Source organism: Streptomyces sp. NPDC041200 (assembly GCF_055591805.1).
The window spans coordinates 168097-283439 of sequence record NZ_JBVIZF010000006.1; the positions used below are offsets into that span (position 1 = coordinate 168097).

General features: G+C 70.9%; 97 protein-coding genes and 3 pseudogenes (2 of these 100 only partly in view). 47 read left to right on the top strand and 53 right to left on the bottom strand.

What is annotated here, in order from left to right:
- The 5 genes from ACZ6CL_RS17680 to ACZ6CL_RS17700 all read right to left on the bottom strand — a co-directional run.
- Nucleotides 1–353 carry the beginning of a class I SAM-dependent methyltransferase gene (locus tag ACZ6CL_RS17680; RefSeq protein WP_468937015.1) on the bottom strand. The gene continues 553 nt to the left of window position 1, outside the view, so only the first 353 of its 906 coding nucleotides appear in the window; its start codon is at nt 351–353; its stop codon lies beyond the left edge, outside the window.
- Between the two features lie 80 nt (nt 354–433).
- Nucleotides 434–1540: an NAD(P)-dependent alcohol dehydrogenase gene (locus ACZ6CL_RS17685; protein ID WP_468937130.1), complete on the bottom strand. Its 1107-nt coding sequence runs from the start codon at nt 1538–1540 to the stop codon at nt 434–436.
- A gap of 2 nt (nt 1541–1542) precedes the next feature.
- A complete protein-coding gene (locus tag ACZ6CL_RS17690; RefSeq protein WP_468937016.1) occupies nt 1543–2946 on the bottom strand; it encodes an aldehyde dehydrogenase family protein in 1404 nt (467 codons plus the stop codon).
- A gap of 8 nt (nt 2947–2954) precedes the next feature.
- Complete coding sequence (locus tag ACZ6CL_RS17695) at nt 2955–3710, bottom strand: (5-formylfuran-3-yl)methyl phosphate synthase (RefSeq protein WP_468937131.1); 756 nt, start codon at nt 3708–3710, stop codon at nt 2955–2957.
- Between the two features lie 522 nt (nt 3711–4232).
- Entirely contained in the window at nt 4233–5483 is a 1251-nt protein-coding gene (locus ACZ6CL_RS17700; RefSeq protein WP_468937017.1) for a histidine decarboxylase, read from the bottom strand.
- A 482-nt stretch (nt 5484–5965) separates the two neighbouring features.
- Here ACZ6CL_RS17700 and ACZ6CL_RS17705 point away from each other — a divergent pair, with 482 nt between their 5' ends.
- Both ACZ6CL_RS17705 and ACZ6CL_RS17710 read left to right on the top strand, forming a co-directional pair.
- Complete coding sequence (locus ACZ6CL_RS17705) at nt 5966–6406, top strand: DUF6153 family protein (protein ID WP_468937018.1); 441 nt, start codon at nt 5966–5968, stop codon at nt 6404–6406.
- A gap of 94 nt (nt 6407–6500) precedes the next feature.
- Nucleotides 6501–8105: a multicopper oxidase family protein gene (locus tag ACZ6CL_RS17710; RefSeq protein ID WP_468937019.1), complete on the top strand. Its 1605-nt coding sequence runs from the start codon at nt 6501–6503 to the stop codon at nt 8103–8105.
- Between the two features lie 447 nt (nt 8106–8552).
- On the opposite strand, the gene ACZ6CL_RS17715 is transcribed toward ACZ6CL_RS17710, so the two are convergent.
- Both ACZ6CL_RS17715 and ACZ6CL_RS17720 read right to left on the bottom strand, forming a co-directional pair.
- Nucleotides 8553–10805 (bottom strand): heavy metal translocating P-type ATPase, encoded by a 2253-nt coding sequence (locus ACZ6CL_RS17715; RefSeq protein WP_468937020.1) that lies wholly within the window; start codon nt 10803–10805, stop codon nt 8553–8555.
- A 67-nt stretch (nt 10806–10872) separates the two neighbouring features.
- A complete protein-coding gene (locus ACZ6CL_RS17720) occupies nt 10873–11163 on the bottom strand; it encodes a heavy-metal-associated domain-containing protein (protein ID WP_468937021.1) in 291 nt (96 codons plus the stop codon).
- A gap of 173 nt (nt 11164–11336) precedes the next feature.
- Here ACZ6CL_RS17720 and ACZ6CL_RS17725 point away from each other — a divergent pair, with 173 nt between their 5' ends.
- On the top strand, nt 11337–12311 hold the full coding sequence (locus ACZ6CL_RS17725) for a hypothetical protein (RefSeq protein WP_468937022.1): 975 nt from the start codon (nt 11337–11339) through the stop codon (nt 12309–12311).
- A 78-nt stretch (nt 12312–12389) separates the two neighbouring features.
- On the opposite strand, the gene ACZ6CL_RS17730 is transcribed toward ACZ6CL_RS17725, so the two are convergent.
- The 11 genes from ACZ6CL_RS17730 to ACZ6CL_RS17780 form a co-directional block, all read right to left on the bottom strand.
- A complete protein-coding gene (locus ACZ6CL_RS17730; protein WP_468937023.1) occupies nt 12390–12677 on the bottom strand; it encodes a metal-sensitive transcriptional regulator in 288 nt (95 codons plus the stop codon).
- Between the two features lie 143 nt (nt 12678–12820).
- Nucleotides 12821–14569 (bottom strand): fatty acyl-AMP ligase, encoded by a 1749-nt coding sequence (locus ACZ6CL_RS17735; protein WP_468937024.1) that lies wholly within the window; start codon nt 14567–14569, stop codon nt 12821–12823.
- A 38-nt stretch (nt 14570–14607) separates the two neighbouring features.
- Nucleotides 14608–15168: a pyridoxamine 5'-phosphate oxidase family protein gene (locus ACZ6CL_RS17740; protein ID WP_468937025.1), complete on the bottom strand. Its 561-nt coding sequence runs from the start codon at nt 15166–15168 to the stop codon at nt 14608–14610.
- A 48-nt stretch (nt 15169–15216) separates the two neighbouring features.
- Nucleotides 15217–16446, bottom strand: a complete 1230-nt coding sequence (locus ACZ6CL_RS17745) for a cytochrome P450 family protein (RefSeq protein ID WP_468937026.1) — start codon at nt 16444–16446, stop codon at nt 15217–15219.
- A 95-nt stretch (nt 16447–16541) separates the two neighbouring features.
- Entirely contained in the window at nt 16542–18143 is a 1602-nt protein-coding gene (locus ACZ6CL_RS17750; protein ID WP_468937027.1) for an MFS transporter, read from the bottom strand.
- Between the two features lie 153 nt (nt 18144–18296).
- Nucleotides 18297–18959: a thiaminase II/PqqC family protein gene (locus ACZ6CL_RS17755; protein WP_468937028.1), complete on the bottom strand. Its 663-nt coding sequence runs from the start codon at nt 18957–18959 to the stop codon at nt 18297–18299.
- Nucleotides 18956–20815 carry an acyl-CoA dehydrogenase family protein gene (locus ACZ6CL_RS17760; RefSeq protein WP_468937029.1) on the bottom strand — a complete coding sequence of 620 codons (1860 nt, stop codon included), beginning with the start codon at nt 20813–20815 and terminating at the stop codon, nt 18956–18958. Before ACZ6CL_RS17760 ends, ACZ6CL_RS17755 begins: the two co-directional genes overlap by 4 nt.
- The gene (locus ACZ6CL_RS17765) at nt 20812–21873 is read right to left on the bottom strand and encodes a methyltransferase (protein WP_468937030.1); all 1062 of its coding nucleotides are present in this window, start codon (nt 21871–21873) and stop codon (nt 20812–20814) included. Before ACZ6CL_RS17765 ends, ACZ6CL_RS17760 begins: the two co-directional genes overlap by 4 nt.
- Before the next feature lie 51 nt (nt 21874–21924).
- Nucleotides 21925–22620 carry an N-acetyltransferase gene (locus tag ACZ6CL_RS17770; protein ID WP_468937132.1) on the bottom strand — a complete coding sequence of 232 codons (696 nt, stop codon included), beginning with the start codon at nt 22618–22620 and terminating at the stop codon, nt 21925–21927.
- A gap of 103 nt (nt 22621–22723) precedes the next feature.
- Nucleotides 22724–23506, bottom strand: coding sequence for a leucyl/phenylalanyl-tRNA--protein transferase (locus ACZ6CL_RS17775; protein ID WP_468937031.1), 783 nt, complete (start codon nt 23504–23506; stop codon nt 22724–22726).
- Between the two features lie 7 nt (nt 23507–23513).
- Nucleotides 23514–26540 (bottom strand): amino acid adenylation domain-containing protein, encoded by a 3027-nt coding sequence (locus tag ACZ6CL_RS17780; RefSeq protein WP_468937032.1) that lies wholly within the window; start codon nt 26538–26540, stop codon nt 23514–23516.
- Between the two features lie 1064 nt (nt 26541–27604).
- Here ACZ6CL_RS17780 and ACZ6CL_RS17785 point away from each other — a divergent pair.
- The 6 genes from ACZ6CL_RS17785 to ACZ6CL_RS17810 all read left to right on the top strand — a co-directional run bounded on the left by ACZ6CL_RS17785 (nt 27605) and on the right by ACZ6CL_RS17810 (nt 34871).
- Nucleotides 27605–27871: a MoaD/ThiS family protein gene (locus tag ACZ6CL_RS17785; protein WP_468937033.1), complete on the top strand. Its 267-nt coding sequence runs from the start codon at nt 27605–27607 to the stop codon at nt 27869–27871.
- A gap of 6 nt (nt 27872–27877) precedes the next feature.
- Nucleotides 27878–28714: an acyl-CoA thioesterase gene (locus tag ACZ6CL_RS17790; protein ID WP_468937034.1), complete on the top strand. Its 837-nt coding sequence runs from the start codon at nt 27878–27880 to the stop codon at nt 28712–28714.
- Nucleotides 28711–30447, top strand: a complete 1737-nt coding sequence (locus ACZ6CL_RS17795) for an acyl-CoA dehydrogenase (protein ID WP_468937035.1) — start codon at nt 28711–28713, stop codon at nt 30445–30447. Before ACZ6CL_RS17790 ends, ACZ6CL_RS17795 begins: the two co-directional genes overlap by 4 nt.
- Before the next feature lie 66 nt (nt 30448–30513).
- Nucleotides 30514–30747, top strand: a complete 234-nt coding sequence (locus ACZ6CL_RS17800) for an acyl carrier protein (RefSeq protein WP_468937133.1) — start codon at nt 30514–30516, stop codon at nt 30745–30747.
- Nucleotides 30744–33134, top strand: coding sequence for an acyl-CoA dehydrogenase family protein (locus ACZ6CL_RS17805; RefSeq protein ID WP_468937036.1), 2391 nt, complete (start codon nt 30744–30746; stop codon nt 33132–33134). The genes ACZ6CL_RS17800 and ACZ6CL_RS17805 overlap by 4 nt, the downstream gene beginning before the upstream one ends.
- A gap of 162 nt (nt 33135–33296) precedes the next feature.
- Complete coding sequence (locus tag ACZ6CL_RS17810) at nt 33297–34871, top strand: MFS transporter (protein ID WP_468937037.1); 1575 nt, start codon at nt 33297–33299, stop codon at nt 34869–34871.
- A 98-nt stretch (nt 34872–34969) separates the two neighbouring features.
- Here the strand turns inward: ACZ6CL_RS17810 and ACZ6CL_RS17815 are convergent, their stop codons facing one another.
- Nucleotides 34970–36595: an amidase gene (locus ACZ6CL_RS17815; protein ID WP_468937038.1), complete on the bottom strand. Its 1626-nt coding sequence runs from the start codon at nt 36593–36595 to the stop codon at nt 34970–34972.
- A gap of 431 nt (nt 36596–37026) precedes the next feature.
- On the opposite strand from ACZ6CL_RS17815, the gene ACZ6CL_RS17820 reads away from it, so the two are divergent.
- A complete protein-coding gene (locus ACZ6CL_RS17820) occupies nt 37027–37911 on the top strand; it encodes a DNA/RNA non-specific endonuclease (protein WP_468937039.1) in 885 nt (294 codons plus the stop codon).
- Nucleotides 37912–37968: 57 nt separating this feature from the next.
- Here ACZ6CL_RS17820 and ACZ6CL_RS17825 read toward each other — a convergent pair whose 3' ends face one another.
- From ACZ6CL_RS17825 to ACZ6CL_RS17885, 13 genes and pseudogenes are all read right to left on the bottom strand, one after another.
- A complete protein-coding gene (locus ACZ6CL_RS17825) occupies nt 37969–38895 on the bottom strand; it encodes a DUF3500 domain-containing protein (protein WP_468937040.1) in 927 nt (308 codons plus the stop codon).
- Nucleotides 38896–39076: 181 nt separating this feature from the next.
- A complete protein-coding gene (locus tag ACZ6CL_RS17830) occupies nt 39077–39508 on the bottom strand; it encodes a tetratricopeptide repeat protein (RefSeq protein WP_468937041.1) in 432 nt (143 codons plus the stop codon).
- Between the two features lie 39 nt (nt 39509–39547).
- A complete protein-coding gene (locus ACZ6CL_RS17835) occupies nt 39548–40654 on the bottom strand; it encodes an LLM class flavin-dependent oxidoreductase (protein WP_468937042.1) in 1107 nt (368 codons plus the stop codon).
- 114 nt (nt 40655–40768) lie between these two features.
- Nucleotides 40769–41758, bottom strand: coding sequence for a pirin family protein (locus tag ACZ6CL_RS17840; protein WP_468937043.1), 990 nt, complete (start codon nt 41756–41758; stop codon nt 40769–40771).
- Nucleotides 41759–41850: 92 nt separating this feature from the next.
- Complete coding sequence (locus tag ACZ6CL_RS17845; RefSeq protein WP_468937044.1) at nt 41851–42318, bottom strand: MarR family winged helix-turn-helix transcriptional regulator; 468 nt, start codon at nt 42316–42318, stop codon at nt 41851–41853.
- A gap of 83 nt (nt 42319–42401) precedes the next feature.
- Nucleotides 42402–43352 carry an NmrA/HSCARG family protein gene (locus ACZ6CL_RS17850; protein ID WP_468937045.1) on the bottom strand — a complete coding sequence of 317 codons (951 nt, stop codon included), beginning with the start codon at nt 43350–43352 and terminating at the stop codon, nt 42402–42404.
- 152 nt (nt 43353–43504) lie between these two features.
- On the bottom strand, nt 43505–45595 hold the full coding sequence (locus tag ACZ6CL_RS17855; protein ID WP_468937046.1) for a beta-galactosidase: 2091 nt from the start codon (nt 45593–45595) through the stop codon (nt 43505–43507).
- A 64-nt stretch (nt 45596–45659) separates the two neighbouring features.
- Nucleotides 45660–46514, bottom strand: coding sequence for a carbohydrate ABC transporter permease (locus ACZ6CL_RS17860; RefSeq protein ID WP_468937047.1), 855 nt, complete (start codon nt 46512–46514; stop codon nt 45660–45662).
- Nucleotides 46511–47458 (bottom strand): carbohydrate ABC transporter permease, encoded by a 948-nt coding sequence (locus tag ACZ6CL_RS17865; RefSeq protein ID WP_468937048.1) that lies wholly within the window; start codon nt 47456–47458, stop codon nt 46511–46513. The genes ACZ6CL_RS17860 and ACZ6CL_RS17865 overlap by 4 nt, the downstream gene beginning before the upstream one ends.
- 9 nt (nt 47459–47467) lie before the next feature.
- Nucleotides 47468–48676, bottom strand: a complete 1209-nt coding sequence (locus tag ACZ6CL_RS17870) for an ABC transporter substrate-binding protein (RefSeq protein ID WP_468937049.1) — start codon at nt 48674–48676, stop codon at nt 47468–47470.
- Nucleotides 48677–48989: 313 nt separating this feature from the next.
- Nucleotides 48990–49988, bottom strand: a complete 999-nt coding sequence (locus tag ACZ6CL_RS17875; protein ID WP_468937134.1) for a LacI family DNA-binding transcriptional regulator — start codon at nt 49986–49988, stop codon at nt 48990–48992.
- A gap of 253 nt (nt 49989–50241) precedes the next feature.
- A pseudogene (locus ACZ6CL_RS17880) lies at nt 50242–50577 on the bottom strand (cytochrome P450); the annotation flags it as partial.
- Between the two features lie 128 nt (nt 50578–50705).
- Entirely contained in the window at nt 50706–52115 is a 1410-nt protein-coding gene (locus ACZ6CL_RS17885; RefSeq protein ID WP_468937050.1) for a carboxypeptidase regulatory-like domain-containing protein, read from the bottom strand.
- Between the two features lie 115 nt (nt 52116–52230).
- Between ACZ6CL_RS17885 and ACZ6CL_RS17890 the strand changes: the two genes are divergently transcribed.
- The gene (locus ACZ6CL_RS17890) at nt 52231–52800 is read left to right on the top strand and encodes a TetR/AcrR family transcriptional regulator (protein ID WP_468937051.1); all 570 of its coding nucleotides are present in this window, start codon (nt 52231–52233) and stop codon (nt 52798–52800) included.
- A gap of 55 nt (nt 52801–52855) precedes the next feature.
- Here ACZ6CL_RS17890 and ACZ6CL_RS17895 read toward each other — a convergent pair whose 3' ends face one another.
- On the bottom strand, nt 52856–53527 hold the full coding sequence (locus tag ACZ6CL_RS17895; RefSeq protein ID WP_468937052.1) for a DUF5134 domain-containing protein: 672 nt from the start codon (nt 53525–53527) through the stop codon (nt 52856–52858).
- Between the two features lie 530 nt (nt 53528–54057).
- On the opposite strand from ACZ6CL_RS17895, the gene ACZ6CL_RS17900 reads away from it, so the two are divergent.
- Genes ACZ6CL_RS17900 through ACZ6CL_RS17910 form a run of 3 tightly spaced genes read left to right on the top strand, consistent with a single transcriptional unit; the run spans nt 54058 to nt 57225 of the window.
- Complete coding sequence (locus ACZ6CL_RS17900; protein ID WP_468937053.1) at nt 54058–54333, top strand: hypothetical protein; 276 nt, start codon at nt 54058–54060, stop codon at nt 54331–54333.
- Nucleotides 54330–56705, top strand: a complete 2376-nt coding sequence (locus ACZ6CL_RS17905; protein WP_468937054.1) for a heavy metal translocating P-type ATPase — start codon at nt 54330–54332, stop codon at nt 56703–56705. Before ACZ6CL_RS17900 ends, ACZ6CL_RS17905 begins: the two co-directional genes overlap by 4 nt.
- Nucleotides 56686–57225: a copper chaperone PCu(A)C gene (locus tag ACZ6CL_RS17910; RefSeq protein ID WP_468937055.1), complete on the top strand. Its 540-nt coding sequence runs from the start codon at nt 56686–56688 to the stop codon at nt 57223–57225. Before ACZ6CL_RS17905 ends, ACZ6CL_RS17910 begins: the two co-directional genes overlap by 20 nt.
- A gap of 30 nt (nt 57226–57255) precedes the next feature.
- Here ACZ6CL_RS17910 and ACZ6CL_RS17915 read toward each other — a convergent pair.
- A pseudogene (locus ACZ6CL_RS17915) lies at nt 57256–57459 on the bottom strand (integrase core domain-containing protein); the annotation flags it as partial.
- A gap of 174 nt (nt 57460–57633) precedes the next feature.
- On the opposite strand from ACZ6CL_RS17915, the gene ACZ6CL_RS17920 reads away from it, so the two are divergent.
- The 3 genes from ACZ6CL_RS17920 (at nt 57634) to ACZ6CL_RS17930 (ending at nt 60517) form a co-directional block, all read left to right on the top strand.
- Nucleotides 57634–58365, top strand: a complete 732-nt coding sequence (locus ACZ6CL_RS17920; RefSeq protein WP_468937056.1) for an FCD domain-containing protein — start codon at nt 57634–57636, stop codon at nt 58363–58365.
- 209 nt (nt 58366–58574) lie between these two features.
- Nucleotides 58575–59792 carry a cytochrome P450 gene (locus ACZ6CL_RS17925; protein ID WP_468937057.1) on the top strand — a complete coding sequence of 406 codons (1218 nt, stop codon included), beginning with the start codon at nt 58575–58577 and terminating at the stop codon, nt 59790–59792.
- A 125-nt stretch (nt 59793–59917) separates the two neighbouring features.
- A complete protein-coding gene (locus ACZ6CL_RS17930) occupies nt 59918–60517 on the top strand; it encodes a hypothetical protein (RefSeq protein ID WP_468937058.1) in 600 nt (199 codons plus the stop codon).
- A 73-nt stretch (nt 60518–60590) separates the two neighbouring features.
- On the opposite strand, the gene ACZ6CL_RS17935 is transcribed toward ACZ6CL_RS17930, so the two are convergent.
- Both ACZ6CL_RS17935 and ACZ6CL_RS17940 read right to left on the bottom strand, forming a co-directional pair.
- Entirely contained in the window at nt 60591–61826 is a 1236-nt protein-coding gene (locus ACZ6CL_RS17935; protein ID WP_468937059.1) for an MFS transporter, read from the bottom strand.
- Complete coding sequence (locus ACZ6CL_RS17940) at nt 61823–62377, bottom strand: DinB family protein (RefSeq protein ID WP_468937060.1); 555 nt, start codon at nt 62375–62377, stop codon at nt 61823–61825. Before ACZ6CL_RS17940 ends, ACZ6CL_RS17935 begins: the two co-directional genes overlap by 4 nt.
- Before the next feature lie 67 nt (nt 62378–62444).
- Here ACZ6CL_RS17940 and ACZ6CL_RS17945 point away from each other — a divergent pair.
- The 3 genes and pseudogenes from ACZ6CL_RS17945 to ACZ6CL_RS17955 form a co-directional block, all read left to right on the top strand.
- A pseudogene (locus ACZ6CL_RS17945) lies at nt 62445–62573 on the top strand (hypothetical protein); the annotation flags it as partial.
- Nucleotides 62574–63786: 1213 nt separating this feature from the next.
- Entirely contained in the window at nt 63787–66351 is a 2565-nt protein-coding gene (locus ACZ6CL_RS17950) for an AAA family ATPase (RefSeq protein ID WP_468937061.1), read from the top strand.
- A complete protein-coding gene (locus ACZ6CL_RS17955; RefSeq protein ID WP_468937062.1) occupies nt 66344–67603 on the top strand; it encodes an McrC family protein in 1260 nt (419 codons plus the stop codon). The genes ACZ6CL_RS17950 and ACZ6CL_RS17955 overlap by 8 nt, the downstream gene beginning before the upstream one ends.
- A 118-nt stretch (nt 67604–67721) precedes the next feature.
- Here ACZ6CL_RS17955 and ACZ6CL_RS17960 read toward each other — a convergent pair whose 3' ends face one another.
- A complete protein-coding gene (locus ACZ6CL_RS17960; RefSeq protein WP_468937063.1) occupies nt 67722–68732 on the bottom strand; it encodes an alpha/beta hydrolase in 1011 nt (336 codons plus the stop codon).
- A 515-nt stretch (nt 68733–69247) separates the two neighbouring features.
- Here ACZ6CL_RS17960 and ACZ6CL_RS17965 point away from each other — a divergent pair.
- Together ACZ6CL_RS17965 and ACZ6CL_RS17970 are read left to right on the top strand one after the other, a co-directional pair.
- Nucleotides 69248–69850: a proprotein convertase P-domain-containing protein gene (locus ACZ6CL_RS17965; RefSeq protein ID WP_468937064.1), complete on the top strand. Its 603-nt coding sequence runs from the start codon at nt 69248–69250 to the stop codon at nt 69848–69850.
- Between the two features lie 100 nt (nt 69851–69950).
- Nucleotides 69951–71387 (top strand): sulfatase family protein, encoded by a 1437-nt coding sequence (locus ACZ6CL_RS17970; protein ID WP_468937065.1) that lies wholly within the window; start codon nt 69951–69953, stop codon nt 71385–71387.
- 42 nt (nt 71388–71429) lie between these two features.
- On the opposite strand, the gene ACZ6CL_RS17975 is transcribed toward ACZ6CL_RS17970, so the two are convergent.
- The 7 genes from ACZ6CL_RS17975 to ACZ6CL_RS18005 all read right to left on the bottom strand — a co-directional run bounded on the left by ACZ6CL_RS17975 (nt 71430) and on the right by ACZ6CL_RS18005 (nt 77961).
- The gene (locus tag ACZ6CL_RS17975; RefSeq protein WP_468937066.1) at nt 71430–71615 is read right to left on the bottom strand and encodes a hypothetical protein; all 186 of its coding nucleotides are present in this window, start codon (nt 71613–71615) and stop codon (nt 71430–71432) included.
- 74 nt (nt 71616–71689) lie between these two features.
- Nucleotides 71690–72475 (bottom strand): carnitinyl-CoA dehydratase, encoded by a 786-nt coding sequence (locus ACZ6CL_RS17980; RefSeq protein WP_468937067.1) that lies wholly within the window; start codon nt 72473–72475, stop codon nt 71690–71692.
- Nucleotides 72468–74555, bottom strand: a complete 2088-nt coding sequence (locus ACZ6CL_RS17985; protein ID WP_468937068.1) for an acetate--CoA ligase family protein — start codon at nt 74553–74555, stop codon at nt 72468–72470. Before ACZ6CL_RS17985 ends, ACZ6CL_RS17980 begins: the two co-directional genes overlap by 8 nt.
- 7 nt (nt 74556–74562) lie before the next feature.
- Nucleotides 74563–75747 carry an acyl-CoA dehydrogenase family protein gene (locus tag ACZ6CL_RS17990; RefSeq protein ID WP_468937069.1) on the bottom strand — a complete coding sequence of 395 codons (1185 nt, stop codon included), beginning with the start codon at nt 75745–75747 and terminating at the stop codon, nt 74563–74565.
- A gap of 41 nt (nt 75748–75788) precedes the next feature.
- Nucleotides 75789–76283 (bottom strand): thioesterase family protein, encoded by a 495-nt coding sequence (locus tag ACZ6CL_RS17995; protein ID WP_468937070.1) that lies wholly within the window; start codon nt 76281–76283, stop codon nt 75789–75791.
- 45 nt (nt 76284–76328) lie between these two features.
- Nucleotides 76329–77180 (bottom strand): TetR/AcrR family transcriptional regulator, encoded by an 852-nt coding sequence (locus ACZ6CL_RS18000; protein ID WP_468937071.1) that lies wholly within the window; start codon nt 77178–77180, stop codon nt 76329–76331.
- A 73-nt stretch (nt 77181–77253) separates the two neighbouring features.
- Complete coding sequence (locus ACZ6CL_RS18005) at nt 77254–77961, bottom strand: FadR/GntR family transcriptional regulator (RefSeq protein ID WP_468937072.1); 708 nt, start codon at nt 77959–77961, stop codon at nt 77254–77256.
- Between the two features lie 242 nt (nt 77962–78203).
- Between ACZ6CL_RS18005 and ACZ6CL_RS18010 the strand changes: the two genes are divergently transcribed.
- The 5 genes from ACZ6CL_RS18010 (at nt 78204) to ACZ6CL_RS18030 (ending at nt 85126) form a co-directional block, all read left to right on the top strand.
- Nucleotides 78204–79460 (top strand): aminotransferase class V-fold PLP-dependent enzyme, encoded by a 1257-nt coding sequence (locus tag ACZ6CL_RS18010; RefSeq protein ID WP_468937073.1) that lies wholly within the window; start codon nt 78204–78206, stop codon nt 79458–79460.
- Complete coding sequence (locus ACZ6CL_RS18015; protein ID WP_468937074.1) at nt 79457–80758, top strand: ABC transporter substrate-binding protein; 1302 nt, start codon at nt 79457–79459, stop codon at nt 80756–80758. Before ACZ6CL_RS18010 ends, ACZ6CL_RS18015 begins: the two co-directional genes overlap by 4 nt.
- 2 nt (nt 80759–80760) lie before the next feature.
- Nucleotides 80761–81750, top strand: a complete 990-nt coding sequence (locus ACZ6CL_RS18020; RefSeq protein WP_468937075.1) for a carbohydrate ABC transporter permease — start codon at nt 80761–80763, stop codon at nt 81748–81750.
- Complete coding sequence (locus ACZ6CL_RS18025; protein ID WP_468937076.1) at nt 81747–82583, top strand: carbohydrate ABC transporter permease; 837 nt, start codon at nt 81747–81749, stop codon at nt 82581–82583. Before ACZ6CL_RS18020 ends, ACZ6CL_RS18025 begins: the two co-directional genes overlap by 4 nt.
- A 308-nt stretch (nt 82584–82891) precedes the next feature.
- A complete protein-coding gene (locus ACZ6CL_RS18030) occupies nt 82892–85126 on the top strand; it encodes a transketolase-like TK C-terminal-containing protein (protein WP_468937135.1) in 2235 nt (744 codons plus the stop codon).
- 7 nt (nt 85127–85133) lie between these two features.
- Here the strand turns inward: ACZ6CL_RS18030 and ACZ6CL_RS18035 are convergent, their stop codons facing one another.
- The gene (locus ACZ6CL_RS18035) at nt 85134–85982 is read right to left on the bottom strand and encodes an RNA polymerase sigma-70 factor (protein ID WP_468937077.1); all 849 of its coding nucleotides are present in this window, start codon (nt 85980–85982) and stop codon (nt 85134–85136) included.
- Nucleotides 85979–86536: a carboxymuconolactone decarboxylase family protein gene (locus ACZ6CL_RS18040; RefSeq protein ID WP_468937078.1), complete on the bottom strand. Its 558-nt coding sequence runs from the start codon at nt 86534–86536 to the stop codon at nt 85979–85981. The genes ACZ6CL_RS18035 and ACZ6CL_RS18040 overlap by 4 nt, the downstream gene beginning before the upstream one ends.
- 146 nt (nt 86537–86682) lie before the next feature.
- On the opposite strand from ACZ6CL_RS18040, the gene ACZ6CL_RS18045 reads away from it, so the two are divergent.
- The 3 genes from ACZ6CL_RS18045 (at nt 86683) to ACZ6CL_RS18055 (ending at nt 89751) form a co-directional block, all read left to right on the top strand.
- A complete protein-coding gene (locus tag ACZ6CL_RS18045; RefSeq protein WP_468937079.1) occupies nt 86683–87222 on the top strand; it encodes a hypothetical protein in 540 nt (179 codons plus the stop codon).
- 59 nt (nt 87223–87281) lie between these two features.
- Entirely contained in the window at nt 87282–88358 is a 1077-nt protein-coding gene (locus ACZ6CL_RS18050; protein ID WP_468937080.1) for a hypothetical protein, read from the top strand.
- Nucleotides 88359–88485: 127 nt separating this feature from the next.
- A complete protein-coding gene (locus ACZ6CL_RS18055; protein ID WP_468937081.1) occupies nt 88486–89751 on the top strand; it encodes an ATP-grasp domain-containing protein in 1266 nt (421 codons plus the stop codon).
- Nucleotides 89752–89755: 4 nt separating this feature from the next.
- Here the strand turns inward: ACZ6CL_RS18055 and ACZ6CL_RS18060 are convergent, their stop codons facing one another.
- Both ACZ6CL_RS18060 and ACZ6CL_RS18065 read right to left on the bottom strand, forming a co-directional pair.
- Nucleotides 89756–90406 (bottom strand): TetR/AcrR family transcriptional regulator, encoded by a 651-nt coding sequence (locus tag ACZ6CL_RS18060; RefSeq protein ID WP_468937136.1) that lies wholly within the window; start codon nt 90404–90406, stop codon nt 89756–89758.
- A 139-nt stretch (nt 90407–90545) separates the two neighbouring features.
- Nucleotides 90546–92009 carry a DUF1996 domain-containing protein gene (locus tag ACZ6CL_RS18065; RefSeq protein WP_468937082.1) on the bottom strand — a complete coding sequence of 488 codons (1464 nt, stop codon included), beginning with the start codon at nt 92007–92009 and terminating at the stop codon, nt 90546–90548.
- Nucleotides 92010–92172: 163 nt separating this feature from the next.
- Between ACZ6CL_RS18065 and ACZ6CL_RS18070 the strand changes: the two genes are divergently transcribed.
- From ACZ6CL_RS18070 to ACZ6CL_RS18090, 5 genes are all read left to right on the top strand, one after another.
- Nucleotides 92173–92742, top strand: coding sequence for a TetR/AcrR family transcriptional regulator (locus ACZ6CL_RS18070; RefSeq protein ID WP_468937083.1), 570 nt, complete (start codon nt 92173–92175; stop codon nt 92740–92742).
- 247 nt (nt 92743–92989) lie between these two features.
- Entirely contained in the window at nt 92990–93472 is a 483-nt protein-coding gene (locus ACZ6CL_RS18075; protein WP_468937084.1) for a sortase, read from the top strand.
- 37 nt (nt 93473–93509) lie between these two features.
- Nucleotides 93510–94736 (top strand): lycopene cyclase family protein, encoded by a 1227-nt coding sequence (locus ACZ6CL_RS18080; RefSeq protein WP_468937137.1) that lies wholly within the window; start codon nt 93510–93512, stop codon nt 94734–94736.
- Nucleotides 94733–95455 (top strand): class I SAM-dependent methyltransferase, encoded by a 723-nt coding sequence (locus tag ACZ6CL_RS18085; RefSeq protein WP_468937085.1) that lies wholly within the window; start codon nt 94733–94735, stop codon nt 95453–95455. Before ACZ6CL_RS18080 ends, ACZ6CL_RS18085 begins: the two co-directional genes overlap by 4 nt.
- Complete coding sequence (locus tag ACZ6CL_RS18090) at nt 95452–97047, top strand: FAD-dependent oxidoreductase (RefSeq protein WP_468937086.1); 1596 nt, start codon at nt 95452–95454, stop codon at nt 97045–97047. The genes ACZ6CL_RS18085 and ACZ6CL_RS18090 overlap by 4 nt, the downstream gene beginning before the upstream one ends.
- On the opposite strand, the gene ACZ6CL_RS18095 is transcribed toward ACZ6CL_RS18090, so the two are convergent.
- The 4 genes from ACZ6CL_RS18095 to ACZ6CL_RS18110 are packed head-to-tail and all read right to left on the bottom strand — an operon-like array spanning nt 96996 to nt 102827.
- Nucleotides 96996–98012 (bottom strand): DUF5914 domain-containing protein, encoded by a 1017-nt coding sequence (locus ACZ6CL_RS18095; protein ID WP_468937087.1) that lies wholly within the window; start codon nt 98010–98012, stop codon nt 96996–96998. The two genes, ACZ6CL_RS18090 and ACZ6CL_RS18095, sit on opposite strands and share 52 nt — an antisense overlap.
- Complete coding sequence (locus tag ACZ6CL_RS18100; RefSeq protein ID WP_468937088.1) at nt 98009–99025, bottom strand: phytoene/squalene synthase family protein; 1017 nt, start codon at nt 99023–99025, stop codon at nt 98009–98011. Before ACZ6CL_RS18100 ends, ACZ6CL_RS18095 begins: the two co-directional genes overlap by 4 nt.
- Nucleotides 99022–100560 (bottom strand): phytoene desaturase family protein, encoded by a 1539-nt coding sequence (crtI, locus tag ACZ6CL_RS18105; RefSeq protein ID WP_468937089.1) that lies wholly within the window; start codon nt 100558–100560, stop codon nt 99022–99024. Before crtI ends, ACZ6CL_RS18100 begins: the two co-directional genes overlap by 4 nt.
- Nucleotides 100557–102827: an alpha/beta fold hydrolase gene (locus ACZ6CL_RS18110; RefSeq protein WP_468937090.1), complete on the bottom strand. Its 2271-nt coding sequence runs from the start codon at nt 102825–102827 to the stop codon at nt 100557–100559. The genes crtI and ACZ6CL_RS18110 overlap by 4 nt, the downstream gene beginning before the upstream one ends.
- A gap of 223 nt (nt 102828–103050) precedes the next feature.
- Here ACZ6CL_RS18110 and ACZ6CL_RS18115 point away from each other — a divergent pair, with 223 nt between their 5' ends.
- The 12 genes from ACZ6CL_RS18115 to rpsN all read left to right on the top strand — a co-directional run bounded on the left by ACZ6CL_RS18115 (nt 103051) and on the right by rpsN (nt 114825).
- Nucleotides 103051–104307 carry an ATP-grasp domain-containing protein gene (locus ACZ6CL_RS18115; protein WP_468937091.1) on the top strand — a complete coding sequence of 419 codons (1257 nt, stop codon included), beginning with the start codon at nt 103051–103053 and terminating at the stop codon, nt 104305–104307.
- On the top strand, nt 104304–105146 hold the full coding sequence (locus ACZ6CL_RS18120; RefSeq protein WP_468937092.1) for a Rossmann-like domain-containing protein: 843 nt from the start codon (nt 104304–104306) through the stop codon (nt 105144–105146). Before ACZ6CL_RS18115 ends, ACZ6CL_RS18120 begins: the two co-directional genes overlap by 4 nt.
- A complete protein-coding gene (locus ACZ6CL_RS18125) occupies nt 105143–106234 on the top strand; it encodes a PLP-dependent cysteine synthase family protein (protein WP_468937093.1) in 1092 nt (363 codons plus the stop codon). The genes ACZ6CL_RS18120 and ACZ6CL_RS18125 overlap by 4 nt, the downstream gene beginning before the upstream one ends.
- Nucleotides 106231–107307, top strand: a complete 1077-nt coding sequence (locus tag ACZ6CL_RS18130; RefSeq protein ID WP_468937094.1) for a dipeptide epimerase — start codon at nt 106231–106233, stop codon at nt 107305–107307. The genes ACZ6CL_RS18125 and ACZ6CL_RS18130 overlap by 4 nt, the downstream gene beginning before the upstream one ends.
- A complete protein-coding gene (locus ACZ6CL_RS18135; protein ID WP_468937095.1) occupies nt 107291–108538 on the top strand; it encodes an MFS transporter in 1248 nt (415 codons plus the stop codon). Before ACZ6CL_RS18130 ends, ACZ6CL_RS18135 begins: the two co-directional genes overlap by 17 nt.
- Nucleotides 108535–109314 (top strand): class I SAM-dependent DNA methyltransferase, encoded by a 780-nt coding sequence (locus tag ACZ6CL_RS18140; protein ID WP_468937096.1) that lies wholly within the window; start codon nt 108535–108537, stop codon nt 109312–109314. Before ACZ6CL_RS18135 ends, ACZ6CL_RS18140 begins: the two co-directional genes overlap by 4 nt.
- A 43-nt stretch (nt 109315–109357) precedes the next feature.
- Complete coding sequence (locus ACZ6CL_RS18145; protein WP_468937097.1) at nt 109358–110959, top strand: ABC transporter substrate-binding protein; 1602 nt, start codon at nt 109358–109360, stop codon at nt 110957–110959.
- Complete coding sequence (locus ACZ6CL_RS18150; RefSeq protein ID WP_468937098.1) at nt 110956–111909, top strand: ABC transporter permease; 954 nt, start codon at nt 110956–110958, stop codon at nt 111907–111909. Before ACZ6CL_RS18145 ends, ACZ6CL_RS18150 begins: the two co-directional genes overlap by 4 nt.
- Complete coding sequence (locus tag ACZ6CL_RS18155; protein ID WP_468937099.1) at nt 111906–112727, top strand: ABC transporter permease; 822 nt, start codon at nt 111906–111908, stop codon at nt 112725–112727. The genes ACZ6CL_RS18150 and ACZ6CL_RS18155 overlap by 4 nt, the downstream gene beginning before the upstream one ends.
- A complete protein-coding gene (locus tag ACZ6CL_RS18160) occupies nt 112724–114202 on the top strand; it encodes an ABC transporter ATP-binding protein (RefSeq protein ID WP_468937100.1) in 1479 nt (492 codons plus the stop codon). Before ACZ6CL_RS18155 ends, ACZ6CL_RS18160 begins: the two co-directional genes overlap by 4 nt.
- An 81-nt stretch (nt 114203–114283) precedes the next feature.
- Nucleotides 114284–114520, top strand: a complete 237-nt coding sequence (gene rpmB, locus ACZ6CL_RS18165; RefSeq protein ID WP_468937101.1) for a 50S ribosomal protein L28 — start codon at nt 114284–114286, stop codon at nt 114518–114520.
- The gene (gene rpsN / locus ACZ6CL_RS18170; protein ID WP_468937102.1) at nt 114520–114825 is read left to right on the top strand and encodes a 30S ribosomal protein S14; all 306 of its coding nucleotides are present in this window, start codon (nt 114520–114522) and stop codon (nt 114823–114825) included. The genes rpmB and rpsN overlap by 1 nt, the downstream gene beginning before the upstream one ends.
- Before the next feature lie 73 nt (nt 114826–114898).
- On the opposite strand, the gene ACZ6CL_RS18175 is transcribed toward rpsN, so the two are convergent.
- On the bottom strand, nt 114899–115343 hold the end of the coding sequence (locus ACZ6CL_RS18175; protein ID WP_468937103.1) for a sodium:solute symporter family protein. The gene runs 1049 nt beyond the window's last position; only the last 445 of its 1494 coding nucleotides appear in the window; the start codon falls outside the window, past its right edge — the gene reads right to left on this strand; it ends in the stop codon at nt 114899–114901.

Sequence of the window (115343 nt, forward strand, 5' to 3'; positions counted from 1 at the left end):
TCCAGCCGGAAGGCGCGGGTGTCCAACCCCGCGCCCAGCAGCACCACTTGGCGGGCGTCCGTACGGACCGACCGGAGGAGGAAGTCGTCGAGGACCCTGGTCCGCAGGCCGAAGTAACGGGCGAACCGCCCCCACAGCGGGTTGCCGTCCCCGTCCGGGGCCTGCTCGATGCGCACCGGCCAGTCCGCGCACGCCGGGGCGGCGCGCACGAAGTGTTCCGCGTAGACGTCCCTGGCCAGGCTGTCGTAGCGGTGGGTCTCGATCGCCCGTGCCGCGGCGACCAGGAGGGCAGTCAGACCCACGCCCGCGTCCACGCCTTCCACGTCCGTCTGCTGCGGCGCCGTGCCGACCATGTTTCCTCCGTTGACGGAATGGGGGACTGTGAGGTGCCTGCTTGTCGGATGCGGTGCGTCCGCGGTGCTGCGTGCCTCGCTCATCGGCTTCTTCCCTCCGGAAGCAGGACGGGTTTGACCACGCGGCCCGCGTCGCAGTCGCGTTCGGCCTGGTTGATGTCGGCCAGCGGGTAGGTGCGGATCAGCTGGTCGAAGGGGAAGCGTCCGGCCTGCCACAGCCCGGTCAGCCGGGGTATCAGCAGTGCGGGTACGGCGTCCCCTTCGCAGATGTGGCGGATGATGCGGCCTCGGTCCAGGGTGCCCGGTTCGAGCGGCAGTGCGGTGTGGAGCCGTGCCACCAGGCCGAGGCTGCCGGTGGGGCGCAGTGCCCGGAGGGCATCGTTGATGAGCGGGGACGAGGCCGTGGTGTCCAGCGCGTACTGCGCGCCACCGTCAGTCAGCCGCCGGATCTGGTCGGGCAGTCCGGTCGTTCCGGCGAGCAGCGGGATCGCGCCGAACCGTTCGGCCAGGGCCAGCCGCCCGGGATGCCGGTCGACAGCCACGGTCAGCGCCCCGGCAGCGGTGGCCGCCATCACCGCGGCCAGGCCCACCGCTCCCGCGCCGAAGACCACGAAGGTGTCGCCGGGGCCGGCGCCGAAGGCGTGTAGCACGACTCCGGCGCCGGTGAGGAAGCCGCAGCCGAGCGGCCCGAGCAATTCGACGGGCAGTGCGGGGTCGACCCGGACGGCGTTGCGGGCCGGGACGAGCGCATACTCGGCGAACGAGGACTGGCCGAACCACCGGGGGGCCAGCGCTTCCCCGGTCGCGTCGGTGAGCCACGGCGCGTCCTCCTTGCGTCCGCCGAAGAGGTTCAGGGAGGTGAAGGAGTCGCAGTAGGCGGGGGCCGCGCCGCGGCAGTTGCGGCAGTGCCCGCAGGAGTCGAAGCTCAGCACGACGTGATCGCCGACGCCGATCGCGGTGTCCGGGCCGCCGCCCGTCCGCACTACGACCCCGGCCCCCTCGTGGCCGAGCACCGCCGGCAGCGGGCTGCGGCCGGCCGATCGCCGGACCGCGAGATCGGTCCTGCACATCCCGCAGCCCGCGATCTCGACCAGGATCTCGCCGTCGGCGGGTTCCGTGCACAAGGTCACCTCCTCGACCGCGAACGGGTCCTCGTACGAGCGCAGTACGGCCGCCTGGAACCTCATGGTCATGCCTCCTGCGGGCGGTGGACGACGAAGGGCCGGAGGTTGCCGTAGAGCCCCCACGGTCCGCCCGCGACGCCGACACCGCTGTTCTTGACGCCCGCGAAGGGCTGGGCAAGGGACAGTTCGGCATGGTGGTTGATCCAGGCCGTGCCGCATTCGAGCCGGTCGGCCACCGCCTCGGCCCGGTCGAGATCGGTGCCCCATACCGAGCCGCCCAGTCCGAAACCGGTGCCGTTGGCCGCGTCGACGGCTTCGTCGAGGCTCCGGTACGGCAGCACCGGCAGGACCGGTCCGAATTGCTCCTCGGTCACCACCGGGCTGCCAGGAGGGACGTCGGTGAGGATGGTGGGAGTGAAGAAGTAGCCCGGCCCGTCCAGCCGGTGGCCGCCGGCCGCCGCCCGGGCTCCATCGGCCAGGGCCTGCTTCACGACCTGCTCGACCCGGGCCAGCTGGGGGGCATTGTTGACGGGACCCAGTCGGGTGTTCGGGTCGAGGCCGGCTCCGACGGCGACGGACTTGGCGCGCTGGGCGAGGGCTTCGACGACCTCGGCGTGGAGCCGGGCCGGGGCGTAGACGCGTTTGACCGCCATGCAGACCTGCCCGCAGTTGCGGAACGCGGCCCAGAACAGCCGGTCCGTGATCCGGTCCACCTCGACGTCGTCCAGCAGGACGGCGGCGTCGTTGCCGCCCAGTTCCAGGGTGACCCGGGCGAGCGAGGCCGCCGCCGCTTCGGCGACGGCGCGCCCGGTGGGCACCGAGCCGGTGAAGGTGACGTGGCGGATGCCCGGGTGGGAGGCGAGGCGGGCGCCGAGGGGTTCGCGGCCGGTGACGACGGTCAGCACGTCCTCGGGCAGGGCGGTGGCGAGGACGGCGCCGAGCAGTCGGGTGGCGAAGGGGGTGAACGGGGACGGTTTGAGGACCATGGTGTTGCCCGCCGCGAGCGCGGGCGCCAACTTCGCCGCCGCGAGCTGGAGGGGAAAGTTCCACGGCACGATCGCGGCGACGGGTCCGAGGGACCTCCAGCGGATCTCGCTGTGCACGGGACGGCCATCGGTGATCCGCCGGGTTCTGGGGGCCAGGTCGGCGAAGTAGCGCAGGCGGGTCGCCGTACGGGCGATCTCCGCGTACGACTCGGCCAAGGGCTTGCCCTGTTCCCGGGTGAGCAACCTGGCGAGGTCGTCGCCGGCCGTCTCCACGGCATCGGCCGCCACGCGCAACGCGGTGGTGCGCGCGGCGGGGTCGGCACGCCAGTCGTGCCAGGCCCGGTGGGCCCGGTCGACCACGGCGTCCAACTCGTCCGGCTGCTGGTCGGGGGCCTCGTCGAAGGTCTCCCCAGTGGCCGGGTCGACGACGGCGAAACACGCGGCCCGGCGTCCGGGGACGCGGTCGGGCTCAGATGTCGGCATGCCGCTGGTCAGTTCACGGCGGGGGCGCCGACCGCGTGCTCCCGTGCTTGCCGGTCCATCTCCGCCCGGAAGGCGGCCACCAGATTCGGCTGAATCCTTCCGGCGTTGCGGTCGCCGCCCTCGCAGACCGCTCCGCGCACGCCCACGATGTCCGTGCCGATGCGGGTCAGCGGACCGAGGTCGGTCTGTTTGACACTGCCCGCGAGGGCGGCGAGCAGACCGGACGCGTGGGCCAACCGGACGAACTCGGCACAGACGTCCGGCGGAACGTGGTCGAACAGCCGCGTCCCGTCCTTGATGGCGGTGTCGAGCATGGCCGCGTCGGCGCCGGAGCGGGCGGCGATGTCGGGCACGGCGAGCGGGTTGACGCAGCCGACGCGGCGGGCGTCGGCGTAACCGGAGGCGACGACGATCGCGTCGGGGCGGTGGTCTTTCACCGCCCGGACGACCGCGCGCATGACCTCGATGCCCTGATCGGGCGTCGTACACCCGTAAAGGCCGACCTTGATGTACGTGGCGCCGGAGACGACCGCGCCGAGCGCGGCCTGGGCCACCGTGCCGGGCTTGTACGGGACGTCTCCCACGGTGGCCGACACCGGTTTGTCCGCCGGGACCGCGTCGCGGATCTCTCTGATGACCCAGGGGAAGTTGGCGCCGAGCGAGCCCTCGTCGGGCTTCTTGACGTCGACGATGTCGAGGTGCTCCGCCGCCTTCGCACAGACGAGGGCCTCCTCGACGCTGTCCGGGGAGATGAGAAGCAACACCATGGGCTCCTTCCGCCGCATGTCCACCTGACCGAGGGACAGGGGTGCGGATCGCCTGGTTCATGTGCGGTGCGCTCATCATTTCCGCCGCCCGTGGCCACCGGCAGAGCGTGCGGGCGCCCCTTGGGGCGCTCGTGCCCACGCAAAGTGCGCCAGCGTGCACCGTCTTGCTCCCGCCGGTCGACCGTACGGGCAGCGGCACCACCTCGTCGCCGACCGCAGCGGACCCACTTGCCGCCACGCTGACCAGCGGAAACCGGCACGATGTCATCCAAACTCATGTCCCTGCTGGATTCCATTCCCACGCAGCCGAGGCCGGCCTCGACACCGGCCCCGCCGGTGGCACACCGATCGCGACTACGACCGCGGCAGGTAACGGAGCCCGCTCCCGACGCGCGGCATCACGCCGAAACTCGCCCGCAAGGGATCCACCCGAGATCCGGCCGGGGCGCACGCTGCGCCATTGCTGAAGCCGCGCAACTCAGGTTGCTGCTCGCGCTGACCGTGTCTTCGCCCGGCCGTTCACGCCAGGTCGTCGAGGAGGCGGTCGACGGTCTCACGGGTGACGTGGGGCATGGCGACGAGGTGTGCCAGGTGTCCCTCGACGGCCAGATGCCACCGGCGGCACACGTGGGGAGCCGGCCGGTCGAAGACCACGGTGAGCGAGGCGGGGTTGCGCAGGCTGCGCCTGCCGAGGGCGGCGATGCGGTGTTCGGCGTACGCGGCGACGGACAGGCAGCGGGCGACGCGGGCCGCGAGCCCATCGCGCCCCAGCCGTCGCAGGGCGTACCACAGGAACACGGCAGCGAGCGCGTTGCGCGAGCAGGCGAGGGTGGCGTCACTGGCCCCGAGGTACTCGCCCGCCGTACCGGGGGACGGCACCAGATGGTCGCGGGCCAGGACGACACCGCAGGGCATGGGCACGCCGATCAGTTTGTGCCCGCTGATGGTGAGGGTGTCGGCGCCCGCGTCGAAGCCCCATGCGGGCGGGTTGGGAGCGAAGGCGGCCACGAGGGCGCCCAGCGCCCCGTCGACGTGCAGATGGCACTCCCCCGCGGGCGCGGTCGCCGCGCGCACCGCGGGCAGGTCATCGATGGCTCCGAGCATCGTGGTGCCGACGGTGGCGACCACGACCGCTCCCCGCCCGGCACGCCGCGCGCAGGCGTCTCGCAGCGCCTGCACATCCATGCTCCCGTCCCGCCGCGTGGGAACGGCAACCGCCTCCATGCGCAGCAACGCGGCGGCCCTGGCGACCGTGTGGTGTGCCGCCACGCTGTGGTAGAGAGGCGCCTGCGGAAGGCGTTGCCGGCCGGCGTGCGCGCCGAAGAGGTTGCCCTCGGTCCCGCCGCTGGTGACATAGCCGTACGTACGGGCCGGATCACCTCCCGCCAGACGGCAGAGGAAGCGCACCACGTGGCGCTCGAACGGCTGGCGGTCGGGCCGTGCCGGATCGCCGGGCCCGGGGTCTCCCACGGTGTTCCACAAGATGTCCAGCAGACCGCCGAACGCGCGGTAGTCGAGATCGAGATTGACCGGATACCCGACCGACGTCTCCCGCCGCCGGCGCAACGCCGCTCCGAACCGGTACACGAGTTCCCCGTCCTCCACGGCCGTGGTCCAGGGGACATCGGCGATGCCGAGGCTGTCCGCGCGGTCACGGGCCGCCGCTCCGAGCCGTCCGCCCGGTGCGGGACCCGCAGAGCGTGCCGGAGGGATCACCGCGAGCCCGTCGGAGATTCCGCCATCGGCGTACGAGGGGGTGGTCACGAGCATGGTTCCTCCGGGCGGCTACGGGGCCGTTCCCACGTCGGCCTCGGCAGGACAGTAGGGGCGGGGCGGACAACGCGACGGCCGTGCTCACCACATCACTCGTACGGGGGACGGTGTCCGAGTCGCCGGGGCGCGTCCGAGGCCCCGCGCCGACAACGCCGCCAACAGCCTGCCGCAGATGGAGCCGTGAGCCCCCCGGGGGGGGAGCCGCGTGTGCGGCACCTCGCCCGACTTCGCCGCCCCGCTGTCGCCTGATGGCCGCGATACGGCCCCAGCGGGCCCGGACTTCAGATCACGCCCGGCGACCGCCCGTGAATTCCGGGACACCGCCACGCTCAGCAGTTTCCCCTACCCGGCGGACGGCCCACCAAGAAGGAGAAAGGCAGAGACAGGCGCCCCTGAGGGCGTAAGAGCCCAGGAGAGCATTCAGCATTACCCCTACCGGGTATATTGGCGGAGTCGCTATCGGGAGCAGGGATGACGCCATGACGACAGCCGGGTCCCGGCGGGACCGCGCCCGCGGTGGCGCCGTCCGCTGGATGCGGGGCGCTGCTGTCGCACTCCTCGCCGTGCTCGCCGTGGTCGTCCACCACGAGATCCCATCCTCGGTGCGGGCGACCGCCATGACCGGGATGGCGCGCATGGCCCATGCGCCCTCGGCGACGATGTCCACGGACGGGGGCGGGCACAACAGCACCGCACAGGCTTCCGCCCCGGCCGCGCACAGTGACGGTGGGTCCTGTTCCGGCATGGCCATGCAGCACTGTTCGACCGCCGGCGTCGACGCCGTGAAGATCATGCCGCCGAGCGAGCCCTGGGGCGCCCGCGAGGTCGACGCACACGCCACCCCGACGGGTCGTTTGGTGCCCGGCACGGTGAGTCGGGCACCGCCCGACCTTTCCGTTCTCTCTCGATTGCTCCTGTAGGCCGCCTCCACGGCATCTCCGCGTCCGTTTACGCGATCAGCCGTGCCCACGTGCGACCGAACAGAAGGCACATCGAGAAAAGGACACCATCATCGTGAGCAGCATCAACCGACGCTCCGTCCTGCTGGCCGGGCTCGGCGTCGCGGGCGCGGGCGCGCTCGCCGCCTGTGGTGGCCCCGGCAGTGACACCGACGGAGCCACCGCCCTGGTCAAGCCGTCCGACCCGGCCGTGGCCGCCACCGAGAAGAAGCGGCCCAGTACCGGCGAGGTGCACAAGCTGACGCTGACCGCCGCGCCCGCCGTGCTGGAGCTGGGCGGTGGCGTCATGGCCAAGAGCTGGGCCTTCGGCGGGCAGGTCCCCGGCAAGGGGATCCGGGTGTCGGCCGGCGACACCGTGGCCGCCGAACTCTCCAACCAACTGCCGCACAAGACGGCCACGTCCATCCACTGGCACGGGCTCGCGCTGCGCAATGACATGGACGGCGTGCCCCCGGCCACCCAGACCGCCGTACGGGCCGGATCCACCTTCGCCTACCGCTTCATCGCCGAGACCCCCGGCACGTACTTCTTCCACCCACACGTCGGTGTCCAGCTCGACCGCGGGCTTTACGCGCCGCTGATCGTGGAGGACCCGAAGGAGCCGCTGTCCTACGACGACGAATGGGTCGTCGTCCTGGACGACTGGGTCGACGGCGTCACCGGCACCCCCGACGAGGTCTTCGCCGAACTGAGGCGGGGCATGGGCGGGATGGACATGGGTGGCCATGACATGGGCGACATGAGCGGGATGGACATGAGCGGAGACAAGGGCGGGAAGAACACCTCACCGTCCGCCTCCGCCTCCGGCGACGGCATGTCGATGAAGTTCATGCTGATGGGCGCCGACAGCGATCTGCTCGGCGGGGACGCCGGCGACGTGAAGTACCCGTACCACCTGATCAACGGCCGTGTCCCGGCCGACCCGCACGTGCATACCGGCAGGCCCGGCAAGCGGGTCCGCCTGCGGATCATCAACGCGGGTGGCGACACCGCCTACCGCGTCGCGCTCGGCGGCCACAAGATGACCATCACCCACACCGACGGCTTCCCCGTCGAGCACCGGCAGGCCGACGCCCTGCTGATCGGCATGGGCGAGCGCTACGACGTGCTGGTCACGCTCGCCGACGGCGTCTTCCCGCTCGTCGCGCTCGCCGAGGGGAAGAACACCACGGGCATGGCCCTGGTCCGCACCGGCTCCGGCAGGGCCCCGGAAGCCACCGTCCGCCCGAGGGAACTGAACGGCACGATCGTGACCGCCTCCCAGCTCCGCGCGGCGGATGACGTCCGGCTGCCGTCGAAGAAGGTCGACCGGGTGCACCGCATCGACCTGACCGGTGGCATGACGAAGTACAACTGGGCCATCAACGGCAAGCCGTTCGACATGAGCGATCCAACGGCCGCGCCCCTCGTGATCGAGGAAGGTCAGCGGGTCCGGCTCGACTTCGTGAACCGCACCAGCATGTGGCACCCGATGCATCTGCACGGCCACACGTACCAGCTCGGGAGTTCCGGACCCCGCAAGGACACCACGATCGTGCTGCCGAAGAAGAAGCTGTCCGTGGCCTTTGACGCCGACAACCCCGGCCGATGGATGCTCCACTGCCACAACGCCTACCACGGGGAGGCCGGGATGATGGCGCTGGTCGCCTATCAAGCCTGACGGCTCCAGGGCGCCGCTCACACCTCATGGAGCGCCATACCCCCTTAGGGTATGGTGCTCCATGAGTCCCTACCGAGGGAAGCGTGTTGTCGACGGCGGAGAAGGTGACAGCGCCCATGCCACGCGAAGACCGCGAAAATCCCGTACCCCGCGCCATGCGTCTTGCCCGACGCGCGGCATCCGACCCGCTGGTCCGCATGGTGGCGGTGGCGCTCCTCCAAGCAGTTGCCGCAAGGCTGGAGCGCCCCGTCCGCGCGACCCCCGGGCGCGCCGACTGCTGTGACACCCCGACCGGCAGATGAGCCCCTGACGCATGGGGCGCGGCATCAGGCCCCGAGTGATGGGCGAGGCAGCACGTGGCGGACACGACGGGTACCCTCCGGCTCCTGACGCCGGAGGGTACCCGCCCCCACGTGGCACGCCGCGGACAAGGATGAGGAGCAGCCCTCAGGACTGGGCGGAAAAGCGCCGCAGCCGGAGCGAGTTGCCCACCACGGAGACCGACGAGAAAGCCATCGCTGCGCCAGCGATCATCGGGTTCAGCAGGCCCGCCGCGGCCAGCGGCAGCGCGATCACGTTGTAGAGGAAAGCCCAGAAGAGGTTCGAGTGGATCGTTCCGAGAGTTTTGCGTGACAGACGGATGGCATCCGCCGCCGTTCGCAGGTCCCCTCGAACGAGGGTGAGGTCGCTTGCCTCGATGGCCGCGTCCGTCCCTGTCCCCATTGCCAAACCGAGGTCGGCCTGGGCGAGTGCGGCCGCGTCGTTGATGCCGTCACCAACCATGGCGACACTGTGGCCCTCCCCCTGCAGACGCTTGACCACATCCGCCTTGTCCTCGGGCATGACCTCGGCGATCACCTTGTCGATCCCGACCTCCGCCGCGACGGTGTCGGCCACCGCCTTGTTGTCGCCGGTGAGCAGGATCGGGGTGAGGCCCAGGGCACGCAGCCGGCTGATTGCCTCAGGACTGGTCTCCTTGATCGCGTCTGCGACCTCCAGCACTGCCCGTGCCGCGCCGTCCCAGGCCACCACGACCGCGGTCCGCCCCGCGGCCTCCGCCTCCGTCTTGACCCGTTCCATGTCGGCCGGCAGGCGGATCTCCCACTCGTCCAGCAGCTTTTGGCGACCCACGAGCACCGCATGCCCCTCGACGACCCCTTGAATGCCCAGACCGGCGACATTGGCGAAGTCCTCGGGGACCGGGAGCGCGCCGACCTTCTGCGTTGCGCCCTCGGCTACGGCGCGGGCGATCGGATGCTCGGAGGCGTTCTCCAAAGCGCCCGCCAGACGCAGGACTTCGGCCTCGTCCTCCTCGGTCCGCACCGCGACCAGGGTCATCTGGCCAGTGGTGACGGTGCCCGTCTTGTCCAGTACAACGGTGTCGACCTTGCGGGCGGTTTCCAGAACCTCGGGTCCTTTGATGAGGATGCCCACCTGGGCGCCGCGGCCGGTGCCCACCATGATGGCCGTCGGAGTGGCAAGGCCCAGGGCGCACGGGCAAGCTATGATCAGCACGGCGACAGCGGCCGTGAACGCCGCTGTCAATCCGGCCCCGTTGCCGAGCCAGAAGCCGAATGTGCCCATCGCGAGGGCGATCACGATGGGGACGAAGACGGCCGAGATCCGGTCGGCGAGCCGCTGCGCCGCGGCCTTTCCGTTCTGCGCGTCCTCCACCAGCTTCGCCATCCGGGCGAGCTGGGTGTCGGCACCGACCCGGGTGGCCTCGACGACGAGCCGTCCGCTGGTGTTCAAGGTGGCACCGGCGACGCTGTCCCCGACGACGACCTCCACCGGCATGGACTCCCCGGTGAGCATCGAGGCGTCGACGGCCGACGAGCCCTCGACCACCGTCCCATCGGTGGCGATCTTCTCCCCGGGACGCACCAGGAAGCGGTCACCGGTGTGCAGGTCTGCGGTAGGGATCGTGAACTCTCCCCCGTCGCGCAGGACGGTGACCTCCTTGGCCCCGAGTTCGAGCAGGGCCTTGAGCGCCGCACCCGCCATCCGCTTGGATCGCGCCTCGAAGTAACGCCCCGCCAGGATGAAGGCGGTGACGCCGGCGGCAGCCTCCAGATAGATGTTGCCCGCACCATCGCTGCGGCCGATCGTCAGCTCGAAGGCGTGCGTCATGCCTGGAGTGCCCGCGGTACCGAAGAACAGCGCCCACAGCGACCACAGGAACGCTGCGGAAGTCCCCACCGAGATCAGGGTGTCCATCGTCGCCGCACCGTGCCGGGCATTGATCCAGGCCGCGCGGTGGAAGGGCCAGGCCGCGTAGGTGACCACAGGGGCGGCCAGCGTCAGGGAGAGCCACTGCCAGTACTCGAACTGCAACGCGGGAACCATGGCCATCGCGATCACCGGCACAGCGAGCACGACGGTGGCCACCAGCCGCTGACGCAGGGACCGCAGTTCGCCGGTCTCCTCCTCCGCCGCTTCCGCTCCCTCGGCGGCAGGCTCACTGCGCCGCGGGGTCGGCTGTTCGGCGGTGTAGCCCGTCGCCTCGACCGTGGCGATCAGATCGCTGACGGACACGCTCTCACCGCGGTAGCTGACCTTCGCCTTCTCGGTCGCGTAGTTGACGGTCGCCTCGACCCCGTCCATGCGGTTGAGCCGCTTCTCGATCCGCGCTGCGCACGAGGCGCAGGTCATGCCACCGATAGCGAGTTCAACCTCGCCGGTTTCGGTGAGATTCGTCATCAATGCTCCTCAAGAGGGAAAGCTGGGCCCGCACGGGGGTTTGCGGGCCCAGCAGCTTGGAGGGGGATCAGACGGCGCGGCCGGCGAGCTCGTAGCCCGCCTCGTCAACGGCCTTCGCGAACGCGGCGTCGTCAGGCTCCCCGCTGGTGGTCACGGCGACACGGCCGGCGTCGACATCGACCTCGACGCCCAGCACGCCGTCGATCCCGCTGACGGCGTCGGTGACGGCGGACTTGCAGTGGCCACAGGTCATGCCCGTCACCGTGTAGACCGTCGAGACGCTGTCGGCCGCCGTGGCCGTCGCACCCTGCGTGGCACCGGTCGAGCAGCTTCCATCGGGCGTGCAGCAGTCGGACATGCTTCCTCCTGGGAATCACAGACGTGATGAACTGAATACCCCTTGGGGGTATCCATCACCCGACTGTATACCCCCTCCCCCTACCTCTGGCAAGTGAGTCAACCGCTCTTGCGCATACCCTCCTGGGGTATATGCTCGGTCCGTGGCAGACGCCGGACGCCCAAGGAGAACCGATGAACACCCCCTTGAAAATCACTGCCTTCGCTGTCGCGCTCGCCGCCACCTTCGGAGCCGCCTACGGTGTGGGCGATGTGGTCGTTCCGATCGGCACCTCGGCCGACCCCGCAGCCCACGCGGAGCACGAAGGCGGCAACGCCCCGGACAAGGAAGGCGAGCACGGCGCACACGCCGAGAACGGCCAGAGCACGCCACCGGGCGGTCTCCAGATCGCGGAGAACGGCTACAGCTTGAACCTGGAGACCCCGCGCATCCCCGCGGTGAAGAAGTCCGAACTCCGCTTTTCCATCCGTGACAGCGCAGGCCGGAAGGTCACCGCCTTCAAACGCGAACACGGCAAGGAACTCCACCTGATCCTTGCCTCCCGGGACCTGGGCACCTTCCGGCACCTGCACCCCACCCGGTCACCGGACGGCACCTGGAGCACCAAAGCCGGCCTCCCCACAGCCGGCGATTACCGGCTGTTCGCCGACTTCACCCCCGCCGCCAAGGGTGCGAAAGGCCTGACCCTGGGCACGGACCTCGCCGTCTCCGGCTCCTATCGCCCGGCCCCGCTGCCCGCACCCGCGAAGGTCGCCAAAGTCGACGGCTACACCGTCACCCTCGACGGCCGGCTGCGCCCGGGGGCCGCGAGCGAGCTCACGCTGAAGGTCGCCAAGAACGGGCGCTCCGTCACCGACCTCGACCCCTACCTCGGCGCCTACGGCCACCTGGTGGCCCTGCGCTCCGGAGACCTCGCCTACCTGCACGTGCATCCCAACGGCACCCCCGGCGACGGCAAGACCAAGCCGGGCCCCGCCATCTCCTTCACCGCCACCGCGCCCAGCGCGGGCACCTACCGGCTCTTCCTCGACTTCCAGCACCAGGGAAAGGTCCGCACGGCAAGCTTCACCGTCGACGCCGATCGCAGCGTGCGGGAACCGGCCGAGAGCAAGAAGCCCGAAGGCGCCGAAGGCGACCACCAGCACTGATCCGCAGCCCCGGCAGCCAGCGTGGAGCCCCAGGCAGATCCGCCTGGGGCTCCACGCAAGGGGGTTGTGCGGGAAACGTCAGGACCGCACCAACCGTGCGATGGCGTCGGACGCCTCCTTCAGCTTCTTGTCCCTCTCCTCGCCGCCCTCGGCGACGGCACTGCTCACACAGGTGGCCATGTGCTCGTCCAACATCTGCAGAGCGAACGACTGCAGGGCACGCGTCGTCGCCGACACCTGCGTGAGAATGTCGATGCAGTAAGTGTCCGTCTCCACCAGTCGCTGCAGGCCACGGACTTGGCCCTCGATGCGGCGAAGCCGCATCATCACCTCGTCCTTGTGCGTCTTCTGGTCCTGGCCAGCCATGGCTCCTGGTCCTTCCTTCCCGGCCGGTGCCACAGCGCAGCGCGACCTCCCCCTAAAAGATACCCTCCGGCCGTATGGAAGCGTGCCGCCGGAACATTACGAGCCTGTCGTAGGTAGGTCACAGGAGCCTGAAGGCACGTCCCTTACGAGGCCGATTCCCACCGGTCGAGTTCCTCGAACTCACCGGCCAGGTAACAGCGGCGTGCCATCCAGCGCTGCACCTTCCCACTCGAGGTCTTGTGGATCGTCCGGGGCGGAATCAGCACCACCGCATATGGGGGAACGCTGCATTCCATCGAAACCGTCCGGCGGATGTCATCGATGATGTCCTGATGAGGCCTGTCGCTGCCGGGATCCGCCTCGTAGACCAAGACGAGACGTTCTGCTGACTTCTCCGCGTCTTCGATCGAGAACGCGGCACCGCAGTTACGGCGGACTCCCGGGACCGAGTTCTCACAGACCAGCTCGATGTCGGCAGGGTGGTAGTTCCGGCCGTTGATCACGATCAGGTCCTTCATACGGCCCGTCACGAACAGTTCGCCGTCCCGCAAGAAGCCGAGGTCGCCGGTGCGCAGGAACGGGCCCTCCCCGGCAGCGGTCTTCTCCCCGAACGTCGCACCGGACTCCACGGGTCTGCGCCAGTAGCCCTCCGCGACACTGGGCGAGGCGACCCAGATCTCACCCACCAGGCCGCTGCCCAAAGGCTCACGGGAGTCGGGATCGACGATCAGAAGCCGGGTGTCGGGACCAGGCCGCCCGCAACTCACCAGGTGCCTCGACGGCTCGGACGCCGCCGCCGGCCGGGCGTGTCCGTCGACGTCGAGAGGCTCACTCGCGACCCGCGCCGAGCGCCAGCCGCCCAGCGGCCCACCGCCCGTCACGAACAGTGTCGCCTCGGCAAGCCCGTAGCACGGGTAGAACGACTCTGCTCGGAAACCACAGGCACTGAATCGCTCGGCGAAGCGCGCCATGGTCTGTGCCCTCACCGGCTCGGCTCCGGTGAAGGTGACCTCGAGGCTGGACAGGTCCAGCCCTTCCGCATTCTCGTCCGTCGCACGCCGCAGACACAGCTCGTACGCGAAGTTCGGTCCTCCGGTGATCGTCGCTCGATGCCGCGAGACCATGCGCAGCCAGGACAGCGGTCGGCGAAGGAACGTCACCGGTGAGGTCAGGGTGGCGGGGATACCGAAGAACAGCGGGGTGAGGATGCCGCCGATCAGCCCCATGTCGTGATACGGCGGCAGCCACAGGGCGCCCGAACTCTCCGCGTGGATACCAAAACCACGCCCGATGTCACGGCAGTTGTCCATCAGCTGGGCGTGAGTCAGCACAACGCCACGCGGCAGCGCTGTCGAACCCGAGGTGTACTGCAGCAGCGCCGGCAGCCCCCGGGGAGCTGTCGGCTCGATGCCCGCGCTCCCAGATTCGAGTTCATCCGTCGCCAATACCCGGGGCGCGCGCCCCAACGTGGTCTCGAGCCACTGCTCGATGAGCGGCTTGATGTCCGTCGTGGTGAGAACGACGGCGGAGCCGGTGTCCTCGATGATTGCCGCCAGCCGCGGCAGCGTCCGGGAAAGGCGCGCCGGATCCGGCGGGAAGGCCGGGACCGCGGGAAGACCCGCGTAGAAGCATGCGAACAGGCCGGTCAGATAGTCCAGGCCGGGCGCGAACAGCAGCAGCGCCGGATCATCCCGGCCTGCGGCGTTCTCGAGGAGCCCGGCCGCCACTGTCCGCGCGCGCGTGTCGAGTTCGGCATAGGTGACTTCTTCGACCGACTCGTCATCGGCGACGAACCGGAAACCGACCACATCAGGTGACCGCAGAGCCTGCTCGTGCAGAGCGTGTGCGAACGTCCTGGTTGTGCGCACACCGCTCAAGCCTGTACTTGTCATGGATGTTCCCCCGCGGTTCTCGGGTTCGGGCAGAAGGATCAGGAGGTCGTCCGGATGTGTGAGCTGGGGGACGGCTGAGCCGGCGTCTGCGCGTCGAGCGGCATCTCCATACGGCGGTCGATGCGGTCTTCGGCCCATGTCCGGGTGTCGACGAGCCACCAGCGCTCGACCTCGACCAGGTAGAGGCGGTGCGGAGCGGGCGACTGCAGCAGTGTCGCCGGAAGCTGCCACTCGGCACGCTGCCGCGGGTCCGGGAACACGGTCTCGTAGAAACGCGCGTAGTACCCGTCGAGCCGGTCGGGGGAGATCTCGGCGCAGCGGCCGGTGAACTGGGCGCCGTCGACCGAGGAGATGGCCGCGCCCGCACCGGCGCCCTCGGTGGTGAACAGGGAGCCACTCACCTGGGGCCGGGCACGGATATGACGGCTGTGCCGGGAACTGGTGGCCGACCCGAAGACGAAACGCAGCGGGTCGGCGAACCAGACGTACTCCAGGGTGGCGATCCAGGGGTCGCCACCCTCACCGACGGAGGCCAGATTCAGATACCGGGCGGTGTCCAGCAGCTGCTTCGTCCTGACGGCCAGATTGTCAACGGTCACCTGCGGACCTTTCTCTGTCGTGACGTGCGGTGGCGGAAGAGGGCGCCGCTACGTGTGGCGCAGGTGGACGGGCAGCGCGACGATGTCGTTGCCGATGAAGGTCTGCCCGGGCTGGACGTGCTCGGGCGCGACGGCCAGGGCGAGGTTCGGGAAGCAGTCGAACAGTGCGGGCAGGGCCACCCTGGCCTCGAGCCGCGCGAGGTGCGAGCCGGGGCAGAAGTGGGCGCCGAGCCCGAAGGCGAGATGGTCCTTGTTCTCGCGGTTGACGTCGAAAGTCCCGGGATCCTCGTGCACATCCGGGTCCCGGCCGTGGGCCCCGTAGCAGATCAGGATCGCGTCGCCGGCGCGGATCACCACCCCTTCACCAAGGTCGATGTCCTCCGTGGCCCAGCGCATCGGCAGATGCATGACCGGACAGTGGACGCGCAAGGATTCCTCGATCGCGTCGTCCCACCGTCCAGGGTCGGCCCGCAGAAGGTCGAGTTGGGCAGGCCGCGCGAGGAGCTCGCGGACCGTGTGGTCGATGAGGTTGATGGTGGTCTGGCTTCCCCCGCCGATCATCAGCAGCAGCGTGGAGATCAGCTCGTGGCTGCTCAAGGGCGCTTCGCCGGTCTCACGCGCCGCGATCAGGAAGCTGGTCAGGTCGTCGTCCGGCGTTCGCTGCTTGGTCTCGATCAGAACGTGCATCGCCGCTTCGAGGTCCTGGTAGACGGCGACGGACTCCTCCTCGGGCACGTCGGTCATGGCGACCACGCGGAAAGCACGGAGTACTTCGGGCCGCTGGTCCTCGGGCACACCGAAGAGGTCGCATATCACCCGGGTGGGAACCCGGTAGGAGAATTCCTCGTGCAGGTCCACGGTTTCGTCACCGGACCGCTGCTTGAGGTCGTGGAGGAGTTCGGCGACGATCGCGTCGACCTGGGGACGGAGCTTCTCCACGCGGCGCGGGGTGAACGCCGGGGTGATCAGCTTCCGCAGCCGCGCGTGCGCGCTGCCGTCCGTGGTGGCCATGGACTCCACGTCGACCCATGGCGAGAGCCAGGGCACGGACCCGGGCACATAGGTGGGAACCGTCTCCTTCAGGTTCCGGGACACGCCTGGGTGCGTCAGGAGGCGCTTGACGACATCACCCCGTGACACCGACCAGGCCCCGACGCCTTCGGGCAGTTCCACGGGGACAGCGGGCCCGGATGCCCGCAGATGTGTCACCTGTTCATACATGCACTTTCCGCCGGCGCTCTTGATCGTCTCGACGGTGTCCGCGCTGAAGTCGATCATTATGTGCCTCCCATGAGTGGCGGAGGCGGCGGCTGTGCGGTTGCACGGCTGTCCCAGCCGCCGCCTCCGGCCCACTGATCTGTTGTCGTGCGTCCTTACTTCGAGCCGCCTCCCGCGGCCGCGGCCGACTCGGCCGGGTCCGCCTCACCACCGTGCGACCCCGGCGCGGCAGCGCCGGTCGGGGGCACGTGGCGGAGCGTGAGGGCGGCGATGATCGCTCCGGCCGCGGCGATCACGGCCGCGGTGGCCGACCCGATGCTGAGCCCGTCGGCGAACGCGTCCTTCGTCACGCGCAGCAGTGGATCGGCGAGGTGGTCGGGAAGGTTCTGCGCGGCGGCGACGGCGCCGGAGAGGTTCTCCTCAGCAGCCGCCTTGTCCTTGGCGGGCAGGCCCTCGGGCAGCTTGCCGGCGAGCCCGCTGCTGTAGGCCGCGGTGCCGATGCTGCCGACGATCGCGACGCCCAGGGAGATGCCCAGGTCGTTGACGGTGGAGGCGAGTCCGCCGGCGGCGCCTGCCTTCTCCGGCGGGACCGAGCTGACCACCAGGTCGGTGGTGAGGGCCATGGACGGGGACACCGCCGGATAGAGAACGACGAAGCCCGCGATGAGCATCGGCACACCGGTCGCGCTGTCGACTTGGGTGAACAGCAGATAGCCGATCACCTGCACGGCCAGGCCGGTGGCGATGACGTAGCCCGGGCGCACCCTTCGGGCAATGATCGGCGACAGGGTGGCGACGGCGATCAGCACGAGGGCCGCGGGAAGGATCGCGAACCCGGTCTTGAGGGGCGACAGGTCCTTCACCTGCTGCAGGAACTGCGTGAACATCAGGTACACGCCGCCGAGGCCGGTGGCCGCCAGGATGAACACGCCGAGCGCTCCGCCGACCGTCCGGTTGGTGAACAGGCGCACGTCCAGCAGGGGTGCGGACGAACGGAGTTGACGAAGGACGAACCAGACTCCGAAGGCCAGTCCGATCACCACGCCCGCGGTCGAGAGCGTCGGCGAGTCACTGGTGGCGAACGTTTTGATCCCGTAGATGAACGGCAGCAGCGTCGCCAGCAGCAGCACCGCGCTGAACAAGTCGAGCTTGCTGTCCTGGGCGCCCTGGTGACGCGGCAGCAGCAACGGCCCACCGATCACCACGACGGCCATCACCGGAACCGCGACCAGGAACGTCGCCCGCCAGGAGAAGGCCTCGAGGAGCAGTCCGGACAGCAACGGGCCCAGCGCGACACCGGCGGAGATCGCGGCCGCCCAGGTGCCGATCGCGACACCGCGCTGCTTGGGGTCATGGAACATCGAGAAGATCAGGCCGAGCGTTGCCGGCATCTGCATGGCCGCCGCGATGCCGAGCACCGCACGCCAGACGATCATCATCACCGGAGAGTCCGCCATCGCGGCCAGCACGGAGAAGACGCCGAAGAGAGCGGCTCCGATCACCAGGAGGTTCCTGTGCCCGAAGCGGTCGGCCACGGTCCCCATCAGGACGAGCAGGCTCGCCATGAGGAAGCCGTAGATGTCCAGGATCCATAGCGTCTCGGTGCTGCTGGGCTTCAAGTCGGCGGCGAGATAGGGGCTGGCCAGGAACAAGATGGTCAGCATCATGAACAGGAGCAGAGCGGGCAGGACCAACAGGCCCAGCGCCGCCCACTCCTTACTCCCGGCGCGTTGCGGGGGATTTCCGGCCGAGGACATCGGCACTCCTCTCCTCATTGGCGCCGGCGACATGCCAGCGCTCGAGGCGTCGATCCATTGGGGGTTATACCCCTACGGGGTAGGCGTAGCGAACATACGGATGGGGGGTATACCTGTCAAGCGAACCGCCCTCTCCGCCACGCGCCCCTGAACTCAGCCGAGTTCCAGCCCCTGGGCGAGGCAGTTCCAGAACTCGCCCTCCAAGGCGCACACCATCCGGGCGCATCGAACAGCGGCAGCGGGATCGTCCCCGCCGGCCAGTCCCGTCTCGAGCGTGACCGCCGCCTGGTCCAGAACGGGCTGCGGCGTATCCGCGAAGTACCGGAAGTGACCGAGCGCCTCCTCCGCGAACCCGTACCGGGCGACCAGCGCGTCGGCCACACGCGTGTAGGTCTCGCCGGACTCCCGCGCATTCACCAGCAGCGCCAGCGCGACGTCGCTGGAGGCACCGCACAGCGCGGACTGCGACAGGAACGCCGGATACGCCTGCGCCAGCGGCCACGGTTCGTAGCCACGCAGCTCCTTGGCGCCCATCCCGAGCGCGGCCGCGAAATCCATGAGGAGTTCCAGCGCCTGTCCTCCGCTTTGCGCCAGGGTCAGGTACAGATCCCCGGCGGGAGGAGAGGGAAAGCGCGAAGCCAGCAAAGCGAAGCTGCGCCGGTCGCTGGCCACGAGGTAATACAGCTCCCCGGCAAGCCGGCCGAGCCGCTCCTTCGGGACATGGCCGCCTTCCAGCAGATCGACGAACCGGTTGGGCCCCCTGTGCGGCGCTGTCTGCGCTCGTGCCGCGTGGAGGACATCAGTGGTGGAGTTCACAGAGCTTCCCCCTCTGGTGCGCCAGCAACTTCCCGGGTACGGGACGTCGGCGGGACGACTCGCCGCAGGTTCGGTCCTTTCGCGGGACCGTGCCTCGTCTCGGCGATCCACGGCCCGTCGGTGGACGGGTCGACCACTCCCTCCTCGAGCCAGGCACAGTGACCTCGCATCACACGCCCGGCCACATCCCGGTCTTTGTCGTCGGTGTTGTCGTCGAGCTGGCGGAGGAGTTCCTCGATGCGCAGCCGGGCCTGATGGCAGAAGGCATCGGCCAGCGCGGTCGTGGTGTCACCGGCACCGTCGAGCGCGGCCGCGTAGACGCAGCTTGTGCTCATCGCGTACAGCTCGGCGCCGATGTCGACGATCCGGCCGAGGAACCTCTGACGCTCACGTTCGGCATCCGGCCCGTCCGCGACGAGAGCCAGACGATGCGCCAGGTGTCCGGAGATCCGCTCGACGAACGCGAGGTGCGTGCTCAAAGCACCGTCCACGGAGTCGGCAGAGGGGCGTTGGCTGCCGGAAGGCCCGGCTGTACGGGTGTCTGACGCGCGGTGCAAGGCGAGGAGGTCCTGGGCCAGGAAATCGCGGAGCGCCTCGCTGGATCCGTCGAAGACGCGGCCCACCCGGACATCACGCAGCAACTGTTCGACCGGGATTCCCTTCTCGCCACGTGCGATCGCCGAATCGGCCCTCTCGTACCCGCGGCCGCCCCGAATCTGGACGAGCTCGTCCGCGACCATGCAGACCTTCTCCGTGGCGAACAGTTTGGCGAGCTCCGCATCGAGCCGGGTGTCGCTGCCACCCTGCTCCGCCAGGCGGCCGGTGACCTCGACCATCGCCTCGAGGGCGAACGCGGTGGCGGCGATGAACGCCAGCTTGCCGGCGACCGCGTCCAGCTCGCCGATGGGCCGGTCCCACTGGACGCGGGCCGTGCTCCACCGGCGCGCCACCGACAGGCTCCACTTCGCCGCGGCCGCGGACACGGCCGGCAGTGAGAGACGGCCGGTGTCCTGGGCGGCGAGAGCGATCTCCAGGCCCGCGCCGACTTCGCCGATCCGGTTGCGCGCGGGGACGGCGACGCGGTGCAGGCGGATGCAGCCGTTCTCCAACCCCCGCAGGCCGAGGAAGGAGTTCCGGCGCTCGACCGTCACCCCCGGCGAGTCGGCCTCGACGATGAACGCGGTCATCCCCCCGGCATCCTGGTCCGAAGGGGCGACGACAGCCATGACGACCAAGAGGTCGGCGATGACCCCATTGGTGACCCATGTCTTCACGCCGTCGAGGAGGTAGCTGTCCGAGTCCGGGTCGTAGACGGCGGTGGTGTGCATGCGGAACGGGTCGTTGCCGATGTCGGCCTCGGTGAGAGCGAACGCCGAGATCTCATCGACGCACCGGGGGAGGAACTCCCGCCTTTGCGCGTCGGTTCCGAACAGGGTGAGGGGCTGGGCAAGACCGATGGCCTGGTGAGCCGCGAGCAGCTCGCTCAGTGCCGGGTGTGTCGTGCTGGCGAGCATCAGAGCACGGTGATAACAACGGGAGGACAGCCCCTGCCCGCCGTACTGCCGGGGAATCTTGATGCTCAGCGCCCCGAGATCCTTGAGCTTTTCGATGATGTGGTCGGGGATCCGGTCCGTGCTCTCGATCTCCGCGCTGTCCACCTCCTTCTCGCAGAAGGCACGGAGCCGGGACAGGAACCGCTCCTCCACCGGGTCCAGACGGCGGGGGTCGCCCCCGGGCAGGGCGAGAAGATCAGTCCTCACCCTGCCCAGGAACAACTCGCCGGTGAACCCTGGCTGCCTCGCCCGCGAGGACTCCGGCTGATCCACCTGGCGGTCCGCCACAGGTTCCGTCGTCATGCGACGGACGTGGGGACGGCCTGAATGATCGACAAGGGTCCGGCGTCCCTGTCGCCGACCGACTGCACCGTGAAGCCGGTCTCCTCGAGCATCGCGCGGAACTCACTCTCGGTCCGCTCGCGGCCCCCGGTCGTCACCATCATGTTGACGTCGGTGAGGAACATGACCGGTGCGCTGGTGTCGGCGGTCTCGGGAAGCACGGTGCCGACGATCAGCAGCGTGGCGGACTGGGGCATATGGGCGCGACAGGTCCGCAGGATGGCGCGGGACTCCTCGTCGCCCCAGTCCTGGAACACGCTCTTGATGATGTAGATGTCACCGTCGCCCGGGACGGCCTGGAAGAAGTCGCCGGCCCGGGCCTCGCACCGGTCCGTGAGCCCGGCCTTGCTCAGCGTCGCGGGCGCCTCCGCCACACCGCTGGCGCTGTCGAAAACGATGCCCCGCAGCCCGGGACGGTCGCGCAGGATCGCGGTGAGGAGGGTGCCGTCGCCGCCACCGAGGTCCACCAGCGTCCCGGATTCCGGAAAGTCGTATCCCGAGGCGATGTGCTCGGCCGAGTGCCTGGACTCCTCGCTCATCGCCTCGTTGAACAACATGCTCGTCTCGGGGTGCTGGGCCAAGTACTCATAGATCCCGGTCCCGTACGTGTGGTCGAAAGCGCGCTCGCCACGGGAAATGGTGTGATGCAGGCCCTGCCACGAGGTGAGGAAGAGGGGGTCGCAGAACATCCGGGCGAAGTTCTTGAGCGAGTCCGGGGAATCGGCTCGCAGCTGGGAGCCGAGGTCAGTGAGCGCGAAACATCCCGGCTCCGGTTCCGCGACGATCCCACCGGCGACCAGCAGCCGCAACAGCCGCCGCAGTGACGGCTCGTGAGTCTCCGTCTCGGCGGCAAGTTCGCCGCTGTGACAGGACCCCGAACCGATGAGGTCGGCGAGGCCGAGTTCCGCGGCGACCCCGATCGAGTGCGCGATCATGTAACCGCCGATCCGCTCGATCAGGGCCGCGCGCAGGTCCAACTTGTCGGTCGACAGCGCGCTGTGAGGAGTTGTGCTGCTCATCGGTCGTACTCCTTGTCGTCGGTACCGCTCGTGATGCGTCGAAGTGGGATGTCAAAGACTCGAGCCGGCGAGCCGGTGCCTCACCCATACGTTGGGTTCGACGTACACCGCGAAGTTGTGCTCGAGACTCACGGTCAATGGCGTCAGCGCTCCGCGCACTTCCACCGGACCGCTGGTGTCCAGAGGCAGGCCGGTCCACTCGCGCCACTGAGCGAGGCTTCCGGAGATGGTCATGGACGCCGGACACACCTTCAGCACCTCGCCGCCCGCCCTGACGTGGACGCGCAGCCAGGGGTCCGCGGGCAGGCCATCGGGCCGGAGAGAGGTGAGGTACTCGTCCATCGGCAGTTCCGGGTGTTCGTGCTTGCGGCTGGGACGGACAGGGCTCACGACGTCGCGGAACCCTTTCCGGCGCGCGTGGTCGGTAACGGCCCGCAGAACACGTGCGGACAGGTTCCGCGACTGGTGGCCGCGGAGGACGGCGACCTCCAGCGCGCACAGCGTGGTGAATTCCCGCTCCGCGTACGTGTCGGACAGGCACTGCCGAAGTGCCTCGTCCCACCCGGTGTCGGGCAGGTGGCCGGGGTCGCCGTCCCAGGCGATGGCCACCCCGGCAGCGCGGGCGATGACCTGCTCCCGCTCATCGAGCACGACGAGCTGGTGCTCCGCATGCCGGTCGAAGGCCCACTCGACGAGCAGGCCGTCGGGGCGGATGTAGGCCGGCCACGACGACTCCATCGAGATCATGGCCTCTTCCAGGTCAGGCCTCTCCGCGAGGCTGACCACCCGCAGATCCGTGGTGGTGATGGGCACAGCATGTCTCCCTGAGGCAGGCACGGGTGTGGTGAGCTCACTCGGCAAGGCGGCCGGCGGGCAGTTTCCGGGTGGCGAGCGGCCGGTTCTCATCGAGGGTGGCCAGCAGTTCGAGATACCCGGACCTGGGCAGGGGCCGGGCACCGACGAGCCGGGCATGGTCGCCGTCGCGCTGGACATCGATCGCGAGCCCGCCGGCCTCGGCGAAGCGGCGCGTCAGGTCGGCCACCGCCGTCTTGCCCGCCCCGCTGCGCAGCGTGAACTGGGAGTCGGCACTGAACACCGCCCCGACCCTGATGCCGAAGGTCCCGCCGATCAGCTCGTCGCCGTCCCAGACCTCGACGCTGTGGGCGTGGCCCTGCCTGTGCAGGAGGCACAGGCCCCGCAGCAGCTCGTCGGTCAACCACCGCTGTACGCGGCCCACCCGGCACTGACGGACCACCTCTTCGAAGCAGACGTCTGCCGTCGTGGTCCAGTCCGTCCTGTTGCGCAGTTGCTGGCGCAGGCTGCGCTGGATTCGGGCCTGGTCCACGAGAATCACGGGCCGCGGGTCCGGGGACCACCATGAGATCGAGAAGGGATCCGCGCGGCCTGGCACGATCTTCACACGCCCGGCTTTGACCTCGGCCTCGTAGGTGAGTTCATTGACGATTGCCGCTTCGGCCATGTCAACCGGAAAGGGGTACAGGCCCCGCCGATAGGCGGCAAGAAGGTTCTGGGGCGCGAGGTCTCCGCCGAAGGCGATGGGCTGTTCAGCGGGTCCCGCCCCGATATCCACCGAATCCCATATCGACTCGGTCCGAGCCTGTGTCCGGATCATGTTCACCTCACAGGAAGTCGATGGAGGTCAGGTATTCGATGTAGCGGTCGAGCATCGCGCTGTCCACGGGCGGAATATCGATTCCGCTGCCACGCAATGCGGCCTTCACATTTTCTTGCGAGAAGGCGGGAAACGTTGTTTCGAGGTACATCTCGGCGACACTCATGGTGCCGCTGGAGCACCGGTCGATGAAGAGCGGCGCAAAAGGTGTCATGGGGTGGTCCGGCTGTTCCACGGCAGTCGTGACGATGTGTTCCAGCCACTGTTCCCAGGGGACTTCACGGATGGCGTGGCCGTGGGCGCGAAGCCTCTCGGCAAGGAGCGAGATATTTACCTTGCCGGGATTGGTCAGGTGGTAGACCTCCCCGGCGGGAAGCCGGCTCGAGGCGATGTGCAGGAGCGCTGCCGCAAAGCAGTCCACTGGTGTGTAGTCCAGGGGGAGTTCGGCGATCGGTGAGGTCCCGGTGTCGACGACGAACCGCTTCATCGCACACATCTCGGTTGCGGTGTTCCAGGCACCGGTCGTCTGGTCGCCGGAAATGTCGGCGGCGCGGTAGATGGCGACCGGCAGGCCTTCTTCGGCAGCGTTCTGGAGAAGCGCTTCGGCGACCCACTTGCTTTCCACGTAGCCGACGGAGAGATGGCCGGCGTGGGCGAGCGGCGTCTCTTCGGTGACGTGCCGGACTCCGGCGGTCCCGAAACCGGAGACCACCGCCATGGTGGAGACGTAGTGGATGGGAATGTTCCGGTAGCGGCCGGCCATCCGGATGATCTCCCGGGTGCCCTCGACGTTCGCCGGGCGCATATGGGAGTACGGGTAGATGAAGTTGACCAGCCCGCCAGGGTGATGGATGACGTCGATGACCTGCGCGAAGTGGTCGAATTCCTCGTCCGGCAGGCCGAACTGTGGCTCGCCCAGGTCGCCGGGAACAGCCCTTATCCGCCCCTCGGCCCAATAGGACTCCAGACCGTCCTTCATGTAGTGCAGCGCGTTGTCCTTGATGCGTTCCCTCGCCTGGTCGGCATCCGCGGCGCGTACGAGGCAGTGCACAGTGGCGGTGGTGGTCGCCAGGAGTTCACGCAGCAGATAGATCCCGAGGAACCCCGTCGCGCCGGTGAGGAATACGTGGGACGGGTCCGCCCATGAGGTGGAACCCGGCGGCTGCCGCTGGATCGGCACCCCGACAGCCGTGTCGGCCTCGAGGTCGACGTGCGACGCGCTGTCGGTGTCGAGTGTGCCGGCCCGGGCCGACTCCACGGCTGACGCGAAGCTGCGCAGGGTCGCGTCGTCGAGGAGGAGCCGGATGAGAGGGCGGACCTGTGTGATCAGGACGCCCAGTGAGGCCCGGACCTTGGCGAGCAGTTCGGCCGCCAGAATCGAATTCCCGCCTAGGTCGAAGAAGTTGTCGTCAGGCGCGACCGAGTCCACGTCGAGCACCTGGCACCACAGCCCCGCGACGGCGCGCTCGACCATGCTGGCGGCCGGAACATCGCTGTCGGCCCTGGGCGCGACGGCGGGTTCCCGCGACGGGTCGGGCAGCGCGGCAAGGTCGATTTTGCCGTGCCTCGTCATCGGCATCGTGTCCAGCTGGATGAACTTCGCCGGGATCATGAACGTGGGCAGTCGGCCGGCGGCGAAGGCGCGCAGCTCGGCCGGCTCGAGCCGGTGCGGAGTGCCGCTCGCGGTGAAGTAGGCGGCAACCTGCGACTCGCCCTTGGCGCTGAAGGCCATCACCGCCACGTCGTCGATGAGATGGTGCGCCGACAGGGTCGCCTCGATCTCGGCCGGCTCCACGCGGAATCCGTGGATCTTGATCTGCCTGTCGGCCCGTCCGACGACCTCGAGGTTGCCCTCCGCCGTCCAGCGACCGAGGTCGCCGGTGCGGTACACGCGCGTGGTCTCGTCCCCTGATCCAGGCAGGACGAGGAAGCGGGCCTTGGCCGGGGACTGCTCGGCGAGGTAGCCCTGGGCGACGCCGGGCCCTCCGATGTATATCTCTCCGCGCTGCTGCGGCGGGACCGGCTTCATGTCCTGGTCCAGCACGTGAACGGCGGTCTGCGGCAGTGGGCGTCCGATGGGCGCCGGTCCCTGAGGAGGGAGCGACTCCAGAGTGATCTCCATGGTGCACGACGTGATCGTCGTCTCGGTCAACCCGTAGGCGTTGACGAGCCGGGAGTTCGGCATGAGGCGCAGCGCGGCGCCGCAGTCGGCAGCATGCACCGCGCTGCCACCGACGATCGTGAGCCGGACCGGCAGCTCGGCCGGGCTTTGCGCGAGTTCGGCAAGGAACGACCGCCAGTACGGCGGGGTCAGGTCCATGACCGTTACGCCGAGCGAGGCGAGCCTGTGGGGCAGTTCGCTCGGTGCCCAGTTGTACTCGGGCAGAACGAGCGTCGCCCCGTGGACCAGCGGGACCAGGATCTGTTCGATGGAGGTGTCGAAGGAGAGCGCGGCAAACTGCAGGACGCGGTCGTCCGGGCCGATGCCATACCGCTCGTTCACGCTCCGGCAGAGGTAGCCGAGCGAAGCGTGGCTCACCTGCACGCCCTTCGGCGTGCCGGAGGAGCCTGAGGTGTAGACGATGTAGGCGGTGTCCGAGGCGTCAACGGTGATGTCCGGAGGGCCGGTGGGCGACTCGGCGGCGGTGACCGCGACCGCGCTGAGAGTCGGCACCGAGAGGCCGGCGAAGCGATCTTCGTACTCGGAGCGGGTGACGACAGCGGCGCAGCCGGTCTCCTTGACGTATGTGGCGAGCCGGTCATCCGGAACTCCGGGCTCCACCGGCAAGTACGTCGCCCCCGCCTTGAGGGTCGCGATGAGCGAGACGATCAGGTCGATCGAACGCTCAAGGTGGGTCATGACCACGGATCCGCGTCCGACCCCGAGATCCTGGAATCGGTGAGCGAGCAGGTTCGCGCGCTCGTCGAGTTCGGTGTAGCTGATCCGATGGCCGTCGTGTTCCACTGCTGTCGCATCCCGTCGTACCGCCGCCACGGCGGCGAAACGATCCTGCGCGAACAGCTTCCCGGTCAAGTCCATAAGTCCTCTGCTCCATTGCGGGTGTGGAGAACGCTGAAGAGATCGTCAACGTGCTTTCGGACGTGGTGAACCGCACGCCGGAGAATGCGCGATTTCCGGAGTGTGAAAGAGGAACGAAGGTGTTCGGCTAGGCGCGTCCGGCCACTACGCGAATACCGGACCGCGCCTGCTCATCGTCTGAGAATTCCCGCTAGGAGCTCGACTGCTCACTCAGGGGACTCACCGGCAAAGCGATCGTCGCGTTCGCACGGTGGATTGATGTGCCGGTTTTTTCTGCAAGTTCTCGGCATGGCTGGTTCATGCGTGATCGATTCCCCCATGTTGTGCCTACCGACCTCGCCGCGTCGGTGAACAACGAAGACTTCCTGTGCCGTCGCGCTTCACCGGTGGATGGCCCCGGTTGCTCCACTTGGCAATCAGTCAGGGCCCTCGTTGTGCACTGTCGCGGCTGGTGTGGCCTCCGCATCGAACGCCGTTGAGGAAACCCCATGGGGGTAGCCCCTGTCAATGGGTGCCGATGAGCGCGGCGGCTCGGCAGAACTCGCTGTGGAGAAATCGTGCACGAACAGGCGACCGCCCCCGCCCGGATGGATTCCCGCACCGGCGGAGCACACCGCAGCCCTGGCGCGCATTGACCTTGTCGACGCCTGAGCTGGCATATCGCGATAAGAGGAGTCGGACGCTCCGCATGTGGAATCCGCCCAGGCCGCGCCGCTTGAAGGTGAACGGCGGGAAGTGTGATCGAACGAATGATCGGCCATGCGCACCTCAGCGTCACATACGGGACACCTACAGCGCTTGCTTCCGGTAGGGGGTAGGGGTATACCTTGCCTGCATCTACGGGGGAGCTTGGGTTTCTCCGGCTGCTGTCACGTGGCCGGCCTGTCGTCGGAGCGGGTGGACGCGGTCGGCGTCGAGCCCGTGTTCCTGTCCACCTCAGACAGAGCGCGAGCAAGGCGCCGACGACAACACACCCCGCTCTCGGAACAAGCGTCGATCGGGCTGCTCGGCAACGCGACACGAATCAACCACTACCCAGGCAGAGAAGGGTCCAGGCGATGATCGTCAAGGTCAGAGGCGTTCTGCTCCGATTCACCAACTATGAGAACGACATCGAGGTCGGCGGCTCCACGGTCCTCGATGGACTGACAGCTCTCACCGAGCGCTATCCCAACCTCGCCGAGGTGCTCCTGGACCGCGAGGGAAGCATCCGCTCGACGCACCTCATCGCTCTCAACGGCGAACAGCTCTCCCGAGGCGAGCTGGACCGGAAGGCCACCGAGGACGACCGGGTGGACATCGTCACCGCGGTGTCCGGCGGGTAGGCCCCGATGCCGCGCACTTCCACCTACGAAGTCGTACTCGACGCGGGCATGTTCGCTCCCACCCAGCTCCAGGTCACCACCGTCGGCCGGCTCGGATTCCAGGCAGGCACCCATTGGGTGCGCGATCACGTGTGCAGTCACCGCAGGCTTGTGTCGGAGCACCGGGTCGGACTCGTTCTGTGGGCATGGCAACTGGAGTACGAGAGGCCGCTGCGGTTCCACGACGCCGACACGATCACCATCGACGTCGCTGCCCGGGTTCGCGGACCGCACGCCTCCCAGCTGGAGTTCGAGACGACGCTCTCCGGCCCCGCGGGAGTGGCGGCGCGCACGCGCGCCGCGTCGGTCCCCCTGCGTCTCAGCGGCGACTCGGCGCTCTCCGGCACACCGGCCCCGCTCCCCCGCTCACTCGTCACCGCGTTCCACGACGACGAAGTCGAGCGCACCCCGTACCGGTCCCCTGTGCGCGCCCTGAGGGCAGAGTTCGAACGGGCCGGTGAACTCCTGGCGTCGAGCACCGGAGATCTGCCGACCTTCCGCATCCACCGCCACCACTGCGAGGTGGCCGATCAGTGGTACTGGGCCGAGTCCCTCGGCTTCGCCGGCGGAGCACGGGAAGAGTTCGTCCGGCGGCACGGCACGAACATCCCGGAACTGCGCGACGCCTTGTCCGACGGTATCCGCCAGATCGACGCGACGTGGCTGCGGACCGGCCAGCTGTGGGATCTGCTCCAGGTCCGCACCACCGTCTACCGCCACGGCGAGGGCATCGCATTCGTCCATGCACTGGAGTCCGTCGACGAGGACGACAGGCCATACGCGATCATCGTGGAGCGCACATGACCAACGGGGAAGACCCGTCGCCGTCCCACCTGTCCACGTTCGACGTGGCGGCAGAGTTCGAGCAAGCACTGGGCTGCCCGTTCGACCCCGGCACCGGCATGTCGCTGGCCGGTGGAGTGCGCGCGGACGAGCTCGAAGCAGAGCCCACCGCGGCCTATGAGGCGGCCTGGGCAGCGGGCCTGCACCAACACATCGTGCCCGGTTCCGAAGGTGGCCGGCTCACCTCGTTCGAGTCCATGCTGGGGGTGGTGCGGGCGGCGTCACGCCGGGACTTGGCCGTCACGATCGGATTCGGATCGACCCTGCTCGCCGCGATGCCGATATGGCTGTGGGGCGGCAAGGAACAGCGGAGCAGGGCCGCCGAGCTCATACTGCAAGGCGCCTGGGGCACGGCCGCCATCAGCGAGAAGGCAGCCGGCAGTGATCTGCTGGCCACCGGCACCCGGGCCACCGCGATCACCGACGGGTACGTGCTGGACGGGGAGAAGTGGCTGGTCGGCAACGGTCGGCGGTCCTCATTCGCCACCGTGCTCGCGGCGTCCGAGCCGTCCTTCGGATTGTTCCTGGTCGACTTTGCCGCAGTCAGTGACGACGCGGTGAAGCGGCTGCCGAAGGTACCCACCCATGGGCTGCGCGGGCATGACCTGAGCGGATTCATCCTCGATGACTGCCGGGTCGGCGCCGACGCCGTCCTCGGCAGACAGGGGCGCGGCGTCGAAATGGTCACCGGAATGCTCCAGTTCACCCGGACGATGGTCGGTGGGACCAGCCTGGGCGCCGCTGACACCGCGCTGCGGATCGCGCTGCGCCACGCACGGTCGCGCGTGCTGTACGGAAGTCCGGCGCTTGAGATCGCGCCGGTCCGCTCACTGCTGGCGCGTGCCTTCGCCGACGTACTGGTCGCGGAGTGCACCGAGTTGGCCGCTGCCCGCGCGCTCGACGTGGCACGGCAGCGGATGCCGCTGTGGTCCGCGGTGGCCAAGTACGTGGTTCCGGCCTTCTGCGTGGATGCTGTGAACGACTGCGGTGAGGTCCTGAGCGCACGCGCCTATCTGCGCGAGGGCATCGCGCACGGCGCCTTCCAGAAGCTGGCGCGCGACATCGCGATCACCCCGGTGTTCGAGGGCACGCAGCTGGTCCAGCTGGACACGATTCGTGCCCAACTGGCCAACGGGGTCCGACGACTCGGGAGCCGCGGGGCAGGTCCCGAGCTGTCTCCGGCGCTGCTGTTCGGCTTCGGCGAGCAGCCCATGTCACCGCCCTCGCCACGCGACCATCGCCCGTCGATCACCTACGGCGGCGTCGATGAGGTGACCGACCTTCTTGACGACGCGGCCGGGGCGCTGGACAACGACCCGGAACTCGCCTCGCTCGCCCGCCTCCTGCACACCGCCCGCGACCAGACGCGAGAGACGTTCCGCGGGATCGGCACGCGACGCACCGCCGAGGCGTATGACGCGGCCCGCCGTCACAGCCTGGTACACGCGGGTGCCTGCTGTCTGCACACCTGGATCCAACGCCGGCACGCCCTCGGTGGCCTGGCCACCGACCGAGCCTGGCTCTCGGTGGCGCTGCGCCGTGTCCTCGCGCGGCTCGGCTCGCCCGTCGAGCCCGACTGGGAAGCGGAAGAGCAACTGGTGCGACGACTCGCAGATCTCGACGACGACGACCAGGCGTTCTCTCTCGTCCCGCTGCGCCTCGCGGCGCAGCACCGAGAGTCGACGCCGGCCTGAACCCAGGAGGACGCCATCACCACCGCAAACGCCGTCACCGAGCCCGTCGGCAGCTGGCTTTCCTCGCTGATCGCGGAACTGCTCGGCACGCATCAGCAGGAGATCCCCTTCGACCGGCCGCTCGGCGAACTCGGTATGGACTCGCTGACCGCGGCCCAGCTCTCCGCGGACCTCGAGGAGCGCTTCGGCGCCCTCATCTCACTCGAGCGTTTCCTCGGCGAGGAAACACTCGGGGAATTGGTCCACCAGCTGGAAAGCGACGCCGCCGCGACCAGTGGCGTACAGGAGGCCGGAGCGTGACGTCACAAACACGGCAGACTGACCTGACGCACGCCTTCGACCAGGGCCACCGCACGCTGGAGGCGGAGGTCGAGCAGATCCGGAGTGAGACCCGGCGCCGCTTCGGAGGCTTCGTACTGGAGACGGTCAACCCGGGCGCGTACTTCCGCGAACGTGACTGGCGTCTGGTCGACAAGCGCCTCCTCGCGCGGGCAGCCGAGATCGGGCTGCTCCAGTTCTCGCTGCCCGCCCACGTCGGTGGCGCGGGGCGGGACAAGTTCGAGTGGGGCGTCGTGGTCGAGGAACTCGCCCGGCTCTCACTCGACCCCGGCTTCTCCGTGCTCGTCGACACCACCGTCGAGATCGCCGAGGTGCTCCTGTCCAGCGACGGACAGGAGCTCATCGAGCGCTACGTCCCGGACCTCGTCGCAGGCCGGCGCTTCGTCGCACTGGGCGCCTACGAGAGCAAAGACCCCTACGACTACGAGTCCACCGCACGGCTCGAGGGCGAGGAGTGGGTGCTGAACGGCACCAAGCACTTCGTCACCGGCGGTCTGCTGGCCGACCTGTTCGTCATGTTCGTTCGCGAGGAGGCCTCCAACGACATACTCGCGTTCGTGGTCGAGAAGGACGACCCGGGCGTCGCGGTCATGCCCCTGGAAACCATGGGGCTGCGCACCATGGGCTTGGCCCAGGTGGTTCTGCACGACGTACGCGTGCCAGGGTGGCGGCAGGTGTGGCATGCCGACGCGCTGAGCAGGTTCAACACGTATGCGCGCGGCCGTCGGATCATGACCGCGTGTGGCATCACCGGCGCACTGCAAGGCGTGGTCGAAAACTGCATCGAGGCGCTGTCCTCGCGCAGGCGCAGCGGGCGCCGCGTACTCGACTACCCGAACGTCGAACGCTCCATCGGCGAGATGCGCATGTTGCTCGAGGCATCCCGCGCAACTGTCCACCGTGCGCTGGACGGCACCCGCTCACCGGAACGGGACGCGTTCTTCGACGAGTTCGCCACCGTCGCCAAGCACCACGCTGCCGAGAACGCGGTGCGCATCGGCCAGCTGGTGATGAACCTCCAGGGCGGTGAAGGTTACATCAGCACGTTCCCGTGGGAGCGCTTCATGCGCAACGTGCTGGGGATGATCGGCGGTCAGGGCTCCCAGGAACTGCTGCTCATGCAGTTGGGGCAGCGCACCATCGTCGGCCTGGAGGGCAAGCGCGTACGCGAGGATGCCGCCGAGCTCTCCGTCGCCAAGCTGGCGGACTCCTGGTGGGCCCTGCACGCGGCCGAAGCCGCCGCCCAGGATCCCGCCGGAGAGTTCGCCGAAGCCGCGCGGCCGGTGGTGTCGGCAGCCGGGCTCGAGTCGACCGACATGGATCCGGACCGGCACAGCGAGCTGGTCGCGTTTCTCGACCGCGCTCACGCCCTGGCGGAAGCCGTCCGGTCCGGACAGGCACCCGACGCCATGCCGCGGGGGCCGGAGGGACTGTTCCACGGACGTCTCGAGGGCGTGGCCTGGGTCGCGTGGAGCTGGCTCGCGTGCGCCATTGCTCAGGAAACAGGTCTGCTCGCCCGTCTGCTGCGACCGTGCACGGTGAATGAAGCGGCCGCGGACCTGCCCGAGGACTTCACGCGCGACCTCCTCACCCTCTTGGCCGGTTCCTCACTCGTTCATACAGACGCCCATGGCCGCTACACCATCGACCAGCGCCTGGAACAGACACTCATCGGCGGCCCCCGCACCTCGGCGTTCACCACTCGGCTGCGTCGCGTGCTGGCCCACACCGCGCAACTGCGCACGGGGAAGCGGGCCGCAGGGCGGGAGCTGGCGGCCGGATGCGGTGACGACTCCCCGGCACTCGGCGATGTCCTGGTCAATTCCTTGCTCGGAAGGCTGGAAGGACTGCCGGAACTGCTCGTCACTCCGGGCGCACGGGTGGGATGCGCCGCCGGTGACGGCGGCAGGTCAGCGGTCGCACTGGCGCGGAACATGCCCTTCGCATCGATACTCGCGTTGGAGCCGCGGCAGATGGCCCCGAACGCGACCGGTGACGTCCTGGTGGAGACCCGGGCCTGCGACCTCGACGGTTTCGAGGAAGACGACAGGCTCGCCCTCGCGTGGCTGCCAACCGCCGGGCTGCCGACTGCCGATCTGCGGCGGGCCATCACCGCGTGTGCGGCGGCATTGGTACCCGGCGGCTGGATCGTCCTGCCGAGCCCACTTCCACCGAAACGCCCGACCGGTGCGGCGGCAGCACGCCTCGAGCTCGAACTCGCCGGTTGGACAGAGCCGGCACCCGGGGGCGTCGAGGCCTTGCTGAAGGAGGCGGGGCTGGGGCTCGGCAGAACGGTCTGGGAGGACGCCGTACTCGGTGTCCGCCTCACCGCGGCGCGGCGCCCGTAGCCATGTCGGCCCTGGTCGGTGCTTTGAACGTGTGCGCGCGGCGGCCCGGATCCCCGCATCCCGGGCCGCCCCTCGCAGGAGCACTCACCGAACCGAGCAGGGCCTCCCATTCCGGTCACCCTTTCCGCATGACCAATGAACCCAGCAACGGAGGGGCCTCGCATGTCCGCAGAACGAGCGCCATCGCCCACGAGGTGGTGGACACTCGGGATCGTCGCGCTCGGCACATTCATGCTGATGCTCGACCTCAGCGTGGTGGCTGTCGCGCTTCCTGACATCCACGAGTCACTGCGCAGCAGCTTCGCCGACCTGCAATGGGTCTTCGACGCGTACGCCCTCACGCTGGCGATCTTCCTGGTGGCCGCGGGCTCACTCGCCGATCGCCACGGTCGGAAGAAAGTCTTCCAAGTGGGCTTCGCGGTCTTCACCATCGCCTCATTGGCCTGCGGCCTCGCCGGCGACGCCACCGCCCTGAGCGCGTTCCGAGCCATCCAAGGCGTCGGCGCTGCCATCATGTTCGCCGTAGGCCCGGCCATGCTGAGCCACGAGTTCCACGGTAAGGAACGCGCCACAGCCTTCACCGTCTTCGGCGCCGCCGTCGGCCTCGCCGTCGCCACCGGGCCCCTCATCGGCGGCCCTCTGACCAGCTCCCTGTCCTGGCGCTGGATCTTCTACTTCAACGTCCCCATCGGGGTCATCGCCCTCCTCATCGGCATGTTCCGCGTCCGTGAGTCGATGAACCGCCGCGCTCACCCCACCGACTGGCCGGGCCTGGTCACCTTCAGCTTTGCCCTCGGCGCCCTGGTCTTCGCCACCATCCGCGCCCCCGAAGAAGGCTGGACCAGCGCCTTCACCCTCACTCTCTACGCCGCGAGCGTCGGTTTCCTCGCGCTGTTCCTGGCCATCGAACGCCGTATGGGCGAACGCGCCATGTTCGATCTCGCGTTCTTCCGCAATCCCACGTTCGTCGGCATCTCCCTCGTTGCCATGATCGGTAACGCCGGAGCGTTGCCCTCGATCTTCTTCGAAACCAGTTACCTGCAGAACATGCTCGGTATGGACGCCTGGGAAGCCGGCCTGCGCTTCCTGCCCCTGACCATCGCCATGTTCGTCACCGGCGCCATCAGCGGCAGCCTCATCGGAAAGGTGCCCTTCCGTATCCTCCTCGGCACCGCCCCTGCCGTCATGGCCACAGGCCTGCTCTTCCTCAACATGACCGAAGCCGACTCCGCCTGGACGGTCCTCATCCCCGCGTTCGTCATCGCCGGATTCGGCATGGGCATCTTCAATCCCGCCCGCGCCGCCGTCGCCGTCGAGGTCGCCGAACCCGCCAAGTCCGGCGTCGCCTCAGGCATCAACGAAACCTTCCAGCAAGTCGGCATCGCCGTCGGCATCGCAGGCGTCGGCGCCTTCTTCCAAAACCGCGTCGCCGACAGCTTCACCGCCTCCGAAGTCGGCCAACAACTCGGCCCCGACAAAGCCGACGAGGCCGCCCAAGCCATCAGCTCCGGCTCTCTCGAAGCGGTGGCCCAACAAGGGGGCGGCGCCATGCGCGACCGGATACTGAGCGCCGGAGGGGACGCCTACATGGCCGCCTTCCACAGCGCCATGAACGTCTGCGCCGTCCTCGGCTTCACCGCTGCTCTCATCGGCTTCCTCGTGATCCGCACCAAGGATCTCCACCACAGCGCGAAGCCCGACGTTCGCTCCACCGCCGACCGCGTGACCGCGATGTAGGTCAGGCGGAACGTCGCGGGGGGGCTGAGGTCTCGCATCGTGCCGGCTCAGACTCTCCATCTCTGATCGGCCGGGGCACGGCGACCGAGGCCAGCAGCTCAGAATCCGACGTCGGCCGGTCGGTAGGCCGGCGGACGTCGGACGCGGTCGGCCTGCTCGTAGGCGTAGGCGAGGCGGAGCAGGTTCGGCTCGCTCCACGCCGTACCCATGAACGTCAGGCCGACCGGCAGGCCGAACGCGAAACCGGCCGGGACGCTGATCGCGGGGTATCCGGCGAGTGCGGCAGGCGTCGACGCGCCGCCGCCGTAGCTGTCCCCGCGAATCAGGTCGATTTTGGCCGGCGGCCCCGCGGTCGGCATCACGAGTGCGTCCAGGCGGAATCGGCGCAGCACCGCGTCGATGCCTTCGGCGCGCGAGAGCCGGTGGTTGGTGGCCAGCGCCTGACGGTACTCGCGTTCGGTGAAGTCCATTCGGTGCACCGCCTCCAGCCCGTCCTGCCGCACATAGCGGAGCTCGCGGTCGGCGTGCGCACGGTTGAACGCGATCAGCTCCGCCAGGTTGCGCGGGTGGTCGCCGGGGGCGCCGGCCAGGTAGGCGTTCAGCGCACGCTTGACCTCGTATACCTGGACGACCATCGAGCTGGGCAGGTCTTCAAGCTGCTCGGCGGTCGGGATGTCGGCCGGGTCGACCACTGTCGCCCCCGCCGCGCGCAACGTGGCGATCGCCCGCTCCGCGATCTCGTCGGCGTGGTGGCTGTAGCCGAAGTACACCGCTCGCGGTACGCCGATGCGCGCCCCGCGCAGCCCGTCGGCATCCAGGAAACGGGTGTAGTCGCGGTAGAAGCGGCCGCGGCTCGCCCCGGTCGCCGGATCGCGGTCGTCGAGCCCGACCAGGGTGCCGAGCAGGATCGCGGCGTCGCGGACCGTGCGCGCGATCGGGCCGACGCTGTCCTGGCTCGGCACACCGGGAATCACGCCGGCGCGCCCGACCAGTCCGACGGTCGGTTTCACCCCGACGGCACAGTTCGCCGAGGCCGGGTCGATGATCGAACCGTTGGTCTCAGTTCCGATTCCGGCCACGCACAGGTTTGCCGCGGTGGCGACCGCGGTACCGGAACTGGACTCGCTCGGTGACCGGTCCAGCTTGTACGGGTTCCGGGTCTGCCCACCGCGGGCGCTCCAGCCGGCGTGGTGGGTGAGCGACATCCCGCCGGCCCACTCGCTCAGGTTGGTCTTCCCGAGGATGACGGCACCGGCAGCGCGCAGCCTGGCGGCGACCGTGGCGTCCCTTTCCGGCCGCAGGCCCCGAAGGGCGAGTGATCCGGCCGTCGTGTGCATCCGGTCCGCGGTCTCGACCACGTCCTTGAGCAGGATGGGCATGCCGTGCAACGGCCTGCGGGGATCGCCCTCCGCGTCCAGGCGCCGGGCCTCGCGCAGCGCTTCGGGATTGACCTCGATCACCGCGTGCAGGAGGGGGTCGATGCGTTCGATGCGGTCCAGGTAGTAGCGGGTGAGCCGTTCGGCGTCGAGCTGTCCGTCGTTCATCCGCCGGCGAAGCTCGGTGATGCCCAGCTCTTCCAGCCCTGTGGTCGCGGCGTCCCCCATCAGTGTGGCGCCTGGGGTGGCGGCGCGGGCGGGGGCGGGGGCTCCGCCACGCCATGGTGTGGCTGCCGCGGCGGTACCGAGTGCGAGCACTGTGCGGCGTGGCGTGTTGATCCGGTCCATGCGGTGCGGCTCCTGCGGCGAGGCGATCGATTCAGGTGCTTGCCCGCGGGGACGTGCCTGAGGTGTCGGGTGCCCAGGCGCTGGAGCATGGGCGTGGCCGCGCCCGCGGACGCAGCCGCGGCGCCGCGTGAGTGGTGCGGCATGGGTAACGCGGGACTCGTCATGTACCGGCACGCTAGAGGCGCAGCCGAATTTTCTCCCTCCGGCTGTCCCCCCCCCGCTCCGCGGTGGAAGCCGCCCCCCGCAGCACCGGGGGTCAGCCGTAAGGGCACTGCCCGCGCTGGAGAGCAGGGCTGAGGCTTGTCAGGGAACCGCACCAGGACCTTGAGGTCGCACCCTGCCCGTCGCCATTCAGGTGAAGTGGCAGGCCGACCGCGTGAGGCGGCAGGCCGACCGCGTGCGATCTTGGGCGGCGCGGTACGTAAATCGGCATGGCCACTCCCCCCGACCCCCCACCGAACGCCGAGGCAGTCAGCCGCGAATCCCTGGCGAACCGCAAGGGCTACAACGACCGTTTCCTGGGGCCGGCTGTACCGCTGCCCGTGCCTGCCGATTCGAGCATCGAAACGGTGATCCTTCCGTACACCAACTTCAGCGTCGTCTTCCGCCCGGACCGGCGGCTGGCCGCGGCGACAGCCGTCACGATCGACGGCTCCAACCTCCTCGATGTGCCACGCAGCGACGACTGGCGCTTCGACCCCCGCCTTCCCGAAGCCCAGCAGGCCGGCCACCTCATCTACAAGGACAATCCCCTGGACAAGGGCCACCTGGTCCGCCGGCTTGACCCGGTATGGGGCGCGGAAGCCCCCACGGCGAACAGCGACACGTTCCACTACACGAACGCCGCTCCGCAGATGGACGTCTTCAACCAGGGCAAGAAACTCTGGCAGGGGCTGGAGAACTTCCTGCTCGACCATGCCGAAGACTTCGACCGCAAGCTGACGGTCTTCACCGGGCCGGTGCTCGAGGACTCCGACCCGCCCTACCGGGGCATCCAGGTACCGCTCCGGTTCTGGAAAGTAGCCGCGTTCACGCAGGACGGGGAACTGGCGTCCACCGCCTACGTGCTGGACCAGAGCCCCGACCTCACCAAAGCCGCCGCTGCCCAAGCCATGGCCCAAGCCGCGCAGGCGGGAGACCCTCCCCCGCTCGGCGCCTTCCGCACCTTCCAGGTCCCTGTCCTGGACATCGCCGACCTCACCGGCCTGGACCTGGGCCCACTGCCGGCCGCCGACCGGCTCCCCATCGGAGTGCGTACAGAACGGCGCTGGACCCTCCTGGAGTCCTACGACGACATCACCACACAAGCCTCGTAAGTGCATCGGTGATGGTGTGGGCGCTGACGTCGTCGGGGTGGCGCGGCCGCGCGCCGCTCAGCCCGTTTGCGCCCACCGCCCCGTCGCCAGGTCCAGCGCGTCGTCCGGGAGCGGGAGTTCGGGGTGGGCGGTCAGCCGCACCCACTCCAGCAGCCCGCTTGGTCCGCTGCGCGGCGGTGAGTTTCGACCCCTGGATGCCGGTGTACGCCTGGACCGCGTTGTCCGCTCGGCGGAGGCGATCACGACCGCCTTCTGCTCGCTGGTCAGGGAGTTGATGAAGTCGAGACCGGCCTTGATCTCTTCCTGGCAGACGCTGACCGTCGTTCCGTCGATCATCATCGTGGTGGGCTCGGATCCCCAGAAGCACGGGCTCATGACGACCTGGTCGCCCAGCACGAAGTAGTTGATCACCAGATGGTGGCCGTCGATCTGCCAGCCCCAGGGCGCGGTGGCGGACGGCTCGCCCATGATGGTGAAGTAGAACGCCTCGTCGTTGAAGGACTTGGTGTTCCCGATGGCCTCACCTGCCGCCTGGTTGAGCTTGCGGATCTTCTCGGTCGTCTCCAGGCCATCCGCGCTGAGCGAAGCTCTCAACAGGCCGGTGGCCAGGGCCTTCTGGCCGCCGGAGAGATCGGCGAGGCTGACGCCGTTGCGCTCGTACGAGTCGATGTTGCACCACTGGCGCCACTCCAGAGAATGGATGGTGAACTGTGTCTCCTTCTTCTGCGCGTCGCTCAGCCCGGCCAGGAACGCCCTCGCGGCGGCGGCCACGGGGGCGGTGTCGACGCCTTCGGAGTGGATCGTGAAGAGGCCGTCGATCTTCGTGCCGTCGGTGGTCAGCCCGAAGAAGTCGTCGGTGACGGCCAGGTTCCCCGGGCCGCCGCCGGGCCCGCCCGGACCGCCGGTGGGAGCCGCAGTCGGCTCGGCGCTCGGCGTGGCGCCCGTCCCCGTACCGTCGTCGGCCACCGCCTGAACCGCGGCCACCCCTCCCGAGGAGCTGGCCGTCACCGACCTCGCCGCCGCGCGGGTTCTGGGTCGACATGCTCGGCTTCCACGTCCGGTGCAAGGACCCCGGCACCCTCTGCCTGCTCGACGGCACCCCCAACCCGTCACCGGCGCCTTGCAGGTCACCGCCCCGGCGGCTCATGACGCGCCACCGCGCCGCTCAGTCGTCATCGGGATAATCGCCCGAGAACGCGGCGGCCATACGCAGCCACGGCTCCGCCTCGTCCTGGCGACCCTGACGTTGCAGGGTGCGGCCCAGCATCAGGTGGGCGTAGTGCTCCACCGGATCACGCTCGACCACCTTGCGCAACTGCTCTTCGGCGCGCCGCAGTTGTGCGGAGTGGTAGTAGGCGCGGGCCAGCAACAGCCTCGGGCCGGTCTGTTCCGGGGCCTCCTCGACGACGTCGGCGAGCAGCCGTGCCGCGCCGATGTAGTGCCTGGTCTCGAACAGCAACCGGGCTCGCTCCCAGCGCTCCGTGGTGCTCTCCTCGCGCGGTGCGCCGACGCCGTTGTCGAACAGGTGCAGAGCGCTTGCCCACCGGTCCGGCGCCACTCCGTCACCGGACCGGTATCCGTTGAAGTCGTGGGTCATTACGTCCTCCGTTTCCGAGCACCGTGCACGGTGGCGGTCTCAGACCGCCGGTGCGGCGGTCGGCGTGCCGCCCGCATCGCGCGCGGCGAGCAGCGAGGCATGGGTGGGGGCGTCAGGGACGCCAGCGGGCCGGTTCTCGGCGAACTCCTTCCGCAGCACCGGTACGACCTCCTCTCCGAGCAGGTCGATCTGCTCCAGGGCGGTCTTCAGCGGGATGCCGCCGCCGTCCACCACGAACAGCTGACGCTGGTAGTCCCCGGCGTACTCGCGGAAGGTGAGCGTCTTCTCGACGACCTGCTCGGGGGTGCCGACGGTCAGCGGGGTCTGCTCCATGTACTCCTCCATGGAGAGCCCGCCGCCCATCACCGGTGAACGGTCGAAGACCGGGCGGAACTCACGGACGGCGTCCTGCGAGTCGCGGCGCATGAAGACCTGGCCACCCAGGCCGACGATCGCCTGCTCGGGGCTGCCGTGGCCGTAGTGCGCGTAGCGCTGCCGGTACAGGTCGACCAGCTTCTGGGTGTGCTCCTTGGGCCAGAAGATGTGGTTGTGGAAGAAGCCGTCGCCGTAGTAGGCCGCCTGCTCGGCTATCTCGGGCGAGCGGATCGACCCGTGCCAGACGAACGGCGGGACACCGTCCAGCGGGCGCGGAGTGGAGGTGAAGCCCTGTAGCGGTGTACGGAACCTGCCCTCCCAGTCGACGACGTCCTCCCGCCACAGCCGGCGCAGCAGGGCGTAGTTCTCCACGGCGAGGTTGATGCCGTCGCGGATGTCCTTGCCGAACCAGGGATAGACCGGGCCGGTGTTGCCCCGGCCCATCATCAGGTCGACGCGGCCGTCGGCCAGGTGCTGGAGCATCGCGTAGTCCTCGGCGATCTTCACCGGGTCATTGGTGGTGATGAGCGTGGTCGACGTGGACAGGATGATCCGCTCGGTACGCGCGGCGATCCAGCCCAGCATCGTGGTCGGCGACGACGGCACGAACGGCCTGTTGTGGTGCTCGCCGGTGGCGAAGACGTCCAGCCCCACCTCTTCGGCCTTCTGCGCGATGGCGACCATCGCCTTGATCCGCTCGTGCTCGGTGGGCGTACGGCCCGTGTTCGGGTCGGTGGCCACGTCACCGACGGTGAAGATGCCGAACTGCATCGTCCTCAGCCTTTCCATGATGTTGATACATCAACTATGTCCGTGCAACACAGCCCCGCCCACACCTATTCCGCCGCCGCGGGGCGCAGGACTACTCGGACCTGATCCAGGAGGTCAGCGGGTCGGCGGGTTCCGGCGCGGCGTGATGACGGCGTTCGGCAGGGCCGGTGCGGGAAGGCGCGCGCCGGGAAAGTCCTCGATGACGCCGAAGCGGTCGGAGGACGCCTCCCAGTCCTCACGGGCTTTCACGATGTCCTCGTGGCTACGCCCGATGAAGTTCCACCACATGACGATCTCCTCCCCGAAGGGAGGTCCCCCTAGGAGGATCGTCCGCGCCGGGCCGTCCGACTCGTTCACCAGCGTCAGGGCGCCCGAGCCACGGGGAACGAAGCCGAGTTCGGCGGGCCGCAACACGGTGTCGATCAGGCGGACGTCCCCGCTGTCCACGAGGAGGCCATGCTCGAAGGCGGCGTCCACGGCGAGGGTGACCGTCGCACGCGGTTCGATGACGATCTCGGCGCCGAGCAGCGGCGTGAAGGTACGGACCGGGGAAGTCCTGTCGGCGAGAGAGCCCAGGAAGACCCTGATCTCGGCCCCGTCGACCCGCGCGGGTTCGGGCACGTGGTGCTGGAAGTCCCGAGCGGCGTCGCGGTGCGCCTCGGGCAGCGCCACCCACAGCTGGACGCCGTGGATGACGGTGGCGTTGGGGGTGGAGACCTCCGAGTGGGCGATGCCGTAACCGCCGGTCATGAGGTTCAGCTCGCCGGGCCGGACCAGGGCGCGGGTGCCGAGGGTGTCGCGGTGCTCGACCTCGCCGCTGAACAGCCAGGTCACCGTCTGCAGGCCGGTGTGCGGATGCGGGGGCAGGTCCATGCCACCCGACGCGGCGACCTGATGCGGGCCGTAGTGATCGACGAAGCACCAGGCGCCGATCAGTGTGCGCTCCCGCTGGGGCAGGGTCCGCCGCACGCGCATCGCCCGCGGACCGCCCAGGGGCACCTCGCGCGCCGACAGGACGGCGACCCGGGGCGCTCCGGCCGGGCTGTCGCCACCGACGAGCACACCGCAGCGCAGCGCCGCGGCATCGGTTTCCACGTTGCTCACCGAGAGCACCTCCCGCACAATATGGTTGTTATGTCAACTATGATGCCATGAAGGCAGGACGACAGCCACGAACGCCGGGCCACCCGTTCCGGTCAGGTCGGTCCCTCGTCCAGCTTCTCCACCACGCGCCCGGAGACCTGAGCCAGCACCCGCAGCTCCGCCGGCGTCACGTTGTCCAGGAACAGCTCGCGTACCGCCTCGACGTGACGCGGGGCCGCGGCCTCGATCATCGCGCGCCCCTCATCCGTGATCACCACGAACGCGCCACGCCCGTCCTCGGGACACTCGTCCCGCACCACCAGTCCCCGCTTCACCATCCGGGCGATGTGATGGGACATCCGGCTCTTCTCCCACTCCAACGCCCTGGCAAGATCCAGAAACCGCCGGCGCCCGTCGGGTACGTCCGTCAACTCGACCAGCACCGCGTAGTCCGCGGGCGACACATTGGACTCCGTCTGCAACAAGCGGGACAACCGGCCCATGAGCCTCTCGTGCATGCGGACGAAGCTCCGCCACGCATGCTGCTCCTCCGCCGTCAACCAACGCACCGTCTGCTCCATGGCGAAAGTGTAAACGTAGTTGACAGTTCACCGAATAGCCGCCGGATTGCCGGCCCGGCGTCCGACTCGGCCGCGGCGTCGACTCAGCCCACCTGGATGTTCTCGGCGTTCTCGGCCAGCCAGGTGTCGAAGTCCTTCAGCTCCGGGTGGATCTCCCGAAGCCGGTCCAGGTCGCGGGCGCCGGTGAACTCCTGGTCGAAGTCGCCGTAGTACTGGAACATGTTGGCGATCTCGTCGCCCGCCGGCACGCCGAGACCACGGAAGACGTCGTAGGGCACCGACTGGAAGCGCACCGGCTCGCCGAGCGCGGCCCCCAGCTTCTCCGCGTACTGCGCGCCGGTCAGGTGGTCGCCCGCCAGACTGACCGTGCGGCCGATGAACTCCTCGCCGCCCTTCAGGATGGCGAGAGCCGTCCGGCCGATGTCGTTCACGTCCACACCCGCCAGCAGCTTGCCGTCCTCGAGCGGCAGGGTCAGCGTCAGCACGCCGTCCTCGGCCCGCTGGGGGGCCATCGCCGACAGGAAGCCCTGGTAGAAGAAGGTGGTGTTCAGGAAGGTGGTCGGCACCCCGGCCTGCGTGAACAGCTCGTTGCCCTCGCCCTTGGCGTCGAAGTGGGGCACGTTGTACTTGTCCTGCAGGACGGGCATCCGCTCGTCGTCCAGCGGCAGGAGTTCGCGGGTGTCCTCCAACGTCGACCACACGACGTGCCGCAGACCGGCGGCCTTCGCGGCCTGGGCGAGGACCTCGATCTCCGCCGTCTCCTTTTCCGCCGAGCCGTGCGCCCAGAAGTTGGTGACGAGGAAGGCGCCGTAGGCCCCCTCGAATGCCTTGCGCACAGTCGGCTCGTCGTGGAAGTCGGCCTGGACGACCTCCGCACCGAGTTCGGCGAGTCCCTTGGCGGCGGGCGAGCCGGGGTTCCGGGTGAGCGCGCGAACGGCGAACCCGGAGGCCCGGTCGGCGAGGATCGCCCGCGCGGCACCTCCGCCCTGCGCACCCGTCGCTCCTGCGATCGCGATGACCTTCTTGTCGTTCATGCCAGCCGCCCCTGTCCCGGGAGAGATTTTTGATTGACGCATCAACCAAAACATATGTCGGTTGACAGATCAACCTTTGCAGGCAGCTTTGCGTCAAGATCACCGCGACTTTCACCCCAGTGGCACACACGGGCCCCCTGAAAGCTGACACGTCACCGTTCCAGCAGCACCCGGACGTCCCAGGCGTTCAGCCTCAGCTCCTCCCCGGCCTGGTGATCCGTACCGTCGAGCACGTCCCGGACCGCGGCGGGGAGCCGGACCGGCACCTCGTCCCAGGACCAGTTGTGTACGAAGCGCACCCTGCGGCCGTCGGGAGCGGTGGCACCCGTGCTGGTGACGGTCTCCTGCGCGAACCTCCAGCCGCCTTCCTGCCCGGGGACGGTCCACCGGAGCAGCGACGAGGCGAGGACCGGGTCCGGCACGGTGCCCACGTACGTCACCCGTCCGTCGCCATGGGAGCGCGTGGTGACGGCGGGCCAGCGGCCGAAGTGCGGGTGGTCGTATGCGGCCAGAACCTGTGCGCCGTCGCTTTGGAGGCCGTCCACCCAGCGGGTGGCCGCCGCGCCGGCCGGCAGGGCGAGGGGGGAGCCGGGGGCGGGGTGGACCGGCACGTTCTCGGAGAGGTTGCTGAACTCGTCGTACCAGGCCCCCGCCGCCTCCGCGAGGCGTGCGGGCATGACGTCGGTGCGGGCTCGGGCATGGGGGTCCCCATAGCCGGTACGGGGTCCGAGCACGAGGTGGCCGCCCGCGGCGGCGTAGTCGGCGAGCCAGTCGAGCGTCGCGTCGTCCGCGCTGTACAGGCCCGGCACGACGAGGACGGGGTGCCGCTCGGCGGCTTCCCGCGCGGTGGTGTCGCTGAGACGGTCGGCATGCAGGAGGCGGATCTGGAGCCCGGCGTCGAACGCGCCCCGGTAGAAGGGGTCGAAGACGCCCTGGTACGAACGCCGGTCCGGGCCGCCGTCCGGCCCGGCCAGCGGCGGCTGGAACGCCAGCGCCCACTTGCTCGGGGACGAGTAGACCATCGCCACATCCGCGTCCGGTGTCAGCCCGGCGACCAGTTCGCCCGCCGTCTCCAGCTCCTCGCCGAGGCGGGCGATCTCCCGGTAGACGCGCCCGGGGCGGCCGCTGTGCGGCAGCACACCGCCCCAGTAGGTCTCCGTGCCGAAGTGCAGGGTGTGCCAGTGCCAGTACTCGATCATGCGGGCGCCGCGCGAGACCAGCGCCCAGGCGGCCTGGCGCCACTGTCCGTCGTAGGCGGGCCGGTTGTTCCAGGCGTGTCCGATGGCCTGGGCATCGGTCTCGGTGACCAGGAACGGCTCCTGACGTGAGGAGAACATCCGGTCCGCGCTGAGGTACAGCGCCCACGTCCCGTTGGTCGTCCACGCCTGGCCGCCGGTGCCGCGGTCGGGCAGGGCGAGGCCGTCCTGCATGGTGTAGTACGGATTGCCCGCGGTGATGTCGAGCCGGCTCGACAAGGCCTGGTCGTCCAGGGCGGGCCTGTCGTAGGCGATGCATGTGGTGACGAAGTGCTCCGGCCGGGCGTACTCGCGCACGATGTCCGCCTGCCAGCCGATGAACTCCGTGGTCTGCTCGGCCTGGAAACGCCGCCAGGCCAGGTCGTACTGCGGCTGCGCGTTGCCGTCCGGGGTCCACAGGTCGGCCCAGGTGGACAGTCGGTGCGACCAGTAGACCAGGCCCCATTCCCGGTTCAGCGTCTCCACGTCGCCGTACGTCGCGCGCAGGTGGTCCACGAAGCGCTGGAACACGCCGTGGTTGTGGAACAGTTCGTTGCCCGGCTCGTTGTCGACCTGGAAGCCCAGCAGCGAGGGGTGGTCGGCGTAGCGCGAAACGATCTTGCGGATGACGCGCTCGGCGTGGAAACGGAAGGCGGGGTGGGTGAAGTCCACCTCCTGGCGGGCGCCCCAGGGAATGCGCTCGCCGGTGCGCCGCTCCCCCGCGATCTCGGGGTACAGCCGGGCGAGCCATGGCGGCACGGCGTACGTCGGGGTGCCGAGAACGACGCCGATGCCGCGCTCATGCGCCCCGTCGAGCACCGGTCGCAGCCAGTCGAGGTCGAACCGGCCGTTCTCGGGCTCCCAGGTGGACCACACCGACTCGCCGACCCGGATGACGGAGAATCCCGCACGCTTCATCAGGTCCAGGTCGGTCCCCAGCCGGTCGCAGGGCTGGTACTCGTGGTAGTAGGCGGCGCCGAACAGCACGCGCGGGGGAAGCTCGGGCAAGGGTTCTCCTCTGTCAGGGGTTACGGGAAAGGGCCGGGACGGTGGAAGCGGCTGAGGGGCGGGATCAGCCCTTGACCGCCCCCGCCGACAGCCCTTCGAGCAGTTGCTTGCGCAGCAGCAGGAAGACCAGGACGGTGGGCACAGTGGCGAGCACCGATCCGGCCAGGACAAGGTCGTATTGGCGGTTCTCCGCCTGGAAGAGCGTCTGAAGCCCCAGGGGGAGGGTGAACTGGCTGATGTCGGAGATCAGGACCAGGGGCCACAGGAAGCTGTTGTAGCTCTGCAGGAACGTCCATACCGCGAGTGCGCCCAACGACGGCCGCAGCAGTGGCAGGACGATCTGACAGAAGATGCGGAACTCCCCGCACCCGTCGATCCGGGACGCTTCCAGCAGCTCGTCCGGGACGCTCTGGATGATGTACTGCTGCATCATGAAGATCCCGAACGCGGGTGCCACCCACGGCACCACCAGGGCGAACCAGGGATTTCCCAGCCCCGTCTTGACCAGGATCACGAACAGCGGCACGAGGATGACGGCGAACGGGATCGACAGCGAGCTGAACATCACCCCGAACAGGAACGTCCGTCCGGTGAAGCGGTACTTGGCGAAGCCGAACCCGGCCAGCGCGCACACGAAGACCGAGACGGTGGTCGCCACCAGGGCCACCACGGTGCTGATGAGGAACCAGCTCAGATACGGCTGGCTGTCCAGCAGATGCTGGTAGTTGGCCAGGGTGGCCGGGCTGGGCAGCAACCGAGGCGGGTAACCGAAGATGTCGCCACGCGGCTTGAACGATCCGCTCAGCGCCCACAGCAGCGGTCCGACGAAGGCCAGCAGCAGGACCGTCAGGGCGATGTAGAGCAGTGCGCGTGAGGGGCCCCGGGAATCACGGGTGCGCGCCGGGGATGAGGTGCTCACGAGGACCTCCCGATGCCGAGCAGCCGGTTGAATACCTGACTGATGGTGAAGACGAGGGCGAACAGCACGACCCCGGCCGCCGCCGCGTAGCCGAACTGCTGGCGTTCGAAGGCGGCCCGGTAGATGAACATCGCTACCGAGAGCGTCGCGTCGCCCGGTCCGCCGCGGGTGAGCAGAAACGGTTCATCGAAGACCTGCGCGGCGCTGATGAACGAGGTCACCGCCACGAATCCGGTCACCGGCTTCAGCGCCGGCAGGGTGACAGTGGTGAACGTACGGAACCGCCCCGCCCCGTCCAGCTCCGCCGCCTCGTACAGCTCGCGGGGGACGTTCTGCAGCCCGGCGAGGAAGAAGATGGTCAGGTAGCCCGCCCAGCGCCAGAGCATGATCAGGCTGATGCTCGCCTTGGCCAGGGTCGGGTCGCCGAGCCAGTCGAATCCGCCGAGTCCGAACACCGCCCGGAGCACCGCGTTGGCGAGTCCGAACTGCCGGTCGAAAACGAGGCTGAAGATGAGGGCGACGACGATGGGCGAGACCACCATGGGAATGAAGAAGGCCACCCGGAACAGATCCCGGGCCCGCAGGCCCCGGACGTTCAGCGCCTGGGCGATCATCAGCGCGATGGGCACGATGACGAGCACGCTCATCAGGACGTAGACGCCGGTGTTCTGCAGCGCGCGGTGGAAACTGACGTCGGAGAGCAGGTGCGCGTAGTTGCGCAGACCCACCCAGTGCGGAGATCCGAGCCCGACCCACTCGCACAGGCTCAGATAGACCGACACGAGGACCGGCACGACCATGAACAGGACGTACAGCACGTAGAACGGTGCGATGAACAGGTACGGAGCGCGGGCAGGACCGCGTGGTGGCCGCGACGCACGGCCTCCGGAGGCGAGCGTCAGGGGGCGGGACTCGCGGAGCCGTTCCGCGGGGATGCTGGTCATCTGCGGCCCCTATCGGCTTGCCTGGGCACGGAAGTCGGAGGTGGCGCGTCGCAGCGCCTCGCGCGGGGACAGGTCGCCCCGGTACGCGCGGATCAGATAGCCGCTGAGAACGTCCGTGAGGATGGACTGGTCCGGGCTCTGGTAGTAGGCGGGCACGTGGTCCGCGAGCGGGGCGTACACCTCGAACAGGCGCTGCCCGCCGCAGAACCTGTCCTCCAGAGCCAGCAGTTCAGGGCTGCGGAAGACCGAGCGCCGGGTCGGCAGATAGCCCAGCTCACGGTAGCGGCGGACCTGGGCCTCCTTGGTGAGCCAGGTGGCGCGCAGGAAGTCGGCACCCGCCGTGGTGTTCGCCTTGCCCGTGATCGCGGTGAAGCCCGTGCCCCCGGCGACCGAGGTGCGGCCGCCCCCGGCCGAGAATTTCGGGAGCGCCCGGATACGCCACCGGCCCGACTGCTCGGGGACGTTCGGCCGCAGACCGAAGGTCTTGTACCAGCTGGCCATCCACAGTCCCGCGACGCTCCCCCGCTTGAGGGCCGTCTGCATGCTGGGACCGTAGAAGTCCGCGACGTCCACGATGAAGCCGCTGCGCAGCCCGTCGCAGATGAACCGGAGTGTCTCTTCGGCCTCGGGCGAGTCCAGGGTGATCTGCTGACGGGCATCGAAAAGCGCGCCCCCTCGCTGGTAGAGGAGGATGGCGAAGATCTGCACCACCTGGTTCAGGTCGCTGCCGGTGGCCACCGCGCCCAGGGAGACGCGGTGCTTCCGGTACAGCTTCGCGCCGGCCCGCGCCAGCTCTTCCCACGTGCCGATGTCCACCGGTATGCCGTATTCGGACAGGAGGTCGTCGCGGTAGTAGTAGACGGTGACGGGTGTATCCGAGTCGAGCGCGTAGAGCCTGCCGTCGACCGTGTACGGGGCCCGCCGCGCCGCGAGCAGATCATCGCCGAGCGGTGCGACGTCCTGGGTCCAGTCGCGCAGCAGCCGGGCCGAGAGGTCCCCGCGCAGCATGCGCGCGAAGTTGCCGATCTCGAAGCCCATCACGTCGGGCGTGCCGCGTCCCGCGACGGCCTGGGCCAGGAGCTTGGTCACCAGGTCCTGGGCTCCCGCGCGCGTCACCCGCAGCCGGTAGGCGAACCGGGTGCCGCGGCCGGCCCGGGACACGGCGGAGGTGAAGAAGTCCTCATATCCCTGGTCGTGGGTCCATAGCGACAGATTCACGGGCCCAGACGTCACGACGCTCGCCGGTCGGCTGTTCGCGCAGGCCGAGACCGTTCCGGTCGCGGCGAGGACGCCGGCTCCGGCGGCCCATCGCAACACGGCCCGGCGCGGCGCCGCGCCGGGGCCGGCATTCGGCGGAGCTGGTATGCGCTGTGGCCCCGGGGCCCCTCGTGAGCCGGGGGAAGGGGGGAGGTTCTTCATGTGCGGCTCCTCAACAAGGCGTGTTGCTTGCCGGGTGATGCGGGCATGGCTCGTCCGGGCGCCGCGCCTTCGTGGCGCGGAACCGGAGGGTGGTGCCCGAAGAGTGCCGGTCCTACGGTCGCGGGGGCCGCTCGCTGGAACGGCGGATGACCAGCCGGGCGGGTGGGTCGCCCCGTACCGGCAAGGGGGCGTCCGGGTTCTCCATCTGATGGGCCAACAGCTCGAGTCCGTATGCCGCCACCGTGTCGAAGTCCTGGCTCACGGTGGTGAGCGGCGTCGAGAGATATGCCGCGGCGGGGATGTCGTCGTACCCGACCACGCTGACCTGCTCCGGCACCGAGAGACCCGCCTCGGACAGGCCGCGCATGACGCCGATGGCCATGTCGTCGTTGGCCGCGAAGACCGCGGTGACCCCTGGAATACGGGCCAGTCGCAGGCCGGCCTCATAGCCGGACGAGGGCGACCAGTCGCCCTCGATCCACTCCGGTTGCGGTGCCCCCGCCTCCTCCAGCGCCTTCCGCCAGCCGTCCATACGGTCACGCGCCGCCCACCACCGCGACGGTCCGGCCACATGCCACACCGTGGCATGTCCCAGGGAGAGGAGGTGCCGCGTGACCGCCATGCCCCCGCCGACTCCGTCCGCGCCCGTGACGAGGGCCGGTGTCCCCGGAGCCAGCGCCGGAAGCCGGCCGAAGCTGAGGACCGGGACCCCCGGGTCCAGGGGTGCGGCCTCGCCCTCGTCGATCGGCTCGGACAACACGATGCCGTCCACGCCCTGGTTCAGCAGGGCCTCGACGGCCCCCGCGATGCCGGCCGGCTCGCCGCTGAGCGTGGTCACGACGCTGAACGAGTAACCGGCGGCGCTCGCCGCCCGCTCCAGTGCGAACAGCAGCGACGAAGGACCGTAGAGCGCGGTACCCAAAGACACCACGCCGATCCGGCGAAAACGCCCCTGCAGCAGTGCGCGGGCGGCGGTGTTGGGCCGGAAACCCAGCTCGCGGGCGGCCCGCAGCACACGGTCGCGGGCCTGCTCGCTCACATAGGGCTCCCCGTTGACGACCCGGGAGACGGTTTTCTGCGACACCTGGGCCAGACGGGCGACCTCCCGCATCGAGGGGGGCCGGTGTCCCTGTCCGGCCCCGGAAGACGGGGTCTTCGGTTCGGTGGTGGGCACAGCGCTCTCCTCCGAGCAGGGTCCAGGACGGTGCCGGGTATGGCGATGACTACGTGGTCATATCAGCAGACACAGCGGCTTGGCCTGCTCTGACTACGTAGTCAGGCGAGTATGCGCCCGCCCTTCAGGGGCGTCAATGGTTCGGGCACCCCGTCCACCACCACGCGACCAGAACGCTGGGGTTCGCGGATTACCAGGCGGCGGGAAGCTCGTAGACGCCGTAGACCAAGCCGTCGTACTTGAAGGGGACCTGGTCCGGCTCGGTGCCCAGCTTCAGGGTGGGGATGCGCCGGTAGAGGGTGCTGTAGACGACCTGCTCCATGCGGGCCAGCGGCTGGCCCAGGCACTGGTGGACGCCGAAACCGAAGGCCACATGGCGGCGCGCGTCGCGGGTGACGTCCATCCGGCCCGGGTCGGGGAACACGGCGGGGTCGCGGTTGGCGATCTCGTTGGGCATGATCAGGCCCTCGCCCGCGCGGATGCGCTCCATCGGCACCTCCATCGCCAGCGCGGCGGCGCGAGGGCGGCGAGGCGGCCGACCCGACGGCGTAAAGCCGCGCGTTGGTCCTGCTGCGCGATGAGACTCGCGTCCTGCCCCTGGACACGTCCCGCTCCGGCAATGTGGCGCGGCCGCCCGCGACGCCCGCGGGCCGTTCAGTCGGGGGTCTGCCCCTGACCACGAAGGTGAAGGTCGTCGGCTGAGCACACCCCCCGAACCTGGGGCCGGTCGCGCATGGTGAAGTCGACCCGGACGACCGCACCGGACTCCAGCAGCTTCCGGTGAACGGCCGGCTTCCGGCCCCGGGACGAGACCACGACGCTGAGATATCCCTCTGCCAGACCGGCCACGGCGTACTCACCCCGCGCGTTCGTCGTGGTACGCACCAGCTGCCGTCCGCTGGTGTCCATGACGGTCACCGCGGCATGGCCGACGGGCAGCTGCTCGCCGTCGCGGACGGTGCCCAGCAGCGTCGGCACCGGCTCGCCGAAGTGGTGACGGTGGACCGGAAGCGCGGTGGGTGCCGGCGTCTCCAGAAACGGGTCGTCCACCGGTGGCTCCACGACATCGTCCTGCTCGCCTCCCCCGTCCCTTCGGGCGGCTTCGCGGTGGTGCGTCCAGGCGTCGAAACCCATCAGGACGACCCCCGCCGCGATCCACGCGCACAGCACGAGGACGGGCCCCAGCACCCCCGCCCCATCGAAGTACAGGACTCCCCTGAGGGCATCCACGGCGTTGGCCAGGGGCATGACGGCATGCACGTGCTGGAAGAACGGGGGCAGCAGCGGGGCGGGGACCACACCGCTGGTGGGGATGCTCAGCACGATGAACAGGCCCATGCCCACCGCGGGGAAGTACTGCCTGACGAAAGGCGCCAGGCCGGAGGCGAAGGTGGCCACCGCCGTGGTGAGCAGAAAGGCGATCGCCAGGGTCAACGGATTACCGGGGAAGTACCCCAGCCCTGTGCCGACGAGGAAACCGACGACGCTGAAGAGGGCGGCGACACCCGCGATCGTCATCAGCTTCCTGCGACGGTTGAAGGTCACCGCACGCAGCAGGGTCGTCGCGAGCAGGTAGCCGGGGACGCTCCAGGCGGTCCCGAAATAGACCAGGGTCGTACCCGTCACGTCCTTGCTCACGGTGGGCGCCACGTCCTCGACGCTGAGCCTCCGCTCGTGCTCGGCCGTGACGTGGGAGAAGTCTTTGGTCAACGTCTGTGCGAGGGACATCCCGTTGGCCTTGGCCACGTACAGCACGGGATGGCGGCCTCCGGCGGCGTAGCCCGCCACGGCGTCCCGGTCCAGCACCGCCTGGCGGGCTTGCCGGGCGTCGGCCACGGTGGTGACATCGAACCCACCCGGATGCTGCCCTTGCACAGCGGTGCTGACCTCGGACTCCTGGGCACCGTCGGCGACGACGACCTCCGCATGGTGCGGTTGAGGCGCGTGCAGGGCGGGTGCGAAACAGAAGAGGAAGCCGAGGAAGAGTGCCGCCGGGAACCACAGGGCCTCGGCCAGAGTCCTGGCCACGGATATGCCCGGTGGGCGCTCTTGTCTCGCGGTCATCACTCGCGACGTAGCCATCTCGATGGCGCCCCTTCCCGCCGAGGCACTCGTTAACGTACCGATCGGCACACTTACGTCTGTGGACCGTACGTGTACCGACCGGTACAGTCAAAGCGTGCCTCGTCCCGTCAACGCCGAGAAGCGCGCCGAGTTGCTGGAGCAGGTCACGCACTACCTCCAGCACCACGGTCTCGCCCAGATGTCGCTGAGTCCGCTCGCTGAGGCGATCGGCACCACCAAGCGCATGCTTCTGTACTACTTCGGCAGCCGCGAGAATCTGTTGTCGCAGGCGCTGGCCGCCAGTCGGCCGGACGCCCACATGATGTTCGACGACGTCCACGACACCGCCGGCCTGCACCGTGCCGCCCATGCTCTGTGGGAAGCGATCACTACCGGGAAGCAGTCCGGGCCGGTCCGCATGCTGCTGCAACTGCTCAGCCTGGCCACCACGGACCCGGAACAGTACGGCGACCTTGCCGCGGAAACCGTCGACGTCATGATCGGCCCTATCGCCGCCGCCTACGTCCGGCTGGGCCATCCGCCGCGGCAGGCGCGCACACGGGCCACGCTGCTGGTCTCCGGCCTGCGCGGACTGTGCCAGGACCGCCTGGTCACCCATGACGTCGCCCGCACCGACGCGGCCGCCCGCCAGCTCATCGAGGGCGCGGTCGGCACAGCCGACTGACGCTTGCCCACTGCCCCTGAACTGGAGCAACGCCCCGCGCTGCGGGGCAACATCCTCAGATGAGCAGTACGAACGTGACCGCCATCCCGAGCGACATGGCACCGTGGCAGGCGAGCCCGAACGCGTCGCGCTCGGCAGACACCGAGTGGCGCCGCGGGCCGGTGGCGGTGGCGCGCTGGGCGACGTCGAAACCGCGCGCCAGCCACCACAGGGCGAGCCCGAGCAGCACCCCGGCCAGCAGTCCGGCGGTCAGCCTCGGCCCGGCGCCCATGAGGGTCATGGTCGCGGTGCCGGAGCCACCGGACATGTCCATCCCCGGCATGTGTTCCATACCATCGGAGCCGCCGTGTCCGTGCATCGAGCCGGACGAGACCATGGCGGCGGCCATCCACGCCATCGCGCCCATCATCACCACGTGCGGAAGGGCGCCGATGAACGCGCGCGCACGGGAGTCGGAGGCGGGCCGGGCCAGTGCCATCCCCGCGAACCACACACCGCCCAGCGTGAACAGGGTGACCTGTGGCCAGACGGGAAGGTCCATGCCCCATGGCCAGACCATCGCCGCCATGACGAGGGCCATCACCGCGTGCAGCAGGTGGGCGATCCGTTCGCCCGCCCCCTGGCCGCCTCCGGCACGCCTGGGCGCGCCCGCCCGCCACATCGCGGAGATGGCGGGCACCACGAACAGCGCGGTCAGAACCCAGCGCAGCCCCGTCGCGGCGATCATCGGCCCACCGCCCCGGTGGTGGCCATGACTCGGACGGTCGGCCGCGTCCCTGACTCCGTGGGTGGAGTGGGCATGGTCTGCCTGTCGCTCATCGCTGGTCCTTCTCGTTGTGGGGGGGGTCAGGCGGCCGCGAGGCCCTCGACGCCGTGTCCCGCCTCGGTGATGGCGGCACCGCACCAGCCCTCATTCGATGAGAAATACGCGTGTATGGGTGCCTGTGTTCACCTCAGGCGCGGGCGCTCATGGACCGGGTGCGGTGCTGGCCGGTCGACAGCCGTACCGATCGAGTAGTCGGACCTCGCGGGGAACGAGTTCCGGGCGCTCCGTGTGACCTGTGGCACAGGGGTGGTCGGGCACCTGTCGGCTGACGGGCCCTCACGGTTCCCGGCCGGACGCGTTTTCCCTTTGTGTGACAGGGCCGCCCCCCACGATGAGCAGTTCAGGGCCCCGGCCCGTAATCGTGAGGGGATCCAGACCGTTTCGCGGATCCAGACCGTTTCCGGGGAGCCTGCCCGTGGGGAGTGCCGTAGATGCCGTTGACCGATAGCGCCTCGCCACCGCGACCGGCGGGTGACGGGGTGGAGCCGCGCGGTGCCCGCGTGCGCCGCGCGCTGCCGCCACCCGCGCTGGCCGGGTTTCTCGTCCTCCTGGTGGTACTGATGGCCGCCTCCTACGCCGTGGGGCGGGCCGCCGGGCCGGTGGCACCCGGCATCCACCGGGGCGTGCCGCAGGACGACGGCGCCGGGGGCATGGACACCCATGGCATGGGCCCGCTGGGCCACGCCGCGGGGAGGGGATCGCGATGAGCGAGCGGCCGGACGCCATGTCCGCTCCCCCCGCTCCGCCAGAGGCGTCCGCGCACACCACGGACCTGCTGATCGGTGGCATGACGTGTGCGGCCTGCGTGAACCGGGTGGAGAAGAAGCTGGCCCGCGTCGAGGGCGTGTCCGCCAGCGTGAACCTGGCCACCGGCACCGCACGGATCTCCCACCCGGACACCGTGACCACGGACGAGCTGATCGCCATCGTCGAGCGGGCCGGTTACACCGCCGAACTTCCGGCGCCGCCCGCCGAAGACGCGGACGAGTCCGAGGGGCGGGAGGGCGAAGAGGCCGGAGACGTCGAACGGCTCTTCTTCACCACGCTGCTGGCGGTGCCGGTGATCGTGCTGTCGATGGTTCCCGCCTGGCAGTTCGACCGATGGCAACACGTGTGCTTCGCCCTCGCCACCCCCGTCGCGACCTGGGGCGCGTGGCCCTTCCACCGGCGCGCGCTCCGCGGGCTGCGGCACGGCGCGGCCACCATGGACACGTTGGTGTCCCTCGGCGTCCTCGCGTCGTTCGCCTGGTCGGCGTACGCCCTGCGCTGGGGCGGTGCGGGTGTCACGGGCATGCGAATGCCGTTCAGCCTGCTGCCCTCAGCGGACGACGGCGTGGCGCACATCTATCTGGAGGCGGCCGTCGCCGTGCCCATGTTCGTCCTCCTCGGGCGTCATCTGGAGGCGCGGGCCCGGCACCACAGCGGTTCGGCGCTACGGGCCCTTGCCGAACTGGGCGCGAGAGACGTGGAATTGAGGGAGCCGGACGGCAACCGCCGCATCCCGGTGGCCGAACTCACCACGGGCCAGGAGTTCGTGGTGCGCCCCGGTGAAAAGGTGGCCACGGACGGTGTGGTCGTCGAGGGCGGGTCGGCGCTGGACCTCTCCCTGGTCACCGGAGAGAGCGTGCCCGTGGAGGTGACGCCGGGCACCGCTGTGGTCGGTGGCGCGGTCAACTCCGGCGGGCTGCTGGTCGTGCGCGCCACGGCCGTCGGCGCCGATACGCAACTGGCCCGCATCACCCGGTTGGTGACCGAGGCGCAGGCGGGCAAGGCCCGGATGCAGCGGCTCGCCGACGCGGTGGCGGGGTTTTTCGTGCCGGTCATCGTGGCGATCGCCGCCACGGTGCTGAGCTTCTGGCTCGGCGCCGGGGCGGCGGGTGAGTCGGCCGTCACCGCGGCCGTGGCCGCGCTGGTGGTGGCCTGCCCGTGTGCGCTGGGCCTGGCCACGCCGACCGCGTTCCTGGTGGCCAGCGGACGCGGGGCACAGCTCGGCGTGCTCGTCCGCGGCCCGGAGGCGCTGGAGCGGCTGCGCCGGGTGGACACCGTGGTCTTCGACAAGACCGGCACCCTCACCACCGGCCGCATGACACTTGCCAACACCACCGTGGCTGACAATGGGCCAGGGGTGAAGGAGGTGCTGCGGCTGGCCGCGGCCGTGGAGCAGGGCTCCGAACATCCCATCGGCCGCGCGGTGGTGGCGGCGGCCCGCCGCGACGAGCACGATGACGCGCGGCTGCCGGAGGTGACGGAGTTCCTGGCCACGCCCGGCGAGGGCGTGTCCGGCCGCGTGGAGAGCCACCGGGTGCGCGTACGCCGCCCCCGTGCGTCGGAGCCCCTGCCGGAGGCGTTGCGCGGGGCGTACGAGGCCGCCGAGCGCGCCGCGCACACCGCCGTGATCGTGGAGATCGACGACCGGCCCACGGCGCTGCTGGCCGTCGGTGACAGCTTGCGGCCCACCAGTCGCCAGGCGGTGCGCGAAGTGCGGGCGCTGGGCATCGAGCCGGTGCTGGTGACCGGCGACGCGGACGCTCCGGCCCAGGCGATGGCCGGGCAGGCGGGCATCGACGCGGTCCACGCCGGAGTGGCTCCTGAGGGCAAGGAGCAGATCGTACGGGCGTTGCGCGCCGAGGGCCGGTGCGTCGCGGTGATCGGCGACGGGGTCAACGACGCCGCCGCGCTCGCGTCCGCCGACCTGGGGATGGCCATGGGCGGTGGCACGGACGCCGCGATCGGCGCGGCCGACATCACGCTCGTACGGGACGACATGCTCGCCGTGGTCGACGCCATCCGGCTCACCCGGCGCACGCTCGCCACCATCCGCGCCAATCTGGCCTGGGCCTTCGGCTACAACGTGGTCACCGTTCCGCTGGCCGCGACCGGCTGGCTCAACCCGATGGTCGCGGCGGCGGCCATGTCCGCCAGTTCCGTCCTCGTCGTCGTCAACAGTCTGCGGCTGCGGTCCTACGACCCCGGCAAACGGCGGACCGCCACCCCTGCGGATCACCCCTCGTCACCCGCTCCCCTCGCCGCCGAGCGCGGCACCGCACGGAAGGATCGCGATGTCCTCAGCGACCGCTGACCACCCCGCGGCGGACGTCGACCGACCCGGCCCGGGACGGCGCCTGCGAGCGGCGCTGGTCCGGGGAGCGCGGGCGGCCCTGATCCCGGTGGGCGCCTGCGTCGCCGCGCTGACGCTGCTCACGGCCTACACGGCGACCGGGGCGGCGGGCGAACCCGTGCCGAAGATCCGGGTCAGCGTCGGCTGGATCCTCCAGCCCGCCGGGAAGCCGGCCGCCGCGTTCTTCGAGATCCGCAACACCGGGACCATCGACGACACACTGGTCTTCGCCGACTCCCCGGAACTCGGGGTCTCCATGCTGCGCAAGCCCGACCGGAAGCAACCGGGCACCGCGCAGCGGGCGCGGCGGGTGGCCGTGCCCGCCCGGAGCACGGTCCGGATGGCCGAGGGGGGAATTCACATCGCCATCCTCGACCCGCCCGCGCTGAGACCCCTCACGAGGGTCCCGTTCAACCTGTGGTTCGAGGGCCGGGGCCGGGTGGAGGCCGTGGCGGTGCTGATGCCCCCGGACGGGAGCTGAGCACAGGGCCGGGTGGGTCTCGTCGCAGATCTAGGTGTGCTGTTCGGAGAGGTTGGTGATGCGGCTGGCTGGGCTGTGGCCGCTGATTCCGGTGTGGGGTCGGTGGTAGTTGTACCAGTCCAGCCAGTCGGGAAACGCTGCCTGTCGCTCGTTTTCTGAGGTGTAGGGCCGGTGGTAGGCCCATTCGTCGAGCAGGGTGCGGTGGAAGCGTTCGACCTTCCCGTTGGTCTGCGGCGCACGGTCTCCTGCGGGTCGAGGCGCAGGAGTGCGCCCTGGTCGACCTCGCCGTGGTTGCGGGAGAGCGGCTTCAGCTCGAAGTAGAGGTCGTCCACGGGGACGGTGCCGTGCTCGACGACCAGCTGGTCGACGGTGCGGGTCTGTGTCGTGCCCGCGTGATCGTCGGTGAGGGTGACGGTCAGGCGGCGGTCGGCGTCCCGTTCCACCCTGGTGACGCGGGAGCCCAGGGTCGTGGTGACCGCGTGCTCGGCGAAGGTCTTGAGGTACGCGGGGGCGTTGGTGCAGCCGACCAGCGGGGCGATCATCCTGCTCCGGGGTGACGAACTCGACCGCGGAACCCGCCGTGGCCAGGGCCTCGGCGACGGCGATGCCCTGGTGGTCGCCGTTGTCGTCGTACACGAGGGCCGAGACGGCGCGGTCCGGTCCGCCCTGGGCGCCGTGCTCATGCAACGGGCCGCCCTGCTGAACGCACCGCAACTCCGCTCGGTCCGCGCCGCCCTGGCCGAAGTCCGCACCGTGGCCCGGCGCAACGACCACAGCCGCATCGGAGACGCGGACCTGCACTTCCAGGACATGGTGGCGCGCGCCGTGAACCTGCCCCGGACCAGTCTTTTCTTGCAGCGACTCACCCTGCGGCTGAGGATGTTCATCGCGGTCCTGGGACTGGGCTTCGCCGACACGGCCGCCGACCTCATCGCCCGCGAGAACGCCCGCATCTTCGAGGCGATCCGCGCCGGCGACGGGGCCGAGGCGGCCCGTCTGTGGCGTGTCAAGGTCGAGCGCAGCGTCCGCTTCATGGCCACGCAACGCCCTGACAGCACCTCCGGCCCCAACCTCTGGGCCACCATCGCGGGCAAGCCGGAACGCCGCGCCGACGATCCCCGCAAGACCAGAAGCGTCTGACGGCTCTTCCCTCCGCCCTGGTGCCCGGGGGCGCCCACGAGTGGATCTGGACCCGCCGGTTCCGCTGCGTCTAGCCTTGGCCACGACCTGATGTCCCATCACGTGGCATGAGCGGGGCCGCCGTCGTGCCCCGTCGTGATGCCCCGTGGCGTACGCCGTGGGTGGGTACGGCCGGTGGCGGCCGCCGCTCGCCCAGGAAGCACTCCATCATGACCACTACTCCCTCCACGGCGCCCGACATCCTCTCCCCGGAGTTCGCGGCGGACCCGTACCCCGCCTACCGGGCCATGCGCGAGGACTTTCCGCTGATCCACCACCACGCGACGGGCGCCTACGTCATCTCCCGCTACGAAGACGTCGCCAGGGCCTTCAAGGACCCGGTGTTCACCAGCCACAACTACGACTGGCAGATCGAGCCGGTGCACGGCCGGACCATTCTCCAAATGGACGGGCGCGAACACTCCGTGCGCCGCGCGCTGGTGGCACCCGCCTTCAGGGGGAAGGACTTGAGGGAGAAGTTCCTGCCCGTCATCGAGCGCAACTCCCGCGAACTGATCGACGCCTTCCGGGACGCGCCGGAAGCCGATCTGGTGGGCCAGTACGCGACCCGTTTCCCGATCAACGTCATCGTCGACATGCTCGGCCTGGACCGGGCGGACCACGACCGGTTCCACGTCTGGTACACCTCGATGATCGACTTCCTGGGCAACCTGAGCCAGGACCCCGAGGTCGCGGCGGCGGGGCTGCGCACGCGGGAAGAACTCGCCGCCTACATGATCCCGATCATCCAGGACCGGCGCGCGCACCCGGGGGACGATCTGCTCTCCGTCCTCTGTGCCGCCGAGATCGACGGCACGCGGATGAGCGACGAGGACATCAAGGCGTTCGTCAGCCTGCTGCTTGCGGCGGGCGGCGAGACCACGGACAAGGCCATCGCCGGGCTCTTCCGCAATCTGCTGGCTCATCCGGAGCAACTGGCGGCCGTGCGCGAGGACCGTACGCTCATCCCGGCGGCCTTCGCCGAGACGCTGCGCTTCACGCCTCCGGTGCACATGATCTTCCGTCAGCCACGTGAGGACGTGGAGATGAGCGGTGGCACGATTCCGGCGGGTGCCACCGTCAACTGCCTGATCGGAGCGGCCAACCGGGACGGGAGCCGTTACGCCGACCCCGACGCGTTCAACATCTTCCGTGATGATCTGGCGACCGGCAGTGCCTTCTCGGCCGCCGCGGACCATCTGGCGTTCGCACTCGGGCGGCATTTCTGCGTGGGGGCGCTCCTGGCGAAGGCCGAGATCGAGGTGGGCGTCAACCACCTGCTCGACGCCTTCCCGACGATGGCCTTCGCCGATGGTGAGGTCCCCACCGAGACAGGGGTGTTCACCCGGGGACCCGGCTCGCTGCGGGTGCGGTGGAGCCGCCGGTAGCGTCCCCGCCCGCGCCTCCGGGAAAGCTGGGTCGTCGAGCCGCCCCACCCCTAGGGCGGCTCTTCGGGTGCGCTGGGGGATCGCCCCGATAGCCCGTACCCGGACCGGACAGCGACCGTATGAGCATGACATCGACGGCACGCACCACCCGACTGCTCTCCGTCCTCATCCCCTTCCTGCTGCTGGTGTACGGCGTGCTGCGCCTGATCGACGGCATGGACGGCGACCACGGTCCCGGGGTGGCTTGGGACCTCGGCCACACGTTCTTCCTCGCCGCCTTCCTCCTGTTCGGGGCCTTCGTCGTGGAGCTGCGCCGCCTCGTTCCCGCGGCCACCGTGCGGATGCGCATCGCCGCCAGTGCCGCCATGGTTACCGGGGTGTTCGGCGCGGGCTGCTTCGTCTGGGTGATCCTCGGCGATCTGTTCTCCGGCCTCGCCGACTCCGCCCCGCTGCCCGGCCCTCTTGAGTTCGCGGGCCCGGTCGCCTTCCAGCTCGGCATGGTCGCGCTGGTGATCATGCTGGCGGCCGTACGGCCCAGGCGGCTGCCCGTGTGGAGCCCGGCGCTCGTGTTCGTGTTTTTCGTCCTGATCACGGTAAGCCTCGACCTGATCCCGCTCGCGGCCGTCGCCCTCATGGCAGGCCTCTCACCGCTGGCCCGCAACCGCACACCGGGCGCCCCGCACGGCGCCGTAGGCATCCACGAACCGTGTCAGCGCCTGGGCTAGCGTCACGACCTCTCGGGCACGCTGTGCGGGCGGGCGGCCGGGCACGCGGCTTCGGCGAGCGGGATGGGCCAGCTCACCGGCTCCTCGCGGTGGCGGCGATCGCGGGCAGGACGGTGAGGGCGAGGATGCCGCCGGTGAGGGCGAGGGCCGGAAAGCCGGCGGCGGCCACGACGAGGCCGGAGCCCAAGCCCCCGGTGGCACCGGCGATGGCGATGGAGACGTCGACCATGCCCTGGGTCTTGGCACGGGTGGCCAGCGGCAGGGCGTCGGTGATCATCGCGGTGCCGGAGACGAGGCCCAGGTTCCAGCCCAGCCCCAGCAGGGCGAGCGCCAGGGCGAGCAGGGCGACGGAGTCGCCGGGCGCCGCGGCGGCGGCGATTCCGGCAGCCAGGAGGGTGAGACCGGAGGCGGCGGCCACGACCGTGGGGCCGTAGCGGTCGACAAGCCAGCCGGTCAGTGGCGAGGGCAGGTACATGGCGCCGACGTGGAGGGCGATGACGAAGCCGGAGGCGGCGGTGCCGTGGCCGTGGTCGTGCATGTGCACGGGAGTCATCGTCATGATCGCGACCATGACCAGCTGAGTGAGGATCATCGTCAGCGCGCCCGGTATCAGCCCAGGCCCTCGCGTCTTCGCCGCGGTGGTCTCCGTCGGCTGCTGGAGGTCGAGGCCGCGGGCCAGCAGCAGGGGGTCCGGGCGCAGCCAGACGGCGAGGACGAGGGCGGCCAGCGCGTAGGCCGCGCCGGAGAGGAGGAACGGCCCGGCCAGGGCGGGAATGCCGAGGCTGTCGGCGAGGTCGCCGGTGGGTGCGGCGAGGTTGGGGCCGACGACACCGCCGAGGGTGGTGGCGACCAGGACGGTGGAGACGGCGCGGGCGCGGTGGGCCGGGGCCGCGAGATCGGCTCCGGCGTACCGTGCCTGGAGGTTGGTGGCGGTACCGGCGCCGTAGACGAACAGGGCGATGAAGAGCAGTACGGGGTTGTCGGCGACGGCGGCGGCGATGACGCCCGCGCTGCCCACGGCGCCGGTCAGGTATCCCGCGGCCAGGCCCGGTCTGCGGCCCCGGGCCTGGGAGATACGGCCCACCGCGACGGCCGCGACGGCGGATCCCGCCGTGAACAGGGCGCTGGGCACACCCGTGAGGTCGGTGGAGCCGAGCATGTCCTGGGCGAGCAGGGCCCCGACGGTGATGCCCGCCGCGAGCCAGGCCCCGCTCAGGATCTGGCTGCTGACCAGGACGGCGAGGACGCGGCGCTGTGCCTCGGGCCGGGCGGACATACCGGTGGTGGGGTCCGCGGCGGTGCTGGTCACAGGCGAGTCCCTCCCTCTGGCTGCAGGACGTCTACGACGAGGTAGCCGTCGATACGGCGTACGTACTCGCTGTCGGGGTCGGACGGGAGCGCGTGGCCGAGGTCGCCCGCGCGGACTTCACTGAGCCACTGGTCGTGCTGGTACTCGTGGTTGATGAGCGCGGTGAGCAAGTGGGCGGCGACGATGGTGAGCTGGGTGGGGGCACCGACCCGGCCGGCGGCGATGTCGCCGATGCGGGCGTGGACGCGCTCCGCGACGGTCGTACGGAACGCGGTGAGCCGTTTGACCGTGGGCAGCGTGCCGCGGAACTTCTCCGGGTTCGCCGAGTCCATCAGGGCGTCCAGCTCCGGATCCGGGCTGGGCTCGGCCGCGGTGAGGTTGCGGATCATGAAGTGGGCGACATGGGCCTGGTGGCCCAGGTGCCAGCCGATGGCGCTGGAGTCCTCGTGCGGACGCCAGGTCACCTCGTCCGGGGTGAGGTCCTTCCACAGGTCGTCGGTGTAGGCACGGGCACGGTCGTACTCGCGCAGCAACGCGTCTATCGGGAGCATGAGTTCGCCTCCAGGCCGGTGGTGAGGACCATCCGGAAGCGGGCCCTGCCCTCTTCCCGAGGCCCGTCTCGGCACGCTCATCGCCCGGCTCTCGGTCTTCGCCGTGCCGTTCCTGGTGGTCTGGCCGGCGGTCCTGGCCATCTTCTACGGATTCGGCCTGCCGCTGGGGCCCGGCGCGCACATCGGCATCAGGTGAGTCGGCCATACGTTCGGCCGACTCTGGCAGCTCGGTGGGGAGCACGGCGCCTCCCTCGTCGGTCGAGGGTGGGACGCTACCGCCGTCCCGCACCGGCCGCCACCGGTCCGGACCGCTCAGCGGACCGCTCAGCGGACCGCTCAGGCGCCCGGGCGGCCCGCCTTCTCCTGGCCGACGGACGACAGGTGCTCACGCAAGTACGCCGCCGCCTCGGCGCGTTTCCCGGACAGGAGAAGGTCGGCCAGCCGCACATGCTCGAGTTCCTCGGAGTCCCCGCGTCGGACGGGCCTTTGGTGTAGCCATTGGTCAGGAATGCTGCCGTATCGCCGCGTTGATGGCCACGGGCCACGGTTCGTCCTGCGCGTCGTGCGGCGCCGGAGTTCCCGTATGCGGTGCGACCGCGTCACCGCCGCCCGCTGACGGGGGCAGCGCCCGGAGGCGCCAGCCCAGACGCCCCGAAGGACCGCCCCGACCTCGTACTCAAGGAGGTCGAAAGCATGGTCGCCACACAGCGCTGGGCCCGCAGCGCATCCCGGCGTACGGAGCCGGACTACCGAAACAAATTCACCATCATCTGATGAAACAATCCAAGAGCCGCGATCGCTACCAGCCACCACGCGGGATCACGCCACGGGCGCTTGGGCCATTCATCATCCTCCATCTCGAACGCCCTTCCGGGGTGATACCGACGCGAGCGGGCCGAAGGGACGGCCCGGCTCCCCCTTCACATCACAGGCGTTCGGGATCTCTCGCTGCTCCGCGGAGAAGGCTCCGGCTCGAAACACCGCGGGCTTCTGGGTCGGCAGATCGACGGTGACGTCATCGAATCGCTCGGCCCCGAGAAGAAGTTGCCGTACTCCGACGTCTTCGAACGCGCCGAGCTGTCCCGGTGCCCCACCCCTGAAAGCGGTGCCCGTATAAGCCACGGTCAGCCATGCTCTGTCCAATAAGTTACACAAATTGGACCTCTCTCCCCATTCCTCCGGCTAGCGAGGTGTCGCTACACTTACACACCCTTCAAGCGCCTAGAAGGCGAAATACGAGAATTCACCACATCGGCGCTGCCCCACCAGGGAACGGCGCAGCCAACCGCGGTCAGGCGACTACTCCTCCTTCACCAGCCCCAGGCCTCGCAGGAGAGGCGCAAGGGGACGCACATATCGCTTCCTATACTCCCCCGGCAAGCCACATCAAAGTGCGCCATAGTGGCAGCATGGAACAGAATGCTCTGGCAGTCGCCGCGGCTGCGTTCAACCGTGGCTCGTACGCTGAGGAGTTGGCAAAGGCCGAGACGCAGCGACTGCAGACTCTTCAGGAGTTTCCTCTGGAGGGCTGGCCCGACCTACCGTTGGAGCGGTATGCGTTGGGGTTCGCGGACCGGCAGAAGTGGGGTCTGCCCTACTGCGCTCGGCTGGAGTTCCACACCGATGCCCTCGGCAGCATCAGGGGCGGCGCCGCCGGGAAGCACATCATGTTCCGGCATCGCAGTGGAGAGTGGAAAATGTCCGCTCCGCTGAAGGGGATGAGCACGGAGGACGCGTGGGGGCGGCTGCGCGGGGAGTTCGTGGCGGCGTACAAGGCGGCCGAGGTGGGCGCGTTCGACCGGGTGGACGACCTGGAGGCGCTCGCCTACGGTCCCGCGCTGGTGACCAAATCCCTCGCCACATACTTCCCTGACGAGTTCCTTCCTGTGTACTCCGCCGACCACCTGCGGCACTTCATCGGTATTCTCGGCGGGTCTCCCTCCGGGGCACCCTCGTGGCGGCTGAATCGGCAGCTGCGGGAGTTGGTGCTGGCCCGGACCGAGCTGGAGAGTTGGAGCCCGCATGAGGTGATGCGGCTGCTGTACAAGGAGTTCGACCCACGGCCCAAGTCTCCGACGCTGTTGAAGGTCGCCCCGGGGCAGCGGGCCTCCTTCTGGGAGACCTGTCTGCGGAACGGTCACATCTGCGTGGCTTGGGGAGAGGTGGGAAATCTCGCCGAGTACGGCAGCGATGCGGAGCTCCGCGAAGCCCTCACCGAGCACTGGCCGAAGCAGGCAGGCGGGCATCTGACGCTTGCCCGTCGCCTGCTGGCGTACCGAGACCTCAAGCCTGGCGACCTCATCGTCGCGAACCGCGGGATGTCCGAGGTGCTGGCCGTGGGCACGGTGACGGACGCCGGGTACACCTACGACGAGGCGTTGTCTCCCGAGGCGCCCCATCTGGTCGGCGTCGCATGGGACACCACGTACGCACAGACCCTTGACTCGCCGCAGCACGGGTGGCGGCAGACGTTCAACCCGGTCAGTCAGAGACTGTGGAAGCAGTTGCGGGCCCAGCGGCAGACGGAATCCGTGCCGACCGGTGCGTCGTCCGCTGCGCCTGGCCGCCCGGACGCGGTCGACACCCCAGCCACGCTGCCACCTCAGGTCACCAGGGTTGCCGACGCGCTGGAGCGCAAGGGTCAAGTGATCCTCTATGGCCCGCCGGGCACCGGAAAGACCCGGCTCGCGCTGAGTGCCGCCCTCGCTATGACCGGCAGGCCGGAGGGCATCGACGCCGCCACACCGGAGCGCCAGGCCGCCGTCCGCGCGATGATGTCGCCAGCCGTCGGATCAGTTGGCGAGCAGCCCTCGGTATGGCTGTATGCCGCCAGCCGGAGCAAGAGCGACTGGAGCTGGGCGGACCTGGAGAAGGAGGGGCGAGTCACCCTCTGGAAAGGCCGACTCGCCCGCAACTTCGAGCAGATGCGACCCGGCGATCTCGTGGTCGGCTACGAAGGCACTCCCACCAAGAAGGCCATCGCTCTGGGGCGCGTCACCGCCATCGATCTGTCCGACGAAGACGCATGCGTGAGTCTGGAGTGGGTCCGCCCGCTTGACGGCCCCACGTGGGAAGAGTTCAACACCGATCCGGTTCTGAGCCTCAGCGAACCCACAGTGCACCGCATGCAGGGCACCGCGTTCAGGCTGACAGCCCGCGAAGCCGAGCGAATCCTCGGCGAGGCCGAGGGGGAAGACGACACCAGCACGGCCCAGCCCACGGTCAGCCTCGTGACCTTCCACCCCTCCTACGGCTACGAGGACTTCGTGGAGGGCTTCAAACCCACGCCATCCCAGGCAGGGAGCGGGCTGTCGCTGCGGCTCACGGACGGCGTCTTCGTCAACATCTGCGCCGCCGCCACTCGGGAGCCCGACCGCACCTTTCTGCTGATCATCGACGAGATCAACCGAGGCGACCTACCCCGCGTCTTCGGTGAGCTGGTCACCCTGCTGGAGCGGGACAAGCGCGACATGCCGGTGGTCCTGCCCGTCAGCGGCCGGTCATTCTCCGTGCCGTCCAATGTGCGCATCATCGGGACGATGAACACAGCGGACCGCAGCGTCGGCCACTTGGACGCGGCAATCCGGCGTCGGTTCGCCTTCATCGAGGTGGGTCCGGACACAGACGTGGTGTCCGGGGCGGTGGGGCCGCTGGATCTGGCCGCGTTCTTCGAAGAGCTCAACACCCGGATCGTGCGGTTCCTGGACGCCGACCATCAACTCGGCCACGCCTTCTTCCTGCGCGACGGCGAACCTCTGACCAGCGACACGCACCTCGCCGCCGCCTTCCACGACGACATCGTCCCGCTATTGGAGGACTACACCCTCGGCAACGCGGACCTGCTGCGGCATCTGCTCGGCAGGCTGATCGACCCCCAGACGGGGCGCCTCGCGCTGATCCCCACGGACGAGCTGGCCGCCGCGCTCGCCGCGGAGTTCACCACCCCCGGCGCCGACGAGGCACTTGATGGGTGATCCTCACGCGCGGCTCGAGGAGATCCGGCTCGGTGAGTACGAGCACCGTCAGGTTCGGAGGGAGCAGCTGACGGACGCGGATCTGGACCGCCTGCGCTCGCTCACCGGCCAAGGATGTCTGAGGGTGTCCGAGACCCGGGACGGCTGGCGCATCGAGGCAGTGTCAACAGTGGGCGTGCTGGTGCTCGACCGCGTCCGTCTGGTCATCGAGCCCAAGACCGCTGTGGACGGCAGCCGACTGATCAGCTGGTTGTGCTACGCCCTCCAGCTACCGGTCCAGCACACAGGTACTCCCCGCGGATGGGAAACCGACCGCGCCGGGTTCACAGACCTGGTCATCTCCGCCCTCATCACGGAGTGCCGCGCGCTCCTCCTCGGCGGGCTGCGCCGGGACTACGTCCGCCACGATCTGGTCGAACCGGTCCTACGGGGACGGCTGGACCTCGCCGCCCAGGTCTCCCGGCGCTACGGACAACTCGACCGGCTCCACCTGCGCACCTTCGAACGGGACGCCACCATCTGGGAGAACGAGGTGTGCGGCTCCGCCCTGGCCCTGGCCGCCCGGCTCACCGACCGCCAGGAATGGGCGCGTGCGGCAGCCGACACCGCCGCACTCTTCCCCCGGCCCGCCACCCGTGCGGCGGCCGTGCGGATGCTCTCGAAGGCCAAGTACACGCGGCTCAACGCGCGCTATCGCCCTGCCCACGCCTGGGCCCGACTGCTCCTCGACGGAGGCGGAGTCGACGACCTGCTGGTCGACGCCGGACACGCCGCCGACTCCCTGCTGCTGCGCATGGAGGTTCTGTGGGAAGCGGTCGTTCGACGCATGGCCCTCGAAGCAGCCACTGGAATGTCCGGTCGCCCTGTCCCGTCCTCCGGCAGTTCGGCCATCAAGGTTTCCGGTGACCTCTCGTCCCACTCCCCGTTCCGCCCGGACGTCCTGCTCCGCTTCGAAGGTGTGCGGCCGGTGTTACTGGCTGTGGACGCCAAGTACAAGCGCTATGACAGCAGATCCGTCTCGTCCGATGACATCCACCAGATGCTCACCTACAGCGCCGGGTACTCCACCGGTCGCACCGGAGCGGCCATCATCGTCCACCCTTCTCCAACCGGTGGCTCCCACCGCCGACTCCGGGTGACAGCGCCCCGCGGCCAACTCGCCGAGGTGCACGTGGCGGGAGTAGACACGCGTGTGTCACCGCGGGACGCCACCGCGGCCTTGGCGCGCGTCATCAGCGGGGCCCGGCCGTAGGCAGTGGCCTTCGCGGTGGGCCGAGACACAACGCCTGAGGTCAGCAGCTTGTTTCGCCCGGCACCGGACGACACGGACCAGCGGGGGCGGAGCATCGCCGCCCCCGCTGCCGCTGCGGTCAGTTCGTCAGGAGTCGGCGCAGCCACAGCAGTCGCGCGGCGCGGGCATCGCGGGAGATGGCGGCGTGCGGGGCCATTCCGCTGAAACCATGGAACGCACCGGGCCAGACGTGCAGTTCGGCCTGGCCCCCGGCTCGCCAGAGGCGGGCGGCGTAGTCTACGTCCTCGTCACGGAAGGTCTCCGCGGATCCCACGTCGATGAACGCGGGCGGCAGCCCGGACAGGTCGGTCGCGCGGGCGGGTGCGGCGTAGGGCGGGACGGCGTCCGTTCCGCGGGCGGGGCCGAGCAGTGCCGTCCATCCGGCCTCGTTCGAGGCTCTGTCCCACACCCCGAGTCCGGTCATCTGGTGGGCGGACGGGGTGTCGTTGCGGTCGTCCAGCATGGGGCACATCAGTAGCTGCCCGAACAAGGCCGGGCCACCGCGGTCGCGCGCCAGCAGGGCGACGGCCGCCGCGAGGCCGCCACCGGCGCTGCCACCGGCGACGACGATGCGCTCCGGGTCGACGCCCAACTCCTCGGCGTGCTCGGCGGTCCAGGTCAGGCCCGCGTAGCAGTCCTCGACCGGGCCCGGATGCGGTGTGCCGGGCGCCAGGCGGTATTCGACGGACACCACGGCCAGCCCCAGCTCCTCGGCGAGGTCGAGCATGTCGGGCACACCCGTCCGGTTGTCGCCGACCATCATGCCGCCGCCGTGGATGTGGAAGAGGGCCGGTGTCGGGGTGGCCGCGGCGGATGGGCGGCAGATCAGCAGCGAGACGTCCGGTGCGTCCGCCGGGCCGGGAACGGACCGCTCCTCGACCCGGAAGGTCCCGTCGCGCTCCAGATCCGCGGTCGTCACCGGTTCCATTCCGGGCACGTCCTGAGGGGGCGTGGCGCCCGGCTCGGCCGCGGACCCGCCGGGCGGCAGCATCTGGGTGATGACCGCGAGTGCCGCGGCGAGTTCCGGATCGAACGGCGGCGGTGGCCCGAGCGGTGCGGTGGCCGCCGGGTCGGGGGAGGTGTTCTGCATGGTCGGCTCCCAGGGTCGCAGAAGGAGGATCCCCCGCCGTCGGCCGCCCGCTGCGAGAGGACCAGCCGTCGCGTGGCGGATTCTACCGGGCGGGTGGCGCGACACCCCTGCGCAGGCGGGCCCCACTCATGTGCCCTGCGAGGGCTGCCCGCCCTTTTCCTCGCGGGACGGGGGTCAGGCGTGGCAGCCAGTGGCGGCGTCGCCCCGCCACGTCCGCCCGCAGGACCGCGGCGCCGACGTCGGCCCCTGGGCGGATGCAGCCACGGTGTCCGGGAGACATGGGGCCACTCCCCTCGTGGCCGCGGACCCATTCCGGACACGTTGTCATCGGCCGGTGACAGGTCCAGTCCACTGGTGGCACCCTTCCCTCGGCCGAGCCCCACCCAGCAGACGCGGACACGCCCGCACCCGCGCCCTGGCCACCGGCGCCCTGCTCACCGACGCCGCCGTGCTCACGGTCGGCCTCCAGACCGGCACCGCGGCCGCCCGGCCCGGGGATCCCGCACGACAAGCCGGTGACCTCGGTCGACGTCGTCGCCCACGAGATGACCCACGGCATCGCCAGCGCCACCGCCGGGCTCGCCTGCTCCCGCGAGTCCGGCGGGCTGAACGAGGCCACCGGGCTTCCCGCAGGCCTCTCCCTCGATCCTGCCACCGGCCTGATCTCGGGCACCCCGACCGCCCTCGGCTCCAGCACGGTGAAGGTCACGGTGACCGACGCGGCCGGGAAGATGAACTCGCTCTCCTTCGGCTGGACGGTGAACACCACGGGCGGGAGCGTCTTCGAGAACACCACGGACGTCCCCGGACCGGACGTGGGCGGCCCGGTGAACTCGCCGATCAACGTCGTCCGCACGGGCAGCGCGCCCGCGAACCTCCAGGTGTCCGTGGACATCTCGCACACCTACCGCAGCGATCTGACCATCGACCTCGTGGCCCCGGACGGCACGTCCTACCGGCTGAAGAACTACACCATCGTCGACTCGCTGGACGACGTGAAGGTGACGTACACCGTCAACGCCTCGTCGAAGCCCGCGTGGGGCACCTGGAAACTCCGGGTGGAGGACTGGTACCCCACCGAGACCGGCCAGCTCAACAGCTGGAAGCTCACCTTCTGAGCCCGACGTGTTGCGGCCGTATGTAACGAGCATGAACGTCGTATGAGGGCAGCTCGCCATGTGTTGTGCGCGGCGCCGGGGCCCTCCACCGTTGATCAGCATGAACGATCCCAGGATGTCCCGCCGCCTCTTCCACGGTCTGATGGGGAGCGGCGCGCTGACCGCGGCGGGTGTGGCCGCCGCCGGACCGGCCACCGCGCACGACAAGCCCGGCGAGGCAACGGAGGAACGGCCCTTCCGTTCCCGCTCGGGCGGCGCCGCGGGTCACCGGCCCAACGTGCTGGTCATCCTGGGCGACGACCTCGGCTGGGCCGATCTGTCGTCCTATGGCGCGCCGCACATCAAGACCCCGCACCTCGACCGTCTCGCCCGGCAGGGGGTGCGCTTCACCAACGCGTACTCCGGCTCGGCCACCTGCTCCCCCACCCGCTTCAGCCTCTACACCGGCCGCTATCCCGGCCGGACGAAGGGCGGGCTGGCCGAGCCGGTCGGCGACCGTTCCGAGGGGCTGGACCCGAACCATCCGACCCTCGCCTCGCTGCTCAAGACGGCCGGCTACGCCACCGCGCTGATCGGGAAGTGGCACTGCGGCTGGCTGCCCGACTACAGCCCGACGAAGTCCGGCTGGGACGAGTTCTTCGGCAACTTCGGCGGTGTCCTGGAGTACTTCTCCAAGCTCGGGCAGCTCGGCGAGTACGACCTGTACGAGGGCGACGCCGAGTACAAGGACCTGCGCTACTACACGACGGTCCTCACCGAACGGGCCGTCGAGTACGTCAGCCGCCACCACGACCGGCCCTGGTTGCTCAACCTCAACTTCACCACTCCCCACTGGCCATGGCTCGCCGAGGGCGACGCCGCCACCGGAGCCTCCATCGCCGCGAAGATACGGTCGGCCGAGAGCCATGACGCCGTCGTCAACGCGCTGAACCACTACGACGGTGGCTCCGTCGCGAAGTACACGGAAATGGTGGAGAGCCTGGACGCCGCCGTCGGCGAGGTCCTCGAGGCCCTGCGCCGCTCGGGCCAGGAGGACGACACCCTGGTGCTGTTCGCCAGCGACAACGGCGGCGAGCGCTTCTCCTACAACTGGCCGCTCAGCGGGGAGAAGTTCGCCCTGCTGGAGGGCGGCATCCGGGTGCCGACCATCCTGCGGTGGCCGTCCCGGATCGACCCGCACCAGGTCAGTCACGAGCCGAACTTCTCCCCCGACTGGACCGCCACCCTGCTGGAGCTGGGCGGCGCCCGGCCGGACCCGGCCTATCCGCTGGACGGCACGAGCCTGGCCGGTTACCTGCTGCGCGGAGAAGCGCCGCGTGACCGTGACCTCTTCTGGCGGGTGCGGGACAACCGGGCGCTGCGGCGCGGCGACTGGAAGTACTACCAGGACGCCGACGGCAAGGACCACCTGTTCAATCTCGCCCAGGACGCGCGGGAACAGGCCGATCTCGCTCCCGACCGGCCGGAGCTGCTCGCCGAACTCAAGACCTCCTGGGAAAGGACAGCCGGGAAACTGCTTCCCTATCCGGCGGGCTGAAGAGCGCCCTCAATACGAGCAGTCTCTTTCCGAGCGGCCGCTCTACGACACGTTGAAGGAAATCTTCTCCAGTACCGGTCCGGCGCCGGAAACCTGTCCCTCGGCGAGTGCCTCGGAATACTGGCCATTCGCCTGGAGCGCGCTGAGGGCTTCCGCGGAGAGATTGACGGTGATGCTGATGCCGCCCTCGGAACCCGGGGCTCGGTCAATGCTGATCTGGTTGCTCATGTCCGGGGACGCTACCCGACCTCCCCACCCTCCGAAGGCTTTTGAGCATTGATGGCAAAAGGCGGGAAAGTGGCTCAGCGGCCGGTCCACCGCGGGGTACGTTTTTCGGCGAATGCGCGCGGGCCCTCCTCCGCGTCGTCGGATGTCAGCATGGCCCGGTATGCGGGCAGGTCGCCGTGGCGCAGGTGTGCGTAGCCTTCCTCGATCGTGGAATGGGCCGTGGTCCGGAGGATTTCCTTGATCGCCGCTACTGCCAGTGGTGCCCCGGCGCAGATGTCCCGGGCCAGCCGCAGGGCCGTCTCCAGGAGGTCGGGGCCGTCGACGACGCGGTTCACCAGGCCCCACCGTTCCGCCTCGGGTGCGGGCATGCGGCGTCCGGTCAGCAGGAGGTCGCTGGCCACCGCCCGCGGGAGGCGCCGGGGGAGCCTCAGCACGCCGCCGGAGTCGGGGATCATGCCGAGGGTCACCTCCGGCAGGGCGAACTCGGCGTGGTCGGCGGCGACGATCAGGTCGGCGGCCAGGGCGAGTTCGAAGCCACCGCCGAGGGCGAGGCCGTTCACCGCCGCGATGACGGGCTTGTCGAGGTCGAAGAGTTCGGTGAGCCCGGCGAAGCCGCCGGGGCCGTGGTCGGCGTCGATGGCTTCGCCCGACGCCGCGGCCTTGAGGTCCCATCCCGCCGAGAAGAACCGCTGACCGGCGCCGGTGAGCACCGCCACGCGCAGCGTCTCGTCCCGGGCCAGTTGGTCGAAGGCGGCGTGGAGAGCGCGGCTGGTGGCCACGTCGATCGCGTTCGCCTTGGGGCGGTCCAGGGTCACCAGCAGGATGCCGCCGTCGGCCTCGATGCGTACCGGGTCAGCCACGCGCTTCTCCTCGTTCGTCGGTGCCCAGCCTGATCAGCACATCGGCGGCCACGACGCCGCCGTGGCCGGGAAGGACCAGCAGGGGGTTGATGTCGAGTTCCACGAGCGTGTGCGCGTGGCCGCGCGCGTAGTCGGCCACGTTCGCCACCGCGTCGATGACGGCGTCGACGTCACCCGGCGGCTGTCCCCGGAAGCCGGTCAGAAGCGGCCAGACGCGCAGCCGTCGCAGGGCGGCGCGGATCTCGTCGCGCCGTACGGGCAGCAGCAGGGTGGCCGCGTCGTGGAGGAGTTCGACCATCGTGCCGCCCGCGCCCAGGGTGAGCGCCGGGCCGAACTGCGGGTCCCGGTGCACACCGACGATCAGTTCCGCCACCGCGCCCTCGGCCATGCGCTCCACGAGGAAACGGTCAGAAAGCCCCGCCATGGCGGCCACCGCGTCGCGCACCTGCTGTTCCCCGGCCAGCCCGAGGCGCACCCCGCCGACATCGCTCTTGTGCGCGATCGTCTCCGACAGCGCCTTCACCACCACGGGGAACCCGATGTCCCGGGCCACGTCGGCCGCGGTGTCGGCCGACGTGGCCACGGAGCCGGAGGGAACGGGGACGCCCCACTCGGCGAGGATCCGCTTGCCGCGCCACTCGTCGAGGGGCGGCGATCCGGCCGGCGGGGCCGGGGTGTCCGGGTCGAGCGGCAGGGCCGTATCGGCCGCCGCCTGGGCCAGTCCGGCCTGACGCGCCGCGGCGATCGCCGTCAGGCATTCGGCGATGCCCTGCATCGGGGCGACGCCCTCGTCCAGCAGCCGCGTGCGCACCGGCTCCGGCAGCCCTTCCGGCAGCGTGCTGACCACACAGGCGGGCGCGCCGGACCACCGGCGCGCGGCCAGGTAGGCGTCCAGGGTGGTCTGCCACGCCTCCGGGGAGCAGCGGTCCGCCCGGGGGAAGTCGAGCACCAGGAGATGGGTGTCGAAACCGGTGGTGAGGAACGCGTGGAAACAGTCCCGCTGGGCGTCGAAGTCACCCCAGATGTAGGTGTGGTAATCCAAGGGGTTGTCGACGGACACGCGGTCGCCGAGCACCTCCCCCAGCCGCCGGACGGTGTCGCCGGGAAACGGTGGCAGTTCGATGTCATGGTCGTGGGCGAGGTCGGCCAGCAGTGACGCCTCGCCTCCCGAACAACTCGCGGAGGCGATGCGCGCTCCACGCCCCGGGCCGTGGACGTGCAGGTACTTCAGCGTCTCCAGGAAGGTGCCGACCTGGTGTACCCGGGCCATTCCCAGACGCCGGAAGAAGGCGTCGCAGAGCACATCGGACCCCGCCAGGGAGCTGGTGTGGCTCAGGTTGGCCCGGCCGCCCAGTTCCGACCGGCCCGTCTTCAGCACGACGATCGGGACGCGGCGCTGGAGCGCGCGTACGGCGGCCCGGGACAGGCTCGCGGGGTCGTCGATGCCCTCCAGGTGCAGGCCGATCGCGGTGATCCGGGGGTCCTCCAGCAGCGCGTCGACCAGTTCGGCCACCCCGGTCACGGCGGCGTTGCCCACGGTCACCAGCCGGGCCAGCGGCAGCGATCTGCGCTGCATGGTGAGGTTCTGGCCGATATTGCCGCTCTGCGTGATGATGGCGACGCCGCGCTCGACCCGCCGCCCGCCGTGCTGGTCGGCCCAGAGCGCGGCGCCGTCGAGGTAGTCGAGCATCCCGATGCAATTGGGCCCGATGACCGCCATCTGCCCCGCGGCGCGGACGAAGTCGCGCTGCCACCGCGCGCCGGTCTCCCCGTCCTCGGCGAAGCCCGCCGCGTGGCAGACCGCGCCGCCCGCGCCGCGTGCGGCGAGTTCCGCCAGCACCTCGACGGTGGCGCCCCTCGGTACGGCGAGGAACGAGGCGTCCGGTGGCTCGGGCAAGGCGGCGGCGTCCGGGTAGCAGCGGAGGCCTTCGATGCTCGTACGCCGGGGGTGGACGGGCCAGACCGCCCCGGTGTAGCCCGCGCGGCGGCACTGCCGGATCGCCGCGGCGGCGGTGTCGCCGCCGAACACGGCGATGTGGCGCGGGCTCAGCAGGCGTCGGAGGTTGCCCCTGGTCTCCATCGCCGGGTCACGCCCCGAGGGGACGCAGCAGGGACCGGGAGATGATGTGGCGCTGGATTTCGCTGGTGCCGTCCCAGACGCGCTCCACGCGCGCGTCCCGCCAGAAGCGTTCGACCGGCAGTTCCGCCATCAGCCCCATGCCACCGAAGATCTGCACCGCCCGGTCGGTGATCCGGCCCAGCGCCTCCGACGCGTACAGCTTCGCCATCGCCGCGTCCCGGTCGGTCATGGTGCCCTGGTCGAGCTTCCACGCCGCCCGCAGGGTCAGGAGTTCCGCGGCCTCCAGCTCGGTGGCCATGTCCGCCAGGGGGAAGCCGACGCCCTGGAAGCGGCCGATCGTCTGGCCGAACTGGCTGCGTTCGGCCGCCCACCCCGTGGCGAGGTCCAGGACGCGCCGGGCGCGGCCGACACTGGTGGCGGCGACGCTGAGCCGGCTGGCGCCCAGCCACTCCCCCATCAGGTCGAAGCCGTGTCCCTCTTCGCCGAGGCGCTGGCCTGCGGGGATACGGCAGTCCGTGAACGACAGCTCGCACTGGTGGTAGCCCCGGTGCGATACGCACGCCGAGCCACGGGTGACGGTGAGGCCGGGGGTGTCCAGGTCCACCAGGAACGCCGTGATCGGGTTCTTCCGCCCGCGCCCTGGTTCCGGCGCGTCGGCTTCCGGCGCGTCGACGGCGCCGGTGGTGGCGAAGAGGATCACGAAGTCCGCCGCGTCGGCGTGGCTGATGAAGTGTTTGGTGCCGTTGATGACGTAGTCGTCGCCGTCCGCCACCGCGCGGGTGGTCATCGAGCGTACGTCGGACCCGGCGCCGGGTTCGGTCATGGCGAGGCAGTCGTGGCGTTCCCCCCGGATGGCCGGGAGCAGATAGCGCTCGCGTTGCTCCCCTTCGCATGCCCGCAGGATGTTGCTCGGCCGTGCGACGAGCATCTGCAGGGCGTAACCGGCGCGGCCCAGCTCGCGTTCGACGAGGGTCATGCTGGTGGCGTCCAGACCGCCGCCACCCAGCTCTTCGGGCATGTTGGCGGCGTAGAGCCCGGAGTCGAGGGCTTTTCGGCGGATCCGCTCGGCCAGTGCGGGCGGTACCTCGTCGAGCCGCTCGACCTCGTCCTCGTGCGGCTCCAGCTCGGTCGTGACGAACTTGCGCACCGTCTCCACGATCATGCGCTGCTCGTCGGTGAGTTCGAAATCCATGGCGGCTCCTCAGGACGGCGGGGCGGGAGCGGATGGGTGTTTCACTTACGGCGGGGGATGCCCATCGGGCGGCCCACGACCGTGGGTCGGGGCAGGGCCGTGTGTGCCTGCTGGATCGCGGCCAGCCGCTGGAGCAGGGACGCGGGCAAGGGACACGACCTTCCTTGCTCCATGTCGACGTGCACCAGCATCTGTTCGGCCGTGGCCAGCAGCGTGCCGGTGGTGGCGTGGTGCATTTCGTGGAAGATGTGAACGCGTTTGGTGTCGTGGTCCAGGACGCGGAGGGTCAGCCGGATCGGCTCGCCCTCGGCCACTTCGCGGCGGTGGTGCAGATGCGTTTCCACCGTGTAGAGCGAGTGGCCCTCCGCGCGGTACGACTCGTCGATGCCGATGTACCGGAAGAAGGCGTCCGCGTTGTCCCCGAAGACCAGGAGGTAGCAGGACTCGCTCATGTGGCCGTTGTAGTCCACCCAGGCCGAGTTGACCGTGGTGTGGTGCAAGGACAACGGTGCGGGGATGTCGTCGCTGGTGGCCATGCCCGGCTCCCGTTCTCTGGGTCGGCTTGGTCGGCGCGAGGTCGCTCAGCCGCGGAGGATCTCGCGTTGCACGAAGTCGTAGAGGGTCCGCCGCATCCGCTCGGCGGTCCTGCCCGGGCGGCCGGTGAGCACCTGGATGCCCAGACCGTCGATCAGGGCCGTCAGCGTCGCCGCCAGCTCCTCGGGATCGGCGTCGGTGAACACGCCCTGCGCCTGGCCTTCGGCGATCGTGCGGGCGACGGTGTCGTGGTAGCGGGCGTAGGAGTCGGTGTGCAGCACCCGCAGTTCCGGGCGCAGCGCGCTTTCGTTCCACACCTGCAGCCAGATCGACCATTCCCTCTGCAGCGCGCCCGGGGTGGGCAGTTGCAGCTCGACCAGGCGCAGTAGCCGCTGATGGGCGTCCTCGATGCCGTGCAGTTCCGCGACCTGGCGGTCGAACGCCTGCTTCACCGAATGGCGCAGTGCCTCGGTGAGCAGGCCGTCGCGGCCGGGGAAGTGGTAGTGGATCGTGGCGGCGCTCGTACCGCAGGCCTCTGCCACGTCCGACACCCGCACCGCGTGGTAGCCGCGCTCGGCGATGAGGCGCCAGGCCGCGTCCAGGATCTGCCGGTACCGGCTGGTGTCGCCGCTGGACTCCGGTCGCCGCGCGGTGCGCTGCGGTACGGCGGACACGGTGTCCGCCTCGTCGCTGCCGTTGATCAGCCAGTTCACCGTGACGTTGCCGATCTCGGCGATCCTGGTCAGCTCGGCGGGGGTGAACCGCCGGGCGCCGGTCAGCGACTTGGACAGCTTGGTGGGGTCCAGCCCCATGTCGTCGGCGAACGCGCGCTGGCTGCCCGGGTATCCGCGCAGCACCTCACGCACCCGCTGACGCGTCGCGTCCGCAGTGTGCAGCATGCCGCCGACCCTAGGCGGGCGTTGCGAAAGCCGCAATAGTCTGACGCGTCAATCGCATCGCAACACGCCCTCCCTAGTCACCCTCTTCCACGGGGGCTTCCTCCATGGGAGGCATGAAGGCGCGCAGCCACCGCTCCGTCTGGGCGACGTGGGCCTCGGCCGCTCCCGAGGCGGCGCGCGGATCGCGGTCGGCGATCGCGGTGGCCAGCACGCGGTGGTCCTCGTCGCTCTTGCGCCGCATCGCCGAGCCCCCGGGGAGGGTGAAGATCTGGTACTTGCGGGAGCGGGCGCGGAAGACCGCGAGCAGGGAGGCGAGGGCGGGGTTTCCGGCCGCGGTGGCGATCTCGGCGTGGAAGCGGTGGTCGAGGTCCGATGCCTCGGCCGGGTCGTCCGTGGCGTCCATCTCCGCGATGAGCGCGAAGAGCGTCCGTACCGTCTCCGGTGTGCTGCGGGCCGCGGCCTGCGCCGCGACATGGGCCTCCAGGACACGCCGGATCTCGTACATCTCCAGCAGACCGGAGAGCGGCAGCAGCTCCAGGGTGAGCGACAGGCTGCCGATCATGTCCTCCGGCCTGAGCTGGGAGACATAGGTCCCGGAGCCATGCCTCGGCTCGATCACCCCCAGGGCCGCGAGCATCCGCACGGCCTCGCGCAACGATCCCCGGGACACGCCGAGTTCCTCGCACAGCTCGCCCTCGGGCGGAACGCGCCCTCCGGCGCTGAGGCGTCCGGTGGCGATCATGTGCCGTAGGCCGTGGAACGCCTTGTCGACTGCGGACATCCGATTTCCTCCCGAAACGGGCGGGGCGCCGTCTCGCGCCCTTCGCCGCACTGTACCGATTCATCAGATGTCTCGGAGATGTCGATCAGAAGACATCTGATGATCCGCGCCGTCAGACCCCTTGATTGCGCGGATTCGGTCCTGCAGGATGCCAAGTCATCATACGTGTTCTGGTCGCGGTCAGATCTTTCGTCGTTCTGACGCTCCTCGGAACACCCGGACCCCGGCAGATCGGGAGTCATGTGAGCGAGACCGATGTCATCGCGGCGCCACGCCCCCTGTTGCTCGCCGACGGCAGGGCCGCCGACCGGGCGTGGTCGCTGGACCCCGCCATGAGACACCTGAACCACGGTTCCTTCGGCGCCGTTCCCCTGGTGGCGCAGGAGCGGCAGAGGCAGCTGCGCGCGGAGATGGAGCGCGCCCCGGTGGTGTGGTTCCCGGCGCTGCCGCAGCGGATCGCCGATACCAGGGTGGAGGTCGCCCGCTTTCTGCGGGTGGCCGCCGACGACCTGGCCCTGGTGCCGAACGCGAGCGCGGGGGTCAGCACCGTCTACGCCGCCCTCGACCGCCGCCGTGGCGGGGAGATCGTCGTCACCGACCACGGTTACGGGGCCGTCACCCTGGGCGCCGAGCGGCTGGCGCGCGACCGCTGGGGCGGCCGGGTCCGTACCGCGCGGGTGCCCCTCGACGCGGACGAGGAGGGGGGGTGCGAGGCCGTGTTCGCCGAGGTGTCCGGGGCGACGGACCTGATCGTGCTGGACCAGATCACCTCGGCGACCGCCCGCCGGATGCCGGTGGAGCGGATCGGCGCGGAGGCGCGGCGGCGCGGGATTCCGCTGCTCGTGGACGGGGCGCACGCACCCGGTCTGCTTCCCGCCCCGCTCTCCGGGCTGATCTGCGATGTCTGGGTCGGCAACCTGCACAAGTGGGGGTGCGCGCCACGCGGTACGGCGGCGCTCGTCGCCCGTGGTCCGCTGCGTGAGCGGCTCTACCCGACGATCGACTCATGGGGCGCCGAGGATCCGTACCCCGACCGCTTCGACCAGCAGGGCACGGTGGACGCCACCTGTTATCTGGCGGCACCGTCGGCGCTCGACTTCATCGAGCACACCTGGGGCTGGCAGCGCGCCCGCCGCTATATGGACCATCTGGCGGGCTACGCGGCGCAGGTCATCGGTGCCGCGTTCACCGAGCTGACCGGCGCCGGCAGCGCCGTCGACGTCGGCATGCCGGTCCCCGGGATGCGGCTGGTGCGGCTGCCCGACGGGCTGGGCCACACCCGCGTCGAGGCCGACGCGCTGCGCGACCGGGTCGCCCGGGAGCTGGGGGTCGAGACGGCCTTCACCAGCTTCGGCGGCATCGGCTATCTGCGGGTGTCCGCCCACGTCTACAACACCGCCGCCGACTACGAGTACTTCGCCGAGGCCTGCGTCCCCGTCCTCGGCGAGTGGGCCCGCACGGCTCACCACCCGCACTCAAGGAAGAGGTCAGCACGATGAGGAGAACGACGGCAGCCCTGGCCCTCGGCACCGCCGCCGCGATGGTCCTGACCGGCTGTTCCACCATGAACCCGGGCGCGAACGGAACGGTCACGCTCAACATGGTCGAGAGCCTGACCAATCCCGCCCGTACCGATCTGATCAAGGGGCTCATAGCCGACTTCGAGAAGCAGAACCCCAAGATCAAGGTCAATCTGATCTCGCCGCCCACCGAGCAGGCCGACCAGAAGATCCAGCAGATGCTCCAGTCCGGCAGTGGCGTGGACGCCCTGGAGGTGCGGGACATCACGGTCGGCCCGTGGTCGAACAACGGCTGGCTCTACGACATGAAGAAGGACCTCAAGGGGTGGCAGGGCTGGCAGGGCATGACGGAGAACGCCGTCAAGGCCTCCGAGGACGCCAAGGGCCACAGCTACTTCGTCCCCTACGGCTTCTACGGGCTGAGCCTCTTCTACCGCACCGACCTGATCAAGGACGCCGGGTTCAGCAAGCCCCCGGCCACCTGGGACCAGCTGCTGAAGCAGGCGTCCGCCATCAACGACCCGGCGAAGCGGCGCTACGGCTACGCGTTCCGGGGCGGGGCCAACGCCAACAGCAACGCCACGGCCGTCATCGAGGCGTACGTGGCCGACCAGGTCGACCCGTCCAACGGCTACAAGCTGAAGAACGGGCGCACGATCTTCTCCTCGCCCAAGGCCGTGGACGCCCTCCAGACCTACCTGCGGCTCTTCAAGCAGGCCTCCCCCAAGTCGTCCGTCTCCTGGGGCTACCCGGAGATGGTCGAGGCCTTCTCCAACGGCTCCACGGCCTTCCTGCTCCAGGATCCGGAGGTGATCGCCACGGTCTCCGAGTCCAAGTCGATCTCGAAGGGCCAGTGGGACACCGCTCCCCTGGTCGCAGGGCCGAGCGGGAAGACCGTCCAGCCGCTGGCCACCGCCGGGTGGGGCATCGCGAAGGGCAGCAAGCACAAGGCGGAGACCGTCAAGCTCATCACGTTCCTGTCGCAGGGCAAGGCGTCGACGGACTTCACCAAGAAGAACAGCCTGGTGCCGATCCTCAAGTCGGCCACCGAGGACCCGTTCTACAAGACCGGCCCCTGGTCGTCCTACGTCACCATGACCAAGCACCCCGACACCTACCTCAACGTCAGCCAGCCGCGCGGGGTGGCCTGGTGGCGCGAGTGGGAGCAGAAGTCCGACGCCGACGTGCAGAAGATGGTGATCGGCAAGATGACGCCGAAGGAGCTGCTGGAGGGCTGGGACGCGTACTGGACCCAGAAGTGGGAGCAGGAGAAGTAGGGATGCCCGCCACCTCCGCAACCACCAGGCCGAAGGCGCCGCGGCCGGTCCGGAAGAACGCCGACGCGCAGGACCGGAGCGGGCCACGGGGCGGCCGCAGACGGGAGTTCACGACCCGCCGGGGCCTGCTCATCGCCGCCTATATGGCACCGGCCGCGATCTTCGTGGCGGTGTTCACGTACTACCCCATGATCGCGGGCAGCCAGATGGCCTTCCGCCACTGGGACCTGAACGATCTCACCGACACCTCCTGGGTGGGTCTGGAGAACTTCCACGCGGTCTTCTCCGACCCCAACTGGGATACCGTGCTGGGCAATACGGGCGTCTGGGTCATCGGCTCGATCGTGCCGCAACTGGTGATCGGTTTCGCGCTGGCGCTGTGGCTGCGCCGCCGGTTCCGTTTCCGCGGCGTCTACCAGGCGCTGGTCTTCTTCCCCTGGGCGATCTCCGGGTTCCTCATCGGCATCCTGTTCCGCTGGATGTTCAACAGTGAGTTCGGCGTCGTGAACGATCTGCTGCAGAAGGCGGGGCTGATCGACGAGCCGGTGGCGTGGCTGGCCGATCCGCACAAGGCGATGATCGCCGTGCTGATCGCCAACACCTGGTACGGCGTCACCTTCTTCGCCATCATGATCCTGGCCGCGCTCCAGTCGGTCCCCGACGAGCTGTACGAGGCCGCGGCGCTGGACGGGGCCGGGAAGGCGCGCACGCTCTTCCAGATCACCATCCCCTACATCCGGGTCACCCTGGTGCTCACCGTGCTGCTGCGGGTCATCTGGATCTTCAACTTCCCCGATCTGATCTTCGGGATGACCGGTGGCGGGCCCAACAACGAGACCCACATCGTGACCACCTGGATGATCAAGATCACCCAGCAGGGCGACTACGGCAAGGCCTCCGCGCTCGGTCTCCTCGTGGTCGCGGGGCTGCTGCTGTTCACGGTGTTCTTCCTGCTGGCCACCCGTGAGAAGAAGCGAGAGGTGAGGTCGTGACCGGCAAAGAGACCGTGGCCGGCCGGGCCGTCCGCATCGTCTTCCTGGGGCTGTGGCTGGCGTTCACCGTCTTCCCGCTGTACTGGATCACCATCACCTCGCTGAAGGCGCCGGGCGACATCTTCGCCTTCCCCCTCGCCTACTGGCCCGAGCACTTCTCACTGGAGAACTACAGTCAGCTGTTCAACAAGGCCGACTTCGGGACCTATCTCACCAACAGCCTCATCGTCGCGGCCGTCGCGGGCGCGGCCGCCACCGCGATCTCGATGCTGTCGGCGTACGTGCTGGCGCGCTTCGAGTTCCGCACCAAGTCCGCGCTGCTGACGGCCGCCCTGGTCACCCAGATGATCCCCGCGTTCATCGCGCTGGGCCCGCTGTATCTGCTCATGACCGACCTGAAGCTGGTCGACAACCGGCTCGGGCTCATCCTCGTCTACGTCGCCGTGTGCATCCCCTTCTGCACGGTGATGCTCCGCGGATTCTTCGAGAACATCCCCGACGCGCTGGAGGAGGCCGCGATGATCGACGGTCTCTCCCGGTTCTCGGCGCTGTTCCGGGTGCTGCTGCCGGTGATGCGGCCGGGGATCGTGGCGGCGTTCATCTTCAACTTCGTCAACTGCTGGAACGAGCTGTTCCTGTCGGTGACCCTGATGAACAGCGACGCCAACAAGACCATCCCGACGGCCCTCAACGGCTTCATCTCCAGCTTCAACATCGACTGGGGCTCGATGTCCGCGGCGGCCGTGTTCACGATCCTGCCGACCATGGTGCTCTTCGCCTTCGCGAGCCGCCACATCGTGCAGGGGCTCACCTCCGGCGCAGTGAAGGGGTGAGGCACCCGGACCCGTGACCACGGCCAGATAGTGATCATTTTGATCAGTCGAGGGCGCCTTCACCCCGGCTCGGTGAGCAGATTGCCCAGCCGGAAGACGACATGTTGCGCAGAAGGTGCGGTCTCTGTCTACTTCTCGCATCACGCGGCATTCCTGGACGTAGGGTCCAGGCGTTGGAGGTGGTCAATGTGGTCATGGACGCGACCTTCTCGGGTGCCCCGGGCAAGGGCCCGGCCGGGAAGGGACACCCGGGGACGCTCGGCACGCTGGAAGCGGTCGAGCGCCGGGTGCTGTGGCTGTCCACGGCCATGATCGACCACGCCAACCGGGTCCGGCCGAACCCCACGGGGCTGAAGGTGGGCGGCCACCAGGCGTCCAGCGCGTCGATGGCCTCGATCATGACGGCGCTGTGGTTCCACACCCTGACCGCCGAGGACCGGGTGTCGGTCAAGCCCCACGCCTCGCCGGTGCTGCACGCCATCAACTATCTGCTCGGTGAGCTGGACGAGTCGTACCTGACGACGCTCCGCGCGTTCGGCGGACTGCAGAGCTACCCCAGCCGGTCCAAGGATCCCGACCGGGTCGACTACTCCACCGGCTCGGTCGGCATCGGCGCCACCGCTCCCCTGTGGGGCGCGCTCGCCCGGCGCTATGTGGACGGCCGCTTCGGCGGCGCCGGGGCCGGGCGGCAGTACTCCCTGCTCGGTGACGCGGAGCTGGACGAGGGAGCGATCTGGGAGGCGGTCCAGGACCCGGTGGTGTCCTCGCTGGGCGAGGTGACGTGGATCGTCGACCTGAACCGGCAGTCCCTGGACCGGGTGGTGCCCGGCATCGCCGCCGCCCGGCTGCAGGGCATGTTCACGGCCGCCGGGTGGCAGGTGCTCACGCTCAAGTACGGGCATCTGCTGCGCGAGCTGTTCACCCGGCCCGGCGGCGACGCCCTGCGCACCCGCATCGACGCCATGGGCAACCCCGAATACCAGCGGCTGCTGCGCTGCACCGCCGGACAGCTGCGCGAGCGGCTGCCCGGCAGCGGCTCCACCGCCGGTCCCATCGCCGGGCTCATCGCGCACCTGGACGACGCCACGCTGCTCGCCGCGCTGCGCAACCTGGGCGGCCATGACCTCGGCGCCCTCCTGGAGGCGTACGACGCCATCGACGACACCCGGCCGACCGTGATCTTCGCGTACACGGTCAAGGGTCACGGGCTGCCCACCGAGGGTCATCCGCAGAACCACTCCTCGCTGCTGACGGCCGACCAGATGAGCCCGCTGGCCGAGCGGCTGGGGGCGGACCTGGATCGCCCCTGGGCCCGCTTTCCCGACGGCTCGGCGGAGGCGTCGCTGTGCGCGGCCGCCGCCGAGCGGCTGCGCCGACCGGAGCGCGAGCCGCGGCAGCCGCCCGCCGTCCCGGCCGACCTCGGCCGCCCGGCGCCCACCGGGACCGGCCACACCCAGCAAGCCCTCGGAAGGACACTGCTGGACCTCACCCGCCGGGCCCCCGAGGCGGCGGGCCGGATCGTCACCGTCAGCCCGGACGTCAGCTCGACCACCAACCTGGGCGGCTGGCTGAACAAGGTCGGCGTGTGGTCGGCCACGGAGGGCACCGACTGGTTCGCCGACGACGCCGAGACGATCCTGCACTGGCGGGAGAAGCCGAGCGGGCAGCATGTGGAGCTGGGCATCGCCGAGACCAACCTGGTGGGTCTGCTGGGCGAGTTGGGCGCCACCTGGAGCCGCTGGGAGCAGCCGCTGCTGCCCATCGGCGTGGTGTACGACCCCTTCGTCAACCGGGCGCTGGAGCCGTGGTCCTTCGGCATGTACGCGGGCGGGCAGTCCATCCTGGTGGGCACCCCGTCCGGCGTCACCCTCGCCCCGGAGGGCGGCGCACACCAGTCGATCACCACGCCGTCGCTCGGCATCGAACAGCCGGGGTGTGTGTCGTACGAGCCCGCCTTCGCCATCGACACCGAGTGGTGTCTGCTCGCCTCCCTGAGCAACCTCGGCCGCCCGCAGGGGAGTTCGGCGTACCTGCGGCTGTCCACCCGGCCGGTGGACCAGTCCCTGGCCGCCGTTCCCACCGACCCCGCGGCGCGTGAGCGACGGCGCCGCCAGGTGGTCGCGGGCGCGTACCGGCTGCGGCGCCACGCCAAGCCGGTGGTGACCCTCGCGGCGATGGGCGCGCTGATCCCCGAGGCCCTGGCCGCGGCCGAACGGCTCGACGCTCTCGGCCACGGCGCCGATGTGGTGTGCGTGACCAGCCCGGACCTGCTGTTCCGCGCCCTCCAGGCCCGGCGCGGCCTGGCCGAGGACCCGGACTGGATCCTCGACCGCGCCTTCCCCGCCGACCGCGCCACGCCACTGGTCACCGTGCTCGACGGCCACCCGCACACCCTGGCCTTCCTCGCCACCGTCCACCAGGTGCCCGTCACCACGCTCGGCGTGACCCGGTTCGGCCAGTGCGGCTCCCTCGACGACGTCTACCGGTACCACGGCATCGACAGCGACAGCGTCCTGACCGCCGCCCTCGACCTCATCGACTGAGCGCTGCTCACAGGTGGCGCAGCTTGTCCGGGTTGCGGATGACGCGGATCTCCGTGATCCGGCCGTCGACGACCTCCACGCAGGCGACGGTGTCCGGGCGGCCCGCGACGGTGAGGAGCAGGCCGGGGTGGCCGTTGACGTCGACCGCGTGGACGCGGGGGTCGTCCATCGGCTGGGTGACGACGGCGGCGAGGAAGCGGGCGACCTTGTCCGCGCCGCGCTGTGGGCGGACGGCGGCCTTGACCTTGCCGCCGCCGTCGCTCCACGCCGTCACATCGGGGGCGAGCAGCTCCATCATCCGGTTCAGGTCGCCGCCCAGACACGCGGCCAGGAACTCATCGGTGACCCGCCGCCGTACCTCGGCCGGTGTGTCGTAGCGCGGCCGCCGGGCCTGGACGTGTGACCTGGCCCGGTGGCCGACCTGCCGTACGGCCGCCTCACCGCGCTCCAGCATTCCGGCGATCTCCTTGAACGAGAAGCCGAAGACCTCCTTGAGCACGAAGACCGCCCGCTCCAGCGGCGAGAGGGTGTCGAGGACGACGAGCATGGCGAGCGAGACCGACTCGGCCAGCTCCGTCTCCTCGGCCGCGTCGGGCTGGGTGACCAGCGGCTCGGGCAGCCAGGGGCCGACGTACTGCTCGCGGGTGGCGGCGGCCGAGGTGAGCCGGTTGAGGGCGAGGTTGGTCACCGTACGGGTCAGGTAGCCCGCCGGGTTGTCCACGGTGGTGGACACCTGGCTGCAGCGCAGCCAGGTGTCCTGCACCAGGTCCTCGGCGTCGGCGACACTGCCGAGCATGCGGTAGGCGATACCGAACAGCATGCGTCGGTGCTGCTCGAAGGTGGTTGTGTCGATCACGTCCGTGACGGTACCGCGCAGGCCTCCGAGAAGCCCTGGCCGACCAGGCCGAAGGCGCTGTTGACGCGCGAGCGGTAGTTTTCCAGGGCGACCATGGCGGTGAGTTCGACGAAGGCGGCCTCCCCGAGCCGTTCGAGCAGGGCGGCGGCCAGCTCGTCGGTGACGCGGGGCTCGGTCTCGGTCATGGCCTCGGCGTAGTCCAGGACGAGCAGCTCCAGTTCGGTGAAGTCATCCCGGTGATCACGCCACTGCGGGACCTTGCTGACCTTGTCCATGGGCAGCCCGAGGGCGTGGGCCTCCCAGTGGCCGAAGTCCATGCACCACGAGCAGTTGATCTTGGCCGCCGCGGCCATCACGGCGAGGTGCTTGAGGCCCTGGTCGAGCCGGTTCCACTTGGCGGCATGGCGCTCCTGCCGTACGTAGGTGAGCAGCACCCGCGCGTTGTGGCCGAGGGCCAGGCCGGGGTCGAGCACCTTGCCGTAGGTGCGCCGGGAGTACCAGGCGCCGAGGCGGTTGAGCAGGGTGCGGGGCGGGGTGAGCGAGATCCGGGCCATGGGGTCTCCTGTGTCGCTTCCGACGGCTTCCGGAGGTGTGACAGGAAGCGCCGCCGGAGTGTGACATCCGGCCGTGTTCCGCCGGGGTGGTTGGCGCGGCGAGGACTGGGCACTCGGGGGCCGTGTCCGGCGAGTCGGGAGGAGCCATGGACTCTCCCCAGCAATCCCGCGTGTTCCGCGTCTACCTCAATGACCACGTGGCCGGTGCGATGGCCGGGGTCGAACTCGCCCGCTGGATGACCCGGGCGGGCGGCAGCCCGGCGCGCCGCGGCGACCTGGCGGAGCTGACGACGCAGATCGCGCAGGACCGGCAGGCCCTGCTCCGCATCATGGCGGACCTCAAGGTGCCCGTGCGCCGCTACAAGGTCTACGGGGCGTGGGCGGGCGAGAAGGCCCGGCGGCTGAAGCCCAACGGCCGTCTGCTGCGCCGCTCCGGTCTGGGCACGGTGCTCGAGCTGGAGGCGCTGCGGCTGGGAGTGGAGGGCAAGGCGATGCTCTGGCGCGCGCTGCTCGCCGTAGCCGCGCACGACTCCCGGCTCGACACCGGCCAGCTCACGGAGCTGCTGGACCGGGCGCGGCGGCAGCAGGCGATGCTGGAGTCCCTGCACGGCACCGCGGCCTCGGCGCTGTTTCGCTCCGGCCGGACGGAGACGCGAGAGGCGGACGCCCCGTACGCCGCCCGGTGACGGACCGCGGCTGGCCTGGTCCGCCTTCGCCGACGTAGGCCTTCTGCCAAGATCGCTCCATGGCGGACAGCTCCCTGGCACCCGACCCGGCGCGGTACCTGGACTGGATCGTGGGGCTCGCCATGAACAGCGCGGTGCCGCACTCGGTGCTCCGGCGTGTGTTCACCGTCGAACCGCTGCCCGACATGCCGTACTGGCTGTGCTACCGCGAGCTGTCACCCCGATTGGCGGCGGCGGGGGTCGCGCACGGCAGCCCCGAGGTGCGCCGGATTCTCGCCGAGAGCCCGTTCCTGCCGCCGGAAGAGCGCACCGTGCTGACCGGCGATCCGGACCCGAGGGTGCGCCGCGTCGCGGTCATGATGGCGTGCGAGTACGGCGTCGAGCTGCCGCCGGAGGTCACGGTCCGGCTCGCCACCGGCCCCGAGGCGCGGCTGCGGTTCCACGCCATCGCCCTGCCCGGCCTGCCGGAGGAGATACGGCTCGCGCTGGCCGGGGACCCCGACCCGCGCGTCCGGGCGGCCGCCATCGGATGGAGCTGGGAGCGGCTGCGGCCGGAGGTGCGGGCCGCGGCCCGGTCCGACCCCGACCCCGGGGTGCGTAAGGCGGTCGAGCGTGCCATCCGCGCCACCCGCGCCGAGCGGCCGCCGCCGACGACGGTCGAGGGCTTTCGCGTCGAGGAGGACGACCGGCGCCGCCGCGACGCCGCGTCCGGCGCACCCGTCGACGCCGCGCTGGCCCGCCTCCTCGTGACGCACGAGGACAGCCGGATACGCCATGCGGCCGCCCGCAATCCCCACCTGCCCACCGCGCTCGCGCTGACGCTGGCCGCCGACCCCGACGCCTCCGTCCGTCTCGCCGTCTCCCTGCGCGGGGACCTCACCGAGGAACAGCGCGCGGCGATCGACTACACCGTGCCCGAGGGCCGCCAGGACGTGCCGGTCTGGGCCAGGGAACGCTTCGGCGAACCGGACGCACTGCGCGAGATCGCCTCCTCTCGCAGGGTGGTGATCAGGGTCGGCAGCCAGGGCAGGAGCACCGCGTCCGGCAGCCGTCCGAAGGCGTTCGACACCGCCTCCACGACGAAGTCGGTGAGGCCCGGGACGGGCTCCAGGGCGTGGACGAAGCCGCTGAGGTAGCGCGGATAGGCGGGCAACGCCCGCTCGTGGACGCGGGGACGGCCGTCCTCGGGGCTCCGTGTCCCGCTCCGGTACGTTGCTCGACACCGGCCGGGTGGCCGGAATGCCAAAAAGATCGGGGAACTTCGTGAGCACACAGCAGCCCTGCGTCGTCCTGGTGTACCAGCGGACGACGCTGCCCTGGGTCTTCGAGAGCGCCGAACGCGCCGGAATCCGCGTCATCCTGGTCCCCCGCCCCGATGAGACGGTGACCCCGGACGGGCTGCCCCCGGCCGTGGCCGACGTGCTGCCCCTGGACATCGACGGGGACCGCGCGGGAGCCCTCGCAACGCTGCGGAAGCTGCACGAGGCCACCCCGTTCCAGGGCATCTGCACCCTGTACGACCCGGCCGTGCCGTTCGTGGCGGAGGCCGCCGGGCTCCTCGGGCTGCCCGGCATCGGGCGGGACGCGGCGCTCGGCGCGCAGGACAAGCGGGTGATGCGGGAACGGCTGGCCGCGGCGGGGCTCAATGTGCCCCGCTTCGTCGCCATGAAGGACGCCTCCGCCTGGGAGGAGGCCTCCCACCTGGACTTTCCCGTGGTGGTCAAGCCCGCGCACGGCTTCTCCAGCCTCGGTGTCACCAAGGCGGAACGCCCGGACGAACTGCGGGCCGTGGCCGGGGAGGTCGGGCAGATCTGCCGCGACGCGCTGGGCCGGGACGAGGGCCTGATCGTGGAGGAGTATCTCGACGGGCCCGAGTTCGCCGTCGAATCCCTCGCCCACCGAGGGGAGGTGACGGTGTGCGCCATCGGCTACAAGGGCGAGCCCGAGGGCCCGTACTTCGAGGAGAGCGTCTACCGCGCCCCGGCCGTCCTGCCCGAGGCGGTACGGGACGCCATCCGGCGCGAGGTCACCGCCGCGCACGCCGCCCTCGGCATCACCGACGGCCCCACCCACACCGAACTGCGGCTGCGCGGGGGACGGCCGTATCTGCTGGAGCTGGGCGCCCGCATCGGCGGTTCGGGGGTCTCCGGGTACGTCGTGCGGAACGTCACCGGGCTGGACTTCGCCGCGGACGCGCTGCGGATCGCCACCGGGCAGCCGCCCCGCTCGTTCCGCCCCGGCCACTCCCCCGCCGCCACGGGGGCCGCGGCCAACTACATCGTGCCGTGCGGCGGTTCGGGGCGGATCACCGCTGTCCACGGCCTGGACGAGCTGCGCGCCGACCCCCGGGTGGACCACGTCGTGCAGATGCTCTTCCCGGGCGATGTGGTGCGGCCCTACCCGGACTTCAGCGGGTACCCGGCGTTCGTCCTGTCCCGGCATGCCACGACCGCCGAGGCCGAGGAGTTCCACCGCTCACTGGAGACCGCCATCCGCGTCGAGTACGCCCCGGAGGGCAGTGGCCGATGACCGGCTAGGACTGGGTGACCGGGGCCTGCCACAGGGCGACGATCGCGTCGATGAGTCCGGTGGCGGTGGCGTGCCAGGTCGTGCGGGAGGTGGGGGTGGCGTCGGCGAGGGCGCGTTCCCGCTCGGCGGTCATCTGCGTGATGAGGTGGCGTGTCATGGCGGCCCGCTCGGCGTGCACCTCGGCGGGCAGGTCGGGAAGGCAGCGGTTCACCCCGTCCTGCAGCGGGTGCAGCGACGGCGCGGCGGCGAAGGCTTCCGCGGTGGTGACGGCGTGGAGCGCGGGATCGGCCGTGACCTGGGCGATGAACCGCGCGTACCAGCTGGGGTGGCCCAGGGCGGCCAGGTGCTCAGTGGTCGGCCGGACCGCGCAGGCCACCCAGTCCCGTAGCTCGGTGGAGTCGCCGATGTCGGCCAGCATCCGCGCGCGGATCCGCTCCATCTGCTCGGCGTGCCGCCGGACGATCGCGCGGACCAGGTCGGTCTTGGTGCCGAAGTGGTAGTTGACCGCGGCGTTGTTGCCCTGTCCGGCGGCCGCGCTGATCTGGCGGTTGGCGACCGCGTGCACCCCGTACTCGGCGAACAGCCTCTCCGCCGCCGTCAGCAGCGCCTCCCGTGTCGCGCTGACCCGCTCGTCCTGTCTCGTTCTGGCTGCCATCATCACCACCGCGTCCCCGTTCCGCACACCGCCCGCTTTAAATCCAATGCTTTAAAGCATACCCCGTGGCGTGCCGGGCGGCCGCGCGAGTCCTGCCGGAGGCCGCCCGTACGGCCTCCGACAGGGCTTCTTCCGTGTCTCAGCGGCAGGTGCGTCCGGTGTTGATGCACCGCACCATCTGGTTCATCACGCGCTCGTCGAAGACGTTGATGAAGTCCCCGTGGTCGGTGACCGGCTTGTGCAACTGCTCGGGGAACCCGTCCACCGCGAAGAACGGCCGGGTCTTCCCGTTGTCCTTCAGGCTCGGCGCGTCCACGTCGTACACCAGGCGCTGCACCAGCTGCGGAATCGCCACGAAACCCTTCGGGCAGCGGCCTTCGGCGTCCGTGAACGCCACGTGGGAGCGGTGGTTGGCGCTGTCGGCGTTCTTGCCGTCCCAGCAGCTCTGGAACTTCGACGTACGCACCACATCGCTGCCCTGCGGGCAGATCGGGTACTTGTCCTTCAGCTGCCGGTTCTCGAACCCGGTGCAGCTCCAAGCGGCGTTGGCGTTCGCCGTGCCGTTGCTGAAGGCCTTCGCGTCACCGGTGATGATGCGCAGGAACTTGGGCATCGCCACGACCTTGCCACGCGGGTTGCCCGCGTACTCCAGGGTGACCTTCTTGGCGGTCAGGATGCGCCCGGTGTTGCCCTCCGCGCCACCGCCCTGCCGGTCCGCGTCGAACTCACGGCTGCCGTCCTGGAGCCGCAGCACCGGCCAGTAGTACGACGACTTGTCGCCCTGGTTCTTGCAGCTGGTGCGGCCACGGGCGAAGGCGTTGTTGTCGGCGAACGCGTTGTTGGCCTGGTTGCCGACGTAGTCGTGCGTGTGGTGGGCGCCGTTGGACACGCCCGGCGCGACGATGACGTTGTCGGTGTTGTAGAGCTTGTTGGCGTTGACACCGCACGCGGTGGCGAAGAGGCCCTTGGAGGCGTTCCGCGCCGGGCGCGGTGTGCGCACGTTGGGCTGGACGCTGGTGATGTCGACGAAGTCCGCGGCGGCCGGGCCGTTGCCGTTCTGGCCCTGATCGCCGCCCTCGTTATCGCCCTGCTCGCCGCCCTGGTTGCCGCCCTGGTTGCCACCTTGCTGGTTGCCGGAGGCCTTGAGCGTGCAGGGGGCGAGCCCGTCGAGGCCCTGCGGGGTGGCGGCCACTCGGCCGATGGCGATCGAGATGCGGTCGATGGCCGCCGTGCGCTTGTCCTTCAGCGGACCCATGATCGCGTTCTGTGCGAAGCCGGGGTCCTGCTGGATCGCCCGCTGGGAACCGGCCAGCCGCTGGTACGCCTCGGCCACCTGCTTGTCCAGCAGGGCGAGCTCCCGGTCCACCTCGGCCCTGGCCCGCTGGGGCACCGCGCTCAGGCGCTGGCCGACGTCGGGACAGTCGATGGTGGAGGCTTGGGCGGATAACGCCCGGTCGCGGTTGCCACTCTGCCGCGAGTCGCCCGCGTCGGCCGAGGCGTACAGGTTGACCGTCACCAGGCCGCCCGCCCCCAGGGCCAGTGCGGCGGTGGCGACGATCGCCCGTCTCGCTGTCTTCGACCGTCTACGCGTGTTGCGTCGCATGGAACTCCTCTGTCATGTCGGACGCGTTCGACGGAAGGTTATAGCCACGCGGCCGGGGCGGATCGACGGGGTGGATCACGTCATCGATCCGTCATATGGCCACCGGTTTGCCTAAAGATGTTAGGCAAACGAATAATGTCTTCCGTCGACGGAGAGGGAGGGCATGGCATACGCAGGGCTGACCGCGGAACGTCTGACCCGGGCCGGGGCGGAGCTGGCCGACGAGGTGGGCTTCGACCAGGTGACCGTATCGGAGCTGGCCAGGCGGTTCGACGTCAAGGTCGCGAGCCTGTACTCGCACCTGAAGAACTCCCGCGACCTCAAGACCAGGATCGCCCTGCTCGCCCTGGAGGAACTCGCCGACCGGGCCGCCGACGCCCTGGCCGGGCGGGCCGGGAAGGACGCCCTGATCGCCTTCGGCCACGTCTACCGTGACTACGCCCGCGAGCATCCCGGCCGCTACGCCGCCGCCCAGTTCCGGCTCGACCCGGAGGCGGCGGCCGCCAGCGCGGGCGGCAGGCACTCGCAGATGACGCGGGCGATCCTGCGCGGCTACGACCTGACGGAGCCGGACCAGACCCATGCGGTCCGGCTGCTCGGCAGCGTCTTCCACGGCTACGTCAGCCTGGAGCTGGCGGGCGGGTTCAGCCACAGCGCCCCCGATTCGGCGGAGTCCTGGGACCGGGTCCTGGACTCGCTCGACGCCCTGCTGCGCAACTGGCCCGCGCCCTGATCACCCGCCGACGGCACCCGGGCGCCACCACCCGCTGAATGGCCCATTCGCCCCCCTGCGGGCTTTCCCGCCGCGTGTCGGCCACCGCTCCGGTGACCTGCGTAAACGATCAAGCGGAGTGGTGGCCGTGACCTGGCGTGGTCACGCCCCGTGTTGCGGCGGTGGCGGACTGTCGGTTGTCTCATGAGCGGAACCCCTCACAGGTGCCGCGCGATCAGGACGGCCACTGCTCCGTTGGAGGATCTTCATGCGTTACGTACCCGCCGGTGCAGGCATCGGCCTGGTTCTCTGTGCCCTCGCGCTGCAGGGCCCGGCCGCTGCCGCCGATGACTCGGAGCTTCGCATCAGCCCGAAGAAGGGTGACCCGGGCTCCACGGTGACCGTCAGTACGACCGCCTGCGGCTCGGACGTGACCTATGGCAAGGGCTCCGCGGGCGGAGACGAGTTCCACCTGTTCAGCGAGGGCCACAAGGGTGTGCTCACCGGCCACTTCCGGATTCCGGAGGACGCCGACTCCGGCGGCCACGACGTCATCGTGAAGTGTCCGCCGAGCATCAAGATCACGGACACCGTCAAGGTCAAGCGCAGCCACCCCAGTGGCGGAGTCGACGCCGGGTTCGGTCCCGCCGCGATCGGCGAGAACAAGCCGACCCTCCTCGGTGGCACCGTCCTGGCCATCACGGCCGGGGGCGTGCTCATGATGCGCCGCCACCGAAGCGTCCGGCGCTAGGGCCCTCTGCCGGGCGGATCGTCGGGAAGTGGTGGTGGTGTGGGACGCGGACGTGGCCGTCGTCGGTGCGGGCGCGGCCGGGCTGACGCTGGCGTACCGGCTCGCCACCCTGCCGTCCCCGCCCCGGGTGCTGCTGGTCGAGGCGCCGGACGGGCCGCTGCGGCCGCCGGAGCGGACGTGGTGCTGGTGGGAGGAGCCGGGCGGTGAGTTCGACGGGGCGCTGGCGGCCTGCTGGAGCCGGGTCAGGGTGCGTGGCGCCGACGGTCACCCGGTGGACCGCGAGATCGCGCCCTTCCGCTACAAGATGCTGCGGTCGCGCGACTTCGAGCGCTGGGCGGCCGCCCGGCTCGACGCGGCACCCTCGGTGCGGCGGGTCGAGGCGGTGGTGGACGAGGTGTGCGACGAGGCGGGCGGCGCCGTGGTGCGGGGCGCCCGCGCCGGGGGCCGACCGGTGGAGTGGCGTACCCGGTGGGCCTTCGACTCCCGCCCGGCGCCCGCCCTGCCACCGGCCCGTACGACGCTGCTCCAGCACTTCCGGGGCTGGTTCATCCGCTGCGCAGCCCCGGCCCTGGACCCCACGGTGGCCGAGCTGATGGACTTCCGCACCCCGCAGCCGGACCGGGGCCTGTCCTTCGGCTACGTGCTGCCGCTGAGCGACCGTGAGGCGCTGGTGGAGTACACCGAGTTCTCGCCCGCGGTGCTGGACGGCGCCGCGTACGACGCCGCCCTGCGCCAGTACACCGGCGCCGTGCTGTGCCTGCCGCCCTTCCGGGTGCTCTCCACCGAGCAGGGTGTCATCCCCATGACGGATGCCCGCTTCCCCCGCCACGCGGGCGCCGCCGTCTTCCGGATCGGCACCGCGGGCGGCGCCACCCGCCCGGCCACCGGCTACACCTTCGCCGCGGTGCAACGCCAGTCCCGCGCGGTGGCGGCGGCCTTCGCCACGGGCCGCCCTCCGGCGCCGCCCGCCCCGTATCCGGCTCGCGCGCTCGCCATGGACGCGGCGATGCTCCGCGCCCTGGCCACCGGCCGGGTGGCCGGTGCCGAGGTCTTCACCGGTCTCTTCCGCGACGTCCCCGCCGCCCGGCTGCTGCGTTTCCTCGACGGCCGCACCGGCGTGGCGGAGGACGTCATGGTGGGGTTGCGGACACCGGTGGTGCCCATGCTGCGGACGGTGGCCGAACTGCCCTGGCTACGGCGGCGAGCCGACCGGTCTCGGCCGCCCGCGCCACGCCCCACAGAACCCGTACGGAAGCCGAGATGACACTGCTGCGGGATGCCGAACTGCGCGCCGCCTTCGACCACGCGGCCGCCGGGTACGACGGGCTCACCCGGCTCAGCCCGGGCCACCGGGCCGCTCTGCGCCGCTCGGCGAGGCGGCTGGCGGCGGGACGTCGCGAACACCGCTTGAGCCTGCTCGACCTGGGGTGCGGGACCGGCGCCTCGACGGCCGCGCTGCTCGCGGTGGCGCCGACGGCGCGGATCACGGCGGTGGACGCCTCCGCGGGGATGCTGGCCCGGGCCGCGGGCAAGCGGTGGCCGCCGGGGGTGGAGTTCGTGCACGCGCCGGTGGAGCGGCTCGCCGAGGCGGGGGTGCGCGGGCCCTTCGACGCCGTGCTGGCGGCCTATCTGTTCCGTAACGTCAGCGACCCGGACACCGTCCTCGCCACCGTCCGGGACCTGCTGACACCGGGCGGCAGGCTCGCCGTGCACGAGTACACGCTGAGCGGCCGCCGCGCGCACCGGCTGGTCTGGAACGCGGTGTGCACGGCCGTCATCCAGCCCGCGGGTGCGCTGACCGGCGACCGTGGCCTCTATCGCCACCTGCGGCGCAGCGTGCTGGAGTTCGACACCGCCGCGGCCTTCGCGGAGCGGATGGCGCGGGCGGGCTTCACCGGGGTCCGGGCGATGCCGGTGCCGGGGTGGCAGACCGGCATCGTGCACACCGTCACCGGCCGCGCGCCGCTGGGGCGGGAGGGGTGACCGGCGTGGCGGGGGTTCGGCGGGGGCGGGACCGGCGGGCCGAGGTGCTGCCGGTGGCGGCGGGGCGGGACCGGGTCCCGGCCGGGGGTGCGCCGCGGGTGGCGGTGGTGGGCGGTGGCATCGCGGGGCTCGCGGCGGCGACCGGACTGGCCGAGCGCGGGGTCGCGGTGGTGCTCTACGAACGCCACGCGATGCTCGGCGGGCGGCTGGCCGGATGGCCGACGACGCTCGCGGACGGGTCGGCGGCGACGATGTGCCGCGGGTTCCACGCCTTCTTCCGGCAGTACTACAACCTGCGTGGCCTGCTGCGCCGGATCGACCCGGACTTGAGCATGCTCACCGGGCTGCCGGACTATCCGCTGTGGCACAGTTCGGGCCTGCGGGACGGTTTCGCGGGTGTCCCGCGCACCCCGCCGTGGTCCGCGCTCGGCTTCGTCGCGCGCAGCCCGTCGTTCGGCTGGCGGGACCTGGCGGGGATGGATCCGGTGGCCGCGCTGCCGCTGTTCGACGTCCGGCTGCCGCGTGTCCACGAGCGGCTGGACGCGCTGAGCGCGGCGGAGTTCCTGGACGCGGTCGGTTTTCCGGCGGCGGCCCGCCACGTGGCGTTCGAGGTGTTCTCCCGCAGCTTCTTCATGGACCCGGGCGAGCTGTCCGCGGCCGAGCTGGCGGTGATGTTCCACATCTACTTCCTCGGGTCGAGCGAGGGGCTGCTGTTCGACGTGGTGCGCGAGCCGTTTCCGTACGCGCTGTGGGAACCGCTGCGGCGCTATCTGGAGGGCCACGGCGCCCGGGTGCGGCTGGGCGCCGCCGTGGAGTCGGTGCGGCCGCTGGACGGCGGGCGGGTGGCGGTGGACGGGGAGGCGTACGACGGGGTCGTGCTCGCCCTGGACACCGCGGGGCTGCGCGGGCTGGTCGCGGGCTCCCCGGGCCTCGGCGACCCGGGGTGGCGGGACCGGATCGCGGCCTTGCGGACAGCGCCGCCGTTCCTGGTCTCCCGTCTGTGGCTCGGCAGGCCCACGGCCCCCGGCCGCCCCGGTTTCCTCGGTACGAGCGGTTACGGCCCGCTCGACAACGTCAGCGTGGTGTCCCGGTGGGAGGGCGAAGCGGCCCGGTGGGCGGCGGCCACCGGCGGATCGGTGCTGGAGCCGCACGCGTACGCGGTCGACCCGGCCGCCGAACGGGCCGTGGTGGAGCGCGAGGTGCGGGAGGAGCTGGCCCGGGTCTACCCCGAGACCCGGGATGCCCCGGTGGTCGACGTACGCCACGTGTGGCACGCCGACTGCCCGGCCTTCCCGGTCGGCGGCTACCGCGACCGGCCCACGGTGCGCACGCCCGATCCGGCGGTGGTGCTGGCCGGGGACCTGGTCCGCACGGATCTGCCGGTCGCCCTGATGGAACGGGCGGCCACCACCGGATTCCTGGCCGCCAACGCGCTCCTCGCCCGCTGGGGCGTGCGCGGCCAGCGGCTGTGGACGGTCCCCCGACACGGCCGCACGGCGGTGCTGCGCGGTGTGCACCGGCTGACGGACCTGGCCACCCGTCAGCCCGGGAAGCGCCCCGCCTCCCGCAGGGCCCAGCGGCGTTCGGCGTAGGCGAGGTCATCGCGCCACAGGCGACCGGACGCGGCGCGCATCAGGGGGCGCAGCAGGGGCGCGGCCGCGCGGGCCACGGCGAAGCCGGGGCGGCCGGACGTGGCGAGGACGGCCTCGATGACGGCGGTGCGGGGGCGGCCACGGTGGTCGGAGGTCAGCGGGGTGGCGTGGGTTTCGACGACGGAGCCGCGGCCCTCGCCATCGGTGATGCGCATGACGACGGTGCGGGGTCCGGGCGCGGAGAACACGGCGCGGACGGGGACGACGACACGGCCCGCGAGCTTGAAGGACACCTGGACGGCGAGGGTGTCTTCTTCCCCGTCGGGCCCCTCGACGGTTTCCTCAGCGGTTTTTTCGACGGTGAGGTCGACGAAGGAGTACGGGTGGAGCCACGCACCGTGCCACGGGTCGAGGCGATTGGCGAGGACATCGGCCGGTTCGCAGGTGCCGGTGACGTCGTGGACGGCGGCGACCGTGGCCCCGGCCGCCGGGCGGGGCGGCAGTACCGGGCGTTCCAGCGGCTCCTCACCACCGGCCGCGTCGAGCCGTACCCAGGCGAGGACACCGTCGTCGTGGGCGGGCAGCGGGGACCAGCCCGTGGCGGTGTCCTCGGACGGGGCGAGGCCGTGCCAGTGGCAGATGAGCCTGCCCCGGCTGACCACCGCGTCCTTCAGCGGCGCCCCGAGGTGCGGGCACGCGCCGGGCCCGGCGCGGAGCCGTCCGGTGGTGTCCCGCCACGCCACCACCTCGGTGTGGGCGACGGTCCGGCCGAAGGGGCGGCCGGGGGTGATGGCGGCGGACGCGCCGAGCACGTACCAGTTGCCCGACGGGCGGTCCTGCGCCCGCTTCAGGGCCGTGGCGATCAGGGCGGGCCTGGCCTCCCGCCAGGTGGGCCGCTGCCGGTCCCAGGCGTCGGCGCGGCGGCGCAGGGACAGCGGAAGGCGGTGGCGTACGGGTGGCGTCACGCGGCCTCCCCGGCGGGGAGCGGGCCGCCGTACGGGGTGGCGGCTCCGGGGCGTCCCGTACGTCCGCCCCGCGCGGCGCGGGCGGCCAGCAGCCGGGCGGCGCCGACCCGCACCAGCCCGTCGAGCGCCACCGCGGCCCGTACCCGCCGCCGCACCGCCGACCGCCGGTGCAGCACCGCGTAGCCGTCGCGCTCGACGGCGGTGACGATGCCTCCGTAGAGCACATACGCGGTACGGATGCAGGGCCGGGCCACCGGGTCGAGCATGGGGATGCCGGGCAGCGCCCGGCGGTAGTAGCCACGGGTCAGGGCGGCGAAGTCGCGCAGCGCGGCGGTGATGTGCCGGTCCGTCCGCCCGGTGCGGCGGCTCCACCGCAGCCGTTCCCGGTCCACTCCGTGCGCGGCCAGCAGGTCGGCGGGCAGATAGATCCGGCCACGGTCCAGGTCCTCCCCCACGTCCCGCAGGAAGTTGGTGAGCTGGAAGGCGATGCCCAGCGCCGCCGCGTGCGGTTCGGCGTCCTCGCGGGGCACGACGTGGCCGAGCACGGGCAGCATCTGGAGGCCGATCACCGCGGCCGAACCGTGGGTGTAGTGGCGCAGGTCCGCGAAGGTGGGGTAGTCGGTGACGGTCAGATCGGCCCGCATCGAGGCCATGAAGTCGGTGAAGTGGCGGTGGTCGATGCGGTAGGTGGCGGCGGTGTGCGCCAGGGCCCGTACGACGGGTTCACCGCCGCGGCCGGTGCGCAGGGCCCGGCGCAACTCGGCATCGAGCCGGTCCAGGCAGGCCGCGCGCGAGGCCGTGCCGGGGGCGCCGTGGAGGTCGTCCACGATGTCGTCGGCCCAGCGGGCGAACCCGTAGAGCGCGTGTACGGCGGGGCGCCGGGCGGCGGGCAGCAGCCGGGTGGCCAGGAAGTACGTCCTGCCGTGGCGGGCGTTGAGCAGACGGCACCGCAGATAGTCGGCGCGCAGCGCCGGATCGTGGATCCCGGCGGCGTCGAGTTCGTGTCCGGTCATGGGGTTCCTTGCCGCTGGAGGGCCCGCGCCCGGGTGCGGCGGGGGCCGGGGCGGGAGTGGTGGCCGGTGATGCGGGCGGCGGCCAGCTTTCCGGAGATCAGCACGGTCGGGACGCCCACCCCGGGGGTGGTGCCGCAGCCCGCCAGCACCACGTTCTCCCGGCCGCGTACGAGGTTGGCCGGGCGGAAGGGGCCGGTCTGGCCGAAGGTGTGCGCGAGCGAGAACGGACTGCCCGCGGCATGCCCTTGGGCGGTCCAGTCGGCCGGGGTGACCAGGCATTCCTCTTCGATGGCCGCGCCGAGTCCGGTCAGGCCACGGCGCTCCAGTTCGGCGAGGACACGGTCCCGGTAGCGCGGGCCCAGGGTGCGCCACGCGGTGGCTCCGGGGCCGATGTCGGTGTTGGGGCAGGGCGCGAGCACGTAGTGGACGTGGCGGCCGGGAGGGGCGAGCGCGGGGTCGTGGGTGGTGGGCCGGGTGATGAGGAACGAGGGGTCGCTCATCAGCCGCCCGGACACGGTCAGTTCCTCGAAGGTGGCGCGCCATGCGGCGCCGAAGGAGAGGGTGTGGTGGGCCAGCTCCGGCCAGGTGCGGTCGGTGCCGGTGTGCAGGACGACGGCCGAGGGCGAGCGCCGCGTGGGCAGCGGGCGGCGCGGGGTGCGGCCCAACAGCCGGTAGGCCTCGGTCAGTTCGCAGCTGAGGACGACGGCGTCGCAGGGAAGGCGGCCGTGCGTGGTGATGACGGCGGTGACCCGCCCGGCCCGCTGCTCCAGCCGGGTGACCCGCTGGCCGTAGCGCAGGTCGGCACCGGCGTCGGCGGCCGCGGCGGCCAGCGCGCGGGGCACGGCGTGCATGCCGCCACGGGGGAAATACACGCCCGCGACGGTGTCCATATAGGCGATGACGGCGTACGCGGCCAGCGCGCGGGCCGGTGGCACGCCCGCGTAGAGGGCCTGGAAGGAGAACAGCCGTTGCAGCCGCTCGTCACGGAGGAAGCGGCCGATGCCGGGGCCGAGCCGTCCGAAGCCACCGAGCGCGGCCAGCCGGGCCAGGTCGGGGTGGAGCAGCTGGAGCGGCGAGTCGAAGTTGGCGTCGATGAAGCGGGCCATCTGGGCCCGGTGCAGCGCTTCCAGCCAGGCCCGCAGCCGCCGGTATCCGGCCGCTTCGCGCGGCCCGGCGAAGGCGCGTACGGACTCCTCCATGGCGTCCGCGCCGGTGTGCACGTCGAGGCTGCTGCCGTCGGCGAACCGGGCCCGGTAGGCGGGGTGCAGCGCCACCAGGTCGAGCCGGTCGGACACCTCCTCCCCCACGGCGGCCAGGGCCTCGGCCAGCAAGTGCGGCATGGTGAGCACGGTGGGGCCGGTGTCGAAGCGGTAACCGCCCCGCTCCAGGCTCCCGGCCCGTCCGCCGGGCCGGGTGTCGCGCTCCACGAGCGTCACCCGCCGCCCGGCGCCGAGCAGATGCAACGTGGCGGCAAGCCCGGACAGCCCCGCCCCGACCACCACGACATGCCCCGTGGCCCCGGCGATGCCCCTCATCCCCCACTCCCCGGCCCGCCATCCTCGCTCCCGCCCCGGCGCGGAGCGGCAGCCTGTCGCTGCACACGGGCCGGGCACGGGCCGCGCCACCGGGTGGCGCGGCCGCCCGCCGCGGAGCGGGGCAGAGCGCGGCATGCCCGGCCCGGGGCGCGCGGGCCGCGCCGGGCAGCACGCCCGGCCCCGGACCCGGCCACCGTGGCCGACACCATCCGGCCGGTGTCGGCAGGCGGGCAGGCGGCGAGGACGGGACTCGTCACATCACAGGCCCGTCGCCCACCGCGCCACCAGTCAGCGCGGTAGGCCGCCGCAGAGAAGGGCAGGGCACCGGGCGCCCGGACGAGCAAGGCGCGCCACGTGGTGCGGCGGGCAGCGCGAGCGGAAGTCGTCAGACCACGGGCCGGGCGCGGGACGCGCCACCGGGCAGCGCGGCGGCCCGCCACGGAGAGGGGCAGGGCGCCGCGCCCCCGGCCCGGGGCGCGCCGCATGGCGCGGTGCAACCCGGACACCATCCGGCCGAGGCCGGCACGCGACCTCTGGCCGCCAGCGGGGGCAGGGGCCTTCACACCACGGGCCGGGCGCGGGGCGTGCCGCCTCGTGGCGCGGTCGGGGGTGGCGGGGGCGGGGGGCGTCGTGCCCCGGGCCGGGGGTGCCGGGTGGGGCGCGGTGGCCTCTCGTCGCCGGTGCATGGTTTCAGTCTTCTGACATCCGGGCCGCGCACCCGCGCGAGGGGCCGTACGGCCGAACGAATTCGACCGTGGGTGAGCCCCGCACCGCCTCACCCGCCCCGCACCGGCTCCGGTAGCCCGGGGCCGGTGCAGTGCACATCGGCGGCAGGGAGGTGACCGTCGACCAGATACGCGGCAGCCGCCCGGTCGACGCAGGCGTTGCCCCGGGCTGGCGAACACCCCGTGGGAGTAGTCCTGGTGGAGTGTCACCAGCCGGGAGCCCGGCAGCCGGTGGCGGAGCCGGTGTGCGCCCTCGATGGGGGTGACGGGGTCGTGCGCGGAGGCGATGAGCAGGGCGGGCGGGGCACCGGGGCCGCCGAGCGGGGTGCGGTGGGCCGGGCGGTGGTGCCAGTAGGCGCAGGTGGACGCCTCGATCCCGGTGAGGACCGGCTGCGGGTCCAGCCGTCGCATGCGGCGCACGTCGGCCACCACCTGGCGGGGCGCGGGGGCGTGGCCGTCCGCGCACTTCACGATGCGGTTGGCGGCTTCGTAGTTGCGCGATTCCGCGCCGCCGAAGGGGTCGCCCGGGCGGAGGAGCGCGGTGTCACCGTCACGCAGGGTCGCCCGGATTCCGTCGGCGAGGTCTGTCCAGCGCTCGGTGCGGCCGAGCGCGCGATACACGGCGCGGTCGAACTCGGCCGGGCCGACACCACCGCCGGGCCGGGCCCGCGCCCGGCGGTAGGCGTCGCGCACCGCGTCCGTACGGTCGCCGAGCCCGAAACGGTCCGCGTGGCGCGCCACCCACCCGAAGAACACCTCGCGCTGGCGCAGCAGCGCCCGGGCCTGCAGCAGGTCGAAGTCGTACCACTCCTCGGGGCCGACGACGCTGTCGAGCACCATGCGGCCCACCCGGCCGGGAAACCGGGCGGCGTAGGCGGCGCCGAGGTAGCTGCCGTAGCTGACGCCCAGGTATCCGGTACGCGGCTCGCCGAGCGCCGAGCGGAGGGCGTCCATGTCGTGTGCGGTCTGCTCCGTCGACAGGTGGCGGAGGGCGTGGCCCGCTCCCTTGGCGCAGTCGTCCGCCATGCGCCGCAGGGCGGCGAGGTGGGCCCGCTCCGCGGCGCGGCCGATGGGCACGGGATCGGCGCCGGGGGTGGCGAAGTGGCCGCCCATGGGGCCGCAGTCGACGGGGGCGCTGTGGCCGACACCGCGCGGGTCGAAGCCGACGATGTCGTACGAACGCCGCACGCTCTCAGGCAACTTGGCCCGCTTGGTGACCGCGTACGGCAGGCCGGAGCCGCCGGGTCCGCCGGGGTTCACCATGAGGATGCCGCGCCGCTCGGCCGGGGTTCCGGAGGCCCGTACGCGGGAGACGGCGATCCGGATGTGCTCGCCACCCGGGTGGCGCCAGTCCAGCGGCACGGTCAGCCGCGCACAGGAGACGCGCGCGGGCGCGGGCGGGTCGGGTACGGAGGCCGGGCAGGCGCCGAAGCGCAGTGGCGGGGCGGGGGTCCCGGCGCGGGCGGGGGTGGACGGGAGAAGGGCGGCGGCGCTTGCCGCGAGCGCGCACCACAGGGCGGTGCGCCGTGCAGCGGGAGTCATGTGTCTCGCAATCAGCTCAGACGGGGGATCGGGCTCGGGCCACCCATGGACCCGACCGGGCACGGCCGGACGCGACCGGACACCACTGGCGCGTGGTCGGATCATCAGATGACAATGAAAACGATTATCGATATCGTCTAGGCGGTCAAGACGGGTGCCCCTGCCGCCAAGGGCGCGGCCCGGTCTGCCCGGAAACCCAACCGCACGGCGACGAAGGAGAGTTGTGGCTCATCTGCTGATGGTGGAGAGCTGGGTCGGATCGATGAGCAGGCTGCTGCCACGGGCGATCCGCGAGAGCGGGCACGAGTTCACCTTCCTCACCCGTGACCTGCACCACTACCTGCGCTCCGCACCCGAGGGCACCGCCCACCCGCTGCTGGCGGCCCGCCATGTGCTGACCGCCGACACCAACGACCCCCACACCCTGCTGCCGGAGGCCGAGCGGCTGCACGCGGCCCTCGGCTTCGACGGGGTCATCACCTCGTGCGACTACTACCTGCCGGTGGCGGCGCGCATCGCGCACCGCCTGGACCTGCCCGGCCCCTCGGCCGAAGCGGTGGGCACTGCCTGCCGCAAGGACGCCACCCGGCGCGTCCTCGACGCCGCCGGACTGCCCGGACCGCGGTTCGCGGTGCACTCCAGCTGGGCCGAGGTGGCCGACGCGGCCCGCGAGATCGGCTATCCGCTCGTGGTGAAGCCCGTGGACCTGTGCGCCGGGATGTACGTACGGCGCGTCGACGACGAGGCCGCGCTGCGGGACGCGTGGCGCGCGCTCGACGGCTTCCCGGTCAACGCGCGGGGGCAGCGCCGCTCCCCCGCCGTGCTGCTCGAAGAGCTGCTCGACGGCCCGGAGGTCAGCGTCGAAACCGTCTCGTACGACGGCACCACCGAGGTCATCGGGGTGACCGACAAGAGCGTCGGCGGGGCGCCCGCGTTCATCGAGACCGGCCACATGTTCCCCGCCGCCCTCGCGCCCGCCGACGACCGGGCGGCGCGCGAGACCGCGCTGCTCGCCCTGAAGGCGCTCGGCCTGGACGGCATCGTGGCGCACACCGAGATCAAGCTGACCGCCGCCGGGCCGCGCGTGGTGGAGGTCAACCCGCGCCCCGCGGGCAACCGCATCACCGAACTCATCCGCCATGTCACCGGGATCGACCTCGCCACCGCCTGCGTGGACGTCGCCCTCGGCCACCGGCCCGATCTGCGGGGCTGGGACACGGGACTGAGCAGCGCCGCCATCGGATTCCTGGTGCCGGACACCGCGGGAACCCTGGCCGCGATCGACGGCGGCGACAGCGTACGGGAGGCGCCGGACGTCCTGGAGGTCCAGCTCACCGAGGTCGGCACGGCCGTCGAGGCGGCCGGGAGCAACAACGCGTACCTCGGCCACGTCATGGCGGGCGACCCCGAGGGGTCCGGCTCCCGCGACCGGGTCGAAGCGCTGCTGTCCGGACTGCGCCCGCGGGTGGTGGCCCGGTGACCGCGCGCCCGGGCCCGCTCACCGCCGCGCCACCCTGCACCTCGTACGAGGACCTGGCCGACCGGGTGCTGGACGGCGCCTTCGGGCCCGATCCGCGCACCCAGCGGATCGCCGTGGCCTTCACCACGCGCCAGGCCGTACGCCACGACGGCCGCAGTGGCGGCTACCGCAACGAGGTGCTCAGCCTGCGGCTGGGCGAGGCCGTCGGCTCGTGCGCGGTCGAGCCGGGCGCACTGCCCGACGCGGCCATCGACGACTGCGTCGGCGCGGACGTGGCGCGGCTGCTGCGCCACGAGCTGACGCCGGTCCGTATCGCCGCCCTCGACGCCTATCTCCTGCGGACGCTGCCGCACACCTCCGCGTCCGGGGCGCGCCCGCGCCCCCTGGCCGCCGGTAGCTCGCTGGAGAAGTCCCGCGCCCGCGCCCAGGCCGTCACCGGGCTGCTCTGCCTGCCGCCGGGCCGGACCGTACTGGTCGTCGGGGTCGTCAACTCCCTTCTGGAGAGCCTGCGTTCACGTGGTCTCGGCTATGTGGCGTGCGACCTCAAGGGCGGTACGACGGAATGGGGCGAGCCGGTCGTCGACGACGCGCTCGCCCACCTGGACCACTGCGACGCCGTGCTCGCCTCCGGTATGACGCTCGGAAACGGCACCTTCGAGCCGCTGCGCGAACACGCGCTGCGCGAGGGCAAGCCGCTGGTGATGTTCGCCCAGACCGGCAGCGCGATCCTGCCGCGCTTCCTGGGCGCCGGGGTCACCGCGGTGTGCGCCGAGCCCTACCCCTTCTTCTGGCTCGACGGCGGCCCCGGGCTCATCCACTGTTACGGAGGCCCCGCATGACCACGGCCGTCCACCACACCACCGCCAACCCCGAACTCCTCGCCCTGCTCGGCCGTACTCCGCTCGCCCGGGTCACCACCGATCTGCCCTGCCCCCACCCCGGTTTCTGGGCCAAGCTCGAAGGGCTCGGCGCCGGTGGCATGAAGGCCCGCGCCGCGGTGTCCATGCTGCTCGGCGCCCGGGAGCGCGGTGAACTGCGGCCCGGTGCGCCAGTGGTGGAGTCCACCTCAGGCACCCTGGGCGTCGGGCTGGCCTTCGCTGGCCAGGCGCTCGGTCACCCCATCGTACTGGTGTGCGACACCGAGCTGGAACCGTCGATGCGGCGGCTGCTGCGCACCTACGGCGCCCGGCTGGAACTCGTCGACCGCCCGGCGGCCGAGGGCGGCTGGCAGGCCGCCCGCCTCGCCCGGCTGCGCGCGCTGCTGACCGTGCTGCCGGACGCGTACTGGCCCGACCAGTACAACAACCCCGACAACACGGCCGGTTACGCCTCCCTCGCCCATGAAATCACCGCCCAGCTCGACCACCTGGACATCCTGGTGTGCAGCGTCGGCACCGGCGGCCACAGCGCGGGCCTCGTCCGCCCGCTGCGCGCTCGCTGGCCCGGGCTGCGGCTCATCGGCGTCGACGCCACCGGCTCCACGATCTTCGGCCAGCCGGCCCGGCCCCGGCTCATGCGGGGTCTGGGCAGCAGCATCCACCCGCGCAACGTGGCGTACGGCGCCTTCGACGAAGTCCACTGGATCGGCCCGGCCGAAGCGGCGGACTCCTGTCGCAGGCTGGCCCGGGGCAGCTTCGTCAGCGGCGGCTGGAGCACCGGCGCGGTCGCGCTGGTGTCCGCCTGGGCCGCCCGGGTCCACCCCGGCGCCGTCGTCGCCACCGTCTTCCCCGACGGGCCGCACCGCTACCTCGGCACCGTCTACGACGACGACTTCACCACCGCCCACGGTGTCGACCTGACCGCCGCCGCCACCCGCCCCGCGCAGATCGCCCACCCTCGCGCCGCCGAGGCCACCGGCTGGGCCCGCTGCACCACCGTCACCGACCCGCTGACCGGCGGGACCCCGACCCGGGAAGAGAGCCCGTGAACGTCAGCCAACGCACCGTAACGCTCCACCTCGCCGAGCCACTGCGCATCTCCCGCTCCACCATGGCCGCCCGGGACGCCGTGTGGCTGCGGGTCGAACACGCCGGGCAGCGCGGCCACGGCGAGGCGGTCAGCAGCGCGTACTACGGCCTGGACACCGCCAGCCTCCAGCGGCTGCTGCACGAAGCGGCCCTGGAACTGGGCCGGTTCGCCGACCCGGAGAGCGCGCTGCGGGCCCTGTGGGAGGAGGAACCTGGCCGCCGCCCCGCCGCGGTGACGGCGGCCGTCGAATCCGCACTCCTCGACCTGTGCGGCCGGCGCGCGGGGCAGCCCGTCCACCGGCTCGTCGGCGCCACCGCCGAGCCGTACGCCGCCACCGCCCGCACGATCGGCATCGTCCCGGCCGAACGCGCGGCGGCGCAGGCCCGGTGCCTGGCCGACAGCGGGTTCTCCGTCATCAAGGTCAAGGCGGGTGCCCCGGATCCCGAGGACGACATCGCGCGGATACGGGCCGTACGGGCCGCCGCACCCCACGCCCGGCTGCTGCTCGACCCCAACGGCGCCTGGACCGTCACCCAGGCGCGCGAACTGCTGCCCCGTTGCGCCGAGTTGGGCGTCGAGGCCGTCGAACAGCCCATCGCGCCGGGCGAACCCGAGGCGCTGGCCCGGCTCGCCGAGCACGCGCCGCTCCCGGTCATCGCCGACGAGGACGCGGTGGCCTACGAGGACGTCCGCCGCCTCGCCGGACGGGTCCAGGGCGTCAACGTCAAGCTCGCCAAGTGCGGTGGTGTCCGCGCCGCGCTGCGGATCGCCTCGCTCATCGAGGGCAGTGGCACCGCGCTGATGCTCGGCTGCCTGACCGCCAGCACCCTCGGGGTCGCCCCCGCCGTCCACCTCGCGGGCCACGCCCGCTGGACCGACCTGGACGGACACCTGCTGCTGGCCCGCGACCCGTGGACCGGCATCGGCGGCGCCGATGGCGTGGTGCGGGCCAGTGGCCGTCCCGGGCTCGGCGTCCGGCCGCTCACCGCAGCCGCGGCGGGGACGGAGGAGAACCATGAAAACGTGGCGTGAACTGCGCGGCTTCCCGCTCGCCATCCGGCTGTTGCTGGTCAACCAGCTCGGCGTCAACACCGGTTTCTATCTGCTCATCCCGTATCTCGCCACCCACCTCGGCGAGGATCTGGGCATGTCGGCGGCGGTCGTCGGCATCGTCCTCGGGGTGCGCAACCTCAGCCAGCAGGGCCTGTTCCTGATCGGCGGTTCGGCCGCGGACCGGCTGGGCGCGCGGAACGTCATCATCGCCGGATGCGCCGTACGCACGGCCGGGTTCGCCCTGTTCGCGCTCGGCGACGGACTGCCGGTGCTGCTGGCCGCGTCCGTGCTCAGCGGCCTCGCGGGGGCGCTGTTCAACCCGGCCGTGCGCGCGTATCTCGCCCGGGAGGCGGACGGGCGCAGGGCGGAGGCGTTCGCCCTGTTCAACGTGTTCGCCACCACCGGCGCCCTCATCGGGCCGCTGCTCGGCAGCGCCCTGCTGCTCGTGGACTTCCGCGCCTCGGCGCTCACCGCCGCCGCCATCTTCGCGGTGCTGACCGTCGCCCAGGCGCTGGTGCTGCCCGCGCGGGAGGTCGAGCCGTCGTCCGCCGGTGTCCTCGCGGACTGGCGGGAAGTGGCGGGCAACCGCGCCTTCCTGGCGTTCGCCCTGGCCATGGTCGGCATGTTCACCCTGGAGAACCAGCTGTATCTGCTGCTGCCCGCCGGAGCGCGCCGGGCCACCGGCTGGGACGGCGCTGCCGGGCTGGTGTTCCTCGTCGGCACGCTCGCCAACCTGGCGCTGCAACTGCGCGTCACCCGCGCCCTGAAGCGGCGCGGAAACCGGGCCCGGTGGATCGGCGTGGGCCTCGCGCTCATGGGGCTGGCGTTCGTCCCGCCGATGCTGGTGGCAGGGTCCTCGCCCGGTGGCCGTGGCACGGCGGTGCTGTACGCGCTGCCGGTGCTGGCCGGTGCGCTGCTGCTCTATCTCGGGGTGATGGCCGCCCAGCCGTTCGTCATGGAGCTGATCCCGGGCTTCGGGCGGCCGGAGCTGACCGGTACCTACTTCGGGGTGTTCTACGTGGTGTCCGGCATCGCGGCGGCCGTGGGCAACACGGCGGTGGGCTGGGCCATGGACACCGGGGAGGGCGGCGCCGCGTGGCTGCCGTGGGCCTGCTGTCTGGGCTTCGGCCTCGCCTCGGCGGGCGGCGTCGCCTGGCTGCACCGCACCGGTGCGCTGCCCGCCCGTACCGAGCCCCTGGTGGCGGCGTGAGATCCGGCAACCTGCTCACCGACAGCCCCGCGCTGTACGAGGCCCGGTTCCCGGACCCCGAGCGGCTGGCCGGACGCTGGGCCGAGGACACCCTGCGACGGTACGGTGGCGGGCCGCGCGTCCTGGACCTCGGCTGCGGTACCGGGCGCGACGCCGCGTACCTGCACCGCGCGGGCCGCACGGTGACCGGCGCCGACCTGTCCACCGCCATGCTCGACCACGCGCGCGAGCGGCATCCCGGGCCGGAGTACCGCCGGGCCGATCTGCGCGGCTTCGCGCTCGGCACGTTCGACGCCGTCGTGTGTCTGGACAGCGCCCTGCTGTACTGCCACACCAACGACGAACTCGACGGTTTCCTCGCCTCCTGCCACCGCGCTCTGGCACCCGGTGGCCTGCTCGTCGCGGAGATGCGCAACGGCGCCTACTTCCTGGGCCGCACCGACCTCCTGGACACCCCGGCCGTCAACGCGTTCACCTGGCGGGGAACCGGCTACCGCTCCGCCACCACCCTCCGCGTCGACCGGACCGCGCAACTGCTGCGCCGCACCCGGGTGTGGACCGCCGACGACGGTTCGCCACCGGTCGAGCAGCGCTCCGCGTGGCGGCTGCTGCTCCCCCAGGAACTGCGCCACTTCCTGGCCGCACACGGCTTCACCACGCTCGCCCTGTACGACGGGCCGGGCCCGCGCACCGAACCACCGTGGCGGGACGGGGACACCCCCGGTGTCACGACCGACGCCGACCGGCTGCACCTCATCGCCCGGCGGGACACCTGACCCGGGCGCCGCACACCACCGCCTCCTCAGCCAAGGACACCGCATGCATGACGACCCCGCGCACCGCCTCCGCCACCCGGTCCTCCGCCACCCGGGCCTTCACCGCCGTAGTTTTCTCGCCGCCTCGGGCGCGGCCTCGCTCGGCGCGCTCGCCCTCACCGGATGTGGCGGCGTCCCCTCCGGCGCGTCCCGACAGGGCGACGGCAAGCCGAAACGCGGCGGGCGGCTGCGCGCCGCGTTCGCCGGTGGCGGGGCGAGCGAAAGCCTCGATCCGCACCTGGGCGCCCTTTTCGCCGACGCCGCCCGCGCCAAGGCGCTCTACGACAAGCTCGCCGACTACGACGCCGGCCTCGTGGCCCGGCCACGGCTCGCCACGTCCTGGGAGCCGAACGCGGGCCTGGACCGCTGGAAGGTCACGCTCAGGGATGCCGTCTTCCACGACGGAAAGCCGGTGACCGCGGGCGATGTCCTCTTCAGCTACCGCCGCATCGCCACCCCGGACAAGGCCTTCCGCGCCAAGGCCTCACTGGAACCCATCGATCTGCGGGCCAGCCGGGCGCTGGACCGGCGGACGGTCGAGTTCGTCCTCAAGCGCCCGACCGCCGAATTCCCCAATGTGCTCGCGGCGTTCGGGGCGTACATCGTCCCCGAAGGTGCCGAGGACTTCGACCGGAAGCCGGTCGGCAGCGGGCCCTTCCGCCTCGTCTCGTTCTCCCCCGGCCGCTCCACCGTGCTGCGGCGCAACGACGCCTACTGGGACGGCGCGCCCTACCTCGACCGGCTGGAATTCATTGTCGCGAACGACGAGTCCGCGCGCGTCAACTCCCTCCTCGGTGGCCAGGTGGAATACGCCCACGAGCTGAACCCCACCACGGCGCGCGCCCACGAGGGGACCGGTCAGGTCGAGATCGTCCGGCTGCCGGGCAGCGCCATGCAGGCGTTCGCCATGAAGACCGACCGCCCGCCCTTCGACGACCAGCGGGTGCGTGAGGCGTTCTTCCTCATCGCCGACCGGAAGGAGCTGGTGGACGGCGCCCTGTCCGGGGCGGGTCAGATCGGCAACGACCTCTTCGGCAAGGGCTACGCGTACTACGCCGACGGCCTGCCGCAGCGCGAACAGGACCTCGGACGCGCCCGAAAGCTGCTCAAGCGGGCGGGCGCGGAAGACCTCAGGGTCACCCTCGACACGTCGGCCGTCGCCGCCGGATTCACCGAGGCCGCCGGAATCTTCCGCGACCAGGCCGCCAAGGCCGGGGTCACCGTCACGGTGCGCAACGGCAGCAAGGACTCGTACTGGAACGACATCCTCGACTCCGGCACCCTGTGCAGCTACCGCTCCGGCGCCATGCCCATCGAGTCCCATATCGCCCAGCGGCTGCTCACCGGCTCCACCACCAACGCCACCCACTGGCGGCACAAGGACTTCGACGCCCTCTACCAGCGGGCCCAGTCCACCAGGGACGACACGGAGCGGGCCGCCGTGTACGCGCGCATGCAGCGCCGGCTGTACGCCGAAGGGGGCTTCCTGGTCTGGGGGTTCGCCGACTGGATCATCGGCACGGCCCGCACGGTCGGCGGCGTGGCGCGCGACGCGCCGGCCAACACCCTGGACTGGGCCCGGTTCGACAAGGTCTGGCTGCGGTGACGGGTCTGCGCTCCTGGCTCGCCCGGCGGCTGCTGCTCGGCGCGGCGCAGACCGTGGCCGTGGTGCTGCTGGTGTTCGCGCTGGCCGAGGCGCTGCCGGGCGACGCGGCCGTGGCGCTGGCCGGGGACCAGCCCGACCCGGCGCGGATCGCCGCCATCCGCGACGCGATGGACCTGGACCGCCCCGCGTCCGCGCGGCTGCTGGACTGGGCGTCCGGGCTGCTCCACGGTGACCTGGGCACCTCGCTGGTCTCCGGCCGCCCCGTCAGCTCGTACGTCGCCGGTGGCGTCGCGCCGACGCTGCTCCTCGCCGGGCTCACCCTGCTGCTCCTGGTGCCGCTGGGCGTCGGCCTCGGTGTGCTCGCGGCCCACCGCGCGGGGCGCCGTACGGACCGGGTCATCAGCTCGGTGGCGCTCGGGGTGTACGCCGTCCCCGAATTCGCCCTCGGCACCCTCCTGGTGACCGTCTTCGCGCTGCGCCTGGGCTGGTTTCCACCGACCGCCGTGGGCTACGGCACCGATCTGCTCGCCCACCCCGCCACCCTGGTGCTGCCCGTGCTGGTGCTGCTGTCCCGGCCGGTGTGCTCGCTGGCCCGTCTGGTGCGCGCCGGGATGATCGACGCGCTGGCCTCGCCGTACGCCGCCCAGGCTCGCCGGTACGGCGTCTCCGGCATCCGGGTCCGCTACGCGCACGCGCTGCCGAACGCGGTCGCCCCGGCCGCCCAGCACCTGGCCCGCACCGTCGACTGGCTGCTGTGCGGGGTCATCGTCGTGGAGGGCCTCTTCGTGATCCCGGGGCTGGGAACCGTCCTGCTGAACGCGGTCGCCGAACGCGACATGCCCGTCGTCCAGGGGCTCGCGGTGGTGTTCGGGCTCATCACCGTCGTCCTCAACACCGGCGCCGATCTGGTGGCCCACCGGTTCGCGCCCCGGGCGGAGGTGGCGGCGTGAGCACACCGCTCGGCAAGCGGGGGCGCTCCGCGGTCGCCGTCGTGCTCACCGGCGTCCCGCTCGCCCTGGCCCTGTTCGGGCCGCTCTTCGCGGGCGAGGCCGGGCCGCGCGGCGTGTCCTTCACGCTCGGCGGCGGCCACTGGTTCGGTACCGACTTCACCGGCCGTGACGTGTGGCGGCAGATCCTCCTCGGCGGACGTCCGGTGGTCCTGGTCGCGCTCGCCGCGACAGCCCTCACGTATCTGATCGCCCTGCCGGTCGGGCTGCTGGCCGCGCTGACCCATCGGCGACGGCTGGACGACCTGCTCATGCGCCCCCTCGATGTGCTGCTCGCCGTGCCGTCGCTGCTGCTGCTCCTGCTGGTGGCCACCGCCGTCCCGCCGGGCGCCGTGGGGCTCGCCCTGCTGGTGGCGCTCGCCACCATCCCGGACGCCGCCCGGACCGTACGCGCCGCGGCAGCCGAGGCCGCCTCGCGCCCCGCCGTGGAGGCGCTGCGCATGCAGGGCGAGACATGGTGGCGGATCGGCTTCGGCTATGTCGGCCGGTCGGTCCTGCGCACCCTCGCCACCGACGCTGGTATCCGGCTCACCGGGGCGCTCTATCTGGTGGCCACGGCCGCGTTCCTGGGCATCGGCGTCGCACCGGACGCGGCGGACTGGGCCGTCATGGTGGACCGCAATCGCACCGGGCTGTTCGTCCAGCCCTGGGCGGCCGTGCTGCCCGCGCTGCTGATCGTCGCCCTGACCACGGGCTGCAACCTGCTGTGCGACGCCGTACTGGAACGCCGTCAGCGACCGGAGGAGGGGGAACGGCCATGAACGCGGTCGCGGAGATCGAGGACTTGCGCGTCGAGACCGGCGGCCGGGCCATCGTCGACGGGGTGAGCCTGCGGGCGCTGCCCGGGAAGGTCATCGCGCTGGTGGGCTCGTCCGGCAGCGGCAAGACCACCACGGGCCTCGCGCTGCTCGGCGAGTACCCGCCGGGGGCGAAGGTCACCGGCCGGGTCCGAGTGGCCGACGGCCTGGCCGGATACGTGCCCCAGCACCCGGCCGCCGTCCTCAACCCGGCCCGCCGGGTCGGCGCGCTGCTCGGTGACATCGCGCGCGGACAGGTGCGGCGTCTGCCGCGCTCCGAGCGCCGCGCGGCCGTACGCGAACGTGTTCTCACCGCCCTCTCGCAAGCCCAGCTCCCGGACGGCAGCGCGATATTGCGTCGCTATCCACATCAGCTGTCGGGCGGCCAGCAGCAACGTGTCGTGCTCGCGCAGGCGCTGCTCCTCGGGGCCAGGGTGGTGGTCGCGGACGAACCGACCACCGGGCAGGACCCGGTGGCCAAGCGGCGCATCGTCGAGCGGCTGTCCGCGGTGGCCGCGCAGGGCATCGCCGTGCTGCTGCTCAGCCACGACCTCGACGTGGTGCGGAACCTGGCCGACGAGGTGGTGGTGATGCGCGACGGGAAGGTGGCGGAGGCGGGACCGGCCGAGCGGGTGTGGCACTCCCCCGCCCACGCCTGGACCCGCGAACTCCTCGCGGCACACGGGCCCGCGGCCGTGGCCACGGGGCCCACGACCGGGGCACCCGCCCCCGCGACCGGCGCCACGGACCCCGCGCCACCCGGCGGCGCCGCCTTGCGGGTGTGCGGCCTGACCGCCCGCCACGGCGCCACCCCCGTGCTCCGTACCGGCGAACTCACCGTGCGCGCCGGCACCTGCCTGGCCGTCCTCGGCCCCTCGGGCAGCGGCAAGACCACCCTCGGCCGCTGCCTGGCCGGACTCCACCGGGACCACGACGGGCAGGTGCTGCTCGACGGGACGCCACTGCCGCGCAGTCTGCGCTCGCGCACCCGGGAGCAGACCGCCGCCGTCCAGTACGTGTTCCAGGACGCGCGGGCCGCCTTCGATGAACACCGGCCGGTGCTGGACCAGGTGGCGCGCACGGCGGTACGGCTGAGGGGCGCGGACCCGGCCGCGGCGCGGACCGAGGCGCGGACGACCCTGGCCCGCCTCGGCCTGGCGGACGAGCTGCCGCACCGGCTCCCCGGGCAGCTGTCCGGGGGTGAACTCCAGCGCGCGGCGCTGGCCCGCGCCCTGCTCGCCCGGCCCCGGGTGCTGGTGTGTGACGAGATCACCTCGGGCCTGGACACCGTCACCCGGCGCGGCCTCCTCGATCTGCTCGCCGCGCTGGTGCGCGACGGCGACGGCCTGGCGCTGATCCTCATCACCCACGACACGGACACCGCGGCGCTCGCCACCCGGACCGTGGTCCTGGACGCGGGTGAGGTGGTCGAGCACTAGTTTTGGTTATCATTTTCATCTAGCTGCTACGGTGGCATCCACGTTCCCGAACAGCACGAGCGCAACCACCCGAGAGGACCCATGTCCGCCCACTGCCAACTCACCGGCCGGCAGCCCGGCTTCGGCAACCATGTCTCGCACTCCCACCGCCGCACCAAGCGCCGGTTCGACCCCAATATCCAGCGCAAGCGCTACTGGCTGGCCAGCGAGGGGCGGCATGTGCGGCTCACGCTCAGCGCCAGGGCCGTCAAGACCGTCGACAGCATCGGCGTCGAGGCCGCCGTGGCCCGCATCCGCGCCCGGGGAGGAAAGGTCTGATGGCGAAGAAGAGCAAGATCGCCAAGAATGAGCGGCGGCGCGCGATCGTCGCCCGTTGCGCCAAGCGCCGCGCCCAGCTGAAGGCGCTCATCGCCGCTCCGCACACCCCGGAGGAGGAACGCCTGGCCGCCGAGCGGGAGCTGCGCCGCCAGCCGCGCGACGCCAGCGCCACGCGCGTGCGCAACCGGGACTCCATCGACGGCCGCCCCCGTGGCCATCTGCGCACCTTCGGCCTGTCCCGCATCCGGCTGCGCGAAATGGCGCACGCGGGCGAGCTGCCCGGGGTGACCAAGAGCAGCTGGTGACCCCGCCCGCACAGACGCCGCCACCCCCGGCCGGGCCGGGGGTGGCGGCGTATCCACGCGGTATCAGCCGGTGTCAGCCGGTGCCGGCCGCGGCTTCGGGCTGGGCCTGCGGCGCGGGGCCGGGGCGCCCCGCCGGGCGGGTGGCGGCGGAAACGGCCGCCATCACCACGGTGTTGAGGACCAGCGCGATGACGCCCACGTTCAGATCCTTGATCGCTTGCGGGAATCCCGGCAGCAGACTGCCGACCGTGGCACCGGAGAGGGTGACGGCGGCGACCGTGACCACTCCGACGACGATGCCCGCGGCCGCTCCCTGCTTGGTGACCGGATTCCGCTTGGCCAGACTCGCGAGCAGGGCGGGGAAGAGCTGGGTGACCAGGGAGTAGCCCATGAGCAGCAGCGACACGATCGAACTGCCGCCGTTGAAGGTGAAGTAGAGGGACACCAGCGCGAGCGCGGGGACCAGCCACTGCGCCAGGCTGGTCACCTGACGGTCGTTGCTCTGCGGGCGGGCGAGG

Excerpts from the sequence above, each read along its gene's own strand:
- ACZ6CL_RS17790 (WP_468937034.1), top strand. The coding sequence starts at position 27,878 with ATGCCGCGCACTTCCACCTACGAAGTCGTACTCGACGCGGGCATGTTC.
- ACZ6CL_RS17850 (WP_468937045.1), bottom strand. The coding sequence starts at position 43,352 with ATGAACGACAAGAAGGTCATCGCGATCGCAGGAGCGACGGGTGCGCAG.
- ACZ6CL_RS17715 (WP_468937020.1), bottom strand. The coding sequence starts at position 10,805 with ATGACGAATCTCACCGAAACCGGCGAGGTTGAACTCGCTATCGGTGGC.
- ACZ6CL_RS17750 (WP_468937027.1), bottom strand. The coding sequence starts at position 18,143 with ATGTCCTCGGCCGGAAATCCCCCGCAACGCGCCGGGAGTAAGGAGTGG.
- ACZ6CL_RS17725 (WP_468937022.1), top strand. The coding sequence starts at position 11,337 with ATGAACACCCCCTTGAAAATCACTGCCTTCGCTGTCGCGCTCGCCGCC.
- ACZ6CL_RS17885 (WP_468937050.1), bottom strand. The coding sequence starts at position 52,115 with ATGACCGCGAGACAAGAGCGCCCACCGGGCATATCCGTGGCCAGGACT.
- ACZ6CL_RS17775 (WP_468937031.1), bottom strand. The coding sequence starts at position 23,506 with ATGATCCGGACACAGGCTCGGACCGAGTCGATATGGGATTCGGTGGAT.
- ACZ6CL_RS18040 (WP_468937078.1), bottom strand. The coding sequence starts at position 86,536 with ATGGCCCGGATCTCGCTCACCCCGCCCCGCACCCTGCTCAACCGCCTC.
- ACZ6CL_RS17930 (WP_468937058.1), top strand. The coding sequence starts at position 59,918 with ATGACATCGACGGCACGCACCACCCGACTGCTCTCCGTCCTCATCCCC.
- ACZ6CL_RS17910 (WP_468937055.1), top strand. The coding sequence starts at position 56,686 with ATGTCCTCAGCGACCGCTGACCACCCCGCGGCGGACGTCGACCGACCC.
- ACZ6CL_RS17760 (WP_468937029.1), bottom strand. The coding sequence starts at position 20,815 with ATGACGACGGAACCTGTGGCGGACCGCCAGGTGGATCAGCCGGAGTCC.
- ACZ6CL_RS17955 (WP_468937062.1), top strand. The coding sequence starts at position 66,344 with ATGGGTGATCCTCACGCGCGGCTCGAGGAGATCCGGCTCGGTGAGTAC.
- rpmB (WP_468937101.1), top strand. The coding sequence starts at position 114,284 with ATGTCCGCCCACTGCCAACTCACCGGCCGGCAGCCCGGCTTCGGCAAC.
- ACZ6CL_RS18125 (WP_468937093.1), top strand. The coding sequence starts at position 105,143 with ATGACCACGGCCGTCCACCACACCACCGCCAACCCCGAACTCCTCGCC.
- ACZ6CL_RS18100 (WP_468937088.1), bottom strand. The coding sequence starts at position 99,025 with ATGACCGGACACGAACTCGACGCCGCCGGGATCCACGATCCGGCGCTG.
- ACZ6CL_RS17845 (WP_468937044.1), bottom strand. The coding sequence starts at position 42,318 with ATGGAGCAGACGGTGCGTTGGTTGACGGCGGAGGAGCAGCATGCGTGG.
- ACZ6CL_RS17820 (WP_468937039.1), top strand. The coding sequence starts at position 37,027 with ATGGCCACTCCCCCCGACCCCCCACCGAACGCCGAGGCAGTCAGCCGC.
- ACZ6CL_RS17685 (WP_468937130.1), bottom strand. The coding sequence starts at position 1,540 with ATGAGGTTCCAGGCGGCCGTACTGCGCTCGTACGAGGACCCGTTCGCG.
- ACZ6CL_RS18020 (WP_468937075.1), top strand. The coding sequence starts at position 80,761 with ATGCCCGCCACCTCCGCAACCACCAGGCCGAAGGCGCCGCGGCCGGTC.
- ACZ6CL_RS18030 (WP_468937135.1), top strand. The coding sequence starts at position 82,892 with ATGATCGACCACGCCAACCGGGTCCGGCCGAACCCCACGGGGCTGAAG.
- ACZ6CL_RS17970 (WP_468937065.1), top strand. The coding sequence starts at position 69,951 with ATGAACGATCCCAGGATGTCCCGCCGCCTCTTCCACGGTCTGATGGGG.
- ACZ6CL_RS17690 (WP_468937016.1), bottom strand. The coding sequence starts at position 2,946 with ATGCCGACATCTGAGCCCGACCGCGTCCCCGGACGCCGGGCCGCGTGT.
- ACZ6CL_RS17925 (WP_468937057.1), top strand. The coding sequence starts at position 58,575 with ATGACCACTACTCCCTCCACGGCGCCCGACATCCTCTCCCCGGAGTTC.
- ACZ6CL_RS18145 (WP_468937097.1), top strand. The coding sequence starts at position 109,358 with ATGCATGACGACCCCGCGCACCGCCTCCGCCACCCGGTCCTCCGCCAC.
- ACZ6CL_RS17765 (WP_468937030.1), bottom strand. The coding sequence starts at position 21,873 with ATGAGCAGCACAACTCCTCACAGCGCGCTGTCGACCGACAAGTTGGAC.
- ACZ6CL_RS18000 (WP_468937071.1), bottom strand. The coding sequence starts at position 77,180 with ATGCTGCACACTGCGGACGCGACGCGTCAGCGGGTGCGTGAGGTGCTG.
- ACZ6CL_RS18015 (WP_468937074.1), top strand. The coding sequence starts at position 79,457 with ATGAGGAGAACGACGGCAGCCCTGGCCCTCGGCACCGCCGCCGCGATG.
- ACZ6CL_RS17905 (WP_468937054.1), top strand. The coding sequence starts at position 54,330 with ATGAGCGAGCGGCCGGACGCCATGTCCGCTCCCCCCGCTCCGCCAGAG.
- ACZ6CL_RS18075 (WP_468937084.1), top strand. The coding sequence starts at position 92,990 with ATGCGTTACGTACCCGCCGGTGCAGGCATCGGCCTGGTTCTCTGTGCC.
- ACZ6CL_RS17875 (WP_468937134.1), bottom strand. The coding sequence starts at position 49,988 with ATGCGGGAGGTCGCCCGTCTGGCCCAGGTGTCGCAGAAAACCGTCTCC.
- ACZ6CL_RS18045 (WP_468937079.1), top strand. The coding sequence starts at position 86,683 with ATGGACTCTCCCCAGCAATCCCGCGTGTTCCGCGTCTACCTCAATGAC.
- ACZ6CL_RS17735 (WP_468937024.1), bottom strand. The coding sequence starts at position 14,569 with ATGACAAGTACAGGCTTGAGCGGTGTGCGCACAACCAGGACGTTCGCA.
- ACZ6CL_RS18065 (WP_468937082.1), bottom strand. The coding sequence starts at position 92,009 with ATGCGACGCAACACGCGTAGACGGTCGAAGACAGCGAGACGGGCGATC.
- rpsN (WP_468937102.1), top strand. The coding sequence starts at position 114,520 with ATGGCGAAGAAGAGCAAGATCGCCAAGAATGAGCGGCGGCGCGCGATC.
- ACZ6CL_RS17770 (WP_468937132.1), bottom strand. The coding sequence starts at position 22,620 with ATGATCTCGATGGAGTCGTCGTGGCCGGCCTACATCCGCCCCGACGGC.
- ACZ6CL_RS17785 (WP_468937033.1), top strand. The coding sequence starts at position 27,605 with ATGATCGTCAAGGTCAGAGGCGTTCTGCTCCGATTCACCAACTATGAG.
- ACZ6CL_RS17975 (WP_468937066.1), bottom strand. The coding sequence starts at position 71,615 with ATGAGCAACCAGATCAGCATTGACCGAGCCCCGGGTTCCGAGGGCGGC.
- ACZ6CL_RS17830 (WP_468937041.1), bottom strand. The coding sequence starts at position 39,508 with ATGACCCACGACTTCAACGGATACCGGTCCGGTGACGGAGTGGCGCCG.
- ACZ6CL_RS17815 (WP_468937038.1), bottom strand. The coding sequence starts at position 36,595 with ATGGACCGGATCAACACGCCACGCCGCACAGTGCTCGCACTCGGTACC.
- ACZ6CL_RS17940 (WP_468937060.1), bottom strand. The coding sequence starts at position 62,377 with ATGCTCCCGATAGACGCGTTGCTGCGCGAGTACGACCGTGCCCGTGCC.
- ACZ6CL_RS17865 (WP_468937048.1), bottom strand. The coding sequence starts at position 47,458 with ATGACCAGCATCCCCGCGGAACGGCTCCGCGAGTCCCGCCCCCTGACG.
- ACZ6CL_RS17700 (WP_468937017.1), bottom strand. The coding sequence starts at position 5,483 with ATGCTCGTGACCACCCCCTCGTACGCCGATGGCGGAATCTCCGACGGG.
- ACZ6CL_RS18060 (WP_468937136.1), bottom strand. The coding sequence starts at position 90,406 with ATGGCAGCCAGAACGAGACAGGACGAGCGGGTCAGCGCGACACGGGAG.
- ACZ6CL_RS17950 (WP_468937061.1), top strand. The coding sequence starts at position 63,787 with ATGGAACAGAATGCTCTGGCAGTCGCCGCGGCTGCGTTCAACCGTGGC.
- ACZ6CL_RS17835 (WP_468937042.1), bottom strand. The coding sequence starts at position 40,654 with ATGCAGTTCGGCATCTTCACCGTCGGTGACGTGGCCACCGACCCGAAC.
- ACZ6CL_RS17990 (WP_468937069.1), bottom strand. The coding sequence starts at position 75,747 with ATGGATTTCGAACTCACCGACGAGCAGCGCATGATCGTGGAGACGGTG.
- ACZ6CL_RS17745 (WP_468937026.1), bottom strand. The coding sequence starts at position 16,446 with ATGATCGACTTCAGCGCGGACACCGTCGAGACGATCAAGAGCGCCGGC.
- ACZ6CL_RS18070 (WP_468937083.1), top strand. The coding sequence starts at position 92,173 with ATGGCATACGCAGGGCTGACCGCGGAACGTCTGACCCGGGCCGGGGCG.
- ACZ6CL_RS17995 (WP_468937070.1), bottom strand. The coding sequence starts at position 76,283 with ATGGCCACCAGCGACGACATCCCCGCACCGTTGTCCTTGCACCACACC.
- ACZ6CL_RS17705 (WP_468937018.1), top strand. The coding sequence starts at position 5,966 with ATGACGACAGCCGGGTCCCGGCGGGACCGCGCCCGCGGTGGCGCCGTC.
- ACZ6CL_RS17810 (WP_468937037.1), top strand. The coding sequence starts at position 33,297 with ATGTCCGCAGAACGAGCGCCATCGCCCACGAGGTGGTGGACACTCGGG.
- ACZ6CL_RS17720 (WP_468937021.1), bottom strand. The coding sequence starts at position 11,163 with ATGTCCGACTGCTGCACGCCCGATGGAAGCTGCTCGACCGGTGCCACG.
- ACZ6CL_RS17900 (WP_468937053.1), top strand. The coding sequence starts at position 54,058 with ATGCCGTTGACCGATAGCGCCTCGCCACCGCGACCGGCGGGTGACGGG.
- ACZ6CL_RS18110 (WP_468937090.1), bottom strand. The coding sequence starts at position 102,827 with ATGACTCCCGCTGCACGGCGCACCGCCCTGTGGTGCGCGCTCGCGGCA.
- ACZ6CL_RS18050 (WP_468937080.1), top strand. The coding sequence starts at position 87,282 with ATGGCGGACAGCTCCCTGGCACCCGACCCGGCGCGGTACCTGGACTGG.
- ACZ6CL_RS17985 (WP_468937068.1), bottom strand. The coding sequence starts at position 74,555 with ATGGAGACCAGGGGCAACCTCCGACGCCTGCTGAGCCCGCGCCACATC.
- ACZ6CL_RS18005 (WP_468937072.1), bottom strand. The coding sequence starts at position 77,961 with ATGTCCGCAGTCGACAAGGCGTTCCACGGCCTACGGCACATGATCGCC.
- ACZ6CL_RS17795 (WP_468937035.1), top strand. The coding sequence starts at position 28,711 with ATGACCAACGGGGAAGACCCGTCGCCGTCCCACCTGTCCACGTTCGAC.
- ACZ6CL_RS17895 (WP_468937052.1), bottom strand. The coding sequence starts at position 53,527 with ATGATCGCCGCGACGGGGCTGCGCTGGGTTCTGACCGCGCTGTTCGTG.
- ACZ6CL_RS18135 (WP_468937095.1), top strand. The coding sequence starts at position 107,291 with ATGAAAACGTGGCGTGAACTGCGCGGCTTCCCGCTCGCCATCCGGCTG.
- crtI (WP_468937089.1), bottom strand. The coding sequence starts at position 100,560 with ATGAGGGGCATCGCCGGGGCCACGGGGCATGTCGTGGTGGTCGGGGCG.
- ACZ6CL_RS17730 (WP_468937023.1), bottom strand. The coding sequence starts at position 12,677 with ATGGCTGGCCAGGACCAGAAGACGCACAAGGACGAGGTGATGATGCGG.
- ACZ6CL_RS17960 (WP_468937063.1), bottom strand. The coding sequence starts at position 68,732 with ATGCAGAACACCTCCCCCGACCCGGCGGCCACCGCACCGCTCGGGCCA.
- ACZ6CL_RS18085 (WP_468937085.1), top strand. The coding sequence starts at position 94,733 with ATGACACTGCTGCGGGATGCCGAACTGCGCGCCGCCTTCGACCACGCG.
- ACZ6CL_RS18160 (WP_468937100.1), top strand. The coding sequence starts at position 112,724 with ATGAACGCGGTCGCGGAGATCGAGGACTTGCGCGTCGAGACCGGCGGC.